Source organism: Martelella radicis (assembly GCF_014196625.1).
In the GTDB taxonomy this organism is placed as follows: domain Bacteria; phylum Pseudomonadota; class Alphaproteobacteria; order Rhizobiales; family Rhizobiaceae; genus Martelella; species Martelella radicis.
The window spans coordinates 57,672-171,412 of record NZ_JACIDZ010000014.1 but is presented as its reverse complement, the minus strand read 5'-3'; the positions used below and the strand labels follow the sequence as shown (position 1 = coordinate 171,412).

Below are 113,741 nucleotides of genomic sequence, written 5' to 3'. Positions count from 1 at the left end.
TCGCGCTCGGTGCCGAGGATCGACAGCGCCTTAAGTTCGCCGGCATCGATCAATCCCTGAGCCTCGGGAAGCTGGACGACGCCGACATCGATCGCTCCGGATGCCAGCAATTGCAGGGCAGGAGCGGCGCCTTCGGTCGGCACCCAGAATGCCCTGTTGCCGTCAAGCTCGTTCACCAGCGTGACATAGGCCAGGTGATTGACGCCGCCCTGATTGGCGCCGCCGGCCCGGATCGCCGCGGCATTTTCCTCGATCGCGGCGGTAAGCGCGTCCATGCTGTCGAACGGGCCGTCCGTTCTGACGACCACGGCGGACGGGTCGGCATTATAAAGGCCGAGCGGCGTGAAATCCTTGTAGGTCAGCTCGGATGTGCCGAGCCAATGGAACATCGACAGTTCCGTGGTGATGATGCCTAGCGTGTAACCATCGGGATCGGCGTCGGCGATTGCCTTGTGGCCGATGACGCTGCCGCCGCCGGTGCGGTTGACGACATTGATCGGCTGACCCAGCTCTTCTTCCATCAGCGTTGCCAGGATTCGTCCGGTGGCATCCGTTCCGCCGCCTGCGCCCCAGGGCACGATCAGCGTGATCGGCCGCTCCGGGTATTCGGCGCACGCTGCCGAAAAACCACCGACGACGATCACGGTCGTCGCCAGAAGCGTCTTCAGAATATTCATTGAATTCTCCTCCCAATCTTCCTTTTGGGTTCCGAAAAGAGCCGACAAGGCCCTGCGGTCCAGAATCCCCCTTTGTTTGACGCGGGCAGGAAAGCCGATGCCCTTTGTGTTCAGAAACGGCCCCGCCGCATCGCAATGGCGTTGAACGTCAAATCAAACCTCCCGGTAGCAATACCGCATAATGGAACGCTGTACCGCGAAATAATGCTCTCACCAGAGACCGAGTGTGTCAACCTAAATCCCAAAAAAAAGAATAGCGTTCCGAATAGTGGGATTTACGGCACGGTGAAGATCGGTTATGGTGTCTCTTGATCAATTCGTTTCAGAATCTATCTTGAGACTGAAACGATTTAGATGTTCCGTATAGCAGGATTGAATTCCTTATTATGGCAAGCAGGTTCACGGAACGCTTTTGGGGGTAATAATGAAAGACGATCAGACCGCACGGGGGAAAAGCAGAGGCGACGAGGGGTTGAAGTCGCTGTCGAAGGTGGTGCGCATCCTGGAGTGCTTTTCGGTCAACGACCGTGCATTATCGCTTGCGACGATATGCCAGCGGACTGGGTTTCCCAAGAGCACGACGCACAGGCTGGTGGCTTCCATGCGGGAGGTCGGGTTTCTGGATCAGGACAGGGAGCGCGACAGTTATCGCCTGGGACTCCGGCTGTTCGAGTTCGGCGATATTGTGCTCGCCAATCTCGATGTGCGCCGGGAAGCCCGGCCGATGATGGAATCTCTTCAGCACATGACCGGCCAGACCGTTCATCTGGCTGTTTTCGACGGGATGCAGGCCGTTGTCATCCATCGTGTGGGTACCGGAAACGAAAGCCATACCAAAGCGGGCATGATCGAGAACGCGCCGGTGCATTGCACGAGCATCGGCAAGGCGATCCTCGCTTTTCAGACGGAAGACGCCGTCGAGCGTGTGATTGCGGCGGGCCTGTCGCGCTACACCGACCAGACAATGACCGATCCCGATGATCTGCGAAGGGCTCTGGCCGAAATTCGCGAGAAGGGCTATGCCGTGGACAATGAGGAGCATCAGCCAGGACTGCGATGTCTCGGCGCTCCGATCCACGATCAGAACGGCCGCGTATTCGCCGGCATCAGCGTCAACGGCCCGGCCTGGCAGATTCCCGAAAACGAAATCCCGGATCTGGCCAAGATCGTCGTCTATCAGGCGCGCGTGATCTCCCAGCGCCTTGGTTGGCACGATTGAGCGGCCGGCCGGTGCTTCGGCGTCTGCGGAATTCCGACATCTACGCTCACGGACTTTGCCGTGTCAGAGCCTGGGGCTCGATCATCACCCGTTATGCAGAGCGAGCACGCTTGAGCGCGCTATCAGGCTTGGTTGAACAAACGTGCGAACGGGCCAAGGGCCTTTACGACCCGCGCCGATCTGTCGGATGAGCAATTCCGCAGCATGGCGGCCCATTTCTTCGACATGCTGGCTGACGGCGCTGATGGTCGGGGTCACCATCGTCATCCAGAGCGCATCGTCATAGGCTACCACCGAGACATCTTCTGGAACGCGCGCACCGTGCTTGCCAAGCGCCACGTAAAGGCGTTGCGAGACGACGCTGTTGGCCGAGAAGATCGCGGTGATCGACCTTGATTTCAGCGCCCCAACAAAACGGTCAAGACCGGAGGCGATTTCCGCGTCGGAGGATCCGAGCTTGAAAATGAGGTCTTCCGGCACGGCAAGTCCGCGCTCCGTGAAGGCTTCGCGCCAGCCCTCGATGCGCGCCCGTCCTGTCGTCCACTGGTCGTGATCGATGAGGAGGGCGATCCGTTCATGACCGAAGCCGATCAGATGTTCGGTCGCCATCTTGCCGCCGGCTCGGTTGTCGCCTGCGACAAGGGCGTTGTCGTCGCTGACGGAGCGGTCGACCTGCAGGACCGGTCGGCCGAAATCGCGCACGCTTGCCACCGCTTCTGCGGAGACCGGCGTGATCGCGATTGCCGAAACACCCATGGCGATCAGCGACTTCACTGCCGCCCTCTGCTCCTTCGGATCGGCGCGGTCTATGATCAGGATGACCTCGTATCCTTCCGCCCGCGCGACCTCCTGAAAACCGGTGGCAAGCTCGGCATAGAAGGGGTCCAGAATGCTTGAGACCACGAGGCCGATCTGTGTGCTGGAGCCCTGCCTGAGATTGCGGGCATTGAGGTCGGGCACATAGCCGATCTTCTGCGCCGCTGCGACGACGCGCGCCTTGACGTCGGCCGCGACATAGCCCTTGCCGCTGAGTGCGCGCGAGACGGTCGATGTCGAAAGACCGACCGCCTCCGCAATATCGCCGATCGTGACGCGCTTATCTGCCATGGAGTACGTGCCTCATCAAAAATGCTCTTTTAGCGCGTTTTCTGGTATCTGTTGAAGTATTCATCAAGAGCGAAAAGACCGGTGCAGACGCTGCGCGTCGTCAGCCGCCCCAAAACGCGTGAGAAACTGGTCAGGCCGACCCCATAATTTTCGCTGAGCAGTGCCTTGGCAGATCCGGGATAGCTCTGCTCCAGCGCCATATCCCCGGCGGTCAGCAGCAGTGAGAGCGCGTCGGTCTCCTCGGTCGCCGCCCGCTCAAGCATGTCCGGAAAGACATTGGCCATGAGACCGCAGAATCCGTCCGCACCGGCCTTGAACGAGGCCCGAAATGTTGCCACCTCGGCGTTCATAAGCTTCAGCCGGCTGCCGCCGACAATGTCGATCCGGCGCTTGATTCGCGCAAGATCGCAGCATGTATCCTTCAAAAAGGTGAAGCGTCCGCTCTCAGCCGCACAGGCAAGAGCCTTGTCCGAGATCAGGTGCTTATAGGGGCGGGGCGCCTCGTAGAGACCGAGATCGCCGCTGCTATCGGCGATGATCGTCTCAAGACATTGGAGAAAACGCTCGTCGCTTTCACCCTCTTCGACGAGGTGTCCGGTCAAAAGCACGGCGCAATCGACGCCGCCGATTGCCCTTAGGCGCGCAATTGCCTCAGGCCAGGCTTCGCCTTCCTTGCAAAACACCGAAGCGGCGATGGGGACACGCCCCGCCACGGCGCGGACCGAAGCAGCGACGATCTCGGCGCGCTCGGTATCGTTCATCGATAGCGGTTCAGCAGAAAGCCCTGTAACCAGCAGGCCGGCAACGCCTCGCTCGATATAGAAATCGACGAGGCCCTGAATGGCATCAAAATCGATCTCCCCGTTTTCCAGAAACGGCGTGAGAAGGGGCGGCCAGATCTCGGGTTGGCGGGCCATGGTCAGATACCTTCGGACAGGAGGTGAAATTGGCGGTCGGGCTCGAACTCGAGAAGATCGAGGGTGACGATCTTGCCGGAAGGCGTGACGGCCAGCGTACGGATTTCGAAAGGTTCGAGGTCGAGCGAAAGCAGATGGCCGCCGGCAAAGTCAAGCCCAAGCCGGGCCGCAATCGGGCCGGACGTGTCATTGACGAAACGCATCACGGTTGTCGCAGGATCGTCTTCCCAGGGTTTGAGCGCCGTCAGCCGAAGGCCGGGCGCTTCCTCAAGGCCGGAAATTAGTCCGCGCGCGGCGGGCATGTCGCCAGGATGGAAGCTTTCCATCATCACCCGGGGCGGCATGACCATCATTTCGGCCAGCCGGTTTGCCTCTGCCATATCGTCACCCGTCTGGGGCAGGAGCCGCACGCTGAAGCGCTGCAGGCCCTGATCCTGGTAGTGATAGTGCTCGTTGTCACGCAGCTCGCGGGGATCATGCCAGGCAAAGACAGGGCTTCTCGCGGCGGTGATGCCGATATCGCCGTCGACGCAGTCATAGGCGTATTTGGCGTTGTTGATCACGCTGATCCGCTTGCCATCCGAACCGGCGACGCTGACCCAGCGCTGGCCGGGATATTCGAGCTCGTCTGCGGGCCGCTCCACATAGCCATACTGCATCTGGTAGCGCGCCGTACTAGCCGATATCGCCGTCGGATAGCGCAGTTTCAGAAGGTGCAGTTCTTCATGCCAGTCGATTTCGGTGCGGATTTCGAGCGAGCGGGCGGCGCTGTCGAGCACAAAGAGTTCGCTGAGGCGAGAGCGTCCGAGGCGGGCATTGACGCGGATGGCGGCGCGAACGGGGCCGGCATCCTCGATGTGGATGCTCTCGACTTCGAACTGGCGGCCCTGGCCCACATAGGTCTCCACCCGGTGGCCCCAGGTGTCGGAACCATCGGCCGATACGACGGTATGGATGGCGCCTTTGGCAGGGGCAAGATCCTGCCCGTCGGCAAGAGTGACGAATTCGTCAAGCCAGCCGGTCTGCGGGTTGATCGTCACCCGCAGATGCGCGTTCTCGATGGTGGTGCCGTGAGCGCGTGCCTGGACCTGCGGTGTGGCTTGCGGCGTATCGGTCCTACGCACGCGATAGAGCCTGTGGCCGAAGGCCGGCACCTTGGCGGGAAAGGCAATGCGGGCGCGATAGCGGTCGCGGAAGATGTCTTCCTCGCGGATCGTCGCATCGGCCCTGATCTTCTGCCAGGGCGTCTCCTCGCCATCCTCGGCGCTGACGATCCAGTTACCCGGCAGGAAGGAAAGTTCCAGCTCGGCGGTGATCTCGGCTTCGAATGGATGCGGGTTGAAGACGATGACCGGCTGCGTTTCCTCGTCTGCCGGTATGGCGATGTCGCGAGCGGCGATCTGCAGGGCGCGGTTGGTGACCCTGTCTGCCGTCGCAATCACGCCGCCAAGGGCATGGACCGCGTCTTCGCAGGCGGGAAGGATCGAGCTTCCTGGCAGGATGTCATGGAACTGGTTGAAGAGCAGCGTCTTCCACGCCTCGTCGAGCTTTTCGCAGGGGTACGGGACCCCCTGTGTGGCAGCGGAAAGCGTGGCATAGCGCTCCGCCTCCAGAAGGGCTGCTTCTGCCTTCAGATTCATCTGCTTGATCTTCGCAAAGGCCGCGTAGCACCCGGCGGCGTGGCGCTGAAGCTCGCCCTCGTGAACCGGCATGGGCCTGCCGTTCTTGCGGCGCGCCTCGAAATAGCGGTCGGGGCCGGACATGATCAATCTGCCGAACCGGCTATCTGCATCAAGCGCCTCGATGCTCTTCAGGTTTCGCCGGGTCGGGCCGCCGCCATGATTGCCGACGCCATAGAAGACCATGGCCTCGTCCTTGAGCGCCGCGCCGATCTTACTGACGGCGGATTCCATATGTCGGTCGACGTTTTCCGCCGTCGTGCAGTATTCATGCGGGATCCGGTATGCGGCAACCGAGGCGCCGCCCAGCCCTTGCCATTCAAACAGCGTATGCGGCATGTCGATTTCGTGCGGGCCGGGGCGCAGGAAGCAGTAGGAGGCGATCCGGTGACCGGCAAGCACTTGCGGCAGGGCCGCGGAGTGGCCGAAGGGATCGGCGTTGAGGCCGACATTGGCGATGCCGCCGAAATGCTCCAGCAGATAGCGCTGGCCAATCAGGCCCTGCCGCACGAAGGATTCGAGGTTCGGCAGATTGCAGTCCGGCTCGACCCACCAGCCGCCAACCATGGCGATGCGCCCGGAAACGATGAGGTCGCGAAGCCGAGAAAAAAGCTGCGGGTCGCTCTCGCGAATCCAGTCGACGACGGCGACCTGCTCGAAGGTGAAGACGTAATCCTCGAATTCCTCAAGAAGGGCGACGGCTGCGGCAAGCGTCGCGCGGGCCTCCTGATAGCCTTCCGTCCAGCGCCACAGCCAGACGGGATCGAGATGGGCATGGCCGACCATGTGAATGGTGGCAAAACGCGATTTCTGCTCAGACATTTTCGCTCTCCGCGACGAGTGTTTCCAGACGGGCGCAGATCAGGTGCATGGCAAGCTGGTGCATTTCCTGAATGCGGGCGGTCATCGTATGGGGTGAAATGAAGGCGAGGCTGCAATCCTTTGCGATTTCGGCGCCGTTCTGGCCGGTGAAGAGAACGGTTTTGGCGCCTTTTGCCCAGGCGGCGGCAATTCCCGAGCGGATATTCTCCGACTGTCCGCTTGTGGAAAAGGCAATGACGATATCCCGCGGTCCGGCAAGGGCCGTGACCTGACGGGCAAAAACGGCATTGAAGGAAAAGTCGTTGCCAATGCAGGTGAGCGCCGAAACATCGGCGGAGAGGCAGGTCGCGGGCAGGGGGCGCCGGTTGGATTTATAGCGGCCGATCAGCTCGCCACTGAAATGCAACGCTTCCGCGGCCGAACCGCCATTGCCGAACACATAGACGCAACCGCCCGCACAGACGCTCTGCCAGATCGCGTCCGCGATGGCGATGATATCGGGAAGGCGAGCCCGCATTTCCGCGTTCATGGCAAAATGGGCCGCCATCTCTTCTTCCAGGCTTGCCGTCATTCTCTGATCCTCACCTTGAAGCCCGTGGCGCTGCCGATTTCGTTCCATGCGACGGAGGCCGCAGAAGCGACGCCCGAATTGCGACCGAAGCCCGTCTTGCGCACCGTCAGGCGTTGACCGACGCTGGCGGCCATGCTGCTGCCGACGAGCGCCATCGCGGGCGCGAAGAGCTCTCCATCGGCCTCGGTCACGCCGCCGCCGATCACCAGCAGGGCGGGATCGAACAGATCGGCGGCCGCGCGCACCGCGCGGGCAAGCATGCCCATCGAACTGTGCCAGAAGGCAAGGGCCTCCTCGTCGCCAGCAAGCGCCGCATCGGCGACGTCGCGCGCGGAATAGGACCGCGGCGTCGCCATGCACGTGGCCTTGGCCTCGGTGTAGCGCTTGCCGATCGCTGTTCCCGAGGCATAGGCTTCAAAACATCCCTTCAGGCCGCAGTTACAGGCGCGGCCATCGTAAATCAGCGGGATGTGGCCGAGCTCCGACCCGTTGCCGGTATGGCCGGTATAAAGAAAGCCATCGGTGATGACGCCGCAGCCAATCCCCGAAGAGACGGTGATATAGGTCACGTCCCTCACCGCGTCGGGATTGTCCCAGAGCGCCGTGGCGATTGCGCCCGCTGCCGCGTCATTCTGCAGATAGGCCTTCGCGCCGAAGCTGGTTTCCATCTGCGTTGTCAGCGGTATGCGATCCCAGTCCGGCAGGTTGGGCGGAGACAGGACCAGGCCTTTTTCGAGGTCGAGCGGACCGCCGCAGGCAATGCCCGTTCCCTCTATGGTGAGCCCGTTCTTTCTGGCGTGGACCTCGGCTGCCCTGCCGAGCCGCTCGATCAGCGCCAGGCTCGGCTCCGCCCTGACGGGCGAGCGCTCGCGAGACTGAAAGGCGATCGCGCCATCGGCATGCACGAGGCCGACGGCGATCTTGGTGGCCCCGATATCCACCGCCAGGACGACGGGCGTCATAGTGTCTCTTTGTTCTGCCATATCACTTATCTGGTAACGATTGCATGTCCACATCATTGGCATGCGCCTCAAATTTAGTCAATACCTCAAGGAGAAGTCCCGTAGATGGCTAGTTTTAAGGCAGAACTAGCGGATAGAGCGTGAAATTCGGTGTGAGGCTTTGTTGACCAGAGAAAAATATGTGATATCGTTTGCAGGTCTTTTAGGGAGGAAACAACATGAATTTGCGTGCTCAATTGAAGCTGTCAACGCTGCTGGCCGCTGGCTTTGCCTGTGGTCTACCTGCCCTGGCGCAGGCGGAGGAATTGTCCGTTGTCTATCGCGAATCGCCCTATGTGTCGGCGGTCATGGAGGCGGCCAAGGCCGAATTCGAAGCCGAACACCCCGGCGACACGATCGAGCTCAACGCGATCAGTTCGTCGGCGCGCGACTACTACACCAAGGTTTCGCTGATGAACCAGTCGGCATCGACGGCGCCTGACATTATCTATGAGGATGGTTTCCAGATCACCGCGGATGCCGCCGCGGGCTATCTCGAGCCGCTGGACGAGCGGCTCTCCGGCTGGGACGAGTGGGATCAGTTCTCCCAGATTGCGGTCCAGAACGGCAAGTCTTTCGTCGACGGCAAGGTTTACGGCATTCCGCTCGGCACCGATACCCAGGCCATCTGGTACAACAAGGACCTTCTCGAAAAGTCCGGAGTGGGGGCTGACTGGCAGCCGAAGACCTGGCAGGACATTCTCGATGCCGCGGCCAAGGTGAAGGAAAACCTCCCCGGCGTCGATCCGATCAATATCTATGTGACGAAGGCCGGCAACGAGGCAAGCACGATGCGGGGTCTCATGAACCTGATCTCCGGCACGCCGGGCGGGCTCTCGGCAACGCTTTTCGATCCGGAAACGCAGAAATGGATCGTCGGATCCAAGGGCTTCCGCGATGCGCTGGCCTTCCTGAAAACCGCCTATGACAACGGCTATCTCGTCTCCGATACCGATCTTCAGGATTCGAGCTTCCAGAACGTTCTGGTCGAACAGCGCGTGCCCGAGGGCAAGGTTGCCATGTTCATCGACGGCAACTGGATCTGGGCGCGCTGGATCGAGGGCGGCACCGCGCCTTGGGCGGCGTGGAACGAGACGCTCGGCATGGCCCAGATCCCGACGCAGAATGGCCAGGGCAACGGCTTCACCTCCATGTCCGGCGGCTGGACCATCGCCATGAGCCCGAAGGCCGAGGACAAGGATCTCGCCTTTGATTTCATGACCACGGTCGCCAATTTCGAAAACAGCCTGACCTATGCCATTCGCGCCGGATCGATCGGCGTGCGCAAGGACGTCATCGCGGACGAGACCTATCTCGAGACCAATCCGACCGCCGGTTTCTTCTCCTCACTGGTTGAGGTGACCAATTTCCGCCCGGCGCTGGAAATCTATCCGCAGGTCTCCTCCCTCATCCAGGAGACGATGGAGGCCGTAACGGTCGGCGGAGACAGCGTCGAAGACGCCGCCGGCCGCTTCGACCGCCAGCTCACCCGTCTTGCCGGCTCATCGAACGTCGAAAAAGCGAACTGACATGGCGCAAGGGGCAAGCGGAACGGGCCAAGGGCCGGCAGCAGTGCTGATGCGCATTGTGCCGCTTGCCCCGGCCACCCTGATGATCGTCGCCTTCTTTCTGGTGCCGATCATCTGGGCCATCTACACATCCATGACCGATCTCGGATTGTCGGGCTACGCAGCTCGCAATCCGGCCTTCATCGGCTTTGAGAACTACTACTATCTCTTTACCGATCCGCGCACATGGGCGGCGCTCGGACGGACGGCGGTGTTCGTCGGCCTCTCCGTTGCCGGGCAGAACATTGTCGGCTTTTGCATTGCCTATGTGCGGCAGATGGCGACGCCTGCCATCCAGAGTTTGGCCTCGGTCATCGTCATCACCGCCTGGGTGGTGCCGGAAGTCGTTGCGGGCTTTCTCTGGTACACCTTCCTGCGCGGCGACGAATCCGGCATGAACCAGATTTTCGATATTTTCGGCTTTGCCCATCAGCAATGGCTTCTGACGGCGCCGCTTGCCGCGGTGATCGTCATCAACATCTGGCGCGGCTGTGCCTTCTCCATGCTCGTCTATTCCGCAGCTCTTCAGGATGTCTCAAGCGAAGTGCTTGAAGCCGCCGAGATCGACGGGGCAGGGCGCATGCAATCGATCTTCGGCGTCATCCTGCCGATCATCCGCCCGGTGATCGCCATCAATGTGGTGCTGACCACGCTCAACACGCTCGGTGTGTTCGGTATCATCTGGATCACCACGGCGGGCGGGCCCGGCACGCGCTCGGAAACGCTGCCGCTCCTGATGTACAATCAGGCCTATGATTTCGGCCTTATCGGCTACGGCTCGTCAATCGCCGTCCTGCTGCTTGGCTTCGGCGTCATCGCCTCCCTCATCTATGTCCGTCTGTTCAAAGTGGGAGAAGCGCGCAATGGCTAATCTTGCCAAGGCCAGGAGCCGCGACCGGCTGGCCGCCGATATCGCGCTAACCTTCGTTGCCATCGCCTTCGTCGTGCCGATGGTGTGGATGGTGCTTGCCGCCTTTGATGCGGAAGCGACGCTTGCCATCCAACTGCCGGCCCGCTGGAGCCTGACGAATTTCGGGGCGATCCTGACGGAGGATGTCGCGATCCGCCCCTTCATGAACAGCGTCATCATTTCGGCCGGGACGTCCTGCCTGGTGGTCATCCTCGCGCTCTTTGCCGGCTATCCATTGTCGCGCTACAGGCTGCGCTACGGAAAGCAGTATATCTACACCATCGTCTTTGCCAGCGCGCTGCCGATCACCGCCATCATGGTGCCGATCTATGTGATGTTCGTCCATATCGGCCTCGTTGATACGCTTGCGGGCGTCATCGTCTTCCGCACGGCGGCGGAACTTCCCTTTGCGGTCTGGCTGATGAAGGGCTTCATGGATGCCATTCCGACCGATCTGGAAGAGGCGGCGTGGACGGAAGGGGCATCCCGCATGGAAGGCGTTGCCTATATCGTCGTGCCGCTCCTGGCGCCGGGGATCGCGACCATCTTCATCCTCTCCTTCATCGAGAACTGGGGCAATTTCTTCGTACCCTTCATCCTGCTGCAAAGCCGCGACAATTATCCGATGGCCGTCTCGCTCTACAGCTTCTTCGGAGAATATGGCGAGGCCATGTATGGTCAGCTTGCCGCCTTCGCGCTGCTTTACACGGCGCCCACGCTGCTCGTCTATTTCCTGATCCAGAAGCCGCTGCAAAAGGGGGGACTCCGGCTCGGCGGCGCGGTCAAGGCCTGAGGAAGAGATCATGAAAAAGAAGCCTAATATTCTGTTCCTGTTTTCCGACCAGCACAGCGTGCGTGCGATGGGTGATTGTGCGGACACGCCGGTGGAAACACCGTCGCTCGACCGCCTGGCTGCGGGCGGCATGGGTTTCGACAATGCCTATTGCCAGAACCCGCTCTGCGTGCCCAGCCGGGCGAGCCTTCTGACCGGAAAATACTGCCGCACCACCGGCATTTACGACAATCGCCACATACTCCCCGCCAACGGCCCAACGCTGGCGCGCGCGCTCGGCGACGCCGGATACCGCACCGCGCTTGTGGGCAAGACGCATTTCAACGGCGAGCAGTTCCAGGGCTTTCAGGAACGCCCCTACGGCGATCTCTACGGCCAGGCCCACCAGCCGGATCCCGCGCGCCACGCCAACGAATCCGGTCTTGGCGATATCCTGGGCGATGCCGGCCCTTCAGGCATTCCCCTTGCCATGACGCAGACGGAAATCTGCGTCAGCGAGGCGGCCAAATGGCTGCAGGGCCATGCGGGCCGACCGGGAGATGCGCCGTTCTTTCTGGCCGTCCATTTCGACAAACCGCATTTTCCCATCAACCCGCCGCGCCGCTTCTTCGAGCGCTTCGCGGGCAGGGTGGAACTGCAGGACTATGACCCCGACTGGCTTTCCCATGCGCCCGCCTTTGTGCAGAAAGCGGCAGCGGCAAGCGGCACGGCGCATCACCGGGGCGATGACGCGGTGAATGCCCGGGCGCTGGCTTCCTATTACGGCTGTGTCGAATGGGTCGACGATGCCGTCGGCCGGCTTCTGGATGTGATCGACTATCTCGGTCTCTTCGAGGATACGATCGTCATCTACGCCTCCGATCACGGTGAGATGGCGGCGCGGCGGGGGCTCTGGCAGAAGACCGTCTTCTATGAGGATTCCGCGCGTGTTCCGCTGATCATCCGCTGGCCCGGCGTGGCAGAGGCCGGGTGCCGGACGAATGCGCTTGCCGGACTGATCGACCTTTACCCGACCCTTTGCGCTGCAGCGGGAATTACTCCGCCCGACGGTTTGGAAGGATGTGACCTCGCGCCGGTCATTACCGGAGGTGAGGCGCCGGACCGTGACCTCTTCTGCGAAAGTGCCGTGTTGAAGCAGCCGGAATATGCCGGTTGCATGCTGCGCCGCGGCGACTGGAAATACTGCCTCTACCTGGATGGCGCCGAGGAGCTCTACAACCTCGCCGATGATCCCGACGAGTGGAACGATCTCTCCCGGGCGCCGGGAGAGGCGGCGCTGAAGGCGGATCTGCGGGCGGCGACCGAGGCCTTTTTCAGGCCGGAGGGCTTTGCCGCGCGCTATGCCGCCACTCCGCGCATGCCTTTCGAGAAGCATTTCTACCCCTATTCAAACCAGTTCATCACCGGCAATGGCGTTGTCTTCGACGCGCGGCCCTGAAAGACGCGAAACAGCCGAGGAGGAAACCAATGGCCGGCTTTACCCTAAAAAATCTGAGCAAGTCCTACGGTGCGCTGGAAGTCATCAAGGGCATTGATCTCGAGGTGCGCGATGGCGAGTTCATCGTTTTTGTCGGCCCGTCGGGCTGCGGCAAATCCACGCTGCTGCGCATGATCGCGGGCCTGGAGGAGGTCAGCGGCGGCGATCTGATGATCGGGGAGAAGCGCTGCAATGATATTCCCGCCAAGGCGCGCGGCATTGCCATGGTCTTCCAGTCCTACGCGCTCTATCCGCACAAGACCGTCTACGAAAACATGTCTTTCGGCCTGAAGCTCGCCAAGCGCCCGAAGGACGAGATCGACCGCAAGGTGCGCGCGGCAGCCGGCATTCTGCACATCGAGCATCTGCTGGAGCGGCGTCCCAGCCAGCTTTCGGGCGGCCAGCGCCAGCGCGTCGCCATTGGCCGGGCGATCGTCCGCGACCCGCAGGTGTTTCTCTTCGACGAACCGCTGTCGAACCTTGACGCGGCGCTGCGCGTCCACATGCGACTCGAGCTATCGAAACTGCATGACGACCTTGGCACCACCATGGCCTATGTGACCCACGACCAGATCGAGGCGATGACGCTTGCCGACCGGATCGTGGTGCTTGACCATGGCGATGTGCAGCAGGTGGGCACCCCGCTGGAGCTCTATCACTTGCCACAAAACCTGTTCGTTGCGGGCTTCATAGGTTCGCCGAAGATGAACTTTCTCGAAGGGACCATCGCCGCCGTGGAAGCCGACGCGATTATTGTGGAGGTTCCCGGATTTGCCCGGGTTTCCGTGCCGGTTCGCCCTGCTTCTGATACGCGCAGTGGCGACACGGTGACGATCGGCATCCGCCCGGAACATATCGACCCCGCTGGCGATGCTGGTGGTTTCGCCTGCGCTATCGAGGTTGCCGAGAATATTGGCGATCATGCCATGCTGCAGTTGCAGGGGGCAGGGGGGCAGTCGCTGATGGTGAAAGCAAGCGGTGATACGTTCTGGAGCCGCGGGGGCGCATACCCTGTTACCTTTCAGCCGGACGCTTTGCATCTCTTTGATGATAGAGGTACGGCGTTTTCCAGGAACAACCGTCCGAAAGTGCTGGGCGGCGTGGATGGATTTCGGTCAGCTTGAACGCGAAGCCTCTATTGCGTTTGGCTGACGGGAGGTCTCTCTTACAGCGCGGTACGATCTTTTCAAAGCGTTGGAAAAGCGGTGCGATGGCGAAGTGGAAACCGCAAGGGACCAACGCTTACTGCTGTCGAGTGCTTATGCGCAGTCATCGACATGCCGACAAGGGTCGAACATGTCACGCGGCTTCGGTATGACTCGCGGATCATGCGCGGGTGGCCCATGAAAAGAAGCTGTTCGCCTCCATCGTGTATAAGTGGGAAACCCGCTCGGAGGCGACTAAGCACTCATTTTATGCTCTGGCGTCCTGATGATACGGATTTCTGGGTGAAGGGCTTGCGGGGATAGTGGTGATCGCAGGTCGTCAAACCTTGCCGGTGGATGTTCTGACAATCAGGTCGACGGGCCATATTTCCTGAAGTGCCGTCACGGCCTCACCTCCAATGCGGTCAAGCAGCATTTGGGCGATGCGCTTGCCGGCGGCTTGAACGGGAGAGAATGTCGTCGTCAGCGGAAGGCTCGACAGATCCGCGCGAACGGTGGATAGGCCATCATCATGTGCAACGATCGAGATATCTTTTCCGATATCGAGCCCGTTCTCCCGCAAAGCCTGCATGACCCCTATGGCAACAACGGTTGAGCCACAGACAATTGCCGTGGGTTTCACGGTTTGGGACAAAAACGCACGCGCAGCCTGATATCCTTTTTCCACCGTCATCGGCGCAGCAACCACAAGAGATGGCTCGAAATTCAGATGGCGGCCCTCCAAGGCCTTCCGGTAGCCAACAAGCCGGTCATCTGCATAATTTCGGTCGGGCTGTCCGTTGATCAGCCCGATCTTTTCGTGGCCAAGGTCAAGCAGAAGTTCTGTTGCCCGCCGAAATCCGCCTTCATTGTCTATATCAAGATAAGCGTGCTCGCTTCCGCGCTTCGTCCGGCCATGCGTGACAAACGGGAAGTCAAGCTTGGCAAGGTGTTCGACCCGCTCGTCTTCGACCTTTGTGCCGACGATGATGATGCCGTCGACGGCGCCTTCACGAGCCAAACGGTCATAGGTGTCGATTTCGCGAGCCGCAATTGTGGGCGTCAGCAGAATGTCGGTTCCCACTTCACCCAGCGCTTCGCTCAATCCCGCGAGCACCTCGAGAAAGTGCGGATCGACGATCAAATTTCTCTCCATCGGAAAGACCACGCCGATAGAGCCCGCCTTTCCGGTGACAAGCCGGCGTGCTGACGAATTCGGGCGATAACCATGTTCCAGGGCCGTCTTAAGAACGAGCCGCTTCGTTTCTTCGCTCACGTCGGCATAGCCGGCAAGCGCGCGGCTAACAGTGGTCTGGGAGAGATTGAGAAATGTCGCGAGTTCTTTCTGGTTCATGTCAAAAGGCACTTGGTGTAGAGGCTCGCGAAAATGGCGAGCTGGTTAAATTCCAATTCGATTTGGAAACATAATTATATCAAACATATAGCAAAAAGGGTCATATTTCCAATTAAAACGTCAAAAAAATGTGTTTGACAACTGATGAATAGGGATTAGGTTACGACTCGTCCAATACGAATTGGATAGTCAATTTGGGTCCTGTAGGCTGCAGTCGGGCTTCGCCGTCGCTGCAATCTCCCGTGTTTGAGGAATCAGGATCTAGAACCTTGGGAGGACGAAAACCATGAAATCTCTATTGGCCGGTTGCACCATAAGCGGTGCGGCACTCGCCTTGTCGCTGCTCGCCTCGACCGCAGCCCGTGCCGATGAAATATCGATTGTGACCGGGCTTGTCGGGAACGATCTCGGGCTTCTTCAGGAGCAATTGAAATCTTTCGAGGACAAGACCGGACATACGGTCAAGGTGGTTTCTCTGCCGCCCTCCTCAAGCGATCAATTCTCTCAGTACCGGCTTTGGCTTGCGGCTGGGAACCCCGACATCGACGTCTATCGCACCGATGTGGTTTGGGCGCCGCAACTTGCCGATCAGTTCATTGATCTGACGCCCTATACCGAAGATGTCATCGATGAGTATTTCCCGTCGATCATCCGCTCCCAGACCGTCGATGGCAAGCTCGTCGCCTTGCCCTGGTATGCAACTATCCCCGGACTTTATTACAGGACGGACCTGCTAGAGAAATACGGCAAGGATGTCCCAAAGACCTGGGATGAAATGACCACGACTGCTCGGGAAATCATGGACGCTGAAAGAGCGGACGGCAACGCCAGCATGTGGGGCTTTCTGTTTCAGGGGGCGCCCTATGAAGGACTGACATGCGACGGGCTGGAATGGCTTGTCTCCAGCGGCGGCGGCAATATCGTCGAGGCTGATGGGGAAATCAGCGTCAACAACCCAAATGCCGCAGCAGCGCTCGAGCGCGCGAAATCATGGATCGGCACTATCTCTCCGCCAGGAACTCTTTCCTACAAGGAGGAGGATACGCGCGGCATCTGGCAACTTGGAAATGCTGTCTTCATGCGCAACTGGCCATATGCCTACGCTCTGGGTGAGCAGGACGATTCGGCCATTAAGGGCAAATTTGATGTTGCGCCGCTTCCCGCCGGCGAAAACGGCGAGTCCGCCGCGACCCTTGGCGGCTTCAACCTCGCGGTTTCCAAATATTCGGAGCACCCGGACGCGGCGGTTGAACTGGTGAAATACCTGACTTCGCCCGAAGCGCAGAAATATCGCGTGATGTATAACTCGAACGCGCCGACCGCCGTCGCATTGTATGAGGACCCGGAAGTGCAGGCCAAGCAACCCTTCGCTTTGCGTTGGGAAGATTCGCTTGAGACCGCCGTTTCCAGACCATCGAACGTGACAAAGTCGAAATACAACGAAGTTTCGTCGCTGTTCTGGACTGCCGCCTACAATACGCTTTCAGGCAATGGTTCTGCTCAGGACAATCTGGAAGAGCTTGAACTGAAGCTCTATCAGCTTCGCGGCAACGGCTGGTAATCGGCCATCAGCGCGGCGGTCAAGCCGCCGCCGCGCCCTCCTTCTCCATATACATTGAAAAAATCAGACGGGATTGGCGGCGTGCCATGAATCAGAAGCTGCAGCTCTCAGCCAGCCGAAGACGCTGGGCGATACTTTTTGTGACCCCGATGTTGATCATCCTGGCATTCGTGGCAGGGTGGCCCCTTCTCCTGACCATCTACTACAGTTTTACGGACGCTTCGCTCAGCAACCTCGCTGCCGCAGAGTTTGTCGGTTTTTCAAACTATCTTTCATCCATAACGCTGCCCAACGGACGAACGCTCACCTTCGGATTGTTGGCCGATGCTGCGTGGTGGCAAGCGGTCTGGAACACGCTGCGCTTTGCTTTCGTGTCCGTCGCATTCGAAACCGTTTTCGGGACTGTTATCGCGCTTGTCCTGAACCGCAAATTCGCCGGGCGGGGCGTGGTGCGTGCGGCGGTGCTTATCCCCTGGGCAATCCCCACGGTGGTTTCAGCCAAGATGTGGGGCTGGATGCTGAACGACCAGTTCGGCATCATCAATGATGTACTGCTCAACCTTCACCTTATATCGACGCCCATCGCCTGGACGGCCTCTCCCGACACGGCCATGATTGCGGTGCTGATCGTTGATATCTGGAAAACAACGCCTTTCATGGCTCTGCTTGTTCTGGCCGGATTGCAGATGATTCCGGGCGACATTTATGAAGCCGCCTATATTGATGGCGTTTCGCCGCTCAAGGTTTTCTGGCGCATTACGCTGCCGCTGGTCCGGCCCGCATTGATGGTCGCCGTCATTTTCCGTCTGCTCGATGCGCTTCGTATTTTCGATCTGATCTACATCCTCACGCCGAACAACGAGCAGACGCAAACCATGTCGGTGTTTGCCCAGCAGAACCTGTTCGCTTTCGACAAGTTCGCCTACGGCTCGGCCGCATCGACACTGCTGTTTCTCGTCGTTGCGCTGATTACCATCGCTTACATCCGTATCGGACGGATCAATATCGGGAAAGGAGCCTGATATGCCGCGCCTGATCAAGCAAGTTGCATTCTATGCTCTGGTCGCATTCATTGTGCTGCAGTCGGTTTTCCCTTTTTACTACGCCGCCCTGACATCGATGAAGTCCGGCACGGCCCTGTTCCGGGTGAACTATCTGCCGGTTGATTTCAATCTCTCCAACTACATGGCTGTTCTTGGCAACGGGACCTTTCCGAGAAACATCCTGAATTCCGTCTTCGTAGCCACGGTCGTCGTTCTGATTTCGCTTCTTTTGGCAGTCACTGCGGCATATGCGTTGGCCCGCATTCAGTTCCGGGGCCGCGGATTGCTGCTTCTGACGATCCTGTCGGTATCGATGTTCCCGCAAATCGCAGTGCTGGCGGGGCTGTTTGAAGTCATTCGCGCGATCGGCCTTTATAATTCACTCTGGTCGCTCGTCCTTGCCTATATGATCTTTACCCTGCCGTTTACGGTTTGGGTCCTGACCACATTCATGCGCGACCTGCCCGTCGAAATCGAGGAAGCGGCGATCGTTGACGGCGCTTCTCCGTGGACGATCGTGACGCGAGTGTTCCTGCCGCTGATGTGGCCGGCACTGGTCACGACCGGGCTGCTTGCCTTCATTCACGCGTGGAACGAGTTCCTGTTCGCGCTCACTTTTATTTCCAACGATGACCTCAGAACCGTTCCGGTGGCAATCGCGCTCCTGTCCGGCGCCACCGAGTTCGAGGTTCCGTGGGGCAACATCATGGCCGCCTCGGTGATTGTCACGGTTCCGCTGATCGGGCTGGTTCTCATTTTCCAACGAAAGATCATCTCTGGTCTGACTGCCGGAGGTGTCAAAGGATGACTTTTATTATGCCTTCCAAAGATATGAAGAATGGCTTCGCCTCTATCTCCAGCGATGAAAACTGGTGGCGCGGCGCCGTCATCTATCAGATCTATCCCCGGTCTTTTCAGGATAGCAATGGCGACGGCATTGGGGACCTCGCCGGAATAACCGCCCGGCTGGGCTATGTTGCGACGCTTGGCGTTGACGCGATCTGGCTTTCGCCCTTTTTCGCCTCGCCACAAAAGGACTTCGGATATGACATTTCGGATTATTGCGATGTCGACCCGATGTTTGGCTCTCTTGACGATTTTGATGCCTTGATTGCCGAGGCGCATCGTCTCGGTCTTCGGGTCATGATTGACCAGGTTCTAAGCCACGCTTCGAGCCAGCATCCGTGGTTCATCGAAAGCCGGTCAAGCCGAACCAACCCAAAGGCGGACTGGTTCGTCTGGGCTGACATGCAGCCTGACGGCTCACCCCCGAATAACTGGCTTTCGGTCTTTGGCGGTTCATCCTGGCAATGGGACAGCACGCGTCGACAATACTACCTTCATAACTTCCTGGCTGAACAACCGGATGTTAATTTGCTCAATCCGGAAGCGCAGGACGCTATTCTGGATACGGTACGCTTCTGGCTGGAACGCGGCGTCGATGGTTTCCGGCTCGATACGACGAACTTTTACTGTCACGACGCACGCCTTCGTTCCAATCCGCCGGCAGACTTTGTCGAGAAGTCCAAAGAGATCGAGCCGTATCACTACCAGAACCATCTGTTTGACAAGAATCGCCCCGAAACAGTGGATTTCTTGCGCCGTTTCCGGGCTTTGCTGAACGAATATCCGGGCTCTGCAAGCGTCGGCGAGATCGGCTATGGTCCTCAGTCGCTTGACCTGATGGCCGAATACACGTCGAACAACGACAAGCTCAACATGGCTTACACCTTCGACTTTCTGGGTGACGAGTACGATGCTGACATTTTCCGAAAGCGAATTGCCCGCTTTGAGGAAAAGGCAGCCGGCAGCTGGCCATGCTGGGCTTTCTCCAATCACGATGTTTCGCGACACGTCAGCCGGTGGCATGAACATGCCGATGATGACGGCCAGCTTGCCAAGCTTATGGGTTCGCTCCTGCTTTCGCTTCGCGGATCGGTCTGTTGTTATGAAGGTGAAGAGCTCGGGCTGGCCGAGGCCGAACTGGCCTACGAGGATCTCGTCGATCCCTACGGCATTCGGCTGTGGCCCGAGTTCAAGGGTCGTGACGGTTGCCGTACCCCAATGCCCTGGGACAGCAAAGCGGATCATGCCGGTTTTTCGCCAGCCCGCCCCTGGTTGCCGGTGGATAGCAACCATCTGCCGCTGGCTGTGAACCGTCAGGAAGCCGATCCGACCTCCGTCTTGTCGCATTACAGGGCTTTTCTCGCTTTCCGGCGTGCTCATCCGGCGATGATCAAAGGGGATATCGAACTGCTCCCGGCCAGCGTTGGCGGCGAGCCGATCCTGGCTTTCCGCCGTATGTATGCAGACGAGGAGGTCCTCTGTGTCTTCAATCTGGGGCGCTGGCCGGCGCGATATAAGCCGCCCTTCGATGTGAGCACGTTCAGCGCACTTGAGGTGCCAAGTTTCAGGAACAGCGTGTCAGATGGCGTCATCTCATTGGAAGGCACCAGCGCATTCTTCGGAAAAATCGAGAGGAAATGATCCATGTCCGGTGTAACCCTGTCCAGTGTCAAAAAGAGCTACGGCTCGGTCGAGGTGCTTCACGGCATTGACCTCGACATTCACCCTGGCGAATTCGTCGTTTTCGTTGGACCGTCTGGCTGTGGAAAATCCACGCTTCTCCGCATGATTGCGGGCCTGGAGGAGATTACCGCCGGCACGCTGGAAATTGACGGGCGTGTAGTGAATTCCCTGACCCCGAAAGAACGCGGCATAGCCATGGTTTTCCAGTCCTATGCTCTCTATCCGCATATGACCGTTTACGAAAACATGGCCTTCGGTCTGTCTTTGGGACGCAACACGCTCAAGAGCGAGATCGATCGGCGTGTTCGGGAGGCTGCGGAAATCCTGCAGATTACTCCCTACCTCGACAGAAAGCCCAAGGAACTGTCGGGCGGCCAGCGCCAGCGCGTTGCCATCGGACGCGCCATTACCCGTGACCCGAGGGTTTTTCTCTTCGACGAACCATTGAGTAACCTCGATGCGGCCTTGAGAGTAGCGACGCGCCTCGAAATTGCCCGTCTTGCCGAGCGCATGAGCGATACGACAATGGTTTATGTGACCCATGATCAGGTCGAGGCGATGACGCTGGCCGACCGGATCGTGGTCCTCAATCAGGGCATGATCGAACAGTTCGGGACACCGATGGAGCTTTATCGCAATCCGGCAAACCTGTTTGTTGCCAAGTTCATCGGTTCGCCATCCATGAATATTGTTTCCGGCGTTTTTTCTCCGGACGACAACGGCTTCGCGATCGCGTTGGAGGCGGGCGAGCGTATACATATTTCGCGACCTCTGCCGGGAACAGGCGGTCCGGGGTATATTGGATTAAGACCTGAAGACACGACACTGGTGGCGAAAGAAGGCGCATTGTTTGCCGGCAAGGTGATGATGACAGAACCTTTGGGGGAGGTCACGCTTGCCTATGTTGACATCGGTCGGGAGGAAACGCCCTTTGTGGTCAAACTTCCTGGTGAACCAAACATCAAGCGCGGAGACTTCGTCTTTCTCGGCGCAGAAGAAGACTGCCTTCATCTGTTCGATGCCGACGGGCGCCGCGTCAAAGAAATGGCTGTCTGATCGCCGTTTTGGAGGTGCCCATTTCTTTCAGATGGTATTCCGTTGTTCGGACTTCACGGCCGGGGCGCAGCACTAGCGCTGAGCGGTCATGAGAGCTCTCGGTCGGTTTCTACAAAATCTCGACGGGGCTCACAGCCGTTCGCTTGATTGTTTATGGGGCGCAAAATGGGTAACATTATGTGTATCATTAAATGACTCAGTTGGAAAAAATAAAATAAAAACAATGATGCTATGGGTGCTATCAATCCGGCAAGGGGCACCAATAATCCAAACAGAACTCTGATTGCCTCAAAGGCACGGCGCCCGTGGCGGTGTGCTGTGTTGATGTATTCCACCTACAATAGTTCTCCGATCCCGGCTTCGTTTCCGACAGCGCCTCGCAAGATCCAAGGCGCTGATGGATTACGATTACGTCGAAATCGGCATTTGCCTCGAAGCAATAGAAGTGCGTGTTCCGGCAACCTTCACATCCTGTGCTCTTAAGTTTATCTTTTATCAGATTTACTGGATAGAACTAGATAGCGCCGCCGCGGCCGTCATAGGGGGAGCAATTTGCCTGGAGGGACGAGAACCGAGCCAGAGGGTGCGGGAACAATCCCACACGATTTTTTTTCGAGCGCCGATTACAGCCAGTGGCGGGAGGCAATGAGCCAGCTCTATGTGCCTGCGCTCGATGACCCGTCCCGTGATCCTTTCCGGGTCGAAGTGGACAGTTTTCTCCTCGGTGCCGGAACGTTGGGGCGTTGTGTGAGCGTGCAGCAGGCCTTTTCGCGCAGCCGGGCTCAGATCGGCCTGGATGGCATCGACAATTACATGATCCAGATCTTCCGCAAAGGGCGCTGCCATGCCCGCGCGCCCGGCGGCGATACCATCCTTGATGCCGGAGATATCTGCATTTTCGACAATGCCGAGCCTCTCGACACCGTCAACGAGGATTTCGACCTCATGGCCCTTGCCGTCCCACGCGACCGGCTTGCTCCATTGTTGCATGATCCCGAGGGGCTCCATTATCGGTGCATCGGTCGCAACACGCCACTCGCGCGTCTGTTTCGCTCACACATTCTCGACGTCTACCGAATGGCGCCCAGGATGCGGGTTGAGGAGGGACCGGAGGTTTTCTCGGCGCTGCTCCAATTCCTGGCCGCCGTCATCAATAGCGGCAGGGACCAGACATGCGAGCAGAAGGCATTGCTGCGGCAAAGCGTGCTTCAGGAGGTGCGCCGGCACATCGATACCAACCTTGAGAGCGATAGTCTGACGGTTGAGGACATCGCCTCCCGCTTCGGTATTTCGCGAACCGGGCTCTATCGCCATTTCGAACCCTATGGGGGCGTCGCTGCCTTCGTGCGTCAACGGCGGCTGGCTGCGGCCTATCAGAAACTCACCGATCCGCGGTCGGAGCCGCTTAACAACAATGTCATCGCCGCTTCCGTGGGGTTCCAGTCCGAAAGCGCCTTTATCCGGGCGTTCCGCCGTCGGTATGGCATGACACCGGGCGATGCCAGGCGGCAACGTCATGCGATCGCGCTTCCCGACCCATCGGGCGCCTCGTCCCGATATACCTGGTCTGAATGGTTCGCGGGCCTCTGACGAAGACCGTCTGCCATCATCGTCAAGCCGGTTCGGTACGTTCGGCACATGATTGGGGACGTGCGGGCGATACAGGGCTTATTTCTTCCGCTACTCAGACGAACGCTCCTTCCGGGCGATCCGGTTCATCGCTTTTTGGAAAACATTGCCTCAGGAGCGGGCGATATGAGTTGCCAGGTTTCCGGTAGCGGTGCGCTTGGCGTTCCTGATTGGAGGCGGAATTGCATTGTGAAACTTCGTGCAGGCTGGATGGTGCTACCGCGGTCTATGGTCGCTACTTTGCATCAGGGGTAAGCGTTTACCGTCTCAAAGTCGTCCAGATGGTCCGGCTCACCCGAAAAACACGGCTTATGTCCTCGTCTTGCTCTTCATCGGCAGCGGAGACAAAGGTCGCCTCGGTTCCGTCTTTTCCGCTCTAAAGACAATGCCCTTCAATACCAAACTTCAATCATCACGATCCGAGACATCCAATCGGAAAGCGCTGCGAATATTCACTTGCAGGTGCGGGCACAAGCTCCGTCTTGGGGTCTCTTTATGCCGACGTTGTTATCAAATAACGCCTGTTTATAATCGGCGATGGTTTATCGCTATTGCGTTGTTTTTATTTTTTCTCTTTTTTCTTTTTTTATTACTTTCGTCACTTTAGTCTTCGATCATCCAGAAATTTTGAAGAAGCACTTTTTATTACCTATTCCTAAGGGAACCTATGAGAGGTAGGTTCTTCAAGCTCCGGACCAAATCCGGCCAAAAGGGGTGCGCAAAAGGGTTGCCTCTTTGGACGCATGGCGGTGACCTGCATGAGGGCTTAGCCCCGGTGGAGGTCGCGGCCATGCGTGGCTTCCTAAAAGAGAGGCTTCGGGTCGGCTCAGGGCTCTGCGGGCCACAGCGATACTCCAGCTTCGGTGCACAGGTCTTCCCTTCACGGACAAGGAGCCGAATAACGGCTCTCAAAACGCCGGAGACTTTAACCGGCTGACATTGCAGCTCCGCTTCATCGGCCCTGAGGCGGCCACATCCCCTCGTTTTTTGCACTGCAGAAACAACGGGCGTCAAATGGCTAAAGATTAAATTTAATTTTCCATTCTAGGTGCGTTGCGGCGAACCGTTTTCTTGGAACGGGCGATCAGGTTTTCTAGATTTCGCCACAGTTCGAAACACGAGAAAATGGTTTCCCCTATGAAAAAAACACTTTTCGCCGCGCTTGGCGCCGCTCTCCTCCTGACCGCCGGTGCGCCTGCAAAGGCCGAGGAACAGGTGGAAATTCTCAACGTGTCCTATGACATCGCGCGCGAGCTCTACGCGACGATCAACCCGGCTTTCGCTGAATACTGGAAGAACGAAAGCGGGCAGGACGTCACCATCAAGCAGTCCCATGCCGGTTCCTCCAAGCAGGCCCGCGCCATTCTGCAGGGACTGAAGGCCGATCTGGTGACCTTCAACCAGGTGCTCGACGTGCAGATCCTCGCCGACAACGGTTTTGTCGCCGAGGACTGGCAGCAGGCGCTGCCGAACAATGCATCGCCCTATTACTCGCTGCCGGCCTTCCTGGTGCGCGAGGGCAATCCGAAGGATATCAAGGACTGGGATGATCTTGCCCGTGACGATGTCCAGCTCGTCTTCCCCAATCCGAAGACCTCCGGCAACGCCCGCTACACCTATCTGGCGGCCTATGCCTATGCGCTCGACAAGTTCGGCGGCGATGACGCCAAGGCGCGGGAATTCGTCGGCGATATTCTCGGCAATGTTGCCGTCTTCGATACCGGCGGCCGCGGCGCGACCACGACCTTTGTCGAACGCGAGATCGGCGATGTGCTGATCACCTTCGAGGCTGAAGTCGAAAACATCCGCGCCCAGTATGGCGAAGATGAATACCAGCGCGTTGTGCCTTCGATCTCGCTCCTGGCCGAATTCCCGGTCGCCGTCGTCGAGAAGGTTGCCGAACAGCGTGGCACGCTTGATGTTTCCAAGGCCTATCTGGAATTCCTCTATACCAAGGAAGGCCAGGAAATCGTCGCCTCCTTCAACAACCGCGTTCACAACCCGGAAGTGAAGGCCGAATATGCCGACAAGTTCCCGGAGGTGAAGCTGGTGACCGTTGAGGAGATCTTCGGCGGCTGGGGCGAAGCCAACGAAACCCACTTCAGCGATGGCGGCGTGCTCGACCAGATCCAGTCCGGCAACTGAGCCACATCCTTTGACAATCCGGGGCTCGCGCTTGTGTGCGGGCCTCTTGCCTTTCCGCCACCGATGTGGTGCATCCTTCCACCACATCAATCAGGGCCATCATGTCGATTACCGTTCCACAAGCCAGCCGATCACGACGGGCCTCCGGCCGTGTTATCCCCGGTTTCGGGCTGACGCTTGGCGTCACGCTGCTGTTTACCTGCCTGATCATCCTCTTGCCGCTGAGCGCCCTTTTCTTTCAACTCGGGCAACTCGGGTTTGGCGATTACTGGCGCATCATCTCGTCGGACCGCACGCTGGCAGCTTTCCGGGTGACCATTTCGGCGGCGTTGATGGCGACGGTTTTCAATGCCTGTTTCGGCCTGCTGCTCGCCTGGGTCATCGTGCGTTACAAATTTCCCGGCAAGCGACTGCTCGATGCACTGATCGACCTGCCGTTTGCGCTGCCGACCGCCGTTGCCGGCATCGCGCTTGTGGCCCTTTACGACCGCAATGGCTGGATGGGCATGCTGCTGGCGGAGATGAACATCAAGGTCGCCTATACCTGGTGGGGCATCGCGATCGCCATGACCTTCACCTCCGTACCCTTCGGCGTCAGAACCGTGCAGCCGGTCATGGAAAGCCTCCGAACGGATCTCGAGGAAGCGGCGCAGACACTGGGCGCGCGCGACATTCAGGTGTTCCGCCACATCATCTTTCCGCAGCTCTGGCCAAGCTTCATCATGGGCGCTTCGCTCGCCTTCGCCCGTTCGCTCGGTGAATTCGGCGCGGTGATCTTCATTGCCGGCAACATGCCCTACAAGACCGAGATCGCCTCGCTTTTGATCATGATCCGCCTCGATGAATATGATTTTCCCGCCGCAAGCGCGATTGCCGGAACGCTGCTGCTGCTGGCGCTGGTCGTGTTGATTGCGGCCAATATCGCCACCGGTCGCGCCGGACGTCACCTGAAGAGGGGAGGCTGAGCCATGGCGGAAAACACCATGCATCCGCAGGTTCGCGCCCTGGTGCGCCGCCGCCGTGCACGCCGTTTCGTTCTGGTCATCATCGCCGTCGCCTTCGCGGCTCTGGTGATGGGCCTGCCGAGCCTTGCGATCTTCGTGCGCGCTTTCTCTGCCGGGATCGGCGCTTACGCTGCCAGCATCAACGAGCCGGAAACGCTGCATGCGATCACGCTGACGGTGATCACGGCGCTGATCGCACTGCCGGTCAACATCGTCTTCGGCATTTGTGCGGCCTGGGCGGTCACCCGCTTTCGTTTTCCGGGCCGCCGCGCGCTGGTCACCATCATCGAACTGCCGTTTTCGATCTCGCCGATCGTCGCCGGTCTTTGCTATCTGCTCGTTTATGGCTCGACCGGGCTCGTCGGCGGGTTTCTCGACCAGTGGAACATCCAGCTGATGTTCAATCTGACCGGTATCGTTCTGGTCTCGCTGTTCGTCACCTGCCCCTTCGTCGCGCGCGAGCTGATCCCGCTGATGGAGATTAGCGGGCGCGACCAGGAAGAGGCTGCGCTCACGCTCGGCGCCAATGGCTGGCAGACCTTCTTCTATGTGACGCTGCCCAATATCCGCTGGGCGCTGCTTTATGGCGCAGTTCTGGCGAACGCCCGCGTCATCGGCGAATTCGGCGCCGTCAGCGTCGTCTCCGGCAATATCCGCGGGGAAACGATGACGCTGCCGCTGCAGGTCCAGCTTCTCTATGATGATTACAACGTGACCGGCGCCTTCGCCGCCGCCACCATCCTTGCCGTGATCGCCGTTCTCACGCTGATCCTGCGATCGGTGATCGAGGCGCGGCATCCGAATGTGCACTGAGTTCAACCGGGAGACCGATCATGGGTCTTGAGATCGAAAATGTATCGAAATCCTATGGCAGCAATCTGGTGCTGGATGCCGTCAATCTCGACGTGGCGCCGGGCGAGTTTGTTGCGCTCCTGGGCCCGTCCGGCTCCGGCAAGACCACGCTTTTGCGGATCATCGCCGGCTTGCAGTTTGCAGACAGCGGCAGGCTATTGATGGAGGGCGAGGACATTACCGGGCTTGAGGCGCGGCTGCGCCGCTTCGGCATGGTGTTCCAGAGCTATGCGTTGTTCGAGCATATGAGCGTTGCCGCCAACACCGCCTTCGGACTGAAGATGCGTCCGCGCGGGAACAGGCCCTCGCGCGGCGAGATCGGCGAACGGGTGAAGACCCTGCTCGACATGGCCGAGATCGGCCATCTGGCAGACCGCTATCCCTCGCAGCTTTCCGGCGGTCAGCGCCAGCGTGTGGCGCTTGCACGCGCGCTGGCCATCGAGCCGCGCCTGCTTCTGCTGGACGAGCCGTTTTCCGCGCTTGATACCAAGATCCGCAAGGGGCTTCGCACCGCGCTGCGCGACCTGCAGAAGCGGGTCGGCATTTCCGCCATTCTGGTCACCCACGACCAGGAAGAGGCCTTCGAGATTGCCGACCGCATCGCCGTCATGTCGGATGGGCGGATCGAACAGTTCGGCACGGCCGATGAGTTGCTGCGCACGCCGGCGAGCCCCTTCGTTGCGGAGTTTCTGGAAGGCATGGCGAATTACGAAAACCAGGGCGCCGGAATCTGACCGGCCTTCGCGCTCCCTCAAAGCCCCAGTTCGTGCCACATCCGGTCGACGCTGTCCTTCACCGTATCCGGCATAGTCAGCACCTCGCCCCATTCGCGGTCGGTCTCCGGGCCGATCTTGTTGGTCGCATCCAGCCCGAGCTTGCCGCCGAGCCCCGGCTTGGGAGAGGCGAAGTCGAGATAGTCGACCGGCGTGCTCTCAAGGATGAGCGTATCCCGCGAGGCATCGAAACGCGTCGCGAGCGCCCACATCACATCGTCCCAGCGTCTGACATTGATATCGGGGTCGACGATGATGATCAGCTTGGTCATGTTGAACTGCGACAGCATCGACCAGAGCCCCATCATCACCCGGCGCGCCTGGCCGGGATAGCGCTTGTCGATCGAGGCGACGATGGCGCGGTAGGAACAGGCCTCCGGCGGCAGGTAGATGTCGGTGATCTCGGGAAACTGCTGCTTGACCAGCGGAATGAACAGCTCCGTCATGGCCTCGCCGAGCACGGAGGGTTCGTCCGGCGGACGTCCGGTATAGGTCGACAGGTAGACCGGCCTTTTTCGCATGGTGATCGCTGTGATCGTGACCACCGGGAAGCGTTCGACGGCGTTGAAATAGCCGGTGTGGTCGCCGTATGGCCCCTCATCGGCCTCCTCGGTCACTGAGACCGTGCCCTCCAGCACGATTTCCGCATTGGCGGGTACGGAAAGTGGCTGGGTGAGGGCAGGGGCGATGCGGGTCTTGCGACCTCTGAGCACGCCGGCGAAATCGAGCTCGCTCATATCCTCCGGCAGCGGCATGACGGCGGACAGGATCGTGGCCGGATCCGCGCCGATGGCAATCGCCACCGGCATGTCCTTGCCGGCTTTTTTCCACGAACGGAAATGTTTTGCCCCGCCGCGCTGCTCGAGCCAGCGCATGATCAGCCGGTTCTGTCCGAGCACCTGCATGCGGTAGACGCCGACATTGACGGGACCGGAGCCCCCGCATTCACGGGTGATCACCAGCGGCCAGGTGACAAGCGGCGCCGGCTCACCCGGCCAGCACCACTGGATCGGCAGACGGCCAAGATCAATATCCTCGCCGCGCCAGACAATCTCCTGGCAGGGCGGCCGGTGTTCTTCCTTCACGCCAAGCGAAAGCGCCGAGCGCAAAAGCGGAAGGCTTCCCATTGCATCCTTCAGGCTTGCCGGCGGATGGGGGGATTTCAGCTCGCTCAGAAGCGTGGCCAGTTCGCCGATTCCGCCTTCGGCCAGACCGAACCCCCATTCGATCCGCTCGCGCGTTCCGAAGAGGTTGGTGACGAGCGGGATCGCGCTGATTCTTCCGTTATCGTCCACCGGCTTTTCGAACATCAGCGCCGGGCCGCGCTGTGCAAGCACCCGCCTGTGGATTTCCGTGATCTCGTGTTTCAGCGCGACCGGCCTTGAAATCCGCTTCAGCCGGCCACGGCGTTCGAGTGTTTCAAGGAAGTCCTGGAGCCCGTCATAACGGTGCGGCGGCGTGTCTTTTTTCATGTTGTTTCATTGACGTTCGCAAAAGCTCGGGTCTTTGCGCTAGCTCAAATCGGAGCGGCCACACTGCCGATAGTTTGCAGCCATCACGGCTTAACAAAAGGCAGAACTGATGAGACTTCCGCCAGCACTCGCGATACCCTTTGATCTTGTGCCGGTTCCGATTGCCGAGCGCACCGCCAACATGCTGCTGCAGCGGCTGGTCCGCCGCCACCCCGGCCTGTTTGAACGTCTGGGCGAACACAGGTCCAAACGCTATGCGTTTCGCCCGATCGATCTGCCTTTCGTCTTCGTTGTATCCCCGGCTGACGAAGAGGTCACCGTGCTGCGCGGCGATGCGGCAGATGGCGCAGATGCGTCCGTCGAAGGCCCGTTCTTCATGCTGCTGGCTCTGATGGAAGGCCGGCTGGACGGCGATGCGCTGTTCTTCTCGCGCGATCTGGCGATCTCGGGCGACATGGAAGCCATGCTGGCGCTGAGAAACGCGCTTGATGATTGCGAGATCGACCTGCCGACCGATCTTTCGACGCTTGCCGGTCCCTTTGCCCCGGTCGTTGCCCGTACGGCGGCGCGCATTCGCGGCAAGGTCCTGTTCGAGGAGCCGCGTTCATGGAGCTGATCTGCCCCGCCGGCACCCCGTCCGCCTTTCGCGCCGCCGTCGACGCCGGCGCGGACGCTGTCTATTGCGGTTTCCGCGACGAGACCAATGCCCGCAATTTTCCGGGCCTGAATTTTTCGCGTGACGAACTGGGCGAGGCGATCGCCTACGCCCACCGCCACGGCGCCAAGGTTCTGGTCGCGCTCAACACCTTCATGCGCGCTGGAGCGGAAGAGGTCTGGTATGAAGGCGCGCGCGATGCCTCGCGGCTTGGCGCCGACGCCCTGATCCTGGCCGATATGGGGCTGATGGCCTATGTGGCGGAAAACCTGCCGGAGCAGCGCCTTCATGTCTCGGTTCAGGCCTCGGCCTCCAATGCGGATGCGATCAGTTTTCTGGTCGATGCCTTCGGTGCGAAGCGCGTGGTCCTGCCGCGCACGCTGACGATTGCCGACATCGCCAGGATTTCCAAGGCCGTGAAATGCGAGATCGAGGTCTTCGTCTTCGGCGGGCTCTGCGTGATGGCCGAGGGGCGCTGTGCGCTGTCTTCCTATGCGACCGGCAAGTCGCCGAACATGAACGGCGTCTGTTCGCCTGCAAGCCATGTGCGCTATCGCCGCGAAGGAAATGAGATGGTTTCTGAGCTTGGCGGCTACACGATCAACCGCTTCGGCCAGGGCGAGCCCGCCGGCTATCCGACGCTCTGCAAGGGCCGGTTCGATGTCGGCGAGGCCTGCGGCTATGCCTTCGAGGATCCGGTGTCGCTCGATGTGATGAGCGAGATCGATGCGCTTCGCGCGGCGGGCGTTTCGGCGTTGAAGATCGAGGGTCGCCAGCGCGGCAAGGCCTATGTGGCCGAGGTCGTTTCGACGCTCAAGGCCGCGCTCGATGCCGAGCCGGAACGCCGGGCGTCGCTGCTCGCCGGGCTGCGCGGCCTGTCGGAAGGCCAGAAGACGACGTCTGGCGCCTATGAAAAGAAGTGGCGATAAGGAGGAGATCGCATGACCAGCACGCAACTCACGCTCGGCCCGGTCTATTATCTCTGGGACGGACCGAAATGGCGCGACTTCTATTTCCGCATCGCCGATGAAGCGCCCGTTTCGCGCGTCATCGTCGGTGAGACGGTCTGTTCCAAGCGTCAGCATTTCATCGATCCGCATATGGACGAAGTGATCGAACGGCTGGAGGCCGCCGGCAAGGAAGTGGTGATCTCCACCTATGCGCTGGTGACGCTGATGCGCGAGACGAAGAAGTTGCGCGCAATCGCCGAAGAGACCGACCGGCTGATCGAGGTGAACGATCTCTCCGCCTTCATGTATCTCGACAGCAGGCCGCATACGGTCGGCCCGCTCGTCAATGTCTATAACGCGGCAACGGCAAGGCTCTTGAAGACGCGGGGCGCGACCGCGCTCTGCCTGCCGCCCGAACTGCCGATGAACTCGGTTGCGGCAATTGCCGGAGACGAACCTGGGGTCGAGCTTGAGGTCTTCGCCTTCGGTCGCGTTCCGCTGGCGATTTCGGCGCGTTGCGCCCATGCGCGCTCGAAGGGCAAGATCAAGGACAATTGCATGTTCGTCTGTGCGGAGGAGCCGGACGGTCTCGATGTGCGTACGCTTGATCGCCAGCCGTTCCTCAGCCTTAACGGCGTTCAGACCATGTCGCACACCTGCCAGTCGCTCATCGGCGAGCTGGACGAATTGAGGCGCGCGGGCATCAATCGCTTCCGTCTGTCGCCGCAGGATTGTGACATGGTGGCGGTGGCCGAGGTCTATCGCGCCGTCCTTGACGGCACGCTGGATGCCAAAGCGGCAAGGGCGCGGTTGAGCGCGATCTATCCCGACGTTCCGCTCTCCAACGGGTTTCTCTACGGGCGCGAAGGGGCGGCTATGGTGGCTGCGGCAGCGGACGCCTGAGCGTCTCAGCCGGCCATCGAGGCGGCAAACAGGGTGAGGCCCATCAGCATCACCAGAAACGCGCCGCCGATCTCGATGACGCGGCCGATGGTCGTTGCACGTCCCGAGCCGGGGCCGGCGAGCCGGATGGCGAGCCCCTTGGCGGAAACGGCGATGATGGCGAGCGCCGAAACCGTGATCGCCGTGCCGATCGCCATGGCGAAGACCGAGGCGATGCCGCCGAGGATCAGGCCATTCAGCAGGGCGAAGGTCAGCACGATCAGCGCGCCGGAGCAGGGGCGCATGCCAATGGCGAGGATTGCCGCGCCTGCGCCCTTCCAGTCAAAATCCTTACCGCCAAGCGTCGACGGCTCGGGCATGTGGGCGTGGCCGCAGCCGCAATCGGGGCCGTGAACATGATCATGCGCGGCATGATGATGGTCGTCATGATGGTGATGGTGGTCGGCGTGTGCGTGATCATGGTCGTGCCCATGATGATCGCCGCCTGCACCGGCAAGGGCCAATGCATGGCCGTCATGGCCGGAAAACAACGGACGTGACTTGGAAAAGACGAGCCAGGCGCCGAACCCGGCGATCAGAAGAAAGCTCGCCCGTTCCATGAACACTGTCGCATCACCCATGGAAACGGCAGTTCTGCGCAGCACGAGATAGGCTGCGCCAACCAGCAGTACGGCCGTCAGCCCCTGTGCCAGCGACGACAAGAGCGAGATCAGAATGCCGCGTTTCAGTTCGATCTCGTTGGCAATCATGTAGGATGAGATCACCGCCTTGCCGTGACCGGGGCCGGCCGCGTGAAAGACGCCATATGCGAAGGAGAGCCCGACGAGGCCGAGCACCTTGACCGGGTCGTCCTGCATGGCTTTCAGCGCGCCGGTGAGCGCCCGGTAGAACTGCTGCTGGTAGTGGTTGATGGTGATCAGAAGACCCTGGAACGGGCCGAAGGAGGAGGAAAAGGACGGCTCCGAGGCGCCGATGCCGAGCGGCGACTGGGCGGCGGCGAATTTCGCGCCGGCGACAAAGGCGAGGACCATCAGGAAAACGGCGAGAAGGGGACGGGCTAGTCGCATGTGATATCCAGCTTGGTGGCGAACAGCTTGCTCATATCGGTCGGGTCGTTGAAGAAGGCGGCAGTCAGGCTGTCGGCGTTTTCCGACAGGATCTGGTCGGCGTCAGGCCGCAGAACGTTCTTTTCGCATTTGTCGAAGGCTTCACCCTCGATCACCAGATCGCCGTCGTTGCGAAACTCGATCGCCGTGTACATTGTCGGGTCATAGACGCCGAAGGTCAGGTGACCGGAAAGCGGCAGCGGCTCTTCGGGCTTTGCGGCAAAGAACAGCAGCAACTGCCCGTCCACCATGTCGGCATGAATGACATCCGGCATGGCAAGTTTCACGTCCTCGCCATTGTCGCTGATCTGCGTGTAGTAATTATATTCTGCGAGCGACTGGCGCACGGTCTCACCGATCTCGGTAAGCTCGTCGCCCGTCAGCTGGTTGTCCATATTGGTGTCGTAGTCGAGGATCACAGAGGAGGAAAAGAACTCGTCGAAGCGCCAGACATTCTGCAACGCCGCGACGTTGCCGTCCCCGTCGGCAACCACCTCGAGGCGCGCATCGACAAAGACATGCGGGTGCGCGAAGGCCGGTCCGGAGGCCCCGGCGGCGCAGAGCACACCCAAAAGCGCGGCTTTGATTTTCAAGTCATCATCCCCCGATGGCGGCGAGCTGGCCGGATTGTGGTCTCATGGACCAGAATTGAGTCAGAAACGTGCCGGCTCAGTGTTTTTCGCAGTCGTTTTCCCGGAACCACTTTGACAGAAAGTCGACAAAGGAACGGACCTTGACGGGCAGATAGCGGCGGTGCGGAAAGACGGCATAGATGCCGGCCTGTTGCGGCAGATATTCATCGAACAGCGACACGAGTTCGCCGGAATCGATCGCCCGGCGGGCGACGAAATCGGGCAGAAGCGCGATGCCAAGGCCGGACAGCGCGCCGCGCATGGTCACCATCGGCGAGTTCACCTCGATCGGCCCGTGGATCGGCACGCTGAAGGACGTGCCGTCTTCCGGGTTCACGAAGCGCATCGTGTTGAAGGATTTCGGATTGGTGTCGACGATCACCGGGTGGTGGGCAAGGTCCGCGGGCTTGTCGAGCGGCTTTTCCAGATTGGCCAGATAGGCGGGCGAGGCGCAGACCCGGTTGATCGAATCGGCGAGCTTGCGGGCGATCATCGTCGAATCCTCAAGCCGGGTGATCCTGACGGCGACGTCGTAGCCTTCCTCGACCAGATCGACGAAACGGTCCTCGGCGACGATCTCGAGCGTCAGTTCGGCATGCGCCTTGGCGAAATCGATCAGTGACTGGCCGGCGGGCGCATCGACGAAGGTGCGCGGGACCGAAATCCGCAGCCTGCCGCGCAGGTCGGTATTGTTGGCGCGCACGGCATCGGAGAGGTTGTCGACCTCCTGGATGATCTCGGCGGCGCGGCGGAAATAGATATGGCCCGCCTCCGTCAGCGAGAACTGCCGCGTGGTGCGGTTGAGCAGCAACGCGCCGAGGTCATCCTCAAGCTCGCGCACATATTTGGAAAGCAGCGCCTTTGAGCGTCCGGTCTTGCGAGCGGCGGCGGAAAACCCCTCGGCTTCGACCACATCGATAAAGGCACGCATCCGCGTCAGGGTGTCCATGGCCGCTCCTGTTGGCTGGCAGGGAAATTTGTTTGAGCTTTGTCAAACAGATAGCACGAATGCGATCTTGTATTGGAGGATTTTGGGGTTCACCCACTTGATTTTCAAGAGCGATTTTAATATCTCTCCGCTTGCCCAAAGTCGCGCGTGCCTGTGGGTGTCCGCCGAACCCTCGAATGGTGAGGATCATCGGTAAGGTACCTGGAATTAACCCCTCCAGTCGCTTCTCCGGCCAACCGGTCAAGCGAGGACATCTTGAAGCAACGACGGTGCGGGCCTTTCTGGTGTCTCCCGGCTTTCCAACGGCCGGGGTACTAAAGAGGCACATACCATCATTGCCGGAAGTGCGGTCGGGATATCCCTCCAATCCAAGGCAGACAAAGCCGGATAAGCCGCAAGGCTTGTTCAATCTTGAGCGGTCGCCGCTAACGGTCCCCGGGGTCTCCACCGGCCGGGTTCGTTCGCGGAGCGATGCGCCCTTTGTCGACCCTAGCTTCAGGGTCATTGCTTCGAAAGAAGGGGGTTACCATGACCACCGAACGTATCGCAGAATTCTTCAAGACCCGCCGTCCCGAAGGCCCCTGCCTGGTCGTCGATCGCGAAGTCGTGCGCGACAACTATACCGCCTTCCGCCGCGCGCTGCCCGACAGCGCCATCTATTATGCGGTCAAGGCCAATCCCGCGCCACAGATCCTTGAACTCCTCGCCAGCCTCGGCTCCAATTTCGATTGCGCCTCCGTGGCCGAAATCGAAATGGCCCTTGAGGCCGGCGCCGGCGCTGACCGTATTTCCTATGGAAACACCATCAAGAAGGAGCGCGACATCGCCCGCGCTCATGCGCTCGGCGTCAACCTCTTTGCTGTCGATTGCCATGAGGAAGTCGAAAAGATCGCCCGCGCCGCCCCCGGCGCCCGCGTGTTCTGCCGCGTCCTGACCGATGGCGAAGGCGCCGAATGGCCGCTGTCGCGCAAGTTCGGCTGCGTTCCGCCGATGGCCGTCGACGTTCTGGTCTATGCGCATCAGCTGGGTCTGGAAAGCTACGGCGTTTCCTTCCATGTCGGCTCGCAGATGACCAAGCTCGAAGCCTGGGATGCTGCCCTTGCGGACGCAAAGCGGGTTTTCGCACAGCTGGCCAAGCAGGGCATCTACCTGCAGATGGTCAACATGGGCGGCGGTTTCCCGACCAAATATCTGCGCGACGTGCCGACGGCGGAAGCCTACGGCCAGGCGATCTTCGCAGCCCTTTCGCGTCACTTCGGCAACCAGTTGCCGAAGACGATCATCGAGCCGGGTCGCGGCATGGTCGGCAATGCCGGCGTGATCAAGTCGGAAGTTGTCCTGATCTCGAAGAAGTCCGATGATGACAAGCATCGCTGGGTGTTCCTCGACATCGGCAAGTTCGGCGGTCTCGCCGAAACCATGGACGAAGCCATCCGCTACCCGATCCGTACGGATCGCGACGGCGACGAGATGGAGCCCTGCGTCCTGGCCGGTCCGACCTGCGACAGCGCCGACGTGATGTACGAGAAGAACATGTATCCGTTGCCGATCACGCTCACGATCGGCGACGAGGTTCTGATCGAAGGCACCGGCGCCTATACGACGACCTATGCCTCCGTCGCCTTCAACGGCTTCGAACCGCTCAAGTCCTACGTCATCTGAAGACCTCTTCGGATGACGGGTGTGAAGTGAGACTGCGGCCCTCCCTGCGGCCGCAGTCTCGGTAGCACGCCGGCGCGGCAAACGCTGCCGGTTTTTTGAGGCTGATTTTTTGGGGGATTGGTCTGATGGCCCCTTTCTTTCAGGACACTGTTCTCGTCATTGACGCGCCGGCCTTCACCATTGGCGAGGAGGCCGCTTTTGATGTCGTCGCGCGCGAAAACCTTCTCGATCGCGCCATGGGCCCGATGCGCAAGAAGAAATCCTCGGAAAAGCTGCGCCGCAACCGGCTGCCGGCCGACGGCCTGGCGCTCGTTGCCCGCGATGAGGATGGCGTTCTGATCGGCACGGTCCGGCTCTGGCATGTCGATGCCGGCGTGGATGCTGCCGGTCGCGCCGTGCCCGCGCTGCTGCTTGGCCCGCTCGCCGTCGATCCTTCGACGAACGGCAAGGGCGTCGGTTCGGCCCTGATGCGCGCGGCAATTGCCGCGGCTGATGCCCGTGGCCATGGCGCGATCCTGCTGGTCGGCGATCCGGAATACTATCAGCGTTTCGGCTTTGCCGCCGAAAAAGCGGAGCATCTCGTCATGCCCGGCCCGTTCGAACGTTGCCGTTTTCTTGGTCTGGAACTGAGGGAGGGCTTTCTTTCGGGCGCTGCCGGCCTTCTCGTTGCCGCCGGCGCCAAGGCGCCGTCCGCCCGCGTCAAGCCGCTGCGCCGCGCTGCCTGATCCGTCTTCATCCCGGATATGAAAAGACCCTCGCGGCCATGCTGCGAGGGTCTTTTTTCGGCACCAGAAGCTCCGGATCAGCCGGCCCGGCGGCGGTCGCTGGCGGGCTGGTAGGCGAGCTTTGCGTGGTATTTGCAATAGGGCGAGTTCTCCGGCGATTCACAGCCGCAGAAGTAGAAATCATCCTGGGTCGGGTCGCCGACCGGCCATTTGCAGGTCCGCTCCGTCAGATCCGTCAGCGCGATCTTGCGCATGATCGGCACGACATTGTTGTCGGGCGCGGTCTTCTGTTCAGGTGCAGCCTCGGCCTCGGCGACGATCTCCTGTTTCAACGCGGTGGCGCCGGCGGTGCGCGGCGCGCTCGGTGCCGATACCGGCGTATCCGAAGGCTTGCGGCCGGCGGCGCGCGAAGCGAAGTTCGGCGCGCGCGGCGGTGCGGTGTTGCGGGCAGTCGCGCGGGTCGCGGCAGATGGGGCGGCCCCGCCGCTCTTGGCGCGGCCCGGCAGCGCCAGACGGTGCACCTTGCCGATGACGGCGTTGCGGCTCACGCCGCCGAGCTGATTGGCGATCTGGCTCGCGCTCAGCCCTTCGGACCAGAGTTGTTTGAGTTTTTCAACACGCTCGTCTGTCCAGCTCATGCGTTATCTCCGGCTTATTTGCGGGCGGAATCGGTCACCATGCTCCGGAATGCATCCGAAACAGGAAAGTGTCGCCAATCCGGGTAATCAGATCCGCCGCCTGCAGTTCTCTGTTGGGGCTTAAGTTAGGCCCATGGCACTATCGTGGCAAGGCGACAGCGAATCGGCGGAATCCTTTTTCGCGGTTTTCCCCAACTTGGTGTTTTTCGCATTTATCATGCGCCATGCGCGCGATCGTGTTGCGCTGCACCGCCTTTGTTGACATTGGGGTTGGAGATGACAATATATGCCGAGCCGCCGCCTGAGGCGGCATTTTTAATTTCCGCAACCGCCCCAGACTGAAACTGGCTGGCATATTGTCCTTGCCGGGAGCTTGACCACCATGTCCGCATCATCGCCGCTCTTCAACACTTTCGCCAGAATACCGCTCCGGTTCGAGCGCGGCGAAGGCGTCTGGCTTGTGACGGACAAGGGCGAGCGATATCTGGACTTTGCGGCCGGCGTCGCGGTCAATTCCCTTGGCCACGCTCATCCGCATCTGGTCGAAGCGCTGAAGGATCAGGCGGAGAGGCTCTGGCATGTCTCGAACCTCTACGAGGTCGCGGGCCAGGAGAAGCTTGCCGAACGGCTGACGGCGGAGACCTTCGCCGACAAGGTGTTCTTCAACAATTCCGGCGCGGAAGCGCTGGAGACCGCGATCAAGACCGCGCGGCGCTATCATTTTGCCAAGGGCCACCCGGAAAAGATCGACATCATCACCTTCGAGGGCGCGTTCCACGGGCGCACGCTCGCCACGATCGCGGCCGGCGGCCAGGCCAAATACATGGAGGGCTTCGGCCCGAAGGCGCCGGGCTTCGTCCAGATCCCGGCCGGCGATATCGACCTGCTGAAGGAGACGATCGGCGAGACGACCGCCGCACTGATGATCGAACCGATCCAGGGCGAGGGCGGCGTGCGCAGCGTCGACAAGGCCTTCCTCAAGGCATTGCGCGAGATCTGCGATGAACAGGGCCTGCTGCTGATCTTCGACGAGGTGCAGACCGGCGTCGGGCGGACGGGAACGCTGTTTGCCTACCAGCAAACCGGCGTCACGCCCGATATCATGGCGATTGCCAAGGGGATCGGCGGCGGCTTTCCGGTCGGCGCTTGCCTTGCCAGCGACGAGGCGGCCTCGGGCATGGTGCCGGGCGTGCATGGCACGACATTCGGCGGCAATCCGCTGGCCATGGCCGTCGGCAATGCCGTTCTCGACGTGGTGCTGGAAGAGGGTTTTCTTGCCCATGTCCGCGAGATGGGCCTTCTGTTCCGTCAGGGGCTTGCCGAACTGAAGGACCGCTATCCCGACGTGATCGAGGAAATTCGCGGCGAAGGCCTGATGGTCGGCGTCAAGGCAAAGGTGCCGGCCGGCGAACTTGCGGCGGCGATGCGCGACGAGAAACTGCTGTCGGTGCCCGCCGGCGACAATGTCGTGCGCCTGCTGCCGCCGCTCACCGTCAGTGACGACGAAGTCCGGGAAGGGCTTGCGCGGCTCTCGCGCGCTGCGGCGAAGCTTTCGCCCGCCCGGTCCGCCTGAAGCATTAGAAAGAGTAGTTCCATGTCCTCTCCGAGACATTTTCTCGATCTCTCCGCCGTTTCGGCAACCGCATTGCGCGACATCCTGGATGACGCGGCGACCCGCAAGGCTGCCCAGAAGGCGGGCACCGCCGACAAGCCGCTTGCCGGCAAGGTGCTGGCGATGATCTTCGAGAAGCCGTCGACGCGCACCCGCGTGTCCTTCGACATCGGCATGCGCCAGCTCGGCGGCGATACGCTGGTGCTTTCGGGCAAGGACATGCAGCTCGGCCGCGCCGAGACGATCGGCGATACGGCCCGCGTGCTGTCGCGCTATGTCGATGCGATCATGATCCGCACCACCGATCATTCGCGGCTTCTGGAGCTTGCCGAATATGCGACCGTGCCGGTGATCAACGGGCTGACCGATGCCACCCATCCCTGCCAGATCATGGCCGATCTGCAGACCTTCGAGGAGCATCTGGGGCCGGTCGCCGGCAAGACGATCGCCTGGACCGGAGACGGCAACAATGTGCTGCATTCCTTCCTCGAGGGTGCGGCGCGGTTCAAATATCGCGTCAACATCGCCGTGCCGCCGGGATCCGAACCCGACAGTCGCTTTGTCGACTGGGCCCGCAAGGAAGGCGCCGAAGTGACCTTCTTCGAGGATGCCAAGAAGGCGGTTGAAGGCGTCGATTGCGTGGTGACCGATACCTGGGTCTCGATGAACCAGGAACACAAGGCGCGCGGACACAATGTCTTCCAGCCCTATCAGGTCAATGCCGAGCTGATGGCGCGCGCTGCCGACAATGCGATCTTCATGCACTGCCTGCCGGCCCATCGCGGCGAGGAAGTGACTGACGAGGTGATGGACGGGCCGCAATCGGTCGTGTTCGATGAAGCCGAGAACCGGCTTCATGCCCAGAAATCCGTAATGGCCTGGTGTCTCGGGGCTATTGACTGAGCCACCGGTCTCCCCCGCGAAGGGGTGAAGGAGACGAAATATGCAGGATCTGAAACAGCAGCTCGGCGAACTCGGTTTCGCCGGAGACGACATGGTTGTGCCCTTCCAGGTGGATGCGCTCGATGTGCGCGGCCGCACGGTCCAGCTCGGGCCGTTGCTGGACGCCATCCTGTCGCGCCATGACTACCCCGAGCCCGTTGCCCGGCTTCTCGCCGAGGTCGTGGTGCTGACGGCGCTTATCGGCACGTCGCTGAAATTCGAAGGGAAGTTCACCGTGCAGACCAAGAGCGACGGACCCGTCGATCTTCTGGTCGCCGATTTCTCGACGCCGGACGCGCTGCGCGGCTATGCCCGCTTCAACGAGGAAGCGCTGGAGGCGGCGGTTGCCGCAGGCAAGTCGGCGCCGGAGGACCTCCTCGGTCGCGGCGTGCTCGCCTTTACCATCGACCAGGGCAGTTTCATGCAGCCCTATCAGGGCATTGTCGAGCTTGACGGCAGTTCGTTGGAAATGATCGCCATGGGCTATTTCCGCCAGTCGGAGCAGATCCCGACGGCGGTCAGGCTCGGCGTCGCCAAACTGCTCGACCGTGACGATGACGGTCAGCCGCGCGAACGCTGGCGGGCGGGCGGTCTTGTCGCCCAGTTTCTGCCGGAGGAGGCGGGCCGCATGCGCCAGCCTGATCTCCACGGCGGCGACGGCGATGACGGTACGCTCTCCCATGCCCCCGATGACGCATGGACCGAAGCCCAGGCGCTGGTCGAGACCATCGATCTCGACGAGATGACCGATCCGGAAGTGGGCGCCGAACGGCTGCTCTACCGCTTGTTCCACGAACGTGGCGTGACGGTCTATCCCGCCCAGGGCGTCTACGACCGCTGCAGTTGCTCGCGTGATCGGATTCTCGGCGTGCTCAAGGGCTTCACCGCCGAGGAGGTCGATGACAGCATCGAGGACGGCAAGATCACGGTGACCTGCGAGTTCTGCTCGACGCCTTATGTCTATACGCCGGATGAAGTCAGGGAAGACTGATCGAACCGATCAGTTCACTAAATCATTGAAATGCGCCGGGCCTCAGCGTATCCCTAGGAAAAACGCGAAAGGCTGACGGCGCATTTCCTTGTGCGCTGGTGTGTGGGTTGAAATGGGCTTTGGAAAATCGAAAAGCAGGTTCTGTCGCCGCGAAGAGCCGACACGGTGCGCATTAAAGCGTATGGGCCGGCATGCGGCAGGCGAAGACCCCGTCAAACGCAACCAGATCGTCGAAGGGGCGCGGGAAGTCTTCATGAATGTCGGTTTCGATGCCGCCAGCATGAACGACATCACCCGTGCCGCCGGCGTTTCCAAGGGCACGATCTACGTCTATTTCGAAAACAAGGGCGAATTGTTCCAGACGATCATCCTCGAGGCCAAGCAGCGTATTTTCGAGGACCTGAGAGCAACGCTGAATGCGGAAGGTCCGGCCGAGGATATACTGAAGCGCTTCTCCGCGCGCCTCGCCACAGGCATGACCTGCGAGGAGACGGTCAAGGCGATGCGGATCGCCATCGGCGTTGCCGAGCGTTTCCCCGAGCTCGTACGCTCATTTTTCGGCGGTCATCCCGAAAATCTGGTCGACACCGTGAGTGACTTCGTCGTCGCGCGTATCGAGAGCGGAGAACTTCAGGCCGAGAACCCGCGCCTTGCCGCCGTCCAGCTACTGGAACTTTCCACCGGGCATCTCTGGAAACAACGCCTGTTCGGCCTGATGGATGCCCCGCCCAGCGAGGCGGAGATCTCGGAGATGGCGGAGAATGCCGTCACCCTGTTCCTCAGTCGCTATTCCGCCCGAACCTGAATTCCAGCACGGTTCATCAGTGGCCCGCACCGCCGCCGGCGCCGTCCTTCGGCTTGCGCACGAGGAAGCTGCAGAGGGTGAGGAAGGCGAAAAGCACCGTCAGCAGAACGAAGACATCGATGAAGGCGAGCAGCCAGGCCTGTTGCGAGACCATCTGGCCTAGCTGCAGCAGCGCCGCCTTCTCGCCGTCGAGGCCGTGGCTGGAATAAAGCCCCTGAAGCGTGCCGACCCATTCCTGCGTCGTCCGGCTTGCCGCATCGACGCTCGAGGCCAGCCGGTCGTAATGAAAATCGTCGCGGCGGCTCAGAAGCGTGTTGATGATGGCAAGCCCGACCGCGCCGCCGAGATTGCGCGTCAGGTTGAACAGGCCTGAGGCATTCTTGACGTCCTGGGGCGGCAATGTGCCGAGCGCGATGTTGGAGACCGGAATCATCGAGATCATCAGCGCCACGCCGCGTCCGGCCTGCGGCCAGAACAGTTCCCAATAGTCCCATTCGGCGGTGATATGGGTCATCTGCCAGGTACACAGCGCGAAGAGGCCAAGCCCCGCGCCCATCATCACCCGCGGATCGAGCTTGTTCTGCAGGATGCCGGCAACGGGCGCGGTCGCCATCATGAAGGCGCCGGTGACGAACATCGTCTCGCCGATCATCAGCGCGTCATAGCCACGGATGCGGGCCATGTAGAGCGGGAAGAGGTAGACGAGACCGTAGAGCCCGATGCCGAGCGAGAAGGAAAAGATCGAGCCGACGGCGAAGTTGAAATTGCCGAAGGCCCTTAGATCGACCACCGGATAGCGACTGGTGAAGGAGCGGTAGAAGAAGGCGATGCCGGCGCCGACCATGATGACGAAGGCATAGCGGATCACCTCGGCCTGGAACCAGCCTTCGATATTGCCCTCTTCAAGGAAATATTCGAGCGACCCAAGAAACAGCGCCATGGCGATCAGGCCGATCCAGTCGAAATGCTTCATGATCGAATAGTCGGGTCTGTCGAAATCGATTAGCAGCCAGGCGCCGATCGTGACCAGGATGCCGGGAACGACATTGATCAGGAACAGCCAGTGCCAGGAAAAGGCATCGACGAGATAGCCGCCCACCGTCGGGCCGATGGTCGGCGCCATCGTGGCAACAAGCCCGACCACGGGAATGACGGTCGAGCGTTTGGATGGCGGAAAGGCGGTGAAGGCGACGGCGAAGACGGCCGGCACCAGACCGCCCGACATGAAGCCCTGCAGCGCCCGGTAGATGATCATCTGGTCGATCGAGGTGGCCGTGGCGCAAAGCGCGCTGCAGGCGGTAAACGCGGCGGCGGAAACGGAAAACACCACGCGCGTGGAAAAGATCCGCGCCAGAATACCCGACAGCGGGATCATGATCACTTCGGCGATCAGGTAGGAGGTCTGCACCCAGGCGATTTCATCCGCGCTTGCGGAAATGCCGGCCTGGATGTCGGTCAGCGCGGAGGCGACGATCTGGATGTCGAGGATCGCCATGAACATGCCGAAGGCCATGACGACGAAGGCCGCCCATGTGCGGGCGCTGACATGGTCGGACGGCGCGCCGGCGGGGGCCGCAGGCGCGTTCTCGCTGTGCTCTCTGCTTTCGGCAGTCTCTGTCATGCTTCACCTCGGCGGCGGGTTCCGCGCCTCATTTTCAACGGTTGCCGGCAACGACCTTGCCGAGCGTGCCGTCGGGCGCGGTGCGGCTGTCGGCTTCCGCCGTCACCGAAAGCCCGGCCTTCAGATAACCCCGGTCCAGCATGTCCTGCGGAATGGAGATATGCACCGGAATGCGCTGCACGACCTTGGTGAAATTGCCCGTCGCGTTCTGCGGCGGCAGAAGGGCGAAGACCGCGCCCGAGGCCGGCGAGAAGGAAACGATCTCGCCGGTGAATTCATCCTCCTTGAAGGCGTCGACGCTGACATGGACCTCCTCGCCGATGCCCAGGCGATCAAGATCCGTCTCCTTGAAATTGGCGACGATATAGAGCTCCTCCGTCGGCACCAGCGCGCCGAGGCGAGCGCCGGAAGAAACAAGGTCGCCGACCTGGACATTGCGGTTGCCGAAGACGCCGTCAAACGGTGCCCTGATCTCGGTGAAGGAGAGATTGCGCCTGGCCATGTCGACGGCAAGCTGGCGCTCCTTCAGCGCCGCCTGCTGCTGGGCAAGCTGCGCCTCGGCCGTGTTGATGTTCGACTTCGCGACCTCTATGGCGGCATTGGCGGCCTCGACCTGCGCCTTCAGCTGGTCGACCTGCGCCTTGGCATCGTCAAAGGCGGCAACGGTGGCTGCGCCCTTTTCCTTCAGCGTGTTGGCCCGCTGAAACGCGCTCTTCGCATTCTCGATCTGCGGGTCGAGCGCGTCGCGATTGGCCTGAGCCTGATTGAGCTGGGCCTTGGCGCCGGCGATCTGCGCCTCGGTCGCCTTCAGCGCCACGTTCTGCGCGTTGAGCTGCGCCTCGGCCTGGGCGAGCGCGTTCTGGTAGTCGCCGTCATCGATCTTGACCAGTAGGTCTCCCTTGGCGACCTTCTGGTTGTTCGTGACCGCGACGCTTTCGACATAGCCGGAAACCTTCGGCGAGATCGTCGCGATGTCACCCTCGACATAGGCATCGTCGGTGGAAACGATGAAGCGGCCCTCGGTCCACCATTCATAGCCGAACCAGCCGGCGCCGGCGATGATGGCGAGGCCGATGACGGCGAAGATGATCTTGCGCGCGCCGCCGGACTTTTCCGCCGGAGCCTGTTCCTCGGCGGTGTGGTTGCCCTCGTTTTCGTTGCTCATCCTGAAAGGCCTTTCTGCGCCGATCCCGGGAGGCGGACCGGCAAGTGAACTGGCAATGGTCATTTCGAACTGATGAGTTCGATTGTTGCGTTGCTAATGCGCCTCGCTTCGCGCGCTGTCAACCCGCACGGCCTGAAGGGAACCTCCCCCAGGCGAAGACGTTGATGGTGCAATCGTCGCTTTCCGGCTATAGATCAGCGACCGCATCGACCCCCGAACTATCCCGGCCGAGGAGATCACGTGACCGACCTATTGGCTCTTGCCGCCAGTCCAGAAGCCTGGGCGGCCCTCGTAACCCTCATCATCATGGAAGTCGTGCTCGGCATCGACAATCTGGTGTTCATCTCCATTCTCACCAACAAGCTGCCGGAGAGGAACCGGCAGGCCGCGCGCCGCATCGGGCTCGGTCTGGCGCTTGTGCTGCGGCTTGTGCTTCTCGGAACCGTTGCCTGGATCGTGCAACTGACGACGCCGGTGTTTTCCGCCTTCGGTCATGGCTTCTCATGGAAGGACATCATCCTGATTGCCGGCGGGCTGTTCCTGGTGTGGAAGGCGACAAAGGAGATCCACCACAATGTCGATCCGGAGGAAGAGCCGGGTGAATTGGTCGGCGGCGCGGTCAAGACCGGCTTTTCCGCGGCGATCTTCCAGATCCTGCTGCTCGATCTTGTCTTCTCCATCGACAGCATCATCACCGCCGTCGGCATGACCGAGCACCTGCCGATCATGGTGATTGCCGTCGTCGTCGCGGTGACGCTGATGCTGGTTGCTTCCGGCCCGCTTGCCCGTTTCATCGAAGCCAATCCGACCATCGTCATGCTGGCGCTCGCCTTCCTGCTGATGATCGGCACGACCCTGATTGCCGACGGGCTCGGCTTCCATGTGCCGAAGGGCTATGTCTACGCGGCGATGGCCTTTTCCGGTCTGGTGGAGCTGCTCAACATGGCCGCGCGGCGCAAGCGCAGGCTTGATCGCGCCGCTGGCGGCGAAAAGCCCGCCACGGAAGGCGGATCGGCCGGCCATTGAGCCTGACGGCTTGACGGAAAGGGTTGAATATGGCCTAAGGCAGGCCAGTTAAGAGCCGCCCTGACTGACGGGCTATCCACGCCTTGCGGCTCAGCGATATTCAGCACTGGAAAACTCTTTCGGCCGGATGTGTCCGTCTCCGGCCGGCAGCATGGACGAACACGATGAGCACAACCGGCCCCCGCCTGCGCATTGCGCCTTCCCCCACCGGCGAGCCGCATGTCGGCACTGCCTATACGGCGCTTTTCAACTATCTCTACGCCAAGAAGATGGGCGGCACCTTCATTCTGCGTATCGAGGACACCGACGCTTCGCGCTCGACCCCCGAATATGAGAAGAACGTGCTGGACGCGCTCAAATGGTGCGGGCTCGAATGGGACGAAGGTCCCGATGTCGGCGGCGACTATGGCCCCTATCGCCAGTCCGACCGCAAGGAAATCTACAAGCCCTTCGTCGACAGGCTGGTGGAAGAAGGCCATGCCTTCCACTGCTTCTGCACGCCCGAGCGGCTGGAGCGCATGCGCGCCGGCCAGCGCGCCGAGGGCCGCGCCCCGAAATATGACGGGCTCTGCATGCATCTGAAGGCCGAAGAGGTCAAAAGCCGCATCGAAGCGGGCGAGCCCAATGTCGTGCGCATGAAGATCCCGGAAGAGGGCGTGTGCAAGTTCACCGACGGCGTCTACGGCGATGTCGAGATCCCGTGGGACGCGGTCGACATGCAGGTTCTGCTGAAGGCCGACGGCATGCCGACCTATCACATGGCGAATGTCGTTGACGACCATCTGATGAAGATCACCCATGTGGCGCGCGGCGAGGAATGGCTGGCCTCCGTGCCGAAGCACATCCTGCTCTATACCTATCTCGGTCTGGAGCCGCCGAAATTCTTCCATCTGCCGCTGATGCGCAATCCCGACAAGTCGAAGCTGTCGAAGCGCAAGAACCCGACGTCGATCTCCTATTATTCGGCGCTCGGCTATCTGCCGGAAGCGCTGATGAACTTCCTTGGCCTGTTCTTCATCCAGATCGCCGAGGGCGAGGAACTGATGTCGATGGATGAACTGGTCGAAAAATTCGATCAGGACAATCTCAACAAGTCCGGCGCCGTCTTCGACACGCAGAAGCTCGAATGGCTGAACGGCCGTTTCCTGCGCGAAACGCTCACGGAAGAGGATTTCATCCTCCGCGTCGCCGCATGGGCCTCTGAGAATGCACGGTTGAAGGACGGGCTGAAGCTCTCCCAGAGCCGGATCACCAAGCTCGGCGAACTGCCGGCACTGATGGGCTTCCTGCTGCAGTCGGACATGGTGCCGGCGCCGGAAGCGTTTTCGAAGATCAAGAAGACCAATCCGGAAGAAATTCTGGAAATCCTGAAGGCCGTCCAGCCCGTATTGGAAAAGCTGACTGAGTGGAATGCAACGACCGTCGAGGAAGCGCTGCGCCAGCTCGCCGACGACATGGACAAGAAGCTGCGCATCGTCGTCGCGCCGCTGTTTGTCGCCATGTCCGGCTCCTCGCGCTCGCTGCCGCTGTTCGACAGCATGGCGATCCTTGGCCGCGCCGTGGTGCGCCAGCGCCTGAAGAACGCCGAGGCCGTGGTGGCAAAGATGGTAGAAGAAGAGACAGGCAAGTAAGATGAACAAGAAGACCGAAGAACAGGCACTGTCCTCTGACGCCACGGAAGTGCGCGCGCAGAAGCTCGAAATCCTGCGCGAGAAGATCGGCGACGTCTATCCGGCCCATTTCCACCGCACGATCACCAATGCGGAACTGGCGGAAAAATACGCCGACCTTCCCGACGACACGGTGACGGAAGATGTCGTCACCGTGGCCGGCCGCGTCTATTCCATGCGCAATTCCGGCATGTTCGTCGACCTGCGCGATGCCTCGGGCAAGATCCAGATATTTTCGCACAAGGACACGACGCCGGAAGAGGTGCGTGAGATGTGGTCGCTGGTCGATCTTGCCGATATCGTCGGCGTCTCCGGGGTGGTCCGCCGCACCAAGCGCGGCGAACTGACGATCAATGCGCAAGAGATCACTATGCTTACCAAGGCATTGAAGCCGATGCCGGAGAAATATCATGGTCTTGCCGATATCGAGACGCGCTATCGCCAGCGCTATCTCGATATCATGAGCAATGACGACAGCAAGCTGCGCTTCATCCAGCGCTCTAAGATCCTTTCCGGCGTGCGCCGCTTTCTCGAAGGCGAAGGCTTCATGGAAGTCGAGACGCCGATGTTGCAGTCGATCTATGGCGGCGCGTCTGCCGACCCGTTCAAGACGCATCACAATGCGCTCGACATCGACATGTATCTGCGTATTGCACCGGAGCTTTACCTGAAGCGTATCCTGGTGTCCGGCCTCACCGACAAGGTGTTCGAGGTCAACCGCAACTTCCGCAATGAAGGCGTTTCCACCCGGCACAATCCAGAATTCACCATGATGGAGTGCTACTGGGCCTATGCCGATTACGAGGACATGATGGGCATTGTCGAACGCATGTTCGAAACGCTCGCCATGACGCTCCATGACAGCGCCAAGGTCAAGTTCGGCGAAATCGAACTGGACTTCACCGGCCCGTTCAAGCGGGTGCCGATGCCGGATGCTGTCAAGGAAGCAACCGGCATCGACTTCCTGTCGATCGCGACCGACGAGGAAGCCCGTGAGGCGACCGAAGCCGCCGGTTTCGAAATCGAGAGCGACTGGACCTGGGGCGAGTGCCTGGCCTTCCTCTTCGAGGAAAAGGTCGAGGCGTCGCTGATCCAGCCCTCGCATGTCACCCATTTCCCGAAGGACATCTCGCCGTTTGCCAAGGAAGTGCCCGGCGAGCCGCGTCTGGTCGAACGCTTCGAGACCTATGTCAACGGCTGGGAACTCGGCAATGCATTTTCCGAGCTCAATGATCCGGTCGAGCAGCGCCGCCGCATGGTCGAGCAGCTTGAGCAGGCCCATGCCCGCGGCGAACTGGAAAAGAAGCTGGACGACGATTTCCTCAATGCCATGGACCACGGCATGCCGCCGGCAGGCGGACTTGGCATCGGCATCGACCGTCTGATCATGCTTCTGACCGACGGCCCGTCGATCCGCGACGTCATCCTCTTCCCGGCCCGCCGCCACAAGGACTGAGCGCGTCACGTGAACTGATCTGGCAAGGCCCGGGTGAAAAGCGCCCGGGCCTTTCGCTTTGTGCCGCATGGTCGGGCGCGGATTGCCACATCAAAACGCCGTTATCACGGTTGTTTTCAGTGTTTTAATCATTAGATCAAAATGAAGAAAAACACTGAAGCAAGGAGATGAGGATGTCTGGCATTCTGAATGGAAAAACCGGGTTCGTGACCGGGGCGGCCAATGGTATCGGCAAGGGTATTGCGCTTGAGCTTGCGGCCGAGGGCGCGCATGTGGTGGTCAGCGACCTTGCCTCCGCCGAAAAAGACGGTCTCGCCGTGGTCGATATGATCGAAAAGGCTGGCGGCAGGGCGGTCTTCGTCGCCGCCGACGTGACCTCACAGGATGACATCGACAATCTCTTCGACAAGACAAAGGCGCTCGACGGGCATCTCGATTTCGTCGTCAACAATGCCGGTATCGGCCCCAAGGGAGAGATCGCGGAAAGCGATGACAAGACCTATGATCTTGCCATGGATATCAATCTGAAGAGCGTCTTCCGCGTCATGCGGTCTGCGATTCGGCTCTTCCGCGAACAGGGCAAGGGCGGGGCCATCCTCAACATCTCCTCCGTTGCGGGCATGACGGGGCTTGGCACGGCCGGCATCTATTCCGCCTCCAAGCACGGCATCATCGGTTTTACCAAGACCGGTGCGGTAGAAGGCGGCAAGGACGGCATCCGCGTCAACGCCATCCTGCCGAACGCCATCAAATCCAAGCTTCTGGAAGGTTCGTCGGAAGAGTTCCTGAAACTGATCACCGAGCCGCAGGCCATCCAGCGTCTTGGCGAACCGGAAGAGGTTGGGGCTGCAGCAGCCTTCCTGCTGTCCGACAAGGCATCGTTCATCACCGGCGCCAGCCTTCCGGTTGATGGCGGCTATCTCGCCAGCAACTGATCGATCCGTTTTCTGCGCAAGCTGGATTACAAATCCGTCATTGTTCTTGTCTGCGAACCATTCGCTTCCCACATCTGTGGGAGACAATGATGGGAGGCTGAAATGGCTCAACTGAAGGACAAGGTGGCCATCATCACGGGCGGTTCCGGCGGGATCGGGATCGCCACGGCCAAGCGCATGACCGCCGAAGGCGCGAAGGTGCTGCTGGTCGACCTCGATGAGGATGCGCTGAAGGACGCAGTCGCCGAACTCGGGCACGACAAGGCGGCCTATGCGGTGGCCGACGTCACCGATCCCGATCAGACGCAGGCCTATGTCGCGGCCGCGGTCGAAGAGTTCGGCAAGCTCGATATTCTTGTCGCCAATGCCGGCATCGAGGGCGTGGTCAAGCCGATTACCGATTATCCGATCGAGATGTTCGACAAGGTGCTGGCGGTCAATGTGCGCGGCATCTTCCTCGGCCTGAAATATGCGATGCCCGAGCTGAAGAAGACGAAGGGCAATGTGGTGATCATGTCGTCGGTGGCAGGCCTTGGCGGCACGCCGGATGTCTCCGCCTATATCACATCCAAACATGCGCTTGTCGGACTGATGCGCACCGCTGCCCTCGAGGGCGCGCGCGACGGCATCAGGGTCAATTCGATCCATCCCTCGCCTGTCGAAACGCGGATGATGCGTTCGCTGGAGGAAGGGTTCGCGCCCGGCCATGGCGGCGAGGCCAAGAAGGGGTTTGCCGCCAGCATTCCGCTGCAGCGTTATGCCGAGCCCGACGAGATCGCCGATGCCGTGATCTATCTCGCCAGCGATCAGGCGAAATTCGTCACCGGCGTGCGCCTGCCCGTCGATGGCGGCATGACCGCCGACTGACAAAAAGCTCTCTCCCGCGACATTCCTGTCGTGATCAAGGCCCGGCCTGGACCAACAGGCCGGGCTCTTTTGTTGGCAAACCCGTCTCCTGCGTCATCCCCCTGCTCGATACGAGGACCCAGGTCGCTCAGCGCGTGCGGGAACGTTTGGCCTCACCTTACCGGTGGACGATGACTTCAGCCGGGTGCGTCTCGGCGCCGAGCTTGCCCATTTCGGCAAGGCAGGCATTCGCGTGCCGAACATGACGGTGCGTTCTCCGATAGCACGTCGCGGAACGCGAGAATGCTGCGCTTCTCCTACGATTTCTGAAAGATGCTTTTCCCGGCAGTTTGCGAGAACAGCGTGGTCACAAGAGAAGGGACGTCCTTCATCATGAAGACTTGGCTTCATTGCCGATGCGCCGACCGAATTGATGGCGAGAAACCGGCCCCTATCGCGCGGGGCGACTGCGAGGGTTGATCCGAAGCCGCGCATGCGAATTGGCCGTGGAAGAAAAACAGAGACGGCAATCGCGGAAGCGGACGCAAGCGCCGCCGTCGCCATGGCTCACGCATTTCGACCAACCGGCAATAAGTTGGCCGATGCACCGGAGTTTTACCGGTTCTCCCGCCGGGATGGCTGCAGACAGTCACGACCGCCCCGTCGGCCTTGGCCGTATCTGTCCGCATGGGCGATGGCGCAAGCGGGGCAGGGCTCGTCGATAGCCACTGGTGGTAGTTGATGCCCAAGTGCAGGCAGGCGTTGGCTCGGGCCGTCCCATACGATCACACGTTCAGCGCATAATCTGCTGCATGCGGTTCTTGGACAACGGTTGTGCGAGATCGCAATTGATGGGCCAAAGTTCGTGTTTGTTTTGATCCGGTCCGGTGATCCAGACGAAGCGGACATAAGGATATATCAGGGGAGAGCGCCGGCACTCCTGGCCTTGTCCTCAAGATTTGTGACAAGCTCGGCGGTTACTTCCAGCGCCCTGTCATCATGCGCGGCAATGGAAGGCGCGGCTGGCCGGTGCTGGGCGATGATGCTGTCACGCGACCGGATGAGCCCCGCGATCTCGTCACCATAAAGGCGGATGATCGCTGTCAGCCAGCGATTGACCAGATATGACGGACGGCCGAGATGAACATCGAAACGCGGCAGTAGTGCGATCGTGTCCTCGGCGGCGAGCCAGTCATCGCCGACGACCCACTGATTGACGGTGAAGAGCCGCACCAGCCTGCCATGCGCGTCAACGCCGACGGCAATGAGATGATGCACGGGGCCATCTGGCCCGAGAGGACGCAGGAAACAGTGGAAATGGCCGTGCTCGCCGCTGTCACCCGCCGGTGCATGGCTGTGATAATACCATTGCGCGCCGCTTTCCGGGTCGTAGACATCACCTTGCGGATAGTGCTCGAAGCTTGTCGGCGAATTCACGCCGGCAAGCGTATCGAGAAGCACGCTGTCGCCGGTCTTGGCAAGCACCGCCTCGCAAAACAGGGCTTCCGCTGCGGCCCGCTGGCGGTCTTCATCCATAAGCTGTCACCTTACCTGTTTGAGACATCCTGATCTTCGGCAAAGGGCGCATAACCCGTGGTCGATTGAGTATCATGGGTTTTCTGGTCCGCGGCAAACGGCGCGTATCCCGATGCCGATGGTTTGGCCGGCGCAGGCGGGGTTGTCTGCGTCTCGGCGAAGGGGGAATAGCCGCTGGCAGACGGCGCAGGCGCCGCCGCACAGGGGCTGGCAGGAACTGGGGCGCCGGCCGCGCACGGGCTTGCTGCGACAGGTGCCGCGGCCGCGCAGGGGCTGGCTGCAGAACATGGCGAGGCGGCGCTGTATCCTGCCTGCGGCATGGCCGCCGGAGCGGCGCGATGCGCGACATAGTCAGCGGTGATGCCGACGACGGCGACGGTCAGTGCCGTGCCGAAAAGAAACGTATTGCGGTCACTCATTTTCTGAAGCCATCCAGTCCGAAAAGGGGTCTGATTGCAATGCCGGCAAGAGACCCGCCAAAGGCTGCCGCAAACCACAACCAGCCATGCAGGCTGCCAGACGCGATGCCGGAAAACAACGCGCCGATATTGCAGCCGAATGAAAGCCGGGCGCCATAGCCCATCAGCAGGCCGCCGAGAATGGCCGCTGTCAATGACAGCAGCGGCAGGCTTGCCTTTGGCGCAAACTTGCCAGCGAGGCTGGCCGCGACCGCCGCTCCGACCAGAATGCCGAAATTCATCACCGAGACGGTATCATCGAGAACGCTGGCTGACAGCGCCGTTGCCGGGCCAGGCCACTGCCAGAAGGCCCAGTTGGAGACCGGCACGCCGACGGCCTCCGCGATCTTTGCGCCCCATAGACCAAACCCGAAAGTGATTGACCATGTGTGGCCGGCTGTCAGCAGTGTCGCGACATTGGCGAGCGCCAGCACGATCGCCGCGCCGATCAGCGGCCAGGGACCATGGAGAAGCCGCTCGAGCCCGGCGGTATCCGGGCGCGGAGCCCGTTCGAGATTGCCATGCGCGCGCCGCTCGATCAGCACCGTCAGCAGGGCAACAAGCCCGAGCCCGGCAAGCGTGACCGCAAGACCACCCGCCATGCCCAGCGAAGCGCCGAGATTGACCGGCGGCAGGGACGGAAGCGAGAGCCACCAGGGCAAGTGTGCCGTCCCGATCAGCGCCCCGGCAACGAAGCCGGCAAGCGTGACCAGCATGCGCGCCGAACCGCCGCCGACGGTAAAAAGCGTACCCGAACCGCAACCGCCGCCAAGCTGCATGCCGAAGCCGAACATGGCCGCGCCTGCCAGCACGGAAACGCCAACCGGCGCAAACGCACCCACAAGCGGATGACCCGCAAATGTGCCGATCTTTAGCAACGGGATGAAAAACAGCGCCGCAACAGCAATCATCAGCATTTGCGCGCGGATGGCGCGGCCGCGCCGGTGCACTGAAAAGCGCCGCCAACCTCCGGTAAATCCGAAGGCGGCATGAAAAAGCGTCACGCCCATAACACCGCCGATCAGGAACAGCGCCGACTGGCGCGCGCCCGCTGCAGAGGCAATGAGCACCTCGCCGAGAACGAAGATAAGAATGAGCACCAGCGCCGTGCCGCGGTCAGGCGCGGGGCTTTTCAGCGTGTCGGAAGCGGTCGGTTGGGCAATAGCCATGAATTCAGGTCCTGAAAAAGCACGGGCGGCCTCCCGCCGGAAGGCGAGAGGCCTGTTGTTGAAAGGTACTCCGGTGGGTCGCGAGCGCGCCGCCTATTCCAGAGGCCGGCTCTCGTCTGCCGCCCATTCGGCGAGCGAACCGTCGTACATCTTGACGTTTTCCTTGCCGTCGACCTCGGAGAGACCGAACCAGGCGATCGACGCCCAGTGGCCGGTATTGCAGAATGCGATGGTTTCGTCATTGCCGGAGAGACCGGCATCGGCGGCCAGCGACCGGGCCTCGTTCTTGTTCACGAAGCGGGCAGTCTCGGCGTTGTAGAACCGGCTCTGCGGCAGGTTGATCGCGCCGGGAATGGTGCCGGGGGCACGCACAACCGGGCTCTTCGCCTTGCCCTCGAACTGCTCGACGGGGCGGCCATCGACCAGCTTGACGCCATTGGTTCCGGCCGCGGCGACATCTTCCGTCGAGGCATAGTATTGCGGGCGGAAATCGGCGGTGAAATTCCCGGCCTGCTGGGGAATGACGATTTCCGTTTCAAGCGCGCCGTCGGCAGCCTGCCAGTCGCGCATACCGCCATCGAGGATCGTGACATTGTCATGTCCCAGAACCTTGAACGTCCAGTAAACGCGGGTGGCAGCGCCAAACTCGGAGGAGGATGCGCCTGCCGGAACGATGACGACCTGGGTATCGTCATTGATGCCGAGGCTCTTGATACGGCCTTCGATCTCCGGGATCGCCGGAAGCTGGCCGGGAACGCCATTCACGGTCGCCCGCCAGCCGAACTTGCCGTAGGGAGCCCAGATCGCGCCGGGGATATGGCCTTCGGTGTAGGGATTGGCGCTATTTGATGGCGCTCGGGTATCGATGACGATCAGACCGTCGCTGCCGAGATGATCCTGAAGCCAGGCCGCGTCGACGAGAGGGGCGTCGGTCAGCCGTTCAGCCGATGCCGGGGTGACGAATGCGGTGACAATCGCAAACGCCGCGGAAATGATGGAGAGACGCATAAGAGGCTCCGTTTATTACACAGGGCCGGCAGTCTCCATGAATGCGGCTAGAAATGCAGGCACTGAACTTTCAAAAAACGGTCATTTTGGAGAAAACCAGTTCCTCAGAGCCTCCGATTTGTGGAACGGATGCTCAGAGGCATTTTTGTACTGCTGCGCCTTTGCCGTTCTCGGCGGGGGCGTAGGGCAGTCCCTCGGGCGGATCTGCGGCAAAGGCGGTCAACCGAAGACCATACATACCGGGCGTTAAACAGACGGATGCCGATATCAGGACCCGCGAGTTTTTGAATTGGGAGGGCTTGCATGTCCTTCACATGCGATCGTCGCAATGTTCGCAGAAATTGCTGATTTTTTTGAACATGAAAGGCATCGACTGGCGCTCGCATGGGATTGATCATTCTGTGCAATGAAAACCGTTCGGAATTTTCTCTTGGGATCAAACCGCGCGTACCGGTGCCCGTTCTTGTCGATGAGGGGGACGTTCATATCGAAACCAACGACATTCTGTTGCATCTGGAGGAGAAATACCCTGAGCCCCTGCTGATCCCGGAGGGACGACGTGACGAGATCGCCGGGCTCCTGGAATTCGAGGACGAGCTGCATCTTGATCTGCGCACGCTGAACTTCCGGGCCCTGTTCGTGCCTCCCGGCCCTCCCAAAGGCCAGAAGGATTATCGAGAGATACGGGAAAGCAGGTTCGGCACGGTCAGAGGTGAACCGGACAAACGCAAGGCGCGCGAAGTCCGCTTCTGGAAGAATTGCGCATCCAGAGGGCGTTAACGATGCCGAGGCGGCCTTCGGCGCATTGGATGCAAGGCTGGAGGGCCCGGAAAACCGGCGATATCGGTTTGGTTATAATATGCGGGACGAAGGAAAAACAAATCCGCCCTGATGGGAATTTTCCAAGAGGGCTGATTGTCTTCTCTTTCTGTTCATGACTTGCGGCGTTTTGGGCATGGCCGGCCCTGCAACAAGATCGTTTCTCCGAAGTATCGACAAGCTGCCTAGCAGGCTTTCTGGCGTTCACCGCCATCTCGGGTGCATGAGCGGCGACCCGTCAGGGCCATTGCGGCTTCCAGCTCTGCGGCAAACATCTCCAAAAGTGCGGATGGGCCGGCCGCGCGCAGTGCGCCGATAGCGTAAAGGAAAGGCCGGCCGATGAAGACAAAGTCGGCGCCGGCCTCGAGCGCCTTCAGAATGTCCTCGCCGCTTCGAACGCCGCCATCCACCGCGAGCGGCACATCGGGTGGAAGAGCCGAACGGATCTGGCGCAATGCAGTCAACGTCGCTGGAGCGGAATCGAGCTGGCGCCCGCCATGGCTGGAAATCCAGACGGCGTCGGCACCTGCCTCATGCGCCTTCAGCGCATCGTCGGCCGTCATCACGCCCTTCAGCACCAGTTTGCCGGACCAGCGCTTGCGGATTTCAGCAAAGACCTGCCAGTCCAGCCGCCCGGAACTCTGGCGCGCCATCAGCGCCGCAAGACCGCTGGCACTCGCGCCGGGGGCAGCATAATCGGCAAGATTGACCAGCGAGGGCGATCCATGCCGCGCGGTGGCGAGGCTCCAGGCCGGGCAGCGCAGGAGGTCTGCGAGCATGCGCGGGCCGGGCCTGAGCGGCAGCGAAAAGCCGTTGCGGAGATCCCTGAGGCGCTTGCCGGGGCGTGGAACATCGGCAGTGACGATCAACGTGTCATAGCCCGCGCGCTCGGCACGGGCGATCAGGTCCTCGGTGATTTCCGCCGAAGCCCCGACATAGAGCTGAAACATCGAGGCGGTCGGCGCGGCGTGGCGCACCGCTTCCAGCCGGGCGGTGCCCGGCGTTGCCGCCACCATCGGCGCACCCGCTGCTTCGGCCGCACGGGCCATCATCAGGTCGGCGCCGGGCCAGGCGAGCCCCGGCAACCCCATCGGCGCAATCCCGAACGGCAGCGTCCAGTCGCGTCCGAGAAACCGGGTGCCGAGATCGGCGGGCGTGGCGGAATTGACCAGCACATGCGGGGTCAGGCAGGTCTCCCGGAAAGCCGCCTCACTGCGCTGCAAGGCCATTTCCCGGCCTGCGCCGCCATCGATGTAGTCGAAGGCAAAGCGCGGCATGCGGGCTTTGGCGCGGCGACGCAGGTCCTCAACCGAAATCAGGGAACGGGACATCAGAGGGGATCCTTTCAGCGTTTCGGCGCGATGACTTTCGGGTGACTAACGGTAAGGAGGGCGACGGCCGAAGGCGTTTTCAAGCGCAAAGTGCCGAGGCCTCGCCCTTCACAAGAAGCGCTGTCAGGGCATCAAGAAAGGCGGCGCACTCCGAAAGTTGTTCTCCGCTGACATATTCATCCGGCTTGTGGCCCTGGGCCATGTGGCCGGGGCCGCAGACGAGGCTGGTGACGCCCAGCGTGTCGGAGAACAGCCCGGCCTCGGTACCGAAGGCGACCTTGATCGTGGGGTCATCCCGCCCGAGGGTCTCCTTGAGAAGCGCCACGACCGCGCCTGCCGATGTATCAAGCCCCGGATAGCCGGAGATTTCCTCCACCTCGACGCGGGCATGGGGAAAGCGGTTGCGATGCGGGGCCGCTGTGGCCTCGGCATCGGCGCGGATGCCGGCAAGGATTTCATCCGGATCATCGCCGGCGACATTGCGGATCTCGAAATCGAGTTCGCAATGGTTCGGCACGATGTTGAGCGCGGTGCCGCCCTGCATGACGCCGACATGGATGGTGGAATAGGGGATGTCGTAATCCGGGTCCTGAGCGCCTCGCAGGCGCAGCTCTTCCTGACGCGCCTGCAGCCGGATCAGGAAATCAGCGCCGAGATGGAGCGCGTTCAGCGCGTCCGGTGCGAGCGCCGAATGGCCTTCCTGACCGTGGCAGCAGGCCCTGAGCGCGCGCTTGCCCTTGTGGCCTGTGGCAATGCGCATGCCCGTCGGTTCGCCGATCAGGCACAGCGCCGGCCGGTCCTCGCGCGTTCCGAGCGCATCGAGCATGCCGCGCACGCCCATGCAGCCGATTTCCTCGTCATAGGAGATCGCGAGCTGCAGCGGCAGGGAAAGCGGCGCGCTGGCAGCTTTCAACATCGCCCGGATCGCGACAGCCAGAAACCCCTTCATGTCGGCCGTTCCACGCCCGTAATAGCGCCGGTCTTCATGGCGCAGAATGAAGGGATCGCTCTGCCAGGTCTGGCCTTCGGTCGGAACCACATCGCAATGCCCCGAAAGCATGATGCCGCCGGGGCCATCCGGCCCGAGCTGGGCGAGAAGGTTGGCGCGGGTACCATCCTCGCTTTCAAAACGTTCCAGACGCACGCCTGCCGGCGCCAGAAGTCCTTCGACATAATCGAGCAGTGCCAGGTTTGACTGGCGCGAGACGGTCGGAAAGGCGACGAGTCTGGCAAGGATTTCAGGGACGGACGGAAGATCAGACGTCATGCGGGGGGCTTCCGGTCGGTAACAAGGCCAGGCAGGCCACCGGCGTCCACCATCTCATGGCAGTGGTCGATGAAGGCCTGGATCGTGCGGGAAACATGAGCGGCACGCGACATTGCAATGCCAAGCTGCAGAGGCGGTTCATCGCTTTCAAGCGGGATGAATTTCAGCGGCTTGCCGTCCATCGAGAACTGGCTCACAGTGCGCATATTGGAAATGGCAAAGCCGAACCCATTGGCGACGAGACCGCGCTGCACCGCCACTTCAGCGGTGCGTTCGGCAATATGGGGCCGTCTTCCAAGCGCCCTGAACAGCGAAAGGAAATAGCTCGAACTGTGCGGCAGATCGAGCAGGACCATGTCGTGGTCCACCAGATCGGCAGGAGAGACCCGGTCGCGGCCGGCAAGCGGATGGTCCGGGTCGACCATCACGTAAGGGGGAAGCGCAACGAGCGGCTGGAACTCGATATCGCTGGGCAATGAGAGGTCATAGGTCAGCGCCAGATCGATACGGGCTGCGCCCAGAGCATCGAAGATCTGCGCCTGATCAAGCTCGACCTGCGTGAAATCCACGGTCTTGTACTTGTCCTCGAAACTGCGCCGCAACTGCGGCACGAGGAGCTGGACGAAGGTGCGCATGCAGCCGACCCTCAACGAGCCGCGAACACTGTCGTTATAGATGTTGGCCATGTCATTGAGCTTTTCAGCCTCGGCGAGGACGGCCCGGGCCTGCTCGATGAAGCGCTGGCCGGTCGGCGTCAGCACCGAGCCCTGAGCATGACGTCGGGTGAAAAGCTGTACGCCGAAACCCGCCTCAAGCTGCGCGATGGCAGAGGACATGGAGGGCGCAGTCACATTCACCTTTTCCGAGGCCAGCGCGATACTGCCGGCCTCGCCCACGGCGATGAAATATTCCAGCTGACGAAGCGTGAATCGAAGGGGCATCAGTCTGTCTGGCCTTTCATGATCGCTGCAGGAAAACCACAGGAAAAGCTAGCCCCTCACCTTGGCAAAAGCTAGTCACTCGTCGCCGGGGACGCCGTATGAGGGCGCGGCCTCGGGGTTGAGGGCACGGGTCACATAGTCCTGCATCTGCGGCGCATAGACCTCCCATGCGGCCTCAAGGGCTGCGATCGGGCAATCTTCCGTCCAGTCGATGCGCAGTTCGGTCAGCGGCCAGCTCTCCTTGTCGACGACAAGCAGGCCTGCGGAATGGACAGGACCGGCCTCGCCGCCGGCATCAAGCCCGGCACGCAGCGCGCCGACAAGACGGGCACCGAGATGGCCCGTGCTCGACTGGAAATGCTGCACCATCACCTCGGGAACGCCGGCATCGGCGAGAAGATTGCCTGCGGCCGCCGTGTCGCGCCCCTGGGCCTCCGACCACATGCCGAGAACATTGGTGCCAGAATGGATCGCGCTTTCGCCGGAGCGGCCGAGGGCGAGAACCTGACGCCATGCCATGGGCTTGCCGCCGCTGCGTGCAAGGATCGCAACTGCCTCGGCAGCGCTTGCTCCGCGCGCCATCAGATCAAGCGCATGCGGTCCGAGCCGGGGGTCCGTGACATTCTGCGTCGAGACAACGCCGACACCCGCGCGGGCGAAGGCGCAGCGGGCGGCGACAGCTGGCGAGGAGGAAGAGATCGCCATGCCGAACATGCCGGTTTCCGGGCAGTGGCCGATAATCGAAAAGGTCATGCTGTCTCCTGCGAGGCTGGCTTTGCTTTCAGAGGATGGTTGAGCCCGGCTTACGCCGGGATCACGGCCGTGGCATCGATTTCCACCAGCCATTCGGGACGCGCCAGCGCCACGACGACAAGGCCGGTGCAGACGGGGTGCACGCCGCGGATATATTCACCCATGGTGCGATAGACAGCCTCGCGATGGCGCACATCTGTGAGGTAGACGACCAGCTTGGTCACATGGCCCATTTCGCCGCCGCATTCCTCGACGAGCTGGCGGATATTGCTCATCACCTTGTGGGTCTGCTCGACCGGATCGCTGGAGGTGATGTTGACGGCGGTGTCGAGATCCTGCGGGCACTGGCCGCGCAGGAAGATCGTCTTGCCACCTTCGGCAACGACGACGGCCTGGGCCAGATCATTGTCGAGGTTCTGCTCGGGATAGGTTTCCTTGGTGTTGAAAGGGCGGTGACGGTAATGAGCCATGTTCGGGGTCTTTCTGGAGGGTGATGTCAGGCGGCAGGACGCGTGGCCTGCATGGCCGGACGGGTTTCAAAACCGGCATGCCATTGCGCAAGTTCCGCGCGGCCCTCTCGCCAGTCGATTTCGGGGAAGCGGAAGCTGAGCCAGCCGAGCGCGCAGGCAATCGAGATCGCACCGATGTCGTGGCAGTCTGCAGCGGGCAGATCGGCATCCATCGCATCAAGCGCATCTGATACTTTCTCGAGCTGCTTGTCGATCCACAGCGGCCAGCGCTGCGGTTCGAGGCGGGCAAGGCGTTCGTAACGCACCAGAAGCGCGGCATCGAGAAGACCATCGGCAAGCGCCTGGCGGCGCAGGGCCGTCCAGCGGGCAGGACCGGGAGCGGGAAACAGCCCGCCCGATGCAAGCTCATCGAGATATTCGCAGATCACCCGGCTGTCATAGAGATCCATGCCATCGGCGGTGCGGGCTGCGGGAACCTTGGCCAGCGGGTTGAAGGCCTGGATGCGCGCATCGCGCTCCACGGGATGGGCGGCGCTGTCGAGGATTTCGATCCTGTCGACAAGGTCCAGTTCATGGGCCGTGACCATGACCTTGCGCACGAAGGGAGAAGCAGAGCCCCAGTAGAGCGTAAGGATCATCACGCGGCCTTTCCGTTCAGTTCGAGAACGATCTTGCCGAAATTCTCGCCGCTCTCCAACAGGGCATGGGCTTCAGCGACATCGCAAAGCGGGAAGCGGCGCGACAGGACGGGCCGCACTTTTTCCGGCCCGATCAGCGGTAGAAGATCGCGGCGAACGCCTTCGGCCATGGCGGCCTTTTCCGCATCGGAGCGCGGACGCAGGGTCGAAGAGGTTAGCCACAGCCCCTTGCGCATCAAAAGGCCGAGATCGACCGGGGCCATCATGCCGGACATGAAGGAAAGGCCCACATGACGCCCGCCATAGGCCATGCAGGCAAGGTGGCGGTTGATCGCGTCGCCGCCGAGAATATCAAGAACGACATCGACGCCGGCGCCATCGGTCAACCGCAGGACTTCCGCCGTCACATCGGCGCTTCGGTAGTCGATGGCGGCAACGCCCATCTTTTCCAGCCGCGCGCATTTTTCAGGGCCGCCGGCGGTGACGATCACGCTCGCGCCCCAGGCCTGGGCCAGTTGCAGTGCCAGCGTTCCGATGCCGCTTGCGCCGCCCTCGATCAACAGTCGCTCGCCGGGCTTCAGCGCGCCGCGCTCAAAGAGGTTATGCCAGATGGTGAACAGCCCTTCGGGCAGAACGGCGCCCTCGGCAATATCAAGCCCTTCAGGCAAGGGCAGGCAATGGTCGGCGGGGGCCGTCACCGCCTCGGCGTAGCCGCCGGCCTTGGTGAGCGCCATGACGGTCGTCCCGTGCAAGGCGGGATCAACGCCATCGCCCAGTGCCTCGACCACGCCGCAGACTTCCAGCCCGAAAATGTCAGAGACACCGGCGGGTGCGGGCAGGGCGCCGCTGCGCTGCATGACATCGGGGCGGTTCACGCCGGCGGCGCCCACACGGATCAGCACTTCACCGGCAGCCGGGGCGGGAACGGGGCGATCCACCAGCGTCAGAACATCCGGGCCGCCGGTGGCGGTGGCAATGACGGCTTTCATCATGGTGTTCATGCTGCAGCTTCCTCATTTGCGAAAATGGCAGGGCCACGGCTCGGCAACGTGATCCCGACGGCAGTGCCCGCAGGCAGGGCTTCCGCCGAGGGCACGCGCAGCATGACACGGCCGCCGATCGCGACCGGGCAGTCGAGATGCAGCTCGGCATAACTCCCCTGATAGACGGAGAGCGCCACGGTCGCGTGAATACTGCCGGGGGTTCCCGCCGGGGTCAGGCTGCAATGTTCGGGGCGGGTGAAGAGCGTGACCGGACCCGCATCCGGCAGGCTCTCCTGATAGGTGGTCAGTGCCATCGTTGTGTCGTCCACCTCAAGGGTGAGTTCCTGGCCCGATGCTTCGCGCAAGGTGGCATGGAACAGGTTGGCATCGCCAACGAAGGTGGAAACGAAGTGATTGTCCGGCGTGTCGTAAATCGCTGACGGACTGCCGATCTGGCGGATACGGCCGCGCGACATCACCGCGATCCTGTCCGACATGCTGAGCGCCTCGCCCTGATCATGGGTGACGAACACCGTCGTCAGGCCGAGTCGGGTCTGGATCTCGCGCAGCTCCACTTGCATTGCCGTGCGCAGGTTCCGGTCAAGCGCGGAAAACGGCTCGTCGAGCAATAGCACGCGCGGACGGATCACCAGCGCACGGGCAAGGGCCACGCGCTGCTGCTGGCCGCCGGAAAGCTGGCGCGGGCGGCGATCGGCGAAATCCTCCAGCTTGACCAGCGCCAGGGCTTCGCGCACGCGTGTCTCTATCTCGGCCTTGGAAACCCTGCGGGTGCGCAAGCCGTAAGCGACATTCTGCGCCACGCTCATATGCGGGAAAAGCGCGTAGTTCTGGAACACGATGCCGATTTCGCGCTGATGTGGCGGCACCTGCGTAACCAGTTCCCGATCGATGAAAATCTCGCCATTATCGGATTCGAGGAAACCGGCGATCAGGTTGAGAAGCGTGGTCTTTCCGCAGCCCGACGGGCCGAGCAGGGTCAGGAACTCGCCGCGACGGATCTTCAGCCAGACGGGCTCCAGCGCAGTGGTTCCGGAGAAGGACTTCGATACACCGTCAATCTGCACGGCAGGATGATCACCCTGCTGCAGCATGGCGGCGGGGGTTTTATCATTCGACATTGAGCACCTTTTCGAGGCGGAAGATCTTGTGCACGACAAGAAGCGTCACGGCCACCACCGCCACATAGATGACGGAGATCGCGGCAAGCGTCGGGTCAGCATATTCGCGGACATAGTTGTACATGGCCACCGGCAGGGTCTGGGTCGTCTGGTTGACCACGAAAAGCGAGGCGGTGAATTCATTGAACGACAGGATTGCCGCAAACAGCGCGCCCGAAATGAGCCCGGGCAGCAGAAGCGGCAGCGTGACTGTCAAGAGGATATGCAGCGGCGTCGCGCCAAGGCTTTCGGCGGCCTGTTCATAGCGCCGCTCGAAATTGCGGAGCGATACATAGACGGAGCGCACGACGAAGGGCATGACGATGATGACATGGACCGTCACCACCAGCCAGAGCGAGCGCGGCAGGGAAGCCGCGGCCGACAGGACCAGCAAGCCGAGGCCAATGGTGAAATTCGGGATGATCAGCGGCGACATCAGCACGCCGTTGAGGAGACTCTTCAGCGAGAATTCGTAACGGTCAATCACATAGGCAAAACCAGATCCTGCGATAAGGGCAATGACCGCGGCGATACCGGCGATCTTAAGCGAATTCACAAGGCCCTCGCCAAAATCGCGATAGCTGAGCGCATTGGCATACCAGTGCAGCGACCAGGCTTTGGGCGGGAATGTCAAAATGGCGCTGTCATTGAACGAGGCGATGGCCACGACGATGAAGGGCAGGATGACGAAAAGCAGGATCAGCGTCAGCAGGAGCCGCCCGCTCCAGTCCAGGACGTGATCCATTACGGATTTGCGCATGTCAGTGGACTCCCAGCTTCTCGACCCGGCGCATGCCCGTATTGAACAGGGCAAGGATGGCGATGGTGAACAGCAGCCCGACCAGCGAAAGCGAGGCAGCGAGCGGGAAATTGAAGGAAGCAAAACCGACCTGATATACCATCGTGGAGATCGTCTGGACCTTGCCGCCGCCAATCATCTGCGGGGTCGCGAAAGCCGAAAACGTCCAGGCAAAGGCGGTGGATGTCGCCGCGACGATACCGGGGATCGAAAGCGGCAGGGTCACTGTCAGGAAGACGCGCACCCGTCCGGCGCCAAGCGAGGAGGCTGCCCGTTCATAATTGCGATCGATATGCGACAATGCGGCGGCCAGCATCACCACTACGATCGGCAGGGTGAAGTGGACAAGCGCGATCACCACGCCAAGCTGGGTAAACATGAAGCGGATCGGACGGTCGATGATCCCCATCTCAATAAGCACGACATTCAGAAAGCCGCGGTTTCCGAGCACGATCATCCAGGAATAGGTCCGCACGATCTCGCCGAGGAAAAGCGGCGTCAGCGAGATCAAGAGGATCGCGCTGCGCAGTGCGGCGGAGCGGCCACGCACCATGGCATAGGCCAGCGGATAGCCGACAAGCAACGTGAAGATCGCGGTCCAGATGCAAAGCATCACCGTTGTCACGAAGGCCTGACCGTATGCGGCTTTCCAAAGGGTCGTGAAATTTTCCAGTGTGAAGCCGCCCGGATCAAGCGACCCCGGAATATAGGCGCGCAGACTGTATTGTACGATGGCAAGAAACGATGCCACGATCGCGAAAGCGATCAGGACGGAGGGCGCGGCAAACCAGCCTAGAAAGGGGCGTTTCGACATTTTTCAGCGTCAGTTCGGAGGCATCGGGAAAGAGGAGAGACCCCGGCGACAACAGCCGCCGGGGCCCGAAAAGTAAAGCCGATTACTGGCCTGCGATCATGTTTTCCGAGAACCACTGGCGCCATTCGGCGGTCATTTCTGCGCGCAGTTCGTGCGGGATGACCAGGGTCTGCGTATCCCACTCCTCAGGCGTGGTGAAGATGCCGGGAAGGCCGATCAGATCTTCATCGAGAGTGGCATTGTCGATGACCGGGCTGCCCTTCTTGATGCGCGCGATCTCGGCCTGGACTTCGGGATCGAGTGCGGCGTTGATGAACTGGTAGGCCAGTTCTTCCTTGTCGGTACCGGCGGTAATCCCCATCGTATCCACGCCGAGAACAGCGCCTTCCTCCGGGATCGCCAGCTCGACATCAAGGCCCTGGTCCTTCATGTAATAGGCGTTCATCGAAAGCAGGATCTGCACCGGGGTCTCGCCGGTGGAAAGCAACTGCTGGGAGTTGGCGTCATTGGTGTAGAAGGCCCGGAAATTGGGCTTCAGCTCCAGGAGCTTGCCCTGCGCTTCTTCCCAGTTCTCGATGTCGACGCCTTCCAGCTTGGAGGCGACGGCAATGATGTGCGAGGGGTCGAAATCCGGCGCTGCGATCATGTCTTCGAGTTCCGGCGACCACAGGTCTTCCCAGCTATCGAAATCGATATCCTCGGGGATCATGTCGGGCAGATAGCCGATCGTGTAGACATAGGCCCAGGCGCCGATATGCGAAGGGCTGATCTTGGCCTGCTCGACAAGGTGCTCGGCATTCGGGATCTTCGACATGTCGAGTTCCTCGAACAGCCCGTCATTATTGTAGAGCCAGCCGATATGCGAAGTGGTGAAGGTGACGTCGCTTTCCGGCGTGTCCTTGCTGAGCTTGGCCTGGTTCAGCCGGTCGATCGTGCCGCCGGTGATGAACTCGACGTCGACGCCGGTTTCCTCGGTGAACTTCTTGGCGATCGTGTCCTGGATCAAATCACGAAAACTGCCGCCCCAGCTGGAGACGACAAGTGTTTCGGCGAAGGCTGCCGGTGCCATAAGGCTGAGGGCAGTGGCTGTAAGAAGCAGTCGTTTCATGTCTGAATATCCTCTTGGTCTGAGAGAAAACCGTGTTTTTCTCTGCAACACGGTCAGTCGGGAATGCGGCTTTGATGCATCACAGGGACGGGAGCGGTCCGCTATGAAATCCGCTTGGCAATTAGCAATTCTCAATTTGCCGACCTTGGGCAGGAAACAGAAATCGCATTTCTCGACGCGTTGCGAAGATTTTGCCAATTCAGCTATTCAATTAATTGATTTTATTGTATTTTTTTAGATATATTCGTCTTGCGGTGCCGAAATAAAAGTGACGAACGTCTAGTATCCTCGCTCTCGTGACACGCTGTTGGCGATCGGTACGCCCTTGCGGATTGACAAGATATTGGCAGCAATCTGCGGAGCGGCGCTCGCTGGCAATGCCACAGAGGCAAGATGCGGCGTGATCAGCACGCCGGGCAGCGCCCAAAGCGGGCTTTCCGCAGAGAGAGGCTCGGAGGCAAAGACATCGAGTGTCGCGCCGGAGAGATGACCTGAACTGAGCGCCGCAATCATGGCCGCCTCATCCACGATCTCGCCGCGGGAGACATTGACGAAGGCGGCTCCGGGCTTCATGGCCGCAAAGGCCGCCTCATCCAGCAGGCCGCGCGTCCCGGGTGTCAATGGCAGCATGCAGACCACGATATCGGCCATGGAAAGGAGTGGCTCCAGCGCTTCCTCGCCGTGATGCACGTCAACGCCGGGCAGATCCTTCGGTCCGGTCGCCCAGCCATCGGTCTGGTAGCCCTGCCGCGCGATTTCGCTGGCAGCGAGCGCGCCGAGTTCACCGAGACCCAGCACCGCGACCGAGATTTCGGCTGCTGCCCGCGGATGGCGGTAGGCCCATTCGCGCCGGGTCTGCGCTGCCTCGAAATGCGGGATATCGCGGCTGTGGCGCAGCACCGAGAAAAGCACGAATCCGGCCATCATCCGCGCCATTTCCGGGTCGGAAAGGCGGGTGACCGGCACATCCGGCAGATCGTTTCGCGCCACCAGCCGGTCGACGCCGGCGCCAAGGTTTATGACGAGCTCAAGATTGGGGAAACGTGCAAAGAACCCCTCGGGCGGCATCCAAACCAGCGCGAAACGCACCTTGTCGGGATCGGTCACCTCATCGGCACGTTCGATCCGCACGGCGTCGCCCAGAAGCGGCGAAAGCGCGTCGCGCCAGAGCTCAAACGGGTCGGGTTTGCTGTAAAACACCAGCGTATCGGTCATGCCTCAGTGTCTCCGATGAGCTCGGCCATTGCCGAAAGGCCAAGCAGATAGCCGCGCAGGCCGAGGCCTGCGACAACGCCGGTTGCCGCGCGCGAGACATAGGAGTGATGGCGGAAGGGCTCGCGCTTCCAGATATTGCTCATATGGCATTCGATGATCGGTCCCGGAAACGCCAGAAGCGCATCGAGGATCGAAACGGAGGTATAGGTGAGCCCGGCTGCATTGATCAGCAGCCCGCTGCAGGACTGTCGCGCCTCCTGGATCCAGTCCACCAGCACGCCTTCATGGTTCGACTGCCGGAAGTCCAGGGACAGTCCGAGTTCACCTGCACGCGCTAGGCAGGCGGCTTCGATCTGCGGGAAGCTGTCGGTGCCATAGGTCCCCGAAGGGTCCAACCCGTAGAGATTGGCATTCGGGCCGTTGAGAAACATCACTGATTTCAAGGGAAGCGGTCCTTCTGTCTGTCTGTAAAACGGGTAGCCCGCTACAGGTCATCTGCAATAGACAGCGAGTACGACCGGCAGCGGGCATGTCAGTTGCGTTGAATGTCAGGCCTTTTGGTAGGCCACATAGGCCTGCTGCACGCCGATATGGGTGGCGAGGTATTTGGCATCGTACCAGCAGCCATAGATAAAGGAAGATGCACGGTTGGTCAGTTCCGGCAGGCCGAGAAAGTAGATGCCCGGCTGGGCCGAGATGCCGCGCTTATGGAAGGGCATTCCTTCGGGGGTAAAGGCGCCGGGAACCTGCAGCCAGCTGAAATCAAAGCGGAAACCCGTTGCCCAGACGATCGAGGTGACGCCCTCTTTGGCGAGATCGAGGCTCAGGATCGGCGTGCTGATGCATTCCGGATCCGGCTCTATCCTCCAGGCTTCCGGTTCCTCTGGCAGGTCAATGCCATTGGCGGCGACATAGTCGTCGGCCTCCTGCAGCACTTCGAGATAGGCGCGATCGCCTTCGGCGATATTGGCGGCGAGATCATCGCTGAAGGTCATGACACCATCGGTGTAGCTTTCGGCCTTGCCGAGAATGGTCACGCCCGTATTACCGAGGCGACGGAAGTCGACGGTCTTGCCGCCATCATAACCGCTGACCGCGAAAGCCACGTGTTTCCTCCTGGAATCGATCTTGATCTCGTCCCATTTGCCAAGAACGCCCAGCCACCAGACATAGTCCCGATTGCGGTAGGAGCGCGGCGGACGGTAGTGCTCGCCGACACACAGAAAGACCTTGCGTCCGGCGCGGTTCAGTTCTTCCGCAATCTGCGAGCCGGAAGCCCCGCCGCCAACCACAAGAACAGCGCCTTCTGGCAGCTGATCGGGGTTGCGGTAGGCGCTGGAATGGATCTGGGTAATTCCGGCCTCGTCCGGCACGATGGCGGGAAATGACGGCTTCTGGAAAGGACCGGTGGCGGCAACGACCCGCTGCGCTTCGATCACGCCGTCTGAGGTTTCCACGCGGAAGCCGGGGCGCCCCTCCAGCCGGCGAACGCTTTTCACTTCGACGCCGCAGCGAATGGGCGCCTTGATCATCTTGGCGTATTCCTCGAAATACAGCGCCATGCGCTCTTTCGGCGGAAAGGTCTCGGGCGAGACGTCTTCGAATTCAAGACCGGGAAAACGGTCATGCCAGGCAGGGCCGTTGGCCACCAGGGAATCCCATCTCTCGGAACGCCAGCGCTCGGCAATGCGGCTGCGCTCGAGCACGATATGATCGACGCCCGCCGCCGTCAGATGCTCGCTCATGGCGATGCCGGACTGCCCTCCGCCAACTATAAGAGTATCGGTTTGTTCGATCGTCATCGTCATCTTGTCCTGGAGGTTTCTGGCTGCGGCGGCCGGGACCTACGCCTTGAGGGGCGCGCGGATACGAGCAAGAGCCGCGATGCAGCAAATGTTGGATTTCGCCGCTGGAAAGTGCGCCTGCGGAGCGGAAGGCGAAAGTAGAATTTATCAAGTCAAGACACAGGAAAAGCCTGCTATAGTGACAAATGTTCAGTTTGAGGCGTTTTCAGCCCCGGAAGTGACACACAGTTTCCGGGATCGCCGCGAGCAAGATCATTTCAGAATGGCATTGGCGCAGAAGCCCGGCGTTTGGTTTTTTGAGGTCGCGAATCGGGCGAGGCGGGCCTTTCGCACAGGCAGGCCTGATCGCGCCTCCTAGCCGCGTTGTGAACTGGAAAGCCTTTTGCCGCGATGAGGAGCATGCAGGTCGCCGCTGAGCTGTTTCCCTGGTGACATGGTAGGCCAAGCGCCATTGGCCGGGCGGTCCTCGCTCCGCCGGCGGCCTCCAGTCCTGAGCCGGACAAGCGTCTTTTCAGAACTCGAAGCCCAGTCGCAGAGCCGCCGTATTTGCCGTCCGATGCGAACCGAATTGCAGCCCGTATTCGAGCCTGGCCGAGAAACGGTTTTCATGGTGCAGGTCCAGTCCGAGATCGAACCGGCCAATCAGGTCGGGAACACGCTGGCCGATCTCAAATGTTCCGGCCGAAGCGGGCGCGCCTTGAAGACTGGCGCGCGTCGTCCAGTCGCCATTGCTCATGGCGGCTAGTCCCAGACCGGAATAAGGCCTCAGCGTCCATCCTTCATCCAGGTCTATTCGTCCGCCGATTTCAATGTTCGGCGAAATGGCGAATGTCAGTTCGTTCTGTGCGCGGACGTCGAGCGCGAGACCGGGCGGTCCATCTTCGCCATAGGCTGGTACATGCGTGTAGATAAGATCGAAATCCGCCCTTGGCCTTACATACCAGTTCTCGAAGTCCATTTCATACTGAACGCGGAACCGGCCGCCAGCAGTCAGCGTGTCGACATTGCTCTTGAGCGTGACTGGCGTGCCGAGAACATCTACTTGCCGCTGATTGTCGTACCAGCCATAGCCCGCGCCCGCGCCGAAACCGAAATACCACGGCCCGGTGACATGCTTGACCGCAAATTCGGCATTGAAACGGTCTCCGTCGCTGCGAGCGGACGCACTGTCTGTCTTCGAAGACACACTCGAATAGGCGGCCGTCGCGCCGAAGTACCAGTCCGGTGCGAATTCGCCCTGGCCGCCCGCTCTGAACCCGCCGGTCGAAACCTTGCGCGACGGCGCGCCTTCGATGGCATCGTAGGTGATATCCGATCCGGTCACATTGCCCCAGACACAGGACGTCTCGTCAAGAAGAGTGCCACTGTCGCCGGCAAAGCGCGGGCAGCTGAAGGCGCTGTCGAGCCCCCCGCGCGCGGCTAGCGTCTGGTCGTTCGCGCTGAAGGCGGACGCCTGACCTGAAATGGCGTCCAGTGTCTCGGCGTAGGAGGCCGCAGTCTGGTTGTTATAAACCATGCCGAAGACGCGCGACATGTCGCCATAGGTCTGGCCGGCCCCGGACACCGTCGCGATATCGTCCCAGGCGCGCTGAAGATAGCCGGCAACCGAGGTCTCGTTCGCATTCAAGTCCGCGCCGGGCGGCAGGAAATCGGCCGTCGGCGTGATCTCCACGACCGTCGGCAGGAACTGGCGGCTCCAGCCAAAGACGAGTGAATTTGCGGCAACATCGGCTGCGCCCGTCAGCGTATAGCCGCCTTCCGTGCCAAGCTCGAAGACGGTGTAGGTCTGAGGCAGAACCGCCCGGACCTCCGGCGCGATCTCGCCGTCAAGCGTTGCGTTGCCGCTGCCTCTTGTGATGAGAGCGTCATTCGGCGTAGCGGTGTCGGTCGTGTCGATCGTCACCGCGAGCACGCCCGTTTCGCTCTGGACGAAATCGCCGGCGAGCACGACATAGGAGCGGTAGGTCTCGCTGCCGCCGGGATTGATCGTGCCGTCATTGTCGACACTGGCGGCGACATTGGCGCTGCCCATGTTGAACAGGCCGCCGGCAAGGTTGCGGAAGGCGGAAGACGGTTCGGGGGAGACATTGTCCATGCTGTCATAAAGCAGCACCGCTCCGGTCACCGTTCCGCTGTTTTCGACCAGGGTCCGCCCGTCCGCCGAAAGGATCGCCGTGCCGCCCGCGCCGTTCGCGTTGGTGACGGTGCCCGTCGCTGCAATTTCGATCTCGTTCGCCGCATCGTTCGATGCCGCCGAGGCAACGCCGCCGGAGAGGAGGATTCCCGCCGCTGTGCCGGACTGGCTCTGGCCGTCGAGCACGAAGGTGCCGCCGGAAACCGTGCCGGCCACCGTAAGCGCGATGGCGCTCTCCTGGCTCGACGAGCCGACGCTTTGCGCCAGTATGCCGTTGGCGTTGAAGCCCGAGGCCGTGATCGTGCTGCCGGCGGCCTGTGTGAGGGTGATCTGCCCGCCGTCACCGGTCGCAACCCCGCTCGCGCCGGCCCCCATTGAAAGCGCGCCATGGGCGCCGATCGCGCCGCCGCCCGAACCGCTCGTCTGCAAAACGACGCCGTGGGCATTCGTGCCGCTCGTGGTGATGTCCCCGACAATGTCGACCGAGATGTTTCCGCCGGCGCTCTGGCTGCCCGCCGATGTGAGAGGAAGGCTGTTGACGTTGACGAAGGCCGGATTGAGTGCGGCATCGCCGACAAAGCCGCCGCTGCCGCCGATCGACTGCGCGAAGATGCCGAAAGCGCCGTCGCCGGTGGTCTCGATTGCAGCACCCGCACCGAGGGTAAGCGAAAGCTCGCCGCCGACGCTGTCGGCCTGCGCCGCGCCGAAGCTGGCGTCGGCGACATTCACCGCATCTGCCGCCGCGATCCCGCCGCCGCCGCCGATCGACTGGGCGAACATGCCGAAGGCGCGCGCCCCGGAGGTGAAGATCAGCCCGTCGGTCTTGTCGATCTCGATAGCGCCGCCATTGCCGTTGGCGCCGGCATTGCCGCCGAGGGTGACGGAAAGGTCCGTCTCGTCGCTCCAGGGCGCGTCCGAATAGGAGATGCTGTCGGCGCCAAGACAGGTCGAGGCCGTCACGCCCTGAAGGTTCGCGCTGATCTTGGGATTGGAGCAGCCTGTGCTCGCGAGCCCGCCGCCGCCGCCCACCGACTGGGCGAGAATGCCATAGGCGTCATTGCCGGCGGTAACGATCAGGCCGGTTTCAGAAACATCGATCGATCCGCCATTGCCGCCGGCGCCGCTGTTGCCGGCATCGCCGAGGCCGAGGCCGATCGTCGTCTGGGTGTCGACCGTTCCTTCCGCACCGACACCGCCGCCGCCGCCGACCGACTGCAGCAGCAGGCCATGCGCGCCATAGCCGGCGGTCGCGATGCTGCCGCTGTTCGTAATCGACACCGAACCACCGTACGAACCTTCCCCGGCATTGCCGCCGAGGCTCAGATTGGCGCTGTAGGTGCCGTCCTCGCCGCCAATGCCGAGATCGGTAAGGACGGCGTTGGACGTGGCGGATGCCAGACCGCCATTGCCGCCGCCGCCGCCGATCGATTGCGCCTCGATGCCGTAGGCGCGCAGCCCGTAGGTGGTGATCGTGCCGGAATTGGTGACGGATACCGTGCCGCCGGCGCCGCCCGCGCCGCCCTTGCCGCCGATGCCGATATCGGCCGAATAGCTGTCGGAAGGCCCTTTCAAGGCATCCTCGACCTGGCCGGCGATGTCGATATTGGCGGAGGGATCCGAACTGCCGGCCACACCGCCGCCGCCGCCGACCGACTGGGCCAGAATGCCGACCGAATCGCCGCCCGTGGTGATCGTCAGGCCTGCCAGGTTCGTGTAGGCCGCAAGACCCGTGACGATCGTGCCGGCATTGGTCACCGTCACCGCGCCGCCGTCATTGCCGGAACCGCCATTGCCGCCGATGGACAGATTGCCGTCGTAGCTGTCGCCGCTGGACGAAGCCTGGCCGCCGGTCGCGGCCCCGCCGCCGCCGCCGATCGACTGCGCCAGGATCGCACGGGCGGTCGAGCCCTGCGTGATGATGGTGCTGCCGGCCATGTTGGTGACGCTGACCGCGCCGCCGGTATTGCCCGTGCCGCCGGCCCCGCCGACGCCGATGGTGACGTCGATCGCCGTTTTCGTGTCATCCCCCAGGTTGGGGCTCGAAGCCGAGGCATTGCCCGAGCCGCCGGTTCCCCCGCCGCCGCCGACCGATTGCGCCACAATGCCCGTCGCATCGTTGCCATAGGTCGCGATCGTCCCGCCTGCCTGGTCCGATCCGTTGGTGGCGGTCACCGAGCCGCCCGTGCCGCCGCTGCCGCCGGTACCGCCGATGGCAAGCGCCAGCTTCATGCTGGGCATTTCCTTGCTCTCGATGCCGAAGGCCGCGGCCGTCGCGTCGCCGGCATTGCCGCCCCCGCCGCCGATGGACTGGGCAACAACGCCGAAGGCGGCATCGCCCGCCGTTGAGACCGCGCCGGGATTGGAAACCGTAACGCCGCCGCCATGGCCGCCATTGCCGCCCGAGCCGCCGACGGCGAAGCTCAGCGAAAAACTCGGGATGTCCGAGGACGGAAGCGAGAGGGATTTTGCCGTGGCAGCGCCGCCGGTTCCGCCACCGCCGCCGACGGACTGTGCGAGGAGGCCGATGGCGTTGGCGCCGTCAAGCGCCGGACCGCCGGAATAATCATAGATGCAGGCCGACGGGTCGCTGCAGCCCGTCAGCACCGTTCCGGAATTATCAAGCGTGATATCCCCGCCATTGCCGCCGGAGCCGCCCGCGCCGCCCATGGCGAGCGAAACGGTGATGACGCTCGCGGAATAGCTGTTGGCCGAGCCGCCCGTGCCGCCGCCGCCGCCGACCGATTGCGCGATGATGCCCCATGACTGATTGCCGACAGTCGTGATCGGACTTTCGTTGTTCACCGTGATGGCGCCGCCATTGCCGCCATCGCCGCCGGTGCCGCCGATCGTGTCTGCGAAAATGCTGCCATAGGCATCGCCGGAGCCGCCATTGCCGCCGCCGCCGCCGATCGACTGGGTGATGAGGCCCGCGGCGTAATGGCCGCGCGTCACCACGCCGGATGCGCCCGCGATCTTGACCGTGACAGCGCCGCCCGTGCCGCCCTGGCCGCCGGCGCCGCCGACGGCGGCAAACTTGCCGTAGGAATTGGAGCCGTTGCCGCCGCCGCCGCCGACCGATTGCGCCAGAATGCCGATGGCGCCGGCATCGAAGGTCGAGACGGAGCTGTCGCCGAAGGCGTGAACCGTCACGGCACCGCCATCGCCGCCGCCGCTGCCTGCCTCGTCATTGCCGCCGAGCAGGAAGGCGGGGCCGCCGGACGACCCGCCGCCGCCGCCGATCGATTGCGCGACGATGCCGATGGCGGCCTCGCTTTCGCCGGCGCTCGCAGAGGAGCCCGTCGTCACGCTGCCGGAATTCAAGACCGTAACGCTGCCGCCGTTGCCGCCGCTCGAATTTGTGGTCTTGCTGCCGATCGCGGTCTGCTCGCTATCGGTGATCACGCTGATCAGTCCGCCGCCGCCGCCCGCCGACAGGGCGAAGATGCCGTGCGCGGCCGCGCCGAGGGTCTGGACCGTACCGCTGTTTGCGACCGTCACTGCGTTGCCGTCATAGCGATCGATATAGGAAATGCTGTTGCCAAGAACGTTGCTGGCATCGGCCGCGCCATTGGTAACGATGCTGGTGCCGCCGGCGGCAACGCCGGCAATGCCGACGGCCATGAAACCGGACGTGGTGACGGAGCCCTTGTTGATGATCGAGACCCTGCCCGGCTTGCCGGGATAGGCGGCATCCACCGCTCCCGTCTCGAAGGGCGAGATATCGGCGAGCGTTCCCGCGCTGACGCCCAGAACGCCGATGGCAAGGGAACTGCCGGCGGTCGAGACGGCGCTTCCCTTTTCGAGCCTGATCGTGACGTCTCCGCCCTCGCCGGTGGCGATATTGTCGGCATAGCCGCCGGCGCTGACCGCCATGACGCCGATGCCCGACTGGCCGGCGATCGTTGCCGCGACATTCACCGCGCTGCCTGCCGCCAGCGACACCTCGATATTCCCGCCATTGCCGGCGGACGAGGCAGCCGTCGTGTCGGGCGTGCCGAACATGCTGTAATTGTTGGAATCGCCGCCAAGCGAGATCGCCAGCATGCCCGTCATGCCGCCGCCGCCGCTGTAATCAAGCCCGCTCATGGTGATGGCGCCGCTGTGGGTGATCTTGACCACGCCGCCGTCGCCCCCCGCCCCGATGGCGTAACCCTCCCTGTTGGCGCCTATACCGCCCTGGGAGAGGGCGAAAATGCCGTTGACCCCGTAGTTTTCCATGGTCGTGGCGGACATCGAGATTGCCCCGGGATTGGTGATCGTGATCGCCCCGCCCGCGCCGCCATCGCCGGCATAATTGTCATTGCCTGTCTTGATCGCCACCGCGTCGCCGCCAATGGAAACCGCCCCGAGACCGTTGAGGAATGCCGGCGTGACCAGCGTATTGGCATAGGTTACGACGAACGGCGGGGGCGTGTCGGTCGTCGCGCTGACCGTGCCGTTATTCGTAAGCGAAATCGCTCCGCCCTTTCCGCCGGAATAGTTCGGCACATAGGGCGTTGAACGCGAATCGGCATAGCCGTCCGCGCCGACGGAGACGGCGGCGATGATGCCGCCGCCTTCGGCAAAGGACTGGCTGGCGGCGCCGGCCGCAATGAGGCCGATTTCTCCGGGAAGGGCGTTCGACAGGCTGATCGCGCCATTGTTGACGACGGAAAGCGTCGCGCCGTCGACGAAATTGCTCGCATTCCAGTCGGCATTCGCCGAAATGCCGAAACCGGAGAAATTGGCACCGACAGTGTAGGACGAAGCGGTATTGGTCACGCTGGCTGAACCCGAAAGCGTCACCGACATCTGCGCGGCCTGTGTGTCCTGGAAGCTCACGCCGTTCTGCACTCCTGCTGAACCGATGCCTCCGGCAAGATCAACCGTGCAGGAAATCGGCGGATTGAAATTCAGGGAGCCGGCATAGGAGCAGGACGCGGTGCCGTAGTTGACAATTTCCGGATTAATGTCCTGACCTTGCGCCGCGCCGGCTGCAAGAACGAGCCCTGCCAACGATACGGCTTTTGCCAGCGCATGTTTCCGCAAGAACCGAGATCGTATTGAAGCCGCGATCGGACCGTGCACGAAGTCATTGTGCTGATTTTCGCTTCCTTCGGTTTTCGCACGCGGGCTGGTAGCGTTTCTCGGCGCTTTCAGATCGCGACGCTCGGCCCCGGCTCCCTTCGGAATGGCGGTCCCGTCACGGAACAGAAAGAACATGTCCTGCTTCAGAGAACAGCTGGTACCGGGTCCCATCACGCCACAATCGACACGCGCAACGCCAGCCCGAACCGTTTTTCCACTCGTTTCCGTCCTCATCACCGCCCCCCGGTCTGAACTCAACGCATGACACAACAAGAACCGGGCTGCGTCAGCAGAATGCCCGCCCGCCCTCAAACAGGAATCAGAGCGAGATAGCCTAAGCGAGACAACCCGTCAGCATTTGTCCGTAAAACTTTCGATTGTGCAACCGGCTTCTGGTCGCGTTCGCATTTCGCATGACCCCGAAGGGGAACTTGGCCCAGATGGCTATCGTGCGCCTTCCGTCGAACGCAGGCCTCGCCTGTTCCTGCGGAGATCCGGCCGCAGCGGGTCGAAGGGTCAGTGGCAGGTCGGCTGGATTGCCCGCGACAAAGCCCTTCCTTGGATGTGAACTGAGGGGAATGCAGGCCAAGGGGGCCGTGCCTGATTACACATTCCCCTTGGCGATGCCCGCCTGTTCCAGCAGCAGCGCCGAAGGCTTCCAGTGCGGGCCGATCTCGGCGTGGTAGCGGATGATGTCGCGCGCCACCTGCTCCAGGCCGGTTTCGCGGGCAAAGCACATCGGGCCGCCGCGCGTTCGGGGAAAGCCATAGCCGTTGACGAAGATGACATCGAGATCGCTGACGCGCTGGGCAATGCCCTCCTCGACGATCTGGTAGCCGGTATTGACCAGCTGCCACATGCAGCGGCGCAGGATCTCGTCATCGCTGACCGCGCGCCGCGTGATGCCCTTTTCCTTCGAAACCGCCTTGATCAGTTCCTCAACCTCCGGGTCGGGCGTTCCGCGCCGTGCGCCGTCTTCATAGAGATACCAGCCCTTGCCGGACTTCTGCCCGAGGCGCCCGGCCTCGAAAAGACGGTCGGCGGCGGTGAAGGGATAGGGGGTCTGTGGCCCGCGCGCCTGGCGGATGTGGTAGCCGATATCGAGGCCGGCAAGATCCATCACCGCCAATGGCCCCATGGCCAGACCCCAGCGGGTCATGACCGCATCGACCTGCCAGGGCAGGGCGCCCTCCTCGATCAGGATCTGGGCCTCGCGATTGAAGTTGATGAACATGCGATTGCCGGCAAAACCATCGCAGACGCCGACGAGAACGCTGTGCTTTCCAAGCCTCCGGCCGATCTCCATCGCGGTCGCAATCACGTCCGGCGCGGTCTTTTCCGCCCGCACGACCTCCAGGAGCTTCATGATATGGGCCGGGCTGAAGAAATGCAGGCCGATGACATCTTCTGGCCGCGCGGTTGCGGCCGCAATGCGATTGACATCAAGCGTGGAGGTATTGGTGGCAAGGATCGCGCCCGGCTTGCAGACCTTGTCGAGAGCGGCGAAGACTGAACATTTCACCGCCATGGATTCGAATACGGCCTCGATGGCGAGATCGACGGCGGCCAGGTCATCAAGCGTGATCGTGCCCTTAATCAGCGCCATGCGCGCCGAGGCTTCCTCGGCGGAAATTCGACCCTTTTCGCGCGAGGCCTCATAGGTCTTGGCGATGGCGGCCAGGGCCGCATCCAGCCGGTCCTGCGCCTCCTCCACAAGAATGACGGGCAGGCCGGCATCGGCAAAGCACATGGCGATGCTGCGGCCCATCGTGCCGGCGCCAACGACGCCGACGGATGAGACGGTCCGTTGCGGCGTATCCTTCGGCAGGTCGGCAATCTTGCGCGCCTCGCGTTCGGCGAAGAACAGATGCCGCATGGCGCGCGCTTCCGGCGTGGCGTTGAGGATCTGGAACGTGTCGCGCTCCCATGCAAGCGCCTCGTCAATCGGCGTGTCATAGGCCTTGCGTACGGCCTCAAGCGCCGTCTTCTCCGCCGGCGCGCCCCGGCTGCGGCGCAGGAAGCCTTCGGCAACCGCGTCAAGTTCATCGGGCGAGCCGGTCATGACGATATCGCGGACCCGGCGGCGCGGCAGGTCGTCGGTGACCGCCTTTTCGAGACGCGCGAGTGCCGCCGCCTCGTCCGCGGCAACGGTTTCGGCGATGCCCAGAGCAACGGCTTCATCGGCCGGGATTGCCTTGCCGGTGAGGATGAGCTCCAGCGCCTTCGGCCCGCCGGCCAGTCGCGGCAGTTTCTGCGTGCCGCCGGCACCAGGAATATTGCCGAGTTTGATTTCCGGGAAGGAGAATTTCGCCCCCGGCAGGGCGTAGATATAATCGCAGCCGAGCACCAGTTCGAAGCCGCCGCCGAAGGCGATGCCGTTGACGATCGCGACGACCGGCTTTTGCCCCTCCTCCAGCATGGTGATCAGTTCGGTCAGATAGGGATGCTTGCGGCCGGTGTTGAACTCGGTGATGTCCGCGCCGCCGGAAAAGACGCGGCCCGTCGCGGTGAGCACGGTGACGGCGATTTCCGGATCGGCCTCGAAGGCGGCATGCGCCTCGGCGATCTGGCTTCTGAGTTCGTATCCGAGCGCGTTGACCGGCGGGCGGTTCATGCGGATGATGCCGAGCGCGCCGCGCTTTTCCTGTTCGATCAGCGTGTTGGTCATGTCGTTCTCCGCGTCAAAGGGCTGCTTCCGTTCCGAAAATCGCCGTCGCCTGGTGCGACAGCGTGATCCCGTTGCCGTGACAAAGCGCCGTTTCGGCATTGGTGATCTGGCGTTCGCCGGCGGTGCCGCGCAATTGCCGCGTGGCCTCGATCAGCGTGAATACGCCATACATGCCGGGATGGCAGAAGGAGAGCCCGCCGCCATTGGTATTGACCGGCAGCGCGCCGCCGGGGGCGATGCGCCCGCCGGAAACGAAAGCTCCGCCTTCGCCCTTGGGGCAGAAGCCGAGGTCTTCCAGAAACAGGATGACGTTGATGGTGAAGGCGTCATAGAGCTGAAGCACGTTCATGTCCTCCGGCTTCAGCCCGGCCATGGCGAAGGCACGCGCTCCGGAATCGCGGGCGGCCGTCGTCGTCAGGTCCGGCATTTCGGAGACGGCCCTGTTATAGGAGGCGATGCCGCCGCCGAGGAAATAGACCGGCTTGTTGGGCAGGTCGCGGGCGCGGTCCGCGCGGGTCATCACCACGGCGCCGGCGCCATCGGTCAGAAGGCAGCAATCGCGCAGGCTGAGCGGCTCCATCACCATGCGCGAAGACAGGACATCCTCGATGGTCAAGGGATCGCGTTCGAAGGCCTCGGGGTTCATCCGCGCCCAGGCGCGGGCGGCAACGGCCACTTCGGCGAGTTGTTCGCGCGTGGTGCCGAAGCGCGCCATATGGGTGGCCGCCGCCATGGCATAGGCCGTCATCGGATAGCGCGGCTTGTGGGGAATTTCATAGGTCGGCTGCTCGGCGGCCGGCGTCATGCGCCCGGCATCCGAACGCAGTGTCGCGCCGTAGCAGATCAGCGCCACATCGCACAGTCCGGCCTCGAGCGCCATGGTTGCCGACAGGGTATCGGCAACGAAGCTGGAGCCGCCGGTATTCGTGCCGTCGATCCAGCGGGGCTTCAGCCCCAGATATTCGATCGTCGAGATCGCCGGGAAGGTGTGGCTCATATTGGCCGTGAACAACCCGTCGACATCGGACAGTTTCAGCCCGGCGTCTTCAAGCGCCTCGTGAACGGCGAGCGCCTGGATATCCATGGCGTTGAAGCCGGGGGCTTCGCCGAGCCCGGCCGTTCCGACGCCGACAATGGCGGCTTTGCCGCGTAAACGAGAGGTCATGCGTTTGCCTCCGCGCTGGGGTCGAACACGACGAAACGCTGGCCGGTTTCGCCTTCGATGCGCGCCTTCACGCGCATGCCGATAGTGATGTCATCGGGATCGGTGTCGGGAAGCCGGCTCATCATGCGCGGCCCATCGTCAAGATCCACAAGGACGAGCGCATGGCGGGAGGGGCGGGTATCGCCGGGCTTCGGGCGACCGTAAAGGACGGTTCGGGAGTAGACGGTTCCAAGCCCCGAGGCGGGGTGCCAGGCAAGCCTCAGCGAGCCGCAATGGGGGCAGATGATGCGGGGCATGAAGATCGCCGTGTCGCAGTCCTGGCATGTCTGAAGCCAGAGCCGGCCATCCTCGACATGGGCCTGAAATTCAAGATCCGGCCCTGAAGCCGGCAAATGTGCCGTCATTGCTTTTCCTCCCTGAACGCGCGCCTGCCGCGATACGCTCTTCCCCGTCTCGCAAAAATGCAGTACTGTCTGCAATGCAGGCATATATTTTAAATTACAGTTAGCAAGCTTTATCTCTTCTGGCAAGACGAGGCGTGTCCGGCGGCTTGCATGAGGGGCGCTTCCGGCCTAGTCAGGTCGGGTGTGTGGAACAAGGAGCGGGCATGGACGATATCGGGGCTGAGGATGAAAATGCGAATGATCGCCATTTCGTGACGTCGCTTCAGCGCGGTCTGCGGGTCATTACGGCCTATCGGCCGGATGATCGGGCGCTCAGCAACCAGGCGCTCGCCGAGCGCACCGGCCTGCCGCGATCCACGGTCGCCCGGTTCACCCATACGCTGCACAGGCTCGGCTATCTCGTCCATCATGCACGCTCCTCCGGCTACAGCCTTGCGCCGCGCGTCATCGAACTCAGCCGCGCCGCGCTGGTCAGCACGGGCATCAGCGAACTGGCGCGACCGTCCATGGAGGCGCTTTCCGAACTCGGGCCCGTTTCCGTGGCGCTGGGCGTGGCAAGCGATAGCGGTATTCGCTATCTGGAACTTGCCCGGCGGCCGGAGGCGGTCGTGCTCAATCTGGATGTCGGCGCCCTGGTGCCGACGCTGCAGACCGCGATCGGCCGGGCCTATCTTTCAGCACTTTCCGAGGCCCGTCGCGCCGCAGTGCTGCGGCAGCTAAATGCGGAGGATCCCGCGCTTTACGATGCGCAGGCACCGCTCCTGGCCGCCGAGATGGAGCGGTATCAATCGGACGGCTATGTGACCTCGTTTGGCTGCTGGTGGCCCGAACTCAATGCTGCGGCCACGACGATCCGCTTTGCCGAGGACGGCGATCCTCTTCTCCTGTCTATTTCCGGGCTCTCGTCTGCGCTCACGCCCGAGAAGGTGCGCTCCGATTATGCGGCGGCGCTGATGCATTCGGCGCGTGTCATCGAGGGGCGCATGCGGCGGCGCTACTCCGAATAGATTTTTGTTTCGTCTGCAGTGCAGACAAATGTTCCAAAAATTTGTTGACCCTTGGTGATGTTTCGGGAATAGTCCCGCCGGACAGGCCAAGGGAGGAATGGTATGTTGAACAATGCTGCGTCCGGTTCGCCGGCCGGCCAGGAGGCCGCGGCGGGCGAGGGCGTCTTCGCTCAGCTCTCGGGGTTGATGAACCCGAAGAGCGTTGCCGTTGTCGGCGCCAGCAACAGGAGCGACGGCTGGAGCGGCATGGCGGTCCCGGTCTTGCGCCGGCTCGGCTTTGCGGGGCGCATCTTCCCGGTCAATCCCAAATATGAAGAGCTGAACGATCTCAAATGCTACCCGTCCGTCTCGGCCATCCCCGAGCCTGTCGATGCCGTTCTCATCTTCGTGCCGCAGAAGCTGCTGCCGGATATCATCGAGGATTGCGGCAGGAAGGGCGTGCGCGGCGCCGTCATTCTCGCATCGGGCTTTTCGGAGACCGGCGAGGAGGGCCGCGCCATGGAAGAGACGCTGCGCGAGATCGCCAACCGCAACCGGATCGCCATCTGCGGGCCGAACTGCCTGGGCCTTGCCAATCTCGACAGCGGCTTCATGGGGCTGACGGCGGCGACCTTCCCCGAGGACATGTCAGCCGGCCGCACGGCGCTGATTTCCCAGAGCGGCCAGCTCTTGATGGTGCTTCTGGCGCGGGCCCATGATCAGGGCGTGCGCATGCGCTATCTCGTCTCCACCGGCAATGAGCTCAATGTCGAGGCGGCGGATTATGCGAGTTGGGCGCTCGATGATCCCGAAATTGCCTCGGTCTGCATGAATCTCGAAGGGCTGCGCACGCCCTCGCGCTTTCTCGCCCTGGCGAAGAAGGCGCAGGCCGTCGAAAAGCCACTGATCGTGCTCAAACTCGGCCGCAGCAAGCGCGCGGCGCGCACGGCGCTTGCCCATACCGGCAAGATGGCCGGCGCATTTCGTACCTATGATGCCGTGTTTCGGCAAAACAACGTCGTCTCCGTCGATGACCCGATGGAACTGGCGGAGGCCGCGGCACTCTTCGAAAAATGCCCTGCGCCGCGCGGCGAGCGCATTGCCGTGGTGACCTTTTCCGGCGGCTGGAGCGGGGTCATGGCGGATCAGTGCGAGGCGCTGGACCTGCCGATGGCGGATTTCACCGAAAAGACCGTCGAGTGCCTGCGCCCGCTTCTCGATTTCACCCCGCCGGTCAATCCGCTCGATCTGTCGGGCAATGTCAACAATCACCCCGAACGCTGGGGCCAGAGCCTGAAGATCGCCCTCGATGACGAGAATACGGACATTCTCGTCGTCTTCATCCATCAGGTGCGCGAAAGCTGGCGCGGGCGGCTGATAGGCCCGGTGCTGGAGTTGAGCGAGACGGCGGACAAGCCGATCATCGTCGTCTATGACGGCGGCAAGGTGGTGGAAGCGGGCTATGAACAGCTTGCCCGCGACGGACGCCTGCCGATCTATCGCGGCAGCCAGCAGATGCTGAAGGCGCTGAAACGGTTTATCGATTATCACAAGCGCGCAAAACGCCCGGCAGATGATGGCGCGGGGCCGCAGATTCCTGCAGATGCGGGCGCGCGCGTCGACGCATTGCTTGCCGTCGGCGGGCGGACGATGGCCGAGGATGTCGCCAAGCAGGCGCTTCTTGCCTATGGTCTGCCCATGGTCGGCGAAACCCTGGTGGAGAGCGAGGCCGACGCGCTGCGCGCCGCCGAGGCGATCGGCTACCCGGTCGTGCTCAAGGGGCTGGCCGATGGCATGGAGCACAAGAGCGATGCCGGGCTGGTGCACCTGAAGCTTGGCGATGGTGAGGCCGTGCGCCGTGCCTATGCCGATCTTGCCGAAAAGCTTGCCGGCCACACGCTGAACGGCAGGCCGGCGCCCTGTCTGGTGCAGAAAATGGTCGGCGGCGGTGTCGAGGTCATTCTCGGCATGCAGAATGATCCGGATTTCGGGCCGATGATCCTTGTCGGCGTCGGCGGCGTGATGACCGAGCTTTTGAACGATGTCGCGCTGCGCCGCGCCCCGCTCAGCCGCACGGACGTTGCCGAGATGATCGACGAAACCCGGCTTGGCCGGCTGCTCGCCGGCTATCGCGGTTCACCCGCTGCCGATCGCGCGGCGCTGGAAGATGCGGTCCTGCGGCTCTCCGCCCTGTCTGTCGCCCATGCAGACGCCATTGAAAGCATCGATATCAACCCGGTTCTCGTCCTGCCCGAAGGCGAGGGCTGCGTCGCTGTCGATGCGCTGATTGTCAAACCGGAGGATGAGGCGTGACCGATCTTCTCAACGCACCCGAGGACAGCGCGTTTCGCGCCGAGATCCGCGCTTTCGTCGAGGCTGAACTCGATCCCGCGACAAGAGCGAAAGTCTCGCGCGGTAGCCCGCTTGCGCGCGAGGATTTTCTGCGCTGGCACAGAAGCATGCACCGCAAGGGCTGGGTTGCGCCGGGCTGGCCGGCAGAACATGGCGGCCCCGGATGGACGGCGCGGCAGCGGCTGATCGCCGATGAGGAGATGTTCCGGCTGCACACGCCGCCGTTGCCCGGATTCGGCTTGAAGATGATCGGCCCGATCCTCATCCGTTTCGGCAGCCCCGAACAGCAGCAGCGTTTTTTGCCGCGCATCCTGTCGTGCGAGGACTGGTGGTGCCAGGGGTTCAGCGAACCGGGCGCCGGCTCCGATCTCGCCTCGCTGCGCTCCCGCGCCGTCAGGACCGATGGCGGCTGGCTGGTCTCCGGCTCGAAGACTTGGACGACCTATGCGCAATACGCCAACTGGATCTTCTGCCTCGTGCGCACCGATCCCGAGGTCAAGAAGCAGCAGGGCATTTCGATGATGCTGATCGACATGGCAGCACCCGGCGTCTCCCGACGCCCGATCCGGCTGATGGACGGAACCGAAGAGGTCAACGAAATCTTCCTCGACAACGTCTTCGTGCCCGATGATCTGGTCGTCGGCGAGATCAACAAGGGCTGGACCTATGCCAAGGCGCTGCTGGAGCACGAGCGGCTGGGGATTGGCGGCGTCGGGCGCTCGAAACATCTTCTGGCGCGCGTGCGGGAGATGGCCGAGGCGGCCGGCCTCGGCGACGATCCGGAGATTTCCGCGCGCCTTGCCGCATTCGAGATCGATATCATGGCGATCGAGGCGACGACGCTACGGCTTCTGGCGGCTGCCGAGGCGGGCCGCACGCTGGGCGCGGAAACCTCGCTTCTGAAGGTGAGGGGCACCGAAGTGCAACAGGGGCTGACCGAGCTGATGCTGGATATCGCCGGCCCCGCCGCACTGCCGGGAAGCGCCGGCGACTGTGCCGACGCCCTGTTTGCCAATGTCGCCTATCAGTTCCTGAACTGGCGCAAGCTGTCGATCTATGGCGGCAGCAATGAAATCCAGCGCAGCATCCTGGCCGGCCAGGTCCTGGGACTTTGAGGGGGAACGTCGCATGATACGTTTTGAACTTCCGACAGAAGAAGCGCTGCTGCTGAAGGATACGGCAGAGCGCTTCGTCGCTGATCATTATGCGCTGGAGCAAAGGGCAAAGGCCCTTTCGGCCGCGCCGGGCGATGTGCCGCGGCACTGGGCCGAAATGGCCGAACTCGGCTGGCTCGTGGCCTGCGTGCCGGAGGACGCCGGCGGCCTCGGCCTGACGCCGGCACAGGTCGTGCCGATGATGGAGGTGCTGGGCGCAGGCCTGATCCTGGAGCCGGTCGGCGCCGTCAGCCTCGGCTGCGCCGCCATGCTGGCGCGCGCGCTTTCTCCCGATGACGTGGCCGAGAGGCTTGCGCCTGTTCTTGCCGGCGAGGCGATTGAGGTCGTTGTCGCGGGGCGGGACGGCGCTCCGATCGCGGCCCGCCGGGAGGGCGGCAACCTCGTTCTTTCCGGCGCGTCTCCCGCCGTGATCGGCGCTGCCGCCGCGACGGCGTTCTGGGTCGTGGCGGAACTGGACGGATCGCGAATGCTGGTGCGTATCCCTGCCGAAGATGCGGCGGTGACGCCGTGCCGGCTGGTCGATGGTCAGGCCGCAGCAAAGGTATTGCTCGACGATGTGACGGTGCCGGCGGCCGAGGCGATCTCCGGCTGCGACGCGGCGCTGGACTTCGGCGCCGATCTGGCGCTCGTGGGCGTGCTCGCCGAAACCTCAGGCGTGATCGACGCCCTCCACAAGGCGACGCTGGACTATGTCCAGATACGTGAGCAGTTCGGTCGCCCGATCGGCAAGTTCCAGGTGGTGCAGCACAAGATGGCCGACATGTTCATCGCCTGCGAGGAGGCCCGCTCCATGGTTCTGCTGGCCGCCGAGGCGATGGAAAGCGACGATGCCGCGTTCCGCGCCAGACTGGTCTCTGCCGCGCGGGTGAAGATTTCGGATGCGGCGCGCGCGGTGCTTCGCGATGCCATCCAGCTTCACGGCGGGATGGGCGTTTCGGATGAACTGGCCGTCGGTCACTTGGTCAAGCGCCTTCTTGTCCTCACCCAGACCGGCGGCAACCGCGCCGCCCACCTCAAGCGCTTTGAAAAGGCGGCATAAGCCCCGGCTCAGGCCGTTTTCGGATTTTCCGGCTGTGTTGCGGGGTCAGGCGGTATCGCCTGACACCGATTTTTCTTACAGCGTCATGCCGCCATCGACCACCAGAACGTGGCCTGTGACCATGCTGGCGCCGGCGCAGAGATAGAGCACGGCTTCGGCGATATCCTCCGGCTCGGAGCGGCGTTTTAGCACCGCGAGATCGCGGGCCCATTGCTTGCGCTCCTCCGGCCAGCTGTCGGTCCAGGGCGTGCGGGTCTGGCCGGGCGCGACCGCGTTGACCCGCACTTCCGGCGCAAGGCCGCGCGCCAGGCTCCGCGTCAGGCTGACGAGCCCGGATTTGCTGGCGGCATAGGCGATCGAACTGCCCTGCTGGCCGATGCCGGCGATCGAGGCCATGTTGACGATCGCGCCGCGGCTCTCCTTCAGGGCGGGCGCTGCGGCATGGGCGCAGCGGAACGGGCCGATCAGATTGGTCCCGAGGAGGAGTTGCCAGAAGTCCTCCGTCATCTTGTCCAGATCGGAAGGCGGAATCTTGTCCTGCGTGCCGGATGTGCCGGCATTGTTGACGAGATAGTCGAGCCCGCCCATGGCCTCGATGGCGGTTTCGACCATGGCTTCGGCATTGCCGGGGATCGAGATGTTGCCGGGCGCGGCAATCACGTCCAGGCCCTGCGCCTTCAGCTCGGCCACCTTCTCCAGACCCGCCGGATCGCCTTCCAGATGGTTGATCGCCACCTTTGCGCCCATTTCCGCCAGCATCGTCACCGTCGCCAACCCGATGCCCGAAGCGCCGCCCGTCACCAGCGCGCGTTTTCCTTTGAGATCGGCCTTGATCATTCCTGTCCTCCCGTTGTTCCTGAAAGCATTTTCTTCAGCTGCAGAAGGCCGAGATCGCGCCGGTGCAGCAGATCCTCCACCGGTTCGTCGCCGTAATCGTAAAAGCCGGCGCCGGCGCGAACGCCGGTTCGTCCCGCATCGATCAGGCGAGCGAGGGCGGGGCTGTGTCCGGTGTTCTCCGGCGGCTGATAGGTGCGCGCAGCAAGACCATTGCGGATCATTTCGAGCCCGGTGTAGTCCATCTTGCGCATATGGCCGAGAAGGGCCAGGCGATCGACCAGTCCGTGCCGGATCGAAAAATCGATATCTCCCGCGCTCGCCCACCCCTCGTCGATCATCCGCAGACATTCGAGATTGAGGGCTGCCTGCAGCCGGTTCGCGACATAGCCGGGCACCAGCCGGTCAAACACCAGCGGCGCCTTGCCGAAGCTCTCATAGAGCGCGCGCAATGTCGCGATCACCTCCGGCGCGGTCGAAGGTCCCGGCGCGATATCCACCAGATCGACGATATAGGGCGGCGAATACCAATGCGCGATTGCCGCGTTTTCCTGCCTTGAGGCCGGGATCAGCGGAAAGATATCGAGATAGGAGGTATTGGAGGCAATGATGGCCGATGCGGGGGCGAAGCGGTCGATCTCTTCGAAAACGGCGCGTTTCACCTCGGCCTTTTCCACCACGGCCTCGACGATCAGATCGGCATTCGCGATAGCCTCTTCGATCGTGTGTGCGCGGCACACGCGATTGCGCGCAGCCTCGGCCTCATGCGTCGATATCGTGCCGGCCTCGCAAAGCGTGGCGCTGGCCTTGGCGATCAGGGCCGGCGCGCGCGCCAGCACCTCGGATGCCGCATCATGCAGCATCACCCGGCATCCGCCCAGCGCATGCACCAGCGCCAGCGCATGGCCCATGGTGCCGGCGCCGATCATGGCAACTCTTTCTATCGACATCGGGCCTCCCCTCCCTTTTTATCTTGTCCCTTGTCAGGCCGTGCGGCGCACGATCAGTTCGACGCCGAGGTCGAGGTTCTCCCGCTCCGCGTCGTCATGTCCGATCCGGTCCAGCAGATGCTCCGCCACGGCCTTGCCGATCTTTTCGTGCGGCGGGCGGATTGTCGTCAGCGGCGGATTGGTGCAGGCGGCGATATCGAGATCGCCATAGCCCATGATCGCTATGTCCTCGGGGACGCGCAGCCCCAGCCGCGCCGCTTCGAACATCGCGCCGACGGCGAGCATGTCGCCGGAAAAGGCGATTGCCCGGGTGTCGGGCTGCTGTTGAAGAACCTGCCTGAGCGCGATGCCGCCTGCGGCAATATCGCGACCGGCCGCTGTCACGATGAGGGGCGTTTGTTTGCCGCCTTCGGCGAAACGCTCGGCAAAGCCTTCGGCGCGGGCCGCCGCGCGAGGGTCGCTCGCCAGGATCGCGCCGACAAAGGCGACGCTTTCAAACCCGCGTTCGGCGAAATAGCGTCCGGCCAGTTGCCCGGCCCTGCGATTGCTGAACCCGATCGCGCTGTCGATCGGGCGCTCGTCGCGGTCCCACATTTCCACCACGGGGCAGTTCGCCGCGGTCAGCATGGCCACGGTGCCGCGCGTGTGATCGCGGCCGGTGACCACGAGCGCTGCCGGATTCCAGCTGGCAAAGGCGGTCACGATCCGTTCCTCGCGCTCGATGTCATAGTCATGCTGGCCGATCATCATCTGATAGCCGGCCTCCTCGAGAATGGCCGACATCCGGTCGAGCGTTGCGGCGAAGAACGCGTTGGTGAGGCTTGGAACGATCACGCCGATCAGCGGCGAGCTTGTGCCCGCAAGACTGCCGGCAATCCGGTTCGGGGCATAGCCCAGACGTTCCGCCGCCTCCCGAACGAGGGCGAGGCGTTTTTTCGAGACGGTTTCGGGCGCCTTGAGCGCACGCGACACGGTGGCAAGCGAGACGCCCGCGACCCGCGCAACCTCCTCCATCCTTACCCGCCTGCCGGCGAGTTGCATGTCATCCTTTCGCGGCACGACTCTGTACCCTCGGTTCGATCCTGTTCGTCAATGGCGATCTTAGCGGCGGTCTCGTCAATTGCAAACGAATTCATTTTTATGTCCTTGATCGATATCTCTAGATAATTTGTATTGAAATAAAAGAAATAATATGGAATCACTCATTTTTGAAAGCGCTTTCAAATTGGGAGGAGAAAAGCGATATGTCGGAAAACGGTCAGGCCGCCATGAACGGCGCGCGCTATATCGCGGAATCCTTTGAGGCGCTCGGCGTCTCCCACGTCTTCTTCATGGATGCGATCCTGCGCCCGACGCTGGTCGAGATGGAGGAACTCGGCATCAAGCGCATTCTGGCGCATTCGGAAAAATCCGCCGTCTATATGGCCGACGGCTATGCGCGGGCGAGCAATCGCGTCGGCGTCTGCATGGCGCAGTCGGTGGGGGCTGCGAACCTGGCCGCCGGCCTTCAGGACGCCTATCTGCACCGCGCGCCGGTCGTCGCCCTGACCGGGCGCAAGGAGCCGATGTTGCGCTATCGCAACGCCTATCAGGAGGTGCTGCATGCGCCCCTGTTCCAGTCCGTCACCAAGGCCAGCATGGATGTGGCCGAGGCGCGCGAACTGCCCCATCTTCTGCCGCAGGCCTTCCGCATGGCAACGGACGGCTCGCCGCGCCCGGTCCATCTGGACCTGAATGGGCTGGGCGGCGAAATCATCGAAAAGGGCGCGGTGCCGTCTCCCGTTCTGCCCGATCCGGCGCTTGGGCGCCTGCCCGCCCATCGCCCGGTCGCTTCCAGGGCGATGATCGAGGCGGCCGCGGCGCGGCTTGCGCAGGCGAAACGACCGGTGATGGTCGTCGGCGCCGGCGCGATCCAGGTCGATGCCCATGTCGAAATCCGCGCCTTCGCCGAAGCCTGCAAGATCCCCGTGGCGACCTCGCTTGGCGGGCGCACCATCGTGCCGACCACCCATCCGCTGCATATCGGCACGGTCGGCACCTATTCCGCGCCGCCCGGAAACCGGCTCGTGCATGAAGCCGATCTGGTCATCTATATCGGCTGCCATGCAGGCGATCAGCCCACCAATAACTATACCGTTCCCGCGCAAGGAACGGCGATCATCCAGATCGATCTCGATGGCCAGGAAATCGGCCGCAATTATCCCGGCGTCACCGCGGTCTGGGGATGTCCGCGCCAGGCAGTGGCCGATCTTGCCGCGCATGTGACGCCGCAGACGGCATGGGCCGATTTTGCCGCTCACGCGACGGCGGCGGTTGCCGAATGGTGGCGCGGCATGGAGCCCGCGATGCGTTCGGACGCGGCGCCGCTCAGGGTGGAGCGGCTCTGCCGCGAGATTTCCGAAGCCCTGCCGGAAAATGCGATCCTGGTGGCTGATACCGGCTATTCCGGCATCTGGACCGCGACGATGGTGGACCTGCCGCATCCGGGGCAGAGTTATTTGAGGGCGGCCGGCTCGCTCGGCTGGGCTTTTCCCGCAGCCCTTGGCGCGCAATGCGGTGCGCCGGACAGGCCGGTGGTCTGTTTTTCGGGCGACGGCGCCTTCTATTATCACCTGAGCGAGCTCGAAACCCAGCGGCGCTGGAACATTCCCGTCGTCACCGTGATCAACAACAATTCCGGTTTCGGGCAGGGCACGCCGAAGGTTGCTTCGTTTTACGACGGGCGTTCAGGGTCGCCGGAAGAGATCAACCGCTTCGGCCCGACGGATTTCTGTGCGCTCGCCAGGACCTTCGGGGTTGACGGTTACCGCGTGGAGCGTGCGGAGGATCTCGGGCCGGTGCTCAAGGCCGCCATTGCAGCGCGCAAGCCCGCGCTGATCGATGTCGTGACGTATATTGATCCGCGTGCGCCCGAGGCCTGGTCGCCGCCCTCGGTCTGAGATGATGATGTTGCAGGATGCAGGCGCAGAGACTTTGGCGGGCCGCGTGAAAGCGGAGCCGCTCGCGCTTCTTCGACGTTTGCATTTGGACTTTCTTCTGGTTATGTCTCCACTTTGGCAACATTTTCCCAACATTTCCGGGATGGAACCTGCCTTGGTCAGAAGAAGACAAGCGCCGCCTGCGTCCAGCAGCACAAAAGACTACAGGATCAATTCCGGCCTTGCACGCGGCCTGGCGGTTCTCAAGGCGTTCGGCCCTGACAACAGGCCGATCGGCAACGCCGAGATCGCCGCGCGCGTCGGGCTGTCGAAGGCGACCGTCTCGCGTCTGACGTTTACGCTTACAGAACTCGGCTACCTCAATTACGACGAGGAAGTGGGCCGCTATTCGCTGGGGCCGGCCGTCCTCACGCTCGGTTATGACGTGATGGCGCAGATGGAAATCCGCGACATCGCGCGGCCCTACATGCAGTCGCTTGCCGAATATGCCAATGCCAGCGTCTATCTCGGCACGGCCGACGGCAACGAGATGATCTATATCGAGGCCTGCCGCACCAAGGCCTCGATGGCCATCCGGCTTGGCGTCGGCTCGCGTATTCCGATGATCTGCACCGGCATGGGCCGGGCCTATCTTGCGGCTCTGCCGGAAAAGGAGCGTGAGGCGCAGATCAGCGCAGTCTCCGGAAATTTCGGCGACAACTGGCCTGCCGTGGAAGCCAAGGCGCGGGCGCAGATCGCCTTTGCGCAGGCGCACGGTTTCGCGCTGAGCGATGGCGACTGGATCGTGGAAGCCAATTCGGCGGGCGCCGTCGTGCGCCGGCCTGATGGCTATCCGGTCTATGGCATCAATGTCGGCGGCCTGCGTTCGATCGTCACCAATGAGCGGCTGGAAGGCGACCTTGCGCTGCGGCTCCTCGACGTGGCCCGCGAGATAGAGCACGTCGCTCGCGGAATACTCTGAAACGCCTGGTTGGCGCGCGTGTGGGGCATTTCAAGCTCCGCCCTGACGGCAATGCCGACAGACTTTCGCTCGACACTCTTGTGATGTGCATCTGAAGATGCCGGAGCGCGCAGCGAAGGAGATTGCTGCGTGCGATGCCGCCTGTTTTCGACGACGAAAAAAGAGACCAAAAAAGGAAGAATCCCGGCGTTTTTAGCAATTTAAACTGGCAAGTCCTGTCGACATATCCACACTTTTGAAATAGAATTTCAAAAGTGGCTGTTGTCCCAGGCCACGGGTCGCTGATCGCACGGTGGGAGAGCCGGATTGATCGCGTCCCAGGAGGAGGAAAACGGGGCTGGGAGGAATTTATGAAGAAATTTGCAGCTTTTGCCGTCGGTCTGTCGATGGCCGTCAGCACGTTCGCCGGCGCCGCAAGCGCCGAACCGATCGTCATCAAGATCGGACATGGTTCGGAGGGTGACCTGCACCTGCCGGGCGCCGGTCGCACGGCCTGTGTCGCGGCGATGAAGGATTATCTGAGTACCTCTACCGACGGCCAGATTGAGCTTGACGTCTATCCCGACAGTTCGCTTGGCGGCGCCCGCGCGATGATCGAATCGGCGCAGGCCGGCGTGATCCAGATGGTCGGCACCTACACCTCGATCATGGTTCCGTTCTTGCCGGAAATGGCGATCACGCAAATTCCCTATGTCTTTCCCGACAGCCTGACCGCTTGGCAGGTCATGGAAGGGCCTTTGGGCGATGAACTGGCCGAGGCTTTCCTCGAGAGGACCGGCCTCAGGGTTCTTGCCTGGCCGGAAGGGGCGGGCTTTCGCAACATCTATTCCGAAAAGCCGATCCACAGTGTTGCCGACATGAAGGGCATGAAGATGCGGGTGCCCGAAAACCCGGGGCTTCTGGCCATGTTCCGCGCCTGGGATGCCAATACTGTAACGATCAGCTGGAGCGAGCTCTATACCGCGCTGCAGTCGGGCATGGCGGAAGGTCACGATACCGAGCTTTATTCGATGTATTCGCAGAAGCTCTATGAGGTGAACCCTTACGTCACCATGACCCGCCACAGCTACAACCTGCATCCGATCCTCATCAACGAGGAGTTCTTCCAGTCGCTGTCGCCGGAAAACCAGACCCTTATGCTGAGGGCCGGTGATCTCTGCTCGCGCATGGGCAATGCCCAGTCCTATCTCAGTTCGCTGGTGATCCAGGAAGCGATGGAAGCCGAAGGCGCGGTGTTTTATTACCCGACTGCCGCCGAACTCAAGGAATTCCGCGAACTCGCCCAACAGCCCTATATCGACATGGTGTTGCGCAAGATGGGCGATGACGGGCAGGAATGGGTTGACCGCATCTTTGCAGCGACCAAGGAGGCTGAAAGCCAGCGCTGAGTTTGCTGGCAGGAGCAGGACTGGCGACGCCGCGGCGACAGCGATCAGGGCGACCTGATTGATGGCGGCGTCGCTGTCCCTGCGCGCGCAATTGCGGGAGCGGCCGGTCTGAGGGCAGCTTCCGCAAAGCGCGCGCAGCTCTGGCGGCAGGGAGACCTATTCAATGAAAAAACTTCTTATCGGATACCAGACCGCCGTCGATGGCCTGGAGAAGGCCTGTATGGCCGTCGCCATCGTTCTGACCGGCTTGTTGTTTCTCATCTCTGCCTACGAGATTATCGCCAACCAGCTTGTCGGCAATTCGCCGGTCTGGGTCGAAGAGGTCAGCAACTTGCTCTTTGCCTGGGCGATTTTCATCGGCGCCGGCGTAATCGCGCGGCATGGCGGACATATCGGCGTTGAACTCCTTTACGAGATGGTGGGTCCGTCCCTGCAGGCCGTCCTGAAGGCCGGGTACACGCTGCTGACGCTCGTCGTTGTCTTCGTCATGGTCTATTTCGGCTGGGAGATGGCGCTGTTCGTGGGCAAGTACCAGACCTCGCTCTACCTCGATATCTCGCTCTTCTATTATTACCTTTCGGTTCCGGTCGGCGGTGCGCTGCTGGGGCTTTTCAGTGTCGCTGCCGCGCTTCCCGATCCGCGCGACAAGGCAGACCTCACGCAAACCGCCGGAGTTTGAACCTTGATTGCTATCATTTTTGGCAGCTTCATCCCGATGCTTCTGCTTGGGGTTCCGATTGCGCTCTGCCTCGTGCTGATGACGATTTTCGTCTATGTCGATATCGGTGATCCGCGGCTTTTCCTGCAGATCCCGCAACGCATGTTCACCAGCACGGAGAACATGCTTCTGCTGGCGATCCCGTTCTTCATCATGGCAGGCGAGATCATGAACCGGGCCGGGATCACCGACCGGCTGATGACGCTGTCATCGTCGCTGGTGGGCTGGATTCGCGGCGGCCTTGCCCACACCAATATCGTCTCCAGCATGTTTTTTGCCGGTATCACAGGGTCCGCGGTCTCCGACACCGTTGCCGTCGGCAGCATCATGGTGCCCGCCATGAAGAAGAACGGCTATGGCGAGGATTACAGCGCGGCCGTGACGGCGGCCAGCTCCGTCATCGGTCCGATCATTCCACCGAGCATCCCGATGCTGATCTATGCCTCGGTGATGAACGTGTCGATTGCCGGCCTGTTTCTCGGCGGAATGGTGCCGGGCATCCTGGTGGCGCTGGCGCTGATGGTGACGGCCTATCTCGTTGCCGTGCGCAAGGGATACGGCGAGCGGGCGCCGTTCGTCGGCGTCGTCCGGCTGATCATCGCCTTCATTCAGGGTGCTCCCGCGCTGCTGCTGCCGGTGATCATCATGGGCGGCATTCTCGGCGGTTTCTTCAGCCCGACCCAGGCATCCGCCGTGGCGGTCATGTATGGCCTGGCGATCGGCTTCCTGTTCTACCGCAAGCTCAAACTGTCGGACCTGGTCCCGATCCTCTCCCATACCGTCAAGGCGACGGCGATGATCATGTTCCTGATGGCCTGCGCCAAGACCTTCAGCTGGCTGGTGACCTATTTCAATCTCGTCGAGCATGTCACCATCGCCTTCGTGTCGCTGACGGAGAACAAGCTGGTCTTCCTGCTGCTGGTCAATGTCATCTACCTGGTCATCGGCATGTTCCTCGACATGGGCTTCGCCATCATCGTACTCGGGCCGCTGCTCGCGCCGATCGCCTACAAATACGGCGTCGATCCGATCCATTTCGGCCTGATCACCTGCACCAACCTGACCATAGGATTGGCAACGCCGCCCTTCGGACTTGTGCTGTTTGCGGCCTGCGGAGTGTCAAAGGTTAGTCTGTCGCGAATAAGTCGGGCCATCCTGCCGTTCATCGCCGCGGAACTCGTGGTTCTGCTGCTGATCACCTATCTGCCGGTGCTGACCATGTATTTCCCGCGCCTGTTTGGATATGCATAGAGCATTTCGCAGTCAGATAGAAACTTCTGACGCCCGCGAAAATATGTAAAAACAAATAGATAGAGCGGTTGCGCGTTTCCAAGAAAGGCGGAGCCGTTCTAGCGCGCGTATCGATCCGGCTATCCGACTGGATCTCCCGCAGAAGACAGACACCTTCCTGTCCATTAATGAACCAGGAAGGTGTCGTGCGTATGGTGCGTTCTTGAGGCTTTTTCGGGCGTGACACGGAGCTGCCCGATTGCCGAGCGCGTTTGCCCGTTCTAGGCTATGATGCGCAAACCTATCGCGCAGCCTGGACCAGAGCGCGCAGCGCTTCTGCGCCCAGTTCATGGTCCTGATACTGGGTGAGCCCGGAAACCGTGACGCAGCCGACGAAGCCGCTGTCGGCGGTTCTGATCGCCACGCCGCCGCCGGAGTGGACGAAATCCGCCTCGCTCAACTTGAACTGCTCGGGAATTTTCCGCCCGCGCTCATCGCACTGGAGGGTCACCAGCAGCGAACTTTCGAAGAAGCGCTCAACGACGTTGCGCTTGCGGCGGATCCATTCGGCGTTGTCCGGGCTTGCGCCCGGCATGGCCGCAAAGAACAGCCGCCCGCCGATGCCCGACACTTCGATCGCGATCGGGTGGTTCTCGGCGGAGGCGCGGTCCCTGATGTGGCTGCCGATCGCCCAGGCAACATCGGCGTTGAATGCGGGCAGGGTGAGCGCCTGGCGTTCGGCTTCCAGGCACGCGATCTGTTCCAGGCGTTCGCTCACAGGCGCCTCCCGGTTTTCCTGTCAAAGACGTGAACCTTTTCCGGGGCAATATGAGCGGCAACCGCCTGGTCGACATCATATTCGCAGGCCGCATCAACGACGGCGAGGAAGGGTTCCTTTGCACCAGGGGTGGCGACAGAAACGAGGGTCTGTGCGCCCGTCGGCTCGACCATGGCGACGGAGCCGCGAATGCTGCCGTCGCCCAATGCGAAATCTTCCGGACGGAAGCCGAGGGTTACCTCGCGGCCGGCATGTTCACCGTAGGCCCCCGGTAGAACGACATCGTTGCCGTCAATGCAATGACCGACCACGGCGCCATCTTTTTCGGAGATTTTGGCATCGATGAAATTCATTGCCGGCGAGCCGATGAAGCCTGCGACAAAAAGGTTTGCCGGCTGGCGATAAAGGTCGAGCGGACGACCGACCTGTTCGATGATGCCGCCGTTGAGAACGACAATACGGTCGGCAAGCGTCATCGCCTCGATCTGGTCGTGGGTCACGTAGACCGAGGTCGTGCGCACCTTCTGGTGAAGCGCCTTGATCTCGGCCCGCATCTGGACGCGCAGCTTGGCGTCGAGGTTCGACAGGGGTTCGTCGAACAGGAAGACTTCCGGGTGCCGCACGACCGCGCGGCCCATGGCGACGCGCTGACGCTGACCGCCGGAGAGATTGGCCGGCTTGCGGTCGAGCAGGTTTTCAAGCCCCAGCATGCGCGCGGCCTCGTTGACGCGTTTCTCCTGCTCGGCCTTCGGCGTGCGTGACAGTCTGAGATTGAAGCTCATGTTCTGGCGCACGGTCATATGCGGATAAAGCGCGTAGGACTGGAACACCATGGCAATATTGCGCTCGCGCGGAGAAAGGTCGTTGACCCGTTCGCCACCGATCATGATGTCGCCGGCAGTTACTTCTTCCAGCCCCGCGAGCATGCGCAGGAGGGTGGACTTGCCGCAACCGGACGGACCGACGAGGGCCAGGAATTCGCCGTCCTCGACGTCAAGGCTGACATCGTGGATGACTTCCACCGCGCCAAAGGACTTCTTTATGTTCTTGAGACTGATCGTAGCCATGTTACTCCTCCACGGCGTTTTGGTTCAGAGCGGGTTCTTTTCGCGCCAGGCGAGGTATTCGGCTTCGACCTCTTTCGAGATCGGGTAATATTTCCTGAGGTCGGCGCCCTGGCTCAGCCTCAGGCGCGCGAAATCCTCCCAGTCGGCATGCTTGTTGCCCATTTCGAGGATCTGTTCGGCAAGCGCGATGGGAACGACGACGGCGCCGTCATCATCGGCAACGATGATATCGCCCGGCATGACGGTGGTTCCGCCGCAGGCGACGGGCACGTTGACGGCGTAGGGCATCAGGCCGGTCTGGGTGTGGAAATTGGGCGTGCGACCGCGTGACCAGATGTTGACGCCCAGGCCGGCGATCTTCGGCGTGTCGCGCAGGCAGCCGTCGACCACGAGGCCCGCGCCCTTGCGGCCCTTGAAATAGGTCATCATCATCTCGCCGAAAATGCCGGAATGCATGTCGCCGCGCGCATCCACGACCACCACATCGCCTTCCTGCACGAGGTAGAGCACATGGCGATGGATCTGCTTTTCCGGTTCTTCATATTCCTCGCCGGGCGCCAGGTCCTCGCGCTTGGGCAGAAACTGCAGCGTCAGCGCCGGGCCGGCCATGCACTGGCCATAGGCCATCGGCGTCAGGCCGGTCAGCTGCGGATCGCGAATGCCCAGCCGGCTGAGTTCGCCGCTCACGGCAGCCGTGCCGATCTGTGCCAGGCCATCGACGAGCGCCTTGGGCGGACGGGTAATGTCAACAGGTGGTGTGACGGATGGATCGATGATCATATGGAGGCGACCTTTTCCCAGGTATGGCTCTTGGAAGAGCGGTAAAGCGCGTCGATTGCCGCCATGTTGTTGACGGCGTTTTCGATCGGATATTCGGCGGCGGTCTCGCCAAGGAAGACGCGAGCGGCAAGGTCTGCCTGCAGCGTGTATTGATCGCTGGCCGGGATCACCTCCCGGCGCATCTTGTCCGGTTCATTGGTGCCGTCTGCATCGATAGTGATCGTGACCTCTCCGCCCTGCGGTGCATTGAGCGAGATCGGCACCTCGATCCGGCCCTTGCGACCGAAGATCTGCACCGTCTGGAAACGGGCAAGCTGGGTGCCGCAGGCAAAGGAGAGCTGTTTTCCGCCTCCGAAATCAACGATCCCGCTCATCAGCCGGTCGGTCTTCATGTTCGGGTCGATATCGCTCATGGCGACGACCTGTTCCGGTTCGGCGTTGAAGACGAAACGCGAGAGGAAGAGGGCATAGCAGCCGACATCGTAGAGCGCGCCGCCGCCGACCTCGGGAATGTTGCGGATATTGTTCGGATCGTCGTTGAAGAAGCTCATCGTCGTCTGCATCAGGCAGACCTCACCGATCTCGCCGGAGCGGATGATCTCGGCAACACGGAGCCATTGGGGGTGCTGGCGCACCATGACGGCTTCCAGCACCTGCTTGCCCGTGCGTTCACGTGCGTCAATCAGTCGCTTGGCCTCCTCGGCGCTCATCGCGATCGGTTTTTCACACAGGACGTGCTTGCCGGATTCCATGGCCTTGATAGACCAGTCGACATGCATGTTGACCGGCAGCGGATTGTAGATCGCATCGATTTCCGGATCCGCCAGAAGGGCCTCGTAGCTGCCGTAGCTGACCGGGATCTGCAGCTTCTCTGCGGCCGCTGAAGCCTTTGCCTCATCGCGAGAGGCGATCGCGTGCACAATGCCCAGTTCGGATTTCTTCATGCCGGGAATCACCTTGCGCATACCGATTCCGGCTGTGCTCAAGACGCCCCATTTCAGTCTATCGGACATGGATGTCCTCCCATAAGTTTCATATTTGGACCAAATAGGTTCCGAATATGGATTGAAAAGAGAGGAAATTTCAGTCAAAGTCAAGTGCGAAGAGTCGCGATTACAGCGACGGGCAGGGAAGCAGGAGCGCCCAATGAAGATCACGGACCTCAAATGCGCGGTCATCGGAAACCATCCGGTTGTCCGCATCATGACTGATGAAGGGATTGTGGGGGTCGGCCAGGCCGAATTCTACAAACCCTATATCAAGCCGCAGATCCTGCAGCTTCGCGAGGCGATCCTGGGCGCCGACCCGACCGATGTGGAGCGCGTCATGTTGCGCATTCGCCAGCGCGGCGGCAACAAACCGTTCGGCAGCGCCGTCAGCGTTATTGAAATGGCGCTCTGGGATATCGCCGGCAAGGCCGCGGGCCTGCCGGTGCACAAACTGCTCGGCGGCAAGGTACGTGACAGGTTGCGGGTCTATAATGGCGGCATCCGCTTTCCGCTGAACGGCTATCGGCCGGAAGACTATGCCGATGACATGCGCAGGATGATGGCGCTGCCGGAAGGCTTCACCATGATCAAGCAGCCGATTGCCTTTCATTGCGCAATGAAGGAAGTCATTCCCGGCTTTCATTATGGCGAACATGCGGGTGCAGGCCAGCACGGCATCATGGAGCGCGGCAAGATTTCCGAAAAGGGGCTGCGCCACACGATCGATTGCGTCGAGGCGATGAAGGAGGTTGCCGGCACCTCGGTCGGCCTTGCGCTCGATTGCGGCCCGGGCTGGATGTTTTCCGATGCGCTCAGATTTGCCCGTGGGGTGGAGCATCTCGATCTGCTTTGGCTTGAGGATCTGATCTCGGGCGACTACACGCCCTGGTCGGATACCGATCTCTACCGCGATCTGACGACGGCGACGTCGACGCCGATCCATACCGGCGAGCAGATCTATCTCAGAAACAATTACAAGCCGCTGATCGAGGCACGCGCCGTCGACGTGATCGGGCCGGACCCGGCCGATGTCGGTGGTCTGGCGGAACTCAAGTGGATCGCCGAATATGCCGATCTTCACGGGATCATGATGGCCCCGCATGGCACGGCCAACGGGCTGATCGGCCTTGCCGCCCTCATTCAGGTGAGCGCAACGCTGCCGGCCAATTTCATCGCCTTCGAATATCCGATCGCTGTTCCCGAATGGTGGGCGGATATCGTCACCGGACTGCCGGAGACGATCGTCAAGGACGGCTTTGTCGATGTGCTGACGGCGCCGGGCCTCGGCGTTGACCTGATCCCCGAGGCTGCCGAACGCTATCTGAACGACGACGACGCGGATTTCTTCAAATGATGTCAACCATTCCAGCCAGTCGAGCCGCGGGTGGGCACGGCCGGAAGGTCGGCGGCGATCGCGCCGGCGGTCGAGATGGTGGCAGCCCGGAGCATATCAAGGCGTCCGGCATTGGTCTCGTCGGCAAGGTAGGGCAGGCTGAGTGCCGCGATCGTCTTGCCGTTGCGGTCCGGAACCGGGGCGGCAAAGGCGTTTACGCCAGTGGAGAATTCGCCTTCGTCCCAGGCCCAGCCCTGGCGGCGGATGCGGGTCAGCTCGCTGCGCAGGTTCTTGACCGAGGTGATCGTGCGGGGCGTGTAGCGCGCCAGCGCCTCCGGCAGAATGGCATCGAGCTCCGATTTCGTCAGGCTGGCAAGCAGGACCTTGCTGGCGGCGCCGGTGTGAAGCGGAAAGCGCTGGCCGGGTACGCCGGCAAGGGCATGGCGGCGCGAGCCGGAACTGGCGGCGATCACGACGACGCCGTCATCGCTGAGGATCGAAAGCTTGCACCCCTCGCCGGTGGTTTCGGAGAGTCGCTCCATATGCGGCGTCGCGAGCAGAACGATGTCGATATCGGCCGCGCTCGGCAGAACGCGCGCGGCAAGCGAAATCAGGCGGGTGCCGAGGACGTAGCTGCCATCGGGCAGATGCCGGACGATCCCGTAGGCGTGGAGCGAATTGAGCAGGCGGTAGACGGTCGTGCGCGGCAGATGCAGCACTTCGACCAGTTCGCGCATGGATGCGCCGCTCGGCTTCCTCTCCAGGTAGGCCAGCACATCCATCATGCGGTCGATCGCCGGAATCCGGTTTTTCTCCATGGCCGCGCTGTACCCCTCAGCCGCCTGCCCCTCACTCTTCGTCTTCATAGAACGATCCCAAATATGAACTTTTCATCTGGGTATCGGGATTTTGTGTGCTTGTCTATCGGGTTGGTACACAAACATTAGTCTCAACCGACATTGCATAGGAGTTAAAGCAATGATTTTTACCGGAATCGGCCATGTGGCCATCCGCTGCACGGATATTGATCGGTCCCTTGCATTCTATACGGATGTGTTTGGTTTTCCAGAAATGTTCCGCCTGAACCAGGATGACGGCCGGGTCTGGCTTGTCTATCTGCGGGTGACCGATACGCTCTATCTCGAGCTGTTTCCGGATGGCGAGGGCAACAAGGTGCCGGGGCCAAATGCAACTGGTTACAATCACTTATGCGTTGAGACGGCTGATATCAATGCTGCTGCAAAGCACTTTGAAGAGCTCGGTGTTCCACTCGCAAAACCGGTCGTGACCGGCCGTGACGGCAACCGTCAGTGCTGGATCGATGATCCCGACGGCAACCGCATCGAGATCATGCAGATGATGCCGGACTGCATGCAGTTTGCAGCCATCAAGGCCATGAAGGCCGAGCGTTCATAAAAACCAGCCAGACATGCCGCCGTCAGGACAAATCTCTTGACTCGGCATGCGATAACAATCTAGTTTCATATAAAGAACAGTTAGTTCCAAATATGGACTTTTCGATGGGCGGTCCGAAACCGGGAGAGGCAAAGGTTTCGGAGATCGCGCTCAGGGAGCGGAAAATGCGGGTAGGACTGACACTTTTCGGAGAAAGCCTTTCGCGGGCCGGAGCGCGTTTTGCCGCCCAGCTCGGCATCCGTGATGTTGTCATCCACCTGGTCCGCTACGGCCAGAACGCCGATCCGTCCGACTGGCTGAAAGGTCAGCCGGGGCCGCCTCTTTCGGAAGATTTCGGAGCGCCGCTCTGGGACTACGAAACGCTTTCGGATGTGGTGAAAATGCTGGCCGCTGATGGCATTCGGGTCGCCGCGCTTGAGAACCTCTCTCCGTCATTCTGGTCCGACATCCTGTTGAACGGCCCCGATCGGGTCCGGCAGATGGATGGTCTGAAAAGGCTCGTCCGCGATTGCGGGCGGGCCGGCATCCCGGTCATTGGCTACAATTTCTCGCTGGCCGGCGTGTGGGGATGGCAAAGGCAGCCGATCGCCCGCGGCGGAGCCATGGCGACGACATTCGACATGTCGCGTTTCGATCATGATCGGCCGATCCCTGACGGCGTCGTCTGGAACATGCGCGTGCGGGAAGATCGGGGTCTCGGTCCCGTGACCTGCAGCGAAGAAGAGCTTTGGCAGCGCCTCGAATGGTTCCTGAAGGAGCTCGTCCCAGTGGCGGAGGACGCGGGCGTCGTGCTCGCCGCCCATCCCGACGATCCGCCGGCGGATATGCTTCGGGGCGCTGCACGCCTCGTCAACCGGCCCGAAAAATACGACCGGCTCCTGTCGGTCATCGACAGCCCGTCCAACGCCATGCAGTTCTGCGTCGGCTCGCTGATGGAAATGCCCGGCGATGTCTACGAGACGACACGCCATTACGCGCGTACGGGGCGGATTGCCTATGTGCATTTCCGCAACGTCAAGGGCAAGGTTCCCCGCTACGCGGAGGCCTTCATCGATGACGGCGATACGGACATGTCCGAGATCGCCCGGATCCTGCACGTCGAAGGTTATGACGGCGTGCTGGTACCCGATCACATTCCAGAAATTTCCTGTCCTGCCCCCTGGCATGTCGGGATGGCGCATGCGGTGGGCTACATGAACGCCCTCCTCAAGACGGCGCCGCGGCTTTCCGTGCCGCAAATGTCTTGAACACAGCAACAACTTCTTACTTGGGAGGAAGAATATGCAGCTCAAATCCAAACTCGCCATGACGGCAGCGGTGCCGCTGTTTCTGATGCAGGCTCCGGCCTTTGCCGGGGAAATCACCTGGTGGGCCCCTGAATTCGGTGCCGATCGCGCCGAAGTGCTTGCGCAGAAGTTCGAAGAGCAGAACCCGGACATTTCAGTCAGGGTCGAACGCGTGGTGCCCAACGGCCTGCAGAACCGCGTTCTCGTCGCGTTGCAGTCCGGCAATACGCCTGACCTCATCGATGTCGCCAATGGCTGGACCGTTCCGTTCGCAACCACCGGCGGACTGATGCAGCTCGATGACTTCATCGCGGACAATGAAATCGACCTCGACGATTTCCTCCCGGCGGCCCTGAATACCGCCAAGGTTGATGGCGGTCTTTACGGCATTCCTTTCCGCGCCGAAGCGCATGCGATGATCTACAACAAGGACATGTTCCGTGAAGCCGGCCTTGATCCGGAAGACTTTCCGGAAACCTGGGCGGAACTGCAGGAAGTCGCTGCAGCGCTGACCAATGGCTCTCACTATGGCATGGGCATTGCCGGCGGCGGTGAAGTGTCCAACACGATCTTCCGTTCGCTTCCCTTCCTGTGGATGAATGGCGGCGGCGTACTCTCTGAAGACCTGCAGTCGAGCATTCTCGATACGCCGGAATCCGTTGAAGCCGTCGACTTCTATACGAGCTTCCTGGCCGAGGGCTCCGCGCCGCCGTCCACGCTTGAAAACGACGGCACGGCGCTTCGCCGTCTGTTCATCGCCGAAACCATCGCGATCTATCAGTCCGGCCAGTTCGACCTTGGCTCGATCGCGCAGGAAAACCCGGATATCGATGTCGGCACGGCCCTGATCCCGCATCCGGAAGGCAAGGAAACCTCCGTCATTCTCGGCGGTTGGAACTTCGTTATCCCGGACGCTGCGAAGAACAAGGAAGACGCAGAGACCTTCCTGGCCTATCTGCTTGAGCCGGAAAACATGGGCTACTACACCGACAACAACTTCCCGGCCCGCGAGACGGCCATGCAGATGGAGCAGTTCCAGCTTCCCGAATACGAGAAGTTCCGTGAAATGCTGCAGTATGCGCGTCCGCAGCCGCCGGTGAACAACTGGGTGCAGATCACGCAGATGTATTTCGACTCCATCCAGGAAATCCTCCTTGGTGGCGCCGATGTCCAGGAGGTCCTGACGGACACCACGCAGCAGATCGATGGTCTTCTGAAATAACAACGCTTCGGTTGGGCCGCGCGCTTGCGTGCGGCCCGGTCCCCCCGCCGCTTTCAAGAGGAATGCCATGCGTGTCAGTTCCCGCTTCACCGGACCGCTGTTCGTGTTTCCAGCGCTCTTTGTGCTCGCCCTGCTGGTGTTTTACCCGCTGGTCTACACAGTCGTCCTTTCCGTTACCGATCCCGCGGGCAACTATGTCGGCCTGGAAAACTTCCGGACCATGCTGGATCAGCGCCTGACCGGCATTACGCTGCGCAACACCTTCGTCTACGTGTTTTTCTCGATCGTGTTCCAGATCATCCTGGGAACCGCCGTCGGTCTTCTGCTCAATGCGCCCTTCTGGGGGCGCAGCGCGCTTCGGGCGATGATCGTCGTGCCGTGGGTCATCCCGGGCATCGTCGCCGCCACGACCTGGGCCTGGATGTTTCACACCGAGTTCGGCATCATCAACTACATGGCGCAGGGTGCCGGCGTCATCGATCAGCCGATCGGCTGGCTGACCAACCCGAACACCGTCATGCCGGCGCTCGTCACCGTCAATGTCTGGAAGATGTTCCCCTTCGTCGCCATCATGGTGCTCGCAGGCCTGCAGGCCATTCCGAAGGATGTCTATGAAGCCGCCCGCATCGACGGCGCCAAGCTGCACCACGAGATCATCTTCGTGACGTTGCCCTATCTGAAGCCGGTCCTGAGCTCGCTGTCCCTGCTGCTCGCCATCTGGGGGCTCAACGCCATCACCATCATCTACGCGATGACCGGCGGCGGGCCTGCCAACCGCTCGATCATCCTGCCAATCCAGATCTTCCGGCAGGCCTTCCAGTTCTTCCAGTTCAACCAGGCGGCGGCCCTGTCGGTCATGTTCCTGGGCATCACCGGCGTGCTGATGGTTCTCTACGTCACCGTCTTCGCAGAAAAGGAGTAAGGTCATGGCTTCACGTACCAGGGCCCAATGGCCCCTCTATCCCGCGATCGCAGCCGTTGTTGTCGTCACCATGTTCCCCTTCCTGTGGATGCTGATTTCATCCTTCAAGAAGCTGAGCGAGCTCTACACCGTTCCGCCGACATGGATCCCGGAGGCGCCGAGCTGGGCCAACTACACCAAGGTCCTGTTTGAATCGAACGTGCCGCGCTACTTCCTGAACTCGCTGATCATTTCCGCCGGTTCAACCGCAATCGCGCTGGCGCTCGCCATCCTGGCCTCCTACGGCTTTGCCCGCTTCAAGTTCAAGGGCAAGTCGCTGGCCATCTCGCTGATCATCGTCGGCCAGCTTCTGCCGACGGCGGCGATCATCGTGCCGCTTTATGTCGTGCTCAACTGGCTGAACCTGCTCAACACCTATCTCGGCCTGATCCTTGCCTACCTCATCCTGACCCTGCCGCTCAGCGTCTTCATGCTGATCTCCTATTTCCGCGGCATTCCGGTTGAGCTGGAAGAGGCGGCCATTGTCGACGGCGCTTCGAGGCTTGGCGCGTTGTTGCGCATCACGCTTCCGCTGTCGCTTCCAGGCGTTGTCGCGGTGATCGTCTATGCCTTTGTGACCACATGGAACGAATTCATCTTCGCGCTGTGCTTCGCCATCGACTCCTCGACCAAGACGCTGCCGATCGGATTGTCGGAATTCACCACCGAATTCAACACGGACTGGGGTGCTGTCATGGCCGCCTCCGTCATCATGACGGTCCCGATCGCCATTCTTTTCCTCGCCATGCAGAAGCTCTTTGTCGGCGGTCTGACGGCCGGCGGAACCAAGGGCTGAAGGAGATATCATGCCTGACACAATCCCGATGATGGGCCTTGGAACCTATGGCCGCCTCGAAGAAGAAGGCATCCGCGCCATCCTGTCCGCACTCGAAATCGGCTATCGCCACATCGACACGGCCCAAAGCTACGGCTCGGAGCCGTCGGTCGGCGAGGCCGTGCGCAGAAGCGGCCTTGATCGCGATGAGGTCTTCATCACCACCAAGGTCGCGCAGAAGAAGCTCGACCGGGCCCAGTTCCTGCCTTCGGTCGAGACCAGCCTGAAGGATCTGCAGGTCGACGTCATCGATCTTGTGCTGATCCACTGGCCGTCGATCGATCCCGATGTGCCGTTCGAGAGCTATATGGAAGATCTCGGCCGTATCCAGGATGAAGGCAAGGCACGCCATATCGGCGTTTCCAATTTTCCGATCGCGCGCCTGAAACAGGCCGAGGAAATCCTTGGTCCGGGGCGGATCCACACCGATCAGGTGGAAATCCATCCGTTTCTGCAGAACAACAAGCTCGTCGACTTCGCCCTGTCGAAGGGCATCACGCCGACGGCCTACATGCCGCTGGCCCAGGGGCGCGTGGCCGAAGATCCGGTGCTGCAGGAGATTGCGGAAAAGCATGACGCATCCGCCTCGCAGATTTCGCTTGCCTGGTTGATGCAGCGCGGCATCGCCGTCATTCCGGCGTCCGCCAGCGCCGAGCGTCAGAAGAGCAATTTTGACGCGCAAAAGATCGTTTTGAGCAAGTCCGACATGGAGCGGATCGCCGCGCTCGATCGCGGTTTCCGCATCGTTGTGCCCGAAGTCGGTCCGGACTGGGACTGACGCCTTAGTTCGGTCCTCCAGGCCGACATCAACAGCAAGGGCACGGGCGGCTGACGCCCGGCCCCAACATACTGGAAGAGCAATCATGAAAACCGTTCTCGGCGTCGGGCTGATCGGCTGCGGCAATATATCCTCGGCCTATCTTGCGCGTGCCAAAACCTTCGCGAATATCGCCTTTGTCGGCGTCGCAGACATGAACGCCGCTGCAGCCGAGGAACGCGGCGCGGAATTCGGACTGCCGGCGATGATGCCCGAAGCGCTTCTGGCGCATCCCGATGTCGATATCGTCTTGAACCTCACGCCTCCCGCCGCGCATTTTTCCGTTTCGAAGATGGCGCTTGAGGCTGGGAAGCACGTCTATTGTGAAAAGCCGTTCGTGCTGGATGTCGCGGAAGGCAAGGCGCTCATGCAGCTTGCCGAAGCGCGCGGGCTCAGGATCGGTTCCGCGCCGGACACGATCCTGGGCGCCTCGCACCAGCTTGCCCGGCACATGATTGATGATGGGGCGGTGGGCACCGTGACGTCGGGAACCTGTTTCGTCATGAACCATGGCATGGAGGAGTGGCATCCGTCTCCCGATTTCTTCTTCCGCAAGGGTGGCGGCCCGATTCTCGATCTCGGCCCATACTACGTCGCCAATCTTGTCCAGCTTCTCGGTCCGGTGGCGCGTGTTGTGGCCGAGGCCTCGATGCCGGAGAGATCGCGGACCATCGGCGCAGGTCCGCGCGCCGGCGAAACAGTGCCGGTTGAGGTCGCGACCACGGTTCAGGCCGTTCTCACCTTCGAATCCGGTGCGCTGGTGACGTTGGTGGCGAGCTGGGACGTCTGGCAGCATGATCTCGCGCCGATGGCGCTTTATGGCAGCGAGGGAACCCTTCATGTCCCGGATCCCAATTTCTTTGGCGGGGACGTGATGGTTACCAAACGACGTGAAGCGGCTGCGCTGCCGCAGTGGGATCATCCGCTCGGCCCGCCCAACAGGACGGTCTCGCGCGGCGATGTCGCTGATTACCGCACCGCCGGCCTCGCCGACATGGCCCAGGCCATCGTCGAAGGACGCGAGCACCGCTGCAACGGCGAATTCGCGCTTCACGTCGTGGATGTTCTGACGGCTATTCTGCGCTCAAGTGAAGAAAACAGCAGCGTCGCGGTTTCGACCCGTTGCCGCAGGCCCGAAGCTCTGGATGCAGGACAGGCAACGCGTTTGCTTAAGGCGAGGCAGAAGCGCTAGATCGCGATGTCCTTGCCGCGCGGGTGACGCTTTTGTCTTGGGCTTGAAGCGCGAAGAACGGTTTGACCCTAATGGCCTTGCAGGCGTTTCGGATGATTCCGAACGGCTTGTTGTTAAGCGCGGCCGGAGAAAGCAGGCGGTGGCATGAACGAGGCCGAAAGCCAATCAAGAATGATCTCAGCCCGCCCAAACGGTCATATTCACCTTGTGTATTCGGCCGGCCGGCGGAGTTCCACGCCGATGTCGTTGGGGTTACGAAAATGGGCAAATCGCTCGGCTCGATCGTCTTCTTGCATAACCGGCCGAAGTCCGGTGCTTCAGCCGCCTGCGCGCAGGAGGTCCTCGATCACGGAATCGAAATGATTGTCCATCGCCTTCATGGCGCCTTGTTCGTCGCGATTGCACACAGCGTCTGTAATGGCCTGGTGCAGTTCTATGATCTCTTCTGAATGGTTGCGCAGGCGCTCGGCATAAAGACCGTCGATGATCGTACGCGCGACCGCCGAGCGCAGGGCCTTCAGCATGATGGAATACATCGGGCTCTTGGTGGCATCGGCAAGGGCGATATGAAAGGCGATATCGTGCTCGAGGAAACGCGGAATATCGGCAATATCGGTGCGGATATGATCCATGTGGTGGCGAATCTCGGCAAAATCCTCTTCCGTGCCGTTGCGCGCGGCAAGCGCGACGCTGGAAACTTCCATCAGGCGTCGGAAGCCCAGAATATGGGTGGTCTCGACCTGTTCGGTGGCAAGGGCGAAGCCGAAGATGATCTGCAGCGCCTTGGGGTTGAATTCCGCGACCTTCGGCCGTTTGCCGCTTTCGACCTGCAGCACGCCGAGAATTTCGAGCGACTTGAAGGCCTCGCGCACAACGCCGCGGCTGACGCCGAGCTCACGGATGACCTGCATCTCGCTCGGCACTTCCATGCCGACGCTGAGACGGTCGGAGTTGATCATCTCCAGAATGTACTCGACGGTCTGCTCGGTAAGCGTCTTTTTTTCGATCTTGACCAAGGAATTGTCCCTCTAGCGACAGGCCCGGTTGAAGCGGGTTCGTTGTGAGTTTGCCAACGCTGCAACCGATTTCGTTTTGCGGGCGCCGGTGGGCAATGTCAAAGCCTGCAGCCGTTATCACTGCCGCTATCCTGATATTTATACATGACATATTGCTCGCGGTGCCCAAGCGCTTCCGGCTTGCTCGGGACGCCGGAAGCGATATCGCAGATGAGATCCGCCAGTTCGAGGGCCGCCTCATCAAGTGTCACCTCGCCGGCCAGCACCCGTCCCGCGTTGAAATCCATGTCTTCGCGCATCCGTGCATAGGTGCGCGTATTGCCGGTCACCTTGACAAGCGGAGAGACCGCCGAGCCGATGACGCTGCCGCGCCCTGTGACAAAGAGAACGACCTGGCTGCCACCACTCACAAGATCCATGATGCCTTCGGTATCGTTCGGATTGGTATAACCGAAATTCATGAAGTGATCGTCCGGAACGCTGTCCATGATCCAGAGCCCTGGATAGGGCGGACGCTCGGCCACCTTGATCACGCCTTCGATCGGGCGCGAACCGCTCTTGGCAAAGGCCCCCATGCTCTTTTCCTCGATCGTCGTCAGGCCGCCGGCGAAATTGCCCGGCGAGACCGAGTATTGCCGGACCTTCCGGCAATAGTCTTCCGCCTTTGCATAGGCCGCCTCGAGTTCGCCGCGTGCCTTGGGGGATGCGGCCCGATCGAAGATGACTTGCGAAAGACCGATCATCTCGACGATTTCCTCGCAGATTGCCGAGCCGCCATTGTCCGCCAGCATGTCGAAGAAGCGTCCGACGACAGGGTTGCCCACAAGTCCGCTTGTTCCGTCCGATCCGCCGCACTCACAGCCAATGGTCATGTCCTTCAGGGACATTTCCGTGCGTACGGTCTCCGCAGCGATGCGCTCGCGCAACGCGCCGAGAATGGCCTTGCCCTTTTCAACGGAAGCGCGTGTGCCGCCGACATCCTGGATGTAGAACGAAGCCGCCGGGCGTCCGCTTGCCTCCGCCAGCTCGGCGATCTTGCCAGGCTGGGTATACTCGCAGCCAAGGCCGACGGCCAGAACAGCGGCCGTATTGGGGTGACGGGCAAGCGAAAGAATAAGGTTCACGGCATACTGATTGTCGTAGCAGCCGGGAAAGCCGATGACGTGAACGTCGTCCTCTCCGGCGGCGATCTCGTGAACGACATGGCTCGAGCACATCACGGTGTAGATGACGACGATCGTATTGCGGACGCCTTTGGCGCCGTCCTCGCGCAGATATCCGGACCATGTCCGGTCAAATGGATTACTCATATTTCGTGTCCGTCGTTGCGCCGGTATGCAGGTCGAGCGAGCCGGAGCGGGCATCGAACCGGCTCTCGCAATTGTGCAGATGAACCCATGCGCCGCGTGCGATCGGCTGCGAGGCAACACCGATCGCAACGCCGAACTTGACGACCGGCACGCCTGCGCCAATGTCGCTCAGGGCGACCTTGTGGCCGAGATCGACTGCCTCGAGCAGGGTGAGCGTGGCATCCGCCGCAGCGCCCGTGACGCTGACGACTTCCGCCTCGGCCGCATCCAGCATGGTGGCGACATTGTCGGCTTCGTGAATCCGGAAGCAGCGCGGAGCCATGATTTCTCTCCCTGTCAGAGAACGCCGTATTTCTCGAAGGCGGCGGTCGCGGTCATTCCACCCTCGATCGCCTTGCGGACGGTCTTTTCGGCACGCACCTTTTCGACGGCGCGTTCGATCACCTCGGTTTCATGCTTTTGCGGCACGATCAGGACCCCGTCGAGATCGCCGAAGACGAGGTCGCCCGGTTCGATCCAGACGGAGCCGATCTCGATCGGGCAGCGATAATCGATGACCTTTGTGCGCACGCCGCTGTCCTGGGCGAAACGTCCGCGCGAGAAGACCGGCCAGTCCTGATCGAGAACCATCGGCGTGTCGCGATGATATCCGTTGACGACGGCGCCGACCGCACCGCGCGTGCGTGCCGTTGCCGTCAGCAGCTCGCCCCAGTAGGCGCAGCGCATGTCGCCGCCGCTCGCCAGGTAGATATCGCCCTGCTCAAGCTGGTCGAGCGCGTGGGTCAACTTGCCGAAGGGCTCGGCCTGCGGCCCGTAGACGTCGATCATCAGCACCGGCATGGCGCGGCCGACAAGCTTCATCTCCGTCAGCATAGGCTGGATCGGCTGGGGCAGGAACTGGTGATAAAGGCCCATCGCATCGAGTATGTCGCCCACGACCGGCGTATAGAGCTCGGAACGGACAAGGTTGAAGAGTTCGTCATCTTTCATGGACGTTGCTTTCACGCTAGACATTGACCTGGAAATATTCGACCGCGTTGTCGAAGCAGATATCCTCGACCATGCGACCCAGAAGCGCCTCGTCGGCGGGGATCTCGCCGCTTGCCACGCCGTGGCCGAGGTACTGGCAGAGCACCCGGCGGAAATATTCGTGGCGGGTGTAGGAAAGGAAGCTGCGGCTGTCGGTCAGCATGCCGACGAAACGGCTCAGAAGACCGAAATTGGCAAGCTGGTTCATCTGCCGCAGCATGCCGTCCTTCTGGTCGTTGAACCACCAGCCGGAACCGAACTGGATCTTGCCGCGGATTTCGCCGTCCTGGAAATTGCCGCACATGGCCGCAATCATCTCATTGTCAGCCGGGTTGAGGCAGTAGAGGATCGTGCGCGGCAGTTCGCCGGTTTTCTCCATCGCGTCGAGAAGGCGGCCGAGCGGCATGGCGATCGGCTGGTCATTGATGCTGTCGAAACCGCAGGCCTCGCCGACTTCCGCCACCTTGCGGGTGTTGACGTTGCGATAGGCGCCGATGTGGAACTGCTGCACCCATGAACGGCGGTTGTATTCGCGGCCAAAAAAGATGAGAAGCGCGGTCCGGAAGGCGGAGAACTCATCGGGCGACGGCATCACACCATCGCGGCGGGCCTTCAGGATGGCGTTGAGTTCGGCCTCGCCCGCCTCGCGGTAGGTGACGACATCGAGCGCCTGGTCGGCGATGGTGCAGCCGTGACTGGCAAAATGGTCGAGCCGCTGTGAAAGGGCATCGAACAGCGAGGCCATGTCGGTGATCGAAACCCCGGATGCAGCTTCCAGCTTTTCCAGATAGGAAACGAAACCGGGATGGTCGATCGCCGTGATCCGGTCCGGACGGAAGCAAGGTCTGACCTTCGCCTTGAAACGCGTGTCCTTGGCGGCCTCGACCACATAGGAAAGGTCGTCCACCGGATCATCGACCGAAACGGCGGTATGGACATTCATCCGGTCCATGATGGAACGGGCGGAAAATGAAGGATCGGCAAGCATCTCCTTGCAGGCATCCCAGACATGACCCGCCGCTTTCTCCGACAGCAGGACATCGTCTATGCCGAAGGGGCGTTTCAGCTCCAGATGCGTCCAGTGGTAAAGCGGATTGCCGATCGTCGCGGGAACGGTGCGGGCCCAGGCGTCGAATTTCTCGCGCGGCGCGGCATCGCCGGTGCAGAACCTTTCCGACACGCCATTCGCCCGCATCGCCCGCCATTTGTAGTGATCGCCCCTGAGCCAGATGTCCCAGAGATCCTGGAACTGGTAATTGCCGGCAATCTCGTTCGGCGGCAAGTGGCAGTGATAGTCGTAGATCGGCTTGTCCTTGGCGTAGCCGTGGTAGAGGCGGCGGGAGAATTCCGTGTCGAGCAGGAAATCGTCATGGATGAAACTGGGCATGGCTGGCTCCGGATAAATGCGTTCGGGAGGGTCCCGGTCGGGCCGGCCGGCAGGATGTGCCGGCAGGCGCCAGTTTTTTGGTCAGTTGGTCAGCCCCAGAAGCCTGGGCAGGAACAGTGAAAGTTCCGGTATGTAGATGACCATGGCCAGCACGGTGATGAGGCCGAAATAGAAGGGCAGGATCGGCTTGATGATGTCCTGCACCCTGACGCCGGAGACCGAGCAGCCGACGAAGAGCGAGGTGCCGACCGGCGGCGTGATGACCCCGATGCAGAGATTGAAGATCATCATGATGCCGAAATGGATCGGGTCCATGCCAAGGCTTTTGACGATCGGCAGCAGGATCGGCACGAGGATCAGGACGGCCGGGGTCAGGTCCATGAACAGTCCGATGACCAGCAGGATCAGGTTGATCAGCAGCAGGATGATGATCGGGTTGTCGGAGACCGAAAGCAGCCCGGCGCTGACGGCCTGCGGAATGGCCGCACGGGTCATCACCCAGGCCATGCCCATCGAAAGGCCGACCATCAGCATCACGACGGAGGTGGTGATGATCGATTCCATCATGATCCGGGGCAGGTCCTTCAGCGCGATCGAGCGGTAGAACACGACCGAGAGAAGGAAGGTGTAGACCACGGCGACGGCCGAACCTTCCGTCGCGGTAAAGACACCGGCCAGGATGCCGCCGATGACGATGACGATCAGCATCAGGCTCGGAAGGGCTTCGAGCGTGATCGTGACGCATTGGCGAAAGGTTGGTCGCTCTGATCGCGGATAGTGGCGGCGTGCTGCCAGGATGCCTGCAACGATCATGACCGACAGTCCCATCAGGATTCCGGGCAGATAGCCGGCGACGAAGAGCGCGGCAATCGATACGCCACCCGCCGACAGCGAATAGACGATCAGAGGCGTCGAAGGGGGGATCAGTGCGCCGGTGATGCAGGAGGAGATATTGGCCGAGGTATAGAGTGTCGGATCATAGCCGAGTTTCTTCTGGATCGGGCTCAGCGTGGAGCCGACAGCGGCCGCAGCGGCGGCGGCCGATCCGGATATCGCGCCAAACAGCATGTTGGAGAGGATGTTCACATGCAGGAGCGAGCCCGGAACGCGGCCAAGCAGCATTTCGGAAAAGCGCACAAGCCGCATGGCTATGCCGCCATTGCTCATCAACATGCCGGCCAGCACGAAGAAGGGAATAGCAAGCAGCACGAAACTGTCCATGCCGACGGCCATGCGCTGGGCGGTGATGGTTAGGGCATTTCCGTAGGGGAAGATGGCGAGCATCGCCGAAATTGTGCCGAGGCCGATACAGAACGGTACCGGAACGCCAACAATCACGAGGGCGAAGAACACGCCGAAGAGCAGAAGGGAAATCTCGAGTTCCATGATATCAGTCCAGGACCGAGGAGACGGCGGGATCGGCGAGCG

100 protein-coding genes (1 of these 100 only partly in view) are annotated in these 113,741 nt (G+C 61.6%); 49 read left to right on the top strand and 51 right to left on the bottom strand.

The window, feature by feature from the left end; genetic code table 11:
- A partial coding sequence (locus GGR30_RS18745) for a tripartite tricarboxylate transporter substrate-binding protein (RefSeq protein WP_183489576.1) occupies nt 1-677 on the bottom strand: 677 nt, incomplete at its 3' end.
- A gap of 424 nt (nt 678-1,101) precedes the next feature.
- Between GGR30_RS18745 and GGR30_RS18740 the strand changes: the two genes are divergently transcribed.
- Nucleotides 1,102-1,896, top strand: a complete 795-nt coding sequence (locus GGR30_RS18740; RefSeq protein ID WP_045680305.1) for an IclR family transcriptional regulator — start codon at nt 1,102-1,104, stop codon at nt 1,894-1,896.
- 84 nt (nt 1,897-1,980) lie between these two features.
- Here the strand turns inward: GGR30_RS18740 and GGR30_RS18735 are convergent, their stop codons facing one another.
- Genes GGR30_RS18735 through GGR30_RS18715 form a run of 5 tightly spaced genes read right to left on the bottom strand, consistent with a single transcriptional unit; the run spans nt 1,981 to nt 7,954 of the window.
- A complete protein-coding gene (locus tag GGR30_RS18735; RefSeq protein WP_183489573.1) occupies nt 1,981-3,003 on the bottom strand; it encodes a LacI family DNA-binding transcriptional regulator in 1,023 nt (340 codons plus the stop codon).
- A gap of 29 nt (nt 3,004-3,032) precedes the next feature.
- Entirely contained in the window at nt 3,033-3,920 is an 888-nt protein-coding gene (locus GGR30_RS18730) for a dihydrodipicolinate synthase family protein (RefSeq protein WP_183489570.1), read from the bottom strand.
- A gap of 2 nt (nt 3,921-3,922) precedes the next feature.
- Complete coding sequence (locus tag GGR30_RS18725) at nt 3,923-6,421, bottom strand: alpha-mannosidase (protein WP_183489567.1); 2,499 nt, start codon at nt 6,419-6,421, stop codon at nt 3,923-3,925.
- Complete coding sequence (locus tag GGR30_RS18720; protein ID WP_183489564.1) at nt 6,414-6,992, bottom strand: D-sedoheptulose-7-phosphate isomerase; 579 nt, start codon at nt 6,990-6,992, stop codon at nt 6,414-6,416. Before GGR30_RS18720 ends, GGR30_RS18725 begins: the two co-directional genes overlap by 8 nt.
- Nucleotides 6,989-7,954: an ROK family protein gene (locus tag GGR30_RS18715; RefSeq protein WP_183489561.1), complete on the bottom strand. Its 966-nt coding sequence runs from the start codon at nt 7,952-7,954 to the stop codon at nt 6,989-6,991. Before GGR30_RS18715 ends, GGR30_RS18720 begins: the two co-directional genes overlap by 4 nt.
- Before the next feature lie 218 nt (nt 7,955-8,172).
- Here GGR30_RS18715 and GGR30_RS18710 point away from each other — a divergent pair, with 218 nt between their 5' ends.
- The 5 genes from GGR30_RS18710 to GGR30_RS18690 are packed head-to-tail and all read left to right on the top strand — an operon-like array spanning nt 8,173 to nt 13,865.
- On the top strand, nt 8,173-9,522 hold the full coding sequence (locus tag GGR30_RS18710; RefSeq protein ID WP_183489558.1) for an extracellular solute-binding protein: 1,350 nt from the start codon (nt 8,173-8,175) through the stop codon (nt 9,520-9,522).
- A 49-nt stretch (nt 9,523-9,571) separates the two neighbouring features.
- A complete protein-coding gene (locus tag GGR30_RS18705; protein WP_246414030.1) occupies nt 9,572-10,432 on the top strand; it encodes a carbohydrate ABC transporter permease in 861 nt (286 codons plus the stop codon).
- Nucleotides 10,425-11,264, top strand: coding sequence for a carbohydrate ABC transporter permease (locus tag GGR30_RS18700; RefSeq protein ID WP_183489553.1), 840 nt, complete (start codon nt 10,425-10,427; stop codon nt 11,262-11,264). The genes GGR30_RS18705 and GGR30_RS18700 overlap by 8 nt, the downstream gene beginning before the upstream one ends.
- Nucleotides 11,265-11,274: 10 nt before the next feature.
- Nucleotides 11,275-12,702 carry a sulfatase family protein gene (locus tag GGR30_RS18695; RefSeq protein ID WP_183489550.1) on the top strand — a complete coding sequence of 476 codons (1,428 nt, stop codon included), beginning with the start codon at nt 11,275-11,277 and terminating at the stop codon, nt 12,700-12,702.
- Between the two features lie 29 nt (nt 12,703-12,731).
- On the top strand, nt 12,732-13,865 hold the full coding sequence (locus GGR30_RS18690) for an ABC transporter ATP-binding protein (protein ID WP_183489547.1): 1,134 nt from the start codon (nt 12,732-12,734) through the stop codon (nt 13,863-13,865).
- Between the two features lie 361 nt (nt 13,866-14,226).
- On the opposite strand, the gene GGR30_RS18685 is transcribed toward GGR30_RS18690, so the two are convergent.
- The gene (locus GGR30_RS18685; RefSeq protein WP_183489544.1) at nt 14,227-15,240 is read right to left on the bottom strand and encodes a substrate-binding domain-containing protein; all 1,014 of its coding nucleotides are present in this window, start codon (nt 15,238-15,240) and stop codon (nt 14,227-14,229) included.
- 286 nt (nt 15,241-15,526) lie between these two features.
- Here GGR30_RS18685 and GGR30_RS18680 point away from each other — a divergent pair, with 286 nt between their 5' ends.
- From GGR30_RS18680 to GGR30_RS18635, 10 genes are all read left to right on the top strand, one after another.
- Nucleotides 15,527-16,801, top strand: coding sequence for an ABC transporter substrate-binding protein (locus tag GGR30_RS18680; RefSeq protein WP_183489541.1), 1,275 nt, complete (start codon nt 15,527-15,529; stop codon nt 16,799-16,801).
- An 86-nt stretch (nt 16,802-16,887) separates the two neighbouring features.
- Entirely contained in the window at nt 16,888-17,823 is a 936-nt protein-coding gene (locus GGR30_RS18675; protein ID WP_132309149.1) for a carbohydrate ABC transporter permease, read from the top strand.
- A 1-nt stretch (nt 17,824) separates the two neighbouring features.
- Entirely contained in the window at nt 17,825-18,652 is an 828-nt protein-coding gene (locus GGR30_RS18670) for a carbohydrate ABC transporter permease (protein ID WP_183489538.1), read from the top strand.
- Nucleotides 18,649-20,331 carry an alpha-glucosidase gene (locus GGR30_RS18665; RefSeq protein WP_425488366.1) on the top strand — a complete coding sequence of 561 codons (1,683 nt, stop codon included), beginning with the start codon at nt 18,649-18,651 and terminating at the stop codon, nt 20,329-20,331. The genes GGR30_RS18670 and GGR30_RS18665 overlap by 4 nt, the downstream gene beginning before the upstream one ends.
- Before the next feature lie 3 nt (nt 20,332-20,334).
- A complete protein-coding gene (locus GGR30_RS18660; protein ID WP_183489535.1) occupies nt 20,335-21,429 on the top strand; it encodes an ABC transporter ATP-binding protein in 1,095 nt (364 codons plus the stop codon).
- A gap of 645 nt (nt 21,430-22,074) precedes the next feature.
- Nucleotides 22,075-23,019, top strand: a complete 945-nt coding sequence (locus tag GGR30_RS18655; RefSeq protein ID WP_183489532.1) for a helix-turn-helix domain-containing protein — start codon at nt 22,075-22,077, stop codon at nt 23,017-23,019.
- 1,176 nt (nt 23,020-24,195) lie between these two features.
- Nucleotides 24,196-25,203: a thiosulfate ABC transporter substrate-binding protein CysP gene (cysP, locus tag GGR30_RS18650; protein ID WP_183489529.1), complete on the top strand. Its 1,008-nt coding sequence runs from the start codon at nt 24,196-24,198 to the stop codon at nt 25,201-25,203.
- Between the two features lie 101 nt (nt 25,204-25,304).
- On the top strand, nt 25,305-26,168 hold the full coding sequence (gene cysT / locus GGR30_RS18645) for a sulfate ABC transporter permease subunit CysT (RefSeq protein ID WP_183489526.1): 864 nt from the start codon (nt 25,305-25,307) through the stop codon (nt 26,166-26,168).
- An 18-nt stretch (nt 26,169-26,186) separates the two neighbouring features.
- A complete protein-coding gene (cysW, locus tag GGR30_RS18640) occupies nt 26,187-27,020 on the top strand; it encodes a sulfate ABC transporter permease subunit CysW (RefSeq protein WP_183489616.1) in 834 nt (277 codons plus the stop codon).
- Between the two features lie 20 nt (nt 27,021-27,040).
- The gene (locus GGR30_RS18635) at nt 27,041-27,793 is read left to right on the top strand and encodes an ABC transporter ATP-binding protein (RefSeq protein WP_183489523.1); all 753 of its coding nucleotides are present in this window, start codon (nt 27,041-27,043) and stop codon (nt 27,791-27,793) included.
- Nucleotides 27,794-27,810: 17 nt separating this feature from the next.
- Here the strand turns inward: GGR30_RS18635 and GGR30_RS18630 are convergent, their stop codons facing one another.
- Nucleotides 27,811-29,304, bottom strand: coding sequence for a UbiD family decarboxylase (locus GGR30_RS18630; RefSeq protein WP_183489520.1), 1,494 nt, complete (start codon nt 29,302-29,304; stop codon nt 27,811-27,813).
- 106 nt (nt 29,305-29,410) lie between these two features.
- On the opposite strand from GGR30_RS18630, the gene ubiT reads away from it, so the two are divergent.
- From ubiT to ubiV, 3 genes are read left to right on the top strand one after another with little or no spacing between them, the layout of a single operon-like run.
- Entirely contained in the window at nt 29,411-29,920 is a 510-nt protein-coding gene (gene ubiT / locus GGR30_RS18625) for a ubiquinone anaerobic biosynthesis accessory factor UbiT (protein ID WP_183489613.1), read from the top strand.
- On the top strand, nt 29,911-30,888 hold the full coding sequence (gene ubiU, locus GGR30_RS18620) for a ubiquinone anaerobic biosynthesis protein UbiU (RefSeq protein WP_183489518.1): 978 nt from the start codon (nt 29,911-29,913) through the stop codon (nt 30,886-30,888). Before ubiT ends, ubiU begins: the two co-directional genes overlap by 10 nt.
- Nucleotides 30,889-30,900: 12 nt before the next feature.
- Complete coding sequence (ubiV, locus tag GGR30_RS18615) at nt 30,901-31,812, top strand: ubiquinone anaerobic biosynthesis protein UbiV (RefSeq protein WP_183489515.1); 912 nt, start codon at nt 30,901-30,903, stop codon at nt 31,810-31,812.
- A gap of 5 nt (nt 31,813-31,817) precedes the next feature.
- Here the strand turns inward: ubiV and GGR30_RS18610 are convergent, their stop codons facing one another.
- The 3 genes from GGR30_RS18610 to GGR30_RS18600 all read right to left on the bottom strand — a co-directional run bounded on the left by GGR30_RS18610 (nt 31,818) and on the right by GGR30_RS18600 (nt 34,499).
- Nucleotides 31,818-32,879, bottom strand: a complete 1,062-nt coding sequence (locus GGR30_RS18610) for a nickel/cobalt transporter (RefSeq protein ID WP_183489512.1) — start codon at nt 32,877-32,879, stop codon at nt 31,818-31,820.
- The gene (locus GGR30_RS18605; RefSeq protein ID WP_246414027.1) at nt 32,870-33,511 is read right to left on the bottom strand and encodes a DUF1007 family protein; all 642 of its coding nucleotides are present in this window, start codon (nt 33,509-33,511) and stop codon (nt 32,870-32,872) included. Before GGR30_RS18605 ends, GGR30_RS18610 begins: the two co-directional genes overlap by 10 nt.
- Before the next feature lie 76 nt (nt 33,512-33,587).
- Nucleotides 33,588-34,499 carry a LysR family transcriptional regulator gene (locus GGR30_RS18600; RefSeq protein ID WP_183489509.1) on the bottom strand — a complete coding sequence of 304 codons (912 nt, stop codon included), beginning with the start codon at nt 34,497-34,499 and terminating at the stop codon, nt 33,588-33,590.
- 528 nt (nt 34,500-35,027) lie between these two features.
- Here GGR30_RS18600 and odc2 point away from each other — a divergent pair.
- Nucleotides 35,028-36,161, top strand: coding sequence for an ornithine/lysine decarboxylase (gene odc2 / locus GGR30_RS18595; RefSeq protein ID WP_183489507.1), 1,134 nt, complete (start codon nt 35,028-35,030; stop codon nt 36,159-36,161).
- A 125-nt stretch (nt 36,162-36,286) separates the two neighbouring features.
- Nucleotides 36,287-36,886: a GNAT family N-acetyltransferase gene (locus GGR30_RS18590; protein ID WP_183489504.1), complete on the top strand. Its 600-nt coding sequence runs from the start codon at nt 36,287-36,289 to the stop codon at nt 36,884-36,886.
- Nucleotides 36,887-36,963: 77 nt separating this feature from the next.
- On the opposite strand, the gene GGR30_RS18585 is transcribed toward GGR30_RS18590, so the two are convergent.
- Nucleotides 36,964-37,524 carry a GcrA family cell cycle regulator gene (locus tag GGR30_RS18585; protein ID WP_183489501.1) on the bottom strand — a complete coding sequence of 187 codons (561 nt, stop codon included), beginning with the start codon at nt 37,522-37,524 and terminating at the stop codon, nt 36,964-36,966.
- 382 nt (nt 37,525-37,906) lie between these two features.
- On the opposite strand from GGR30_RS18585, the gene GGR30_RS18580 reads away from it, so the two are divergent.
- From GGR30_RS18580 to GGR30_RS18565, 4 genes are all read left to right on the top strand, one after another.
- Nucleotides 37,907-39,097, top strand: coding sequence for an aspartate aminotransferase family protein (locus GGR30_RS18580; protein WP_183489499.1), 1,191 nt, complete (start codon nt 37,907-37,909; stop codon nt 39,095-39,097).
- 21 nt (nt 39,098-39,118) lie between these two features.
- Entirely contained in the window at nt 39,119-40,039 is a 921-nt protein-coding gene (gene argF / locus GGR30_RS18575; protein ID WP_183489496.1) for an ornithine carbamoyltransferase, read from the top strand.
- Between the two features lie 40 nt (nt 40,040-40,079).
- A complete protein-coding gene (locus tag GGR30_RS18570) occupies nt 40,080-41,069 on the top strand; it encodes an Hsp33 family molecular chaperone (protein ID WP_183489493.1) in 990 nt (329 codons plus the stop codon).
- A gap of 112 nt (nt 41,070-41,181) precedes the next feature.
- Entirely contained in the window at nt 41,182-41,874 is a 693-nt protein-coding gene (locus tag GGR30_RS18565; RefSeq protein ID WP_343066520.1) for a TetR/AcrR family transcriptional regulator C-terminal domain-containing protein, read from the top strand.
- Between the two features lie 16 nt (nt 41,875-41,890).
- Here the strand turns inward: GGR30_RS18565 and GGR30_RS18560 are convergent, their stop codons facing one another.
- Both GGR30_RS18560 and GGR30_RS18555 read right to left on the bottom strand, forming a co-directional pair.
- The gene (locus GGR30_RS18560; protein ID WP_183489490.1) at nt 41,891-43,495 is read right to left on the bottom strand and encodes a DHA2 family efflux MFS transporter permease subunit; all 1,605 of its coding nucleotides are present in this window, start codon (nt 43,493-43,495) and stop codon (nt 41,891-41,893) included.
- 34 nt (nt 43,496-43,529) lie between these two features.
- Nucleotides 43,530-44,660 (bottom strand): HlyD family secretion protein, encoded by a 1,131-nt coding sequence (locus GGR30_RS18555; protein ID WP_183489487.1) that lies wholly within the window; start codon nt 44,658-44,660, stop codon nt 43,530-43,532.
- 240 nt (nt 44,661-44,900) lie between these two features.
- On the opposite strand from GGR30_RS18555, the gene GGR30_RS18550 reads away from it, so the two are divergent.
- The 5 genes from GGR30_RS18550 to GGR30_RS18530 all read left to right on the top strand — a co-directional run bounded on the left by GGR30_RS18550 (nt 44,901) and on the right by GGR30_RS18530 (nt 50,614).
- Nucleotides 44,901-45,686 (top strand): TerC family protein, encoded by a 786-nt coding sequence (locus GGR30_RS18550; RefSeq protein ID WP_183489483.1) that lies wholly within the window; start codon nt 44,901-44,903, stop codon nt 45,684-45,686.
- 164 nt (nt 45,687-45,850) lie between these two features.
- The gene (gene gltX / locus GGR30_RS18545) at nt 45,851-47,317 is read left to right on the top strand and encodes a glutamate--tRNA ligase (RefSeq protein WP_183489480.1); all 1,467 of its coding nucleotides are present in this window, start codon (nt 45,851-45,853) and stop codon (nt 47,315-47,317) included.
- A 1-nt stretch (nt 47,318) separates the two neighbouring features.
- Entirely contained in the window at nt 47,319-48,812 is a 1,494-nt protein-coding gene (gene lysS / locus GGR30_RS18540) for a lysine--tRNA ligase (RefSeq protein WP_183489477.1), read from the top strand.
- Between the two features lie 173 nt (nt 48,813-48,985).
- Nucleotides 48,986-49,747: an SDR family NAD(P)-dependent oxidoreductase gene (locus GGR30_RS18535; protein WP_183489474.1), complete on the top strand. Its 762-nt coding sequence runs from the start codon at nt 48,986-48,988 to the stop codon at nt 49,745-49,747.
- A 102-nt stretch (nt 49,748-49,849) separates the two neighbouring features.
- Nucleotides 49,850-50,614, top strand: a complete 765-nt coding sequence (locus tag GGR30_RS18530; RefSeq protein ID WP_183489471.1) for an SDR family NAD(P)-dependent oxidoreductase — start codon at nt 49,850-49,852, stop codon at nt 50,612-50,614.
- Nucleotides 50,615-51,511: 897 nt separating this feature from the next.
- Here GGR30_RS18530 and GGR30_RS18525 read toward each other — a convergent pair.
- The 4 genes from GGR30_RS18525 to GGR30_RS18510 form a co-directional block, all read right to left on the bottom strand.
- Nucleotides 51,512-52,129 (bottom strand): DUF6969 family protein, encoded by a 618-nt coding sequence (locus tag GGR30_RS18525; protein ID WP_183489468.1) that lies wholly within the window; start codon nt 52,127-52,129, stop codon nt 51,512-51,514.
- An 11-nt stretch (nt 52,130-52,140) separates the two neighbouring features.
- Nucleotides 52,141-52,548 (bottom strand): hypothetical protein, encoded by a 408-nt coding sequence (locus tag GGR30_RS18520; RefSeq protein ID WP_183489465.1) that lies wholly within the window; start codon nt 52,546-52,548, stop codon nt 52,141-52,143.
- Complete coding sequence (locus GGR30_RS18515; RefSeq protein ID WP_183489462.1) at nt 52,545-53,756, bottom strand: YeeE/YedE family protein; 1,212 nt, start codon at nt 53,754-53,756, stop codon at nt 52,545-52,547. The genes GGR30_RS18520 and GGR30_RS18515 overlap by 4 nt, the downstream gene beginning before the upstream one ends.
- Before the next feature lie 93 nt (nt 53,757-53,849).
- Entirely contained in the window at nt 53,850-54,764 is a 915-nt protein-coding gene (locus tag GGR30_RS18510; RefSeq protein ID WP_183489459.1) for a sulfurtransferase, read from the bottom strand.
- 384 nt (nt 54,765-55,148) lie between these two features.
- Here GGR30_RS18510 and GGR30_RS18505 point away from each other — a divergent pair, with 384 nt between their 5' ends.
- Entirely contained in the window at nt 55,149-55,544 is a 396-nt protein-coding gene (locus GGR30_RS18505) for a glutathione S-transferase family protein (RefSeq protein ID WP_183489456.1), read from the top strand.
- Between the two features lie 224 nt (nt 55,545-55,768).
- Here GGR30_RS18505 and GGR30_RS18500 read toward each other — a convergent pair whose 3' ends face one another.
- The 11 genes from GGR30_RS18500 to GGR30_RS18450 form a co-directional block, all read right to left on the bottom strand.
- Entirely contained in the window at nt 55,769-56,914 is a 1,146-nt protein-coding gene (locus GGR30_RS18500; protein ID WP_183489453.1) for an alpha-hydroxy acid oxidase, read from the bottom strand.
- 79 nt (nt 56,915-56,993) lie between these two features.
- Nucleotides 56,994-58,181 (bottom strand): acetylornithine deacetylase, encoded by a 1,188-nt coding sequence (argE, locus tag GGR30_RS18495; RefSeq protein ID WP_183489450.1) that lies wholly within the window; start codon nt 58,179-58,181, stop codon nt 56,994-56,996.
- Nucleotides 58,178-59,122, bottom strand: coding sequence for a LysR family transcriptional regulator (locus GGR30_RS18490; RefSeq protein WP_183489447.1), 945 nt, complete (start codon nt 59,120-59,122; stop codon nt 58,178-58,180). Before GGR30_RS18490 ends, argE begins: the two co-directional genes overlap by 4 nt.
- A gap of 75 nt (nt 59,123-59,197) precedes the next feature.
- Nucleotides 59,198-59,875: a DUF1028 domain-containing protein gene (locus GGR30_RS18485; RefSeq protein WP_183489444.1), complete on the bottom strand. Its 678-nt coding sequence runs from the start codon at nt 59,873-59,875 to the stop codon at nt 59,198-59,200.
- Nucleotides 59,876-59,925: 50 nt separating this feature from the next.
- Nucleotides 59,926-60,345, bottom strand: coding sequence for a RidA family protein (locus GGR30_RS18480; RefSeq protein WP_183489441.1), 420 nt, complete (start codon nt 60,343-60,345; stop codon nt 59,926-59,928).
- 26 nt (nt 60,346-60,371) lie between these two features.
- On the bottom strand, nt 60,372-60,983 hold the full coding sequence (locus GGR30_RS18475) for a glutathione S-transferase family protein (protein ID WP_183489603.1): 612 nt from the start codon (nt 60,981-60,983) through the stop codon (nt 60,372-60,374).
- Complete coding sequence (locus GGR30_RS18470) at nt 60,983-61,984, bottom strand: NAD(P)H-quinone oxidoreductase (RefSeq protein ID WP_183489438.1); 1,002 nt, start codon at nt 61,982-61,984, stop codon at nt 60,983-60,985. The genes GGR30_RS18475 and GGR30_RS18470 overlap by 1 nt, the downstream gene beginning before the upstream one ends.
- The gene (locus GGR30_RS18465) at nt 61,981-63,105 is read right to left on the bottom strand and encodes an ABC transporter ATP-binding protein (protein WP_183489435.1); all 1,125 of its coding nucleotides are present in this window, start codon (nt 63,103-63,105) and stop codon (nt 61,981-61,983) included. The genes GGR30_RS18470 and GGR30_RS18465 overlap by 4 nt, the downstream gene beginning before the upstream one ends.
- Nucleotides 63,095-63,904, bottom strand: coding sequence for an ABC transporter permease (locus tag GGR30_RS18460; RefSeq protein ID WP_183489432.1), 810 nt, complete (start codon nt 63,902-63,904; stop codon nt 63,095-63,097). Before GGR30_RS18460 ends, GGR30_RS18465 begins: the two co-directional genes overlap by 11 nt.
- Before the next feature lies 1 nt (nt 63,905).
- Nucleotides 63,906-64,757 carry an ABC transporter permease gene (locus tag GGR30_RS18455; protein ID WP_183489428.1) on the bottom strand — a complete coding sequence of 284 codons (852 nt, stop codon included), beginning with the start codon at nt 64,755-64,757 and terminating at the stop codon, nt 63,906-63,908.
- A gap of 82 nt (nt 64,758-64,839) precedes the next feature.
- Nucleotides 64,840-65,865 (bottom strand): ABC transporter substrate-binding protein, encoded by a 1,026-nt coding sequence (locus GGR30_RS18450; protein WP_183489425.1) that lies wholly within the window; start codon nt 65,863-65,865, stop codon nt 64,840-64,842.
- On the opposite strand from GGR30_RS18450, the gene GGR30_RS18445 reads away from it, so the two are divergent.
- A complete protein-coding gene (locus GGR30_RS18445) occupies nt 65,864-66,103 on the top strand; it encodes a hypothetical protein (protein WP_183489422.1) in 240 nt (79 codons plus the stop codon). The two genes, GGR30_RS18450 and GGR30_RS18445, sit on opposite strands and share 2 nt — an antisense overlap.
- A gap of 41 nt (nt 66,104-66,144) precedes the next feature.
- Here the strand turns inward: GGR30_RS18445 and GGR30_RS18440 are convergent, their stop codons facing one another.
- The 7 genes from GGR30_RS18440 to GGR30_RS18410 form a co-directional block, all read right to left on the bottom strand.
- Nucleotides 66,145-67,080 (bottom strand): 2-hydroxyacid dehydrogenase, encoded by a 936-nt coding sequence (locus GGR30_RS18440; RefSeq protein WP_183489419.1) that lies wholly within the window; start codon nt 67,078-67,080, stop codon nt 66,145-66,147.
- Nucleotides 67,077-67,523: a type II 3-dehydroquinate dehydratase gene (locus GGR30_RS18435; RefSeq protein ID WP_246414026.1), complete on the bottom strand. Its 447-nt coding sequence runs from the start codon at nt 67,521-67,523 to the stop codon at nt 67,077-67,079. The genes GGR30_RS18440 and GGR30_RS18435 overlap by 4 nt, the downstream gene beginning before the upstream one ends.
- Nucleotides 67,524-67,628: 105 nt before the next feature.
- Nucleotides 67,629-68,882, bottom strand: coding sequence for a flavin-containing monooxygenase (locus GGR30_RS18430; protein ID WP_183489416.1), 1,254 nt, complete (start codon nt 68,880-68,882; stop codon nt 67,629-67,631).
- Nucleotides 68,883-69,396: 514 nt separating this feature from the next.
- Nucleotides 69,397-76,014, bottom strand: a complete 6,618-nt coding sequence (locus GGR30_RS18425) for an autotransporter outer membrane beta-barrel domain-containing protein (RefSeq protein ID WP_183489413.1) — start codon at nt 76,012-76,014, stop codon at nt 69,397-69,399.
- A 676-nt stretch (nt 76,015-76,690) separates the two neighbouring features.
- Nucleotides 76,691-78,754: a 3-hydroxyacyl-CoA dehydrogenase NAD-binding domain-containing protein gene (locus GGR30_RS18420; RefSeq protein WP_183489410.1), complete on the bottom strand. Its 2,064-nt coding sequence runs from the start codon at nt 78,752-78,754 to the stop codon at nt 76,691-76,693.
- A gap of 13 nt (nt 78,755-78,767) precedes the next feature.
- Nucleotides 78,768-79,919 carry an acetyl-CoA acetyltransferase gene (locus tag GGR30_RS18415; RefSeq protein WP_183489407.1) on the bottom strand — a complete coding sequence of 384 codons (1,152 nt, stop codon included), beginning with the start codon at nt 79,917-79,919 and terminating at the stop codon, nt 78,768-78,770.
- Nucleotides 79,916-80,323 (bottom strand): Zn-ribbon domain-containing OB-fold protein, encoded by a 408-nt coding sequence (locus GGR30_RS18410; protein WP_183489404.1) that lies wholly within the window; start codon nt 80,321-80,323, stop codon nt 79,916-79,918. Before GGR30_RS18410 ends, GGR30_RS18415 begins: the two co-directional genes overlap by 4 nt.
- Nucleotides 80,324-80,526: 203 nt before the next feature.
- On the opposite strand from GGR30_RS18410, the gene GGR30_RS18405 reads away from it, so the two are divergent.
- The 4 genes from GGR30_RS18405 (at nt 80,527) to GGR30_RS18390 (ending at nt 85,875) form a co-directional block, all read left to right on the top strand.
- The gene (locus GGR30_RS18405; RefSeq protein ID WP_183489387.1) at nt 80,527-81,330 is read left to right on the top strand and encodes an IclR family transcriptional regulator; all 804 of its coding nucleotides are present in this window, start codon (nt 80,527-80,529) and stop codon (nt 81,328-81,330) included.
- A 102-nt stretch (nt 81,331-81,432) separates the two neighbouring features.
- A complete protein-coding gene (locus tag GGR30_RS18400) occupies nt 81,433-83,622 on the top strand; it encodes an acetate--CoA ligase family protein (protein WP_183489384.1) in 2,190 nt (729 codons plus the stop codon).
- Entirely contained in the window at nt 83,619-84,776 is a 1,158-nt protein-coding gene (locus GGR30_RS18395) for an acyl-CoA dehydrogenase family protein (protein ID WP_183489381.1), read from the top strand. Before GGR30_RS18400 ends, GGR30_RS18395 begins: the two co-directional genes overlap by 4 nt.
- A gap of 13 nt (nt 84,777-84,789) precedes the next feature.
- The gene (locus GGR30_RS18390) at nt 84,790-85,875 is read left to right on the top strand and encodes an acyl-CoA dehydrogenase family protein (protein ID WP_183489378.1); all 1,086 of its coding nucleotides are present in this window, start codon (nt 84,790-84,792) and stop codon (nt 85,873-85,875) included.
- A 75-nt stretch (nt 85,876-85,950) separates the two neighbouring features.
- On the opposite strand, the gene GGR30_RS18385 is transcribed toward GGR30_RS18390, so the two are convergent.
- Genes GGR30_RS18385 through GGR30_RS18375 form a run of 3 tightly spaced genes read right to left on the bottom strand, consistent with a single transcriptional unit; the run spans nt 85,951 to nt 88,673 of the window.
- Complete coding sequence (locus GGR30_RS18385; protein WP_183489375.1) at nt 85,951-86,712, bottom strand: SDR family NAD(P)-dependent oxidoreductase; 762 nt, start codon at nt 86,710-86,712, stop codon at nt 85,951-85,953.
- Complete coding sequence (locus GGR30_RS18380) at nt 86,709-87,659, bottom strand: 3-hydroxyacyl-CoA dehydrogenase family protein (protein WP_183489372.1); 951 nt, start codon at nt 87,657-87,659, stop codon at nt 86,709-86,711. Before GGR30_RS18380 ends, GGR30_RS18385 begins: the two co-directional genes overlap by 4 nt.
- Nucleotides 87,660-87,692: 33 nt before the next feature.
- Nucleotides 87,693-88,673, bottom strand: a complete 981-nt coding sequence (locus GGR30_RS18375) for a LacI family DNA-binding transcriptional regulator (RefSeq protein WP_183489368.1) — start codon at nt 88,671-88,673, stop codon at nt 87,693-87,695.
- A 230-nt stretch (nt 88,674-88,903) separates the two neighbouring features.
- On the opposite strand from GGR30_RS18375, the gene GGR30_RS18370 reads away from it, so the two are divergent.
- The 5 genes from GGR30_RS18370 (at nt 88,904) to GGR30_RS18350 (ending at nt 94,916) form a co-directional block, all read left to right on the top strand.
- Entirely contained in the window at nt 88,904-90,598 is a 1,695-nt protein-coding gene (locus GGR30_RS18370) for a thiamine pyrophosphate-binding protein (RefSeq protein WP_183489365.1), read from the top strand.
- Between the two features lie 154 nt (nt 90,599-90,752).
- The gene (locus GGR30_RS18365; protein ID WP_183489362.1) at nt 90,753-91,559 is read left to right on the top strand and encodes an IclR family transcriptional regulator; all 807 of its coding nucleotides are present in this window, start codon (nt 90,753-90,755) and stop codon (nt 91,557-91,559) included.
- 350 nt (nt 91,560-91,909) lie between these two features.
- Nucleotides 91,910-92,947, top strand: coding sequence for a TRAP transporter substrate-binding protein (locus GGR30_RS18360; RefSeq protein WP_183489359.1), 1,038 nt, complete (start codon nt 91,910-91,912; stop codon nt 92,945-92,947).
- Nucleotides 92,948-93,110: 163 nt separating this feature from the next.
- Complete coding sequence (locus GGR30_RS18355) at nt 93,111-93,626, top strand: TRAP transporter small permease (protein WP_183489357.1); 516 nt, start codon at nt 93,111-93,113, stop codon at nt 93,624-93,626.
- 3 nt (nt 93,627-93,629) lie between these two features.
- A complete protein-coding gene (locus GGR30_RS18350) occupies nt 93,630-94,916 on the top strand; it encodes a TRAP transporter large permease (protein WP_183489354.1) in 1,287 nt (428 codons plus the stop codon).
- Between the two features lie 280 nt (nt 94,917-95,196).
- Here the strand turns inward: GGR30_RS18350 and GGR30_RS18345 are convergent, their stop codons facing one another.
- The 4 genes from GGR30_RS18345 to GGR30_RS18330 are packed head-to-tail and all read right to left on the bottom strand — an operon-like array spanning nt 95,197 to nt 98,533.
- Nucleotides 95,197-95,673: a heme-degrading domain-containing protein gene (locus GGR30_RS18345; RefSeq protein ID WP_183489351.1), complete on the bottom strand. Its 477-nt coding sequence runs from the start codon at nt 95,671-95,673 to the stop codon at nt 95,197-95,199.
- Complete coding sequence (locus GGR30_RS18340) at nt 95,670-96,740, bottom strand: ABC transporter ATP-binding protein (RefSeq protein WP_183489348.1); 1,071 nt, start codon at nt 96,738-96,740, stop codon at nt 95,670-95,672. The genes GGR30_RS18345 and GGR30_RS18340 overlap by 4 nt, the downstream gene beginning before the upstream one ends.
- 24 nt (nt 96,741-96,764) lie before the next feature.
- Entirely contained in the window at nt 96,765-97,520 is a 756-nt protein-coding gene (locus GGR30_RS18335) for a ribonuclease activity regulator RraA (protein ID WP_183489345.1), read from the bottom strand.
- On the bottom strand, nt 97,517-98,533 hold the full coding sequence (locus GGR30_RS18330; RefSeq protein ID WP_183489341.1) for a Gfo/Idh/MocA family protein: 1,017 nt from the start codon (nt 98,531-98,533) through the stop codon (nt 97,517-97,519). The genes GGR30_RS18335 and GGR30_RS18330 overlap by 4 nt, the downstream gene beginning before the upstream one ends.
- A gap of 133 nt (nt 98,534-98,666) precedes the next feature.
- Here GGR30_RS18330 and GGR30_RS18325 point away from each other — a divergent pair, with 133 nt between their 5' ends.
- Nucleotides 98,667-99,863: a mandelate racemase/muconate lactonizing enzyme family protein gene (locus GGR30_RS18325; RefSeq protein WP_183489338.1), complete on the top strand. Its 1,197-nt coding sequence runs from the start codon at nt 98,667-98,669 to the stop codon at nt 99,861-99,863.
- Between the two features lie 2 nt (nt 99,864-99,865).
- On the opposite strand, the gene GGR30_RS18320 is transcribed toward GGR30_RS18325, so the two are convergent.
- Nucleotides 99,866-100,708: an IclR family transcriptional regulator gene (locus tag GGR30_RS18320; RefSeq protein ID WP_246414025.1), complete on the bottom strand. Its 843-nt coding sequence runs from the start codon at nt 100,706-100,708 to the stop codon at nt 99,866-99,868.
- A gap of 112 nt (nt 100,709-100,820) precedes the next feature.
- Between GGR30_RS18320 and GGR30_RS18315 the strand changes: the two genes are divergently transcribed.
- The 7 genes from GGR30_RS18315 (at nt 100,821) to GGR30_RS18285 (ending at nt 107,571) form a co-directional block, all read left to right on the top strand.
- Nucleotides 100,821-101,258, top strand: a complete 438-nt coding sequence (locus GGR30_RS18315) for a VOC family protein (RefSeq protein ID WP_183489335.1) — start codon at nt 100,821-100,823, stop codon at nt 101,256-101,258.
- Nucleotides 101,259-101,362: 104 nt separating this feature from the next.
- Entirely contained in the window at nt 101,363-102,505 is a 1,143-nt protein-coding gene (locus GGR30_RS18310) for a mannonate dehydratase (protein WP_246414023.1), read from the top strand.
- A gap of 34 nt (nt 102,506-102,539) precedes the next feature.
- Nucleotides 102,540-103,766 carry an ABC transporter substrate-binding protein gene (locus GGR30_RS18305; protein WP_183489332.1) on the top strand — a complete coding sequence of 409 codons (1,227 nt, stop codon included), beginning with the start codon at nt 102,540-102,542 and terminating at the stop codon, nt 103,764-103,766.
- Between the two features lie 67 nt (nt 103,767-103,833).
- The gene (locus tag GGR30_RS18300) at nt 103,834-104,688 is read left to right on the top strand and encodes a carbohydrate ABC transporter permease (protein ID WP_045679626.1); all 855 of its coding nucleotides are present in this window, start codon (nt 103,834-103,836) and stop codon (nt 104,686-104,688) included.
- A gap of 4 nt (nt 104,689-104,692) precedes the next feature.
- Nucleotides 104,693-105,523 carry a carbohydrate ABC transporter permease gene (locus tag GGR30_RS18295; RefSeq protein ID WP_183489329.1) on the top strand — a complete coding sequence of 277 codons (831 nt, stop codon included), beginning with the start codon at nt 104,693-104,695 and terminating at the stop codon, nt 105,521-105,523.
- Nucleotides 105,524-105,533: 10 nt separating this feature from the next.
- Nucleotides 105,534-106,340, top strand: coding sequence for an aldo/keto reductase (locus tag GGR30_RS18290; RefSeq protein ID WP_183489326.1), 807 nt, complete (start codon nt 105,534-105,536; stop codon nt 106,338-106,340).
- A gap of 85 nt (nt 106,341-106,425) precedes the next feature.
- Nucleotides 106,426-107,571: a Gfo/Idh/MocA family protein gene (locus GGR30_RS18285; protein WP_183489323.1), complete on the top strand. Its 1,146-nt coding sequence runs from the start codon at nt 106,426-106,428 to the stop codon at nt 107,569-107,571.
- 317 nt (nt 107,572-107,888) lie between these two features.
- Here the strand turns inward: GGR30_RS18285 and GGR30_RS18280 are convergent, their stop codons facing one another.
- From GGR30_RS18280 to GGR30_RS18250, 7 genes are all read right to left on the bottom strand, one after another.
- Nucleotides 107,889-108,587 carry a FadR/GntR family transcriptional regulator gene (locus tag GGR30_RS18280; protein ID WP_183489320.1) on the bottom strand — a complete coding sequence of 233 codons (699 nt, stop codon included), beginning with the start codon at nt 108,585-108,587 and terminating at the stop codon, nt 107,889-107,891.
- Nucleotides 108,588-108,685: 98 nt separating this feature from the next.
- Nucleotides 108,686-109,897 (bottom strand): UxaA family hydrolase, encoded by a 1,212-nt coding sequence (locus tag GGR30_RS18275; protein WP_183489316.1) that lies wholly within the window; start codon nt 109,895-109,897, stop codon nt 108,686-108,688.
- Complete coding sequence (locus GGR30_RS18270) at nt 109,890-110,219, bottom strand: UxaA family hydrolase (RefSeq protein WP_183489314.1); 330 nt, start codon at nt 110,217-110,219, stop codon at nt 109,890-109,892. The genes GGR30_RS18275 and GGR30_RS18270 overlap by 8 nt, the downstream gene beginning before the upstream one ends.
- Before the next feature lie 14 nt (nt 110,220-110,233).
- Nucleotides 110,234-110,887 (bottom strand): RraA family protein, encoded by a 654-nt coding sequence (locus GGR30_RS18265; RefSeq protein ID WP_183489311.1) that lies wholly within the window; start codon nt 110,885-110,887, stop codon nt 110,234-110,236.
- A gap of 16 nt (nt 110,888-110,903) precedes the next feature.
- On the bottom strand, nt 110,904-112,313 hold the full coding sequence (gene uxaC, locus GGR30_RS18260; RefSeq protein WP_183489308.1) for a glucuronate isomerase: 1,410 nt from the start codon (nt 112,311-112,313) through the stop codon (nt 110,904-110,906).
- 81 nt (nt 112,314-112,394) lie between these two features.
- Nucleotides 112,395-113,699, bottom strand: coding sequence for a TRAP transporter large permease (locus tag GGR30_RS18255; RefSeq protein ID WP_183489305.1), 1,305 nt, complete (start codon nt 113,697-113,699; stop codon nt 112,395-112,397).
- Nucleotides 113,700-113,703: 4 nt separating this feature from the next.
- Nucleotides 113,704-113,741, bottom strand: partial view of a TRAP transporter small permease gene (locus GGR30_RS18250; RefSeq protein ID WP_183489302.1) — the 3' portion only. Its footprint extends 484 nt past the window's final position; only the last 38 of its 522 coding nucleotides appear in the window; the start codon falls outside the window, past its right edge — the gene reads right to left on this strand; it ends in the stop codon at nt 113,704-113,706.

Coding starts and splice junctions, on each gene's coding strand:
- cysW (WP_183489616.1), top strand. CDS start 26,187: ATGCATCCGCAGGTTCGCGCCCTGGTGCGCCGCCGCCGTGCACGCCGT.
- GGR30_RS18740 (WP_045680305.1), top strand. CDS start 1,102: ATGAAAGACGATCAGACCGCACGGGGGAAAAGCAGAGGCGACGAGGGG.
- GGR30_RS18285 (WP_183489323.1), top strand. CDS start 106,426: ATGAAAACCGTTCTCGGCGTCGGGCTGATCGGCTGCGGCAATATATCC.
- GGR30_RS18480 (WP_183489441.1), bottom strand. CDS start 60,345: ATGGCTCATTACCGTCACCGCCCTTTCAACACCAAGGAAACCTATCCC.
- GGR30_RS18305 (WP_183489332.1), top strand. CDS start 102,540: ATGCAGCTCAAATCCAAACTCGCCATGACGGCAGCGGTGCCGCTGTTT.
- GGR30_RS18445 (WP_183489422.1), top strand. CDS start 65,864: ATGTCTGAATATCCTCTTGGTCTGAGAGAAAACCGTGTTTTTCTCTGC.
- GGR30_RS18580 (WP_183489499.1), top strand. CDS start 37,907: ATGTCCGCATCATCGCCGCTCTTCAACACTTTCGCCAGAATACCGCTC.
- GGR30_RS18505 (WP_183489456.1), top strand. CDS start 55,149: ATGGGATTGATCATTCTGTGCAATGAAAACCGTTCGGAATTTTCTCTT.
- GGR30_RS18525 (WP_183489468.1), bottom strand. CDS start 52,129: ATGGATGAAGACCGCCAGCGGGCCGCAGCGGAAGCCCTGTTTTGCGAG.
- GGR30_RS18485 (WP_183489444.1), bottom strand. CDS start 59,875: ATGACCTTTTCGATTATCGGCCACTGCCCGGAAACCGGCATGTTCGGC.
- GGR30_RS18715 (WP_183489561.1), bottom strand. CDS start 7,954: ATGACGCCCGTCGTCCTGGCGGTGGATATCGGGGCCACCAAGATCGCC.
- GGR30_RS18415 (WP_183489407.1), bottom strand. CDS start 79,919: ATGACCTCTCGTTTACGCGGCAAAGCCGCCATTGTCGGCGTCGGAACG.
- GGR30_RS18500 (WP_183489453.1), bottom strand. CDS start 56,914: ATGTCCCGTTCCCTGATTTCGGTTGAGGACCTGCGTCGCCGCGCCAAA.
- GGR30_RS18535 (WP_183489474.1), top strand. CDS start 48,986: ATGTCTGGCATTCTGAATGGAAAAACCGGGTTCGTGACCGGGGCGGCC.
- GGR30_RS18300 (WP_045679626.1), top strand. CDS start 103,834: ATGCGTGTCAGTTCCCGCTTCACCGGACCGCTGTTCGTGTTTCCAGCG.
- GGR30_RS18440 (WP_183489419.1), bottom strand. CDS start 67,080: ATGACCGATACGCTGGTGTTTTACAGCAAACCCGACCCGTTTGAGCTC.
- GGR30_RS18315 (WP_183489335.1), top strand. CDS start 100,821: ATGATTTTTACCGGAATCGGCCATGTGGCCATCCGCTGCACGGATATT.
- ubiU (WP_183489518.1), top strand. CDS start 29,911: ATGGAGCTGATCTGCCCCGCCGGCACCCCGTCCGCCTTTCGCGCCGCC.
- GGR30_RS18455 (WP_183489428.1), bottom strand. CDS start 64,757: ATGTCGAAACGCCCCTTTCTAGGCTGGTTTGCCGCGCCCTCCGTCCTG.
- cysP (WP_183489529.1), top strand. CDS start 24,196: ATGAAAAAAACACTTTTCGCCGCGCTTGGCGCCGCTCTCCTCCTGACC.
- GGR30_RS18730 (WP_183489570.1), bottom strand. CDS start 3,920: ATGGCCCGCCAACCCGAGATCTGGCCGCCCCTTCTCACGCCGTTTCTG.
- GGR30_RS18565 (WP_343066520.1), top strand. CDS start 41,182: ATGGGCTTTGGAAAATCGAAAAGCAGGTTCTGTCGCCGCGAAGAGCCG.
- argF (WP_183489496.1), top strand. CDS start 39,119: ATGTCCTCTCCGAGACATTTTCTCGATCTCTCCGCCGTTTCGGCAACC.
- GGR30_RS18590 (WP_183489504.1), top strand. CDS start 36,287: ATGGCCCCTTTCTTTCAGGACACTGTTCTCGTCATTGACGCGCCGGCC.
- GGR30_RS18720 (WP_183489564.1), bottom strand. CDS start 6,992: ATGACGGCAAGCCTGGAAGAAGAGATGGCGGCCCATTTTGCCATGAAC.
- cysT (WP_183489526.1), top strand. CDS start 25,305: ATGTCGATTACCGTTCCACAAGCCAGCCGATCACGACGGGCCTCCGGC.
- GGR30_RS18360 (WP_183489359.1), top strand. CDS start 91,910: ATGAAGAAATTTGCAGCTTTTGCCGTCGGTCTGTCGATGGCCGTCAGC.
- GGR30_RS18330 (WP_183489341.1), bottom strand. CDS start 98,533: ATGTCCGATAGACTGAAATGGGGCGTCTTGAGCACAGCCGGAATCGGT.
- GGR30_RS18275 (WP_183489316.1), bottom strand. CDS start 109,897: ATGAGTAATCCATTTGACCGGACATGGTCCGGATATCTGCGCGAGGAC.
- GGR30_RS18630 (WP_183489520.1), bottom strand. CDS start 29,304: ATGAAAAAAGACACGCCGCCGCACCGTTATGACGGGCTCCAGGACTTC.
- GGR30_RS18320 (WP_246414025.1), bottom strand. CDS start 100,708: ATGAAGACGAAGAGTGAGGGGCAGGCGGCTGAGGGGTACAGCGCGGCC.
- GGR30_RS18515 (WP_183489462.1), bottom strand. CDS start 53,756: ATGGCTATTGCCCAACCGACCGCTTCCGACACGCTGAAAAGCCCCGCG.
- GGR30_RS18685 (WP_183489544.1), bottom strand. CDS start 15,240: ATGAACCAGAAAGAACTCGCGACATTTCTCAATCTCTCCCAGACCACT.
- GGR30_RS18735 (WP_183489573.1), bottom strand. CDS start 3,003: ATGGCAGATAAGCGCGTCACGATCGGCGATATTGCGGAGGCGGTCGGT.
- GGR30_RS18600 (WP_183489509.1), bottom strand. CDS start 34,499: ATGGACACCCTGACGCGGATGCGTGCCTTTATCGATGTGGTCGAAGCC.
- GGR30_RS18385 (WP_183489375.1), bottom strand. CDS start 86,712: ATGATCAAGGCCGATCTCAAAGGAAAACGCGCGCTGGTGACGGGCGGC.
- GGR30_RS18475 (WP_183489603.1), bottom strand. CDS start 60,983: ATGATCCTTACGCTCTACTGGGGCTCTGCTTCTCCCTTCGTGCGCAAG.
- GGR30_RS18470 (WP_183489438.1), bottom strand. CDS start 61,984: ATGAACACCATGATGAAAGCCGTCATTGCCACCGCCACCGGCGGCCCG.
- GGR30_RS18490 (WP_183489447.1), bottom strand. CDS start 59,122: ATGCCCCTTCGATTCACGCTTCGTCAGCTGGAATATTTCATCGCCGTG.
- gltX (WP_183489480.1), top strand. CDS start 45,851: ATGAGCACAACCGGCCCCCGCCTGCGCATTGCGCCTTCCCCCACCGGC.
- GGR30_RS18420 (WP_183489410.1), bottom strand. CDS start 78,754: ATGACCAACACGCTGATCGAACAGGAAAAGCGCGGCGCGCTCGGCATC.
- GGR30_RS18375 (WP_183489368.1), bottom strand. CDS start 88,673: ATGGAGGAGGTTGCGCGGGTCGCGGGCGTCTCGCTTGCCACCGTGTCG.
- GGR30_RS18710 (WP_183489558.1), top strand. CDS start 8,173: ATGAATTTGCGTGCTCAATTGAAGCTGTCAACGCTGCTGGCCGCTGGC.
- GGR30_RS18655 (WP_183489532.1), top strand. CDS start 22,075: ATGAGCCAGCTCTATGTGCCTGCGCTCGATGACCCGTCCCGTGATCCT.
- GGR30_RS18325 (WP_183489338.1), top strand. CDS start 98,667: ATGAAGATCACGGACCTCAAATGCGCGGTCATCGGAAACCATCCGGTT.
- GGR30_RS18430 (WP_183489416.1), bottom strand. CDS start 68,882: ATGACGATCGAACAAACCGATACTCTTATAGTTGGCGGAGGGCAGTCC.
- GGR30_RS18450 (WP_183489425.1), bottom strand. CDS start 65,865: ATGAAACGACTGCTTCTTACAGCCACTGCCCTCAGCCTTATGGCACCG.
- GGR30_RS18460 (WP_183489432.1), bottom strand. CDS start 63,904: ATGCGCAAATCCGTAATGGATCACGTCCTGGACTGGAGCGGGCGGCTC.
- GGR30_RS18690 (WP_183489547.1), top strand. CDS start 12,732: ATGGCCGGCTTTACCCTAAAAAATCTGAGCAAGTCCTACGGTGCGCTG.
- GGR30_RS18380 (WP_183489372.1), bottom strand. CDS start 87,659: ATGTCGATAGAAAGAGTTGCCATGATCGGCGCCGGCACCATGGGCCAT.
- GGR30_RS18700 (WP_183489553.1), top strand. CDS start 10,425: ATGGCTAATCTTGCCAAGGCCAGGAGCCGCGACCGGCTGGCCGCCGAT.
- GGR30_RS18530 (WP_183489471.1), top strand. CDS start 49,850: ATGGCTCAACTGAAGGACAAGGTGGCCATCATCACGGGCGGTTCCGGC.
- GGR30_RS18635 (WP_183489523.1), top strand. CDS start 27,041: ATGGGTCTTGAGATCGAAAATGTATCGAAATCCTATGGCAGCAATCTG.
- GGR30_RS18675 (WP_132309149.1), top strand. CDS start 16,888: ATGAATCAGAAGCTGCAGCTCTCAGCCAGCCGAAGACGCTGGGCGATA.
- GGR30_RS18295 (WP_183489329.1), top strand. CDS start 104,693: ATGGCTTCACGTACCAGGGCCCAATGGCCCCTCTATCCCGCGATCGCA.
- GGR30_RS18555 (WP_183489487.1), bottom strand. CDS start 44,660: ATGAGCAACGAAAACGAGGGCAACCACACCGCCGAGGAACAGGCTCCG.
- GGR30_RS18465 (WP_183489435.1), bottom strand. CDS start 63,105: ATGTCGAATGATAAAACCCCCGCCGCCATGCTGCAGCAGGGTGATCAT.
- GGR30_RS18665 (WP_425488366.1), top strand. CDS start 18,649: ATGACTTTTATTATGCCTTCCAAAGATATGAAGAATGGCTTCGCCTCT.
- GGR30_RS18660 (WP_183489535.1), top strand. CDS start 20,335: ATGTCCGGTGTAACCCTGTCCAGTGTCAAAAAGAGCTACGGCTCGGTC.
- GGR30_RS18335 (WP_183489345.1), bottom strand. CDS start 97,520: ATGATCATCGATCCATCCGTCACACCACCTGTTGACATTACCCGTCCG.
- GGR30_RS18560 (WP_183489490.1), bottom strand. CDS start 43,495: ATGACAGAGACTGCCGAAAGCAGAGAGCACAGCGAGAACGCGCCTGCG.
- GGR30_RS18265 (WP_183489311.1), bottom strand. CDS start 110,887: ATGAAAGATGACGAACTCTTCAACCTTGTCCGTTCCGAGCTCTATACG.
- GGR30_RS18680 (WP_183489541.1), top strand. CDS start 15,527: ATGAAATCTCTATTGGCCGGTTGCACCATAAGCGGTGCGGCACTCGCC.
- GGR30_RS18705 (WP_246414030.1), top strand. CDS start 9,572: ATGCGCATTGTGCCGCTTGCCCCGGCCACCCTGATGATCGTCGCCTTC.
- GGR30_RS18670 (WP_183489538.1), top strand. CDS start 17,825: ATGCCGCGCCTGATCAAGCAAGTTGCATTCTATGCTCTGGTCGCATTC.
- GGR30_RS18270 (WP_183489314.1), bottom strand. CDS start 110,219: ATGGCTCCGCGCTGCTTCCGGATTCACGAAGCCGACAATGTCGCCACC.
- lysS (WP_183489477.1), top strand. CDS start 47,319: ATGAACAAGAAGACCGAAGAACAGGCACTGTCCTCTGACGCCACGGAA.
- ubiV (WP_183489515.1), top strand. CDS start 30,901: ATGACCAGCACGCAACTCACGCTCGGCCCGGTCTATTATCTCTGGGAC.
- GGR30_RS18570 (WP_183489493.1), top strand. CDS start 40,080: ATGCAGGATCTGAAACAGCAGCTCGGCGAACTCGGTTTCGCCGGAGAC.
- GGR30_RS18370 (WP_183489365.1), top strand. CDS start 88,904: ATGTCGGAAAACGGTCAGGCCGCCATGAACGGCGCGCGCTATATCGCG.
- GGR30_RS18340 (WP_183489348.1), bottom strand. CDS start 96,740: ATGGCTACGATCAGTCTCAAGAACATAAAGAAGTCCTTTGGCGCGGTG.
- GGR30_RS18400 (WP_183489384.1), top strand. CDS start 81,433: ATGTTGAACAATGCTGCGTCCGGTTCGCCGGCCGGCCAGGAGGCCGCG.
- GGR30_RS18585 (WP_183489501.1), bottom strand. CDS start 37,524: ATGAGCTGGACAGACGAGCGTGTTGAAAAACTCAAACAACTCTGGTCC.
- GGR30_RS18290 (WP_183489326.1), top strand. CDS start 105,534: ATGCCTGACACAATCCCGATGATGGGCCTTGGAACCTATGGCCGCCTC.
- GGR30_RS18410 (WP_183489404.1), bottom strand. CDS start 80,323: ATGACGGCACATTTGCCGGCTTCAGGGCCGGATCTTGAATTTCAGGCC.
- odc2 (WP_183489507.1), top strand. CDS start 35,028: ATGACCACCGAACGTATCGCAGAATTCTTCAAGACCCGCCGTCCCGAA.
- argE (WP_183489450.1), bottom strand. CDS start 58,181: ATGACGTCTGATCTTCCGTCCGTCCCTGAAATCCTTGCCAGACTCGTC.
- GGR30_RS18510 (WP_183489459.1), bottom strand. CDS start 54,764: ATGCGTCTCTCCATCATTTCCGCGGCGTTTGCGATTGTCACCGCATTC.
- GGR30_RS18520 (WP_183489465.1), bottom strand. CDS start 52,548: ATGAGTGACCGCAATACGTTTCTTTTCGGCACGGCACTGACCGTCGCC.
- GGR30_RS18610 (WP_183489512.1), bottom strand. CDS start 32,879: ATGCGACTAGCCCGTCCCCTTCTCGCCGTTTTCCTGATGGTCCTCGCC.
- GGR30_RS18255 (WP_183489305.1), bottom strand. CDS start 113,699: ATGGAACTCGAGATTTCCCTTCTGCTCTTCGGCGTGTTCTTCGCCCTC.
- GGR30_RS18310 (WP_246414023.1), top strand. CDS start 101,363: ATGGGCGGTCCGAAACCGGGAGAGGCAAAGGTTTCGGAGATCGCGCTC.
- GGR30_RS18725 (WP_183489567.1), bottom strand. CDS start 6,421: ATGTCTGAGCAGAAATCGCGTTTTGCCACCATTCACATGGTCGGCCAT.
- GGR30_RS18405 (WP_183489387.1), top strand. CDS start 80,527: ATGGACGATATCGGGGCTGAGGATGAAAATGCGAATGATCGCCATTTC.
- GGR30_RS18355 (WP_183489357.1), top strand. CDS start 93,111: ATGAAAAAACTTCTTATCGGATACCAGACCGCCGTCGATGGCCTGGAG.
- GGR30_RS18390 (WP_183489378.1), top strand. CDS start 84,790: ATGATACGTTTTGAACTTCCGACAGAAGAAGCGCTGCTGCTGAAGGAT.
- uxaC (WP_183489308.1), bottom strand. CDS start 112,313: ATGCCCAGTTTCATCCATGACGATTTCCTGCTCGACACGGAATTCTCC.
- GGR30_RS18695 (WP_183489550.1), top strand. CDS start 11,275: ATGAAAAAGAAGCCTAATATTCTGTTCCTGTTTTCCGACCAGCACAGC.